We start from the raw sequence: 115,343 nt of genomic DNA, 5'->3' as shown, positions 1-115,343 counted from the left end.
AGAATTATTACTTAACAGTAACAAACTCACAGGTAAATTAGAAAGAGAAGTATCTAATTTAACTTCTTTGGAAACTTTAAGTTTGTTTGAAAATAAAATGGACGGTCAGGTGCCTTTTGATTTAGAGAAGTTACACAACCTGAAAGAAATGAATATCTCTTATAATATGTTCAACGGTTTTGTTTCTAAAAACTTAGCCAAATTAGATACTTTGAACATGACCATGGTGAATGAGCAAGGGGTAGCTACCACGCTGAAAGTAAGCATTGATAAAAACTCAGCCTTTGCCGCTGACGAATAAAGATAGTTTTTTATAAATTTTGTTAGGTAAAAAAAGTCTTGAGTATTACTCAAGACTTTTTTTGTATTACTCGGCAGCTACTAACTTAGAAGTGCTTCGGTAGATATAATCGTTGTAGATGTGTCTGCGTGCAAAACGGCTTGGCGATTCGGCGTTAATCATTTTGATGTACATTGGGCGTAATACTCCGAAAAACTCAAACGAATTTCCATCCAAAAAAGTAATGTATAACACGCTGTTTTCATAATAAAAATCGGCAATATTGCTACTGCTTGTAATTCGGTTGTATTCGGCTCTGTCCTTCTCCAGCGTTTCCGGAGCAATACTCACCAAAAAATGGTAGGCCGCAATAATCTCTTTACTTCTTTCCTCCGCCAAATGACGTTCTTCTGCATCCGCTATCGTATCAGGATGGCTATCCTTCATGCTGTTGCGGTAAATGGTTTTCAGCTCTTTTAAAGTGGCTGTTTTTGTAACGCCGAGTAACGCTCTGTACTCAACAATTTTTTTCATATTCATAATGTGCCAATAAAAAATCCCTGCTTTTCAGTAGGGCTTTAGTTTTTGCGATAACGCTTACCGCATTTCGGGCGCAAAGATAGGTTTTTAATTCACAGTATCTAATTTATTGGTAATGAATTGTAAAATAAGTGGTTAACTTGGATTTTTTAGAATAAGATAAAAGTAAATATTGATTTTTTTCCCGGTTTCCGGCCTTGTAAGTAATAAACCAAATATTGTCAAGACCGGAAACTCTTCAGGAAACTAGTAAAATTGGGTATTGTGAATTTTAAATTACTATTTATGAGTAGTTGTCGACAAAGATTGTTTAGTCTTTGACACCCAATTTTTTCAAAATGTCTTCCATCAAACACCAACGGGTTATTGAGGATTGAAGCAGATTGGCTCCCACAAAAGCAGTAAACCAAAACCAATTTGGATTGACATAATGAGCCAATAAAAGACTTATAAGGATAAATGTGCCGGCTACGGCTCTAACGATTCTGTTTTTCATAACTTCTAATTAATTTGATTTTTCGATGTTTAAAACGGCAATATGTATTTGCGAAGTAGTTGTTTGACTTTGATTAAACGAGGTAACCAATTCAAATAAAGGGTCTACCTGTTTCGAAGGAACAAAAGCATAAAACAGAACCGATTCGGTTTCATGCATTTCAGAAGCAAACCAATTGTTTTCCAACGCGTCATCACTACTGTCGCGGTATCCTATAACGCTCCGATAGGAAAACGTGTGCACTTTGGCCTGCTTCAATAATTGTTTGATGATAGGATCAAACTCCTGTATGGCATTGATGATTACTAATTTCATGATGTTGTATTTTTAATTGGGTTTTTCCCATTTCTTTCTTTCGGTTACATAATAAATAATAGGCACCACTAATAAGGTCAGTAGGGTTGATACAATGGCACCAAACACCAGCGATATCGCCAATCCCTGAAATATTGGATCAAATAATATGATAGAGGCACCAATGACTACAGCTCCGGTGGTCAGTAGGATAGGCGTAGTTCGCACAGCGCCTGCTTCAATAATGGCTTGTTTTAATGCGATGCCTTCCTGTAATCGGATTTCAATAAAGTCAATCAACAGCACCGAATTCCTCACCATAACGCCCGCCAAGGCAATCATTCCGATAAACGAAGTAGCGGTGAAAAAAGCGCCCAACAACCAGTGACCCAAAACAATGCCGATTAATGAAAGCGGAATCGCCATCATCATCACCATAGGCGTTTTAAAGTTTTGAAACCAACCCACGATAAGCATGTAAATAATCACAATAACCACCAAGAAAGCAACTCCTAAATCGCGGAATACTTCCAGTGTAATCTGCCATTCGCCATCCCATTTTACTGTAAAATCGCTTTCATCTGTTGGTTGTTCCATGTACAATTCATTGACTTTATACCCTTTAGGCAATTGCATTTTTTGCAGTTTTTCATTCATACCCAATATAGCGTATACCGGACTTTCTAATGCGCCCGCCATATCTGCCGTTACGTAAACGACCCTTTTTTGGTCTTTTCGGTAAATGGTTTTTTGCAAAGTGTCTTCAACAACTTTCACCAGATCACTCACCGGAACCACAGTACCCCGACCGCCTTTTATTTTTAAATTCTCAATGTCCTGCAACGAGGTTTTGTCTTTATCATCCAAAGAGAGCACGATGCCCACATTGTCATTCGAGTTTTCCGCATAAAGATTGGAAACCGGATATTCTTTCAGCAGGTAAGTCAAATTGCCTACGACTTGTTGTGGCGCTACACCATTCAGCATGGCTTTTTCTTTATCCACTTCCAAGCGGTATTCGGTTTGATTGTCTTCGGTCATCCAGTCTACGTCTACGATGTCCGAGGTGGCTTCCAAAATCCTTTTTACTTGGTTGGCCACTTTGATTTGGTCTTTGTAATCCGGACCGTAAATTTCCGCTACCAAAGTAGACAGTACCGGTGGCCCCGGCGGCACTTCAATGATTTTTACATTGGCACCATATTTTTTGGCAATCTTTTGCACTTCGGGACGTACTAACTTGGCTATGGAATGACTCTGCAAATCGCGGTCTTCCTTGTGCAGTAAATTTACTTGGATGTCGGCCATATTGCTGCCGCCACGCATGTCGTAGTGACGCACCAGTCCGTTAAACGTGATAGGAGCAGAAGTACCAATATAGTTCTGGTAATTGACCACTTCGGGAACGGTAGAAAGGTATTGGGCGATTTCCTGAGTTACCGCTGCTGTTCTTTCTAAAGTTGTACCTTCCGGCATATCAATCACCACTTGAAATTCGTTTTTATTGTCAAAAGGCAACATTTTCACTGCTACCGTTTTGGTGAAAAACATTGTTACAGAACCTAACAATAACAGCACCGTAATTCCTACCAGGATTCTTCTTTTTTTAGAACTGTCCAATAATGGTCTTTCCAGTTTGTTGTAGAGTTTGTAAATAAATGAAGTTTCCAAACCTTGTTCGGCTTTGTGTTCCTGTGCTTCTTTTTCCTGTAACAGATGATACCCCAGATAAGGCGTAACTGTCAAAGCCACAAACAACGAAAGCAACATGGCAATCGAAGCACCAATCGGCATCGGACTCATATATGGTCCCATCATCCCCGAAACAAAAGCCATAGGAAGTATGGCGGCAATAACCGTGAATGTAGCTAATATGGTCGGATTTCCCACTTCATTAATGGCATAGATGGCCGCTTGCTTAAACGGCAGTCGCTTCATTTTAAAATGGCGGTGCATGTTTTCGGCAATGATAATACTGTCATCCACCACAATACCCACTACGAATACTAATGCGAAAAGCGTAATTCGATTCAGCGTATAGCCTAATAAGTAGTAAGCAAACAAGGTCAATGCAAAAGTCAGCGGCACTGAAAAGAATACGACCAGTCCGCCTCGCCATCCCATTGCCAAAATGACCAACAGGGTTACGGCTACAATGGCTATGCCCAAGTGCAGCAACAATTCACCTACTTTATCCGAAGCGGTTTCTCCGTAATTGCGGGTAACTTCTACATGGACATCATTGGTAATCAGACTTTTTTTCAATTGGTTGACGCGGTCCAGAATCTTCTCTGAAATCTTCATTGCATCGGCACCTTTTACCTTACCGATTGAAATCGTAACTGCCGGGTATTCGGATTTGGCATTTTTGAAATTCGGATTGGCTTTACCGTAACCGAAAGAAACATAGCTGCTCGGCGTGGCCGGCCCGTCCTGTATTGAGGCGACTTGTTTTAAATACACCGGCATATTGGCATTCACGCCAACGACTAAGTTTTCTACATCCTCTGCCGTTTTCAAAAACTCTCCGGTAGTTACCAAATACTCCTTGTCGTTATTCACAAAACTGCCCGATTGCGAACTGCCGTTGTTGGCCTGTATCATTTGTATAATACCCAAAGCATCCACACCGTTTTCGGCCATTTTATCTTTATCGAGGACTACTTTTACTTCGCGGTTTCTGCCACCTATTTCTTTGGTGATGGCTACATCTTTTACCTTTTCTATTTCCGAAGTAACTTCTTCCGCCATTTGGCGCAATTCAAAATCGGATAGTTTTTCGCTCCACAACGTTAATCCCAGCATGGGAACATCGTCTATAGAACGCGTTTTTACCATTGGTTTGTAAACGCCTTGCGGAAACATGTTGTCATGTTTGGCCAATTCGTCATATAATTTTACATAGGAACGTTCTACATCCTGACCTACATAAAATTGCACAATCAGCATCGCTTGACCGTTCATGGCCATGCTGTGCACGTGTTCTACGCCTTTGATGTTGGAAATAATCTTCTCCAACGGCTTTACAACGCGGCTTTCCACTTCAGTTGGATTGGCTCCCGGATACCCTACCATGACATCGGCCATAGGCACGTTAATCTGCGGTTCTTCTTCGCGGGGAATCAAAAACGAACTGTATACGCCTATGATCATCAACGCCACCATCAATAATATGGTCAACTTAGAGTTGATGAAAAAATGGGCTATTTTACCTGATATACCTTCTTGCATAATTTTTAATTTGAAAATGGGTTAATTTGAAAATGGGTTTACTCTATTTTCACTTTTGCTCCGTTATACAACTTCCCTTCTGCCGAAACGATGTACGTTTCATCAGCTGAAAGTCCTGATAACACTTCTACCTGGTTGCCATAAGTTTTACCCAAACGCAGCCATCGCAAAATAGCGGTGTTTCCGTTCCCGATAGTATAAATACCGGTTAGTTGGCCTTGTCGTACCAAAGCGTTCTCGGGTACCATGACTTTAGCGCTCTTATCTTTAACCATTTCTTTTTTGCCGGCCAAAGGAAACTGTACGTTCACAAACATGCCCGATAACACTTCGGAAGGCGGGTTGGTTAAATTGATTTTTACCAAATACTGTCCGCCGGTGTTTTTAGCCGAAGTACTCACTTCCGTTACTGTTCCGTTCAGGGTTTGCTGTGCTGATTTTACCACAACTTTTACCTTCATTCCGTTATGAATGGCACTGATGTCGCTTTCCGCTACCATAGCGGTGACCTGTAAATGTGAAGCGCCTTCGATACTCACTAACGGCATTCCTGGGTTGGCCATATCGCCTTCTTTCACAAAGGTGTTGGTCACCTCTCCCGAGAAAGGAGCGGTGATATTGGAATAAGAAAACTGGGCCATTACTTCATTGCGCATTTGTTTGGCACCTTCCAAACCGGCTTTGGCCATTTCGTAACGCGACGTCATGTCGTCTAATTCTTTTTGGGATGCACTTTGTTGGTTGAACAAAGCGGTAAAGCGTTCAAAATCTTTTTTGGCATTATTATAAGCTGCTGTGGCCTGTAGGATAGAGGCATCCACCTGCGCTTTTTTGGCCTGCAAATCGGCATTGTTGATGCTGACCAATAATTGACCGGCTTGCACTTTTTGGCCTGTTTTAACATGCACTTTAGTCACATAGCCCATCATTCGGGTGCTCACGTTAGCACTGTTTTCGGCTTCAATTTTACCGCTTGCCGTTACAAAATCGCCATTACCGTTGGCTGCAATGCCACTAACTTTAACGGGAACAGCCGGGTCGTTGGTGATTGTTTCTTTTTTCTCTTTTCCGCAAGAAACCAACAAGGCTGCCGCAAGAGAAAGGGATATGATTGTTTTTTTCATAATTAGTATGGGTGTATTTGTCAATTATTATTCAGTCTGTTTACCTATAATCTTTTCGTCTGTCATCTATCATCTCTCCGTCTATTATCTGTTTTCTTAGTTCGTTAAAAACTGTAAATACTGTTTGGTGAAATTGTATTCAAAAACGGCTTGTAAGTGTTCCAGTTCTTTTTGCACCATTTGGGTTTCGGATTGCAACAAATCAGTTGTTTTTTCCAAGCCTTGCGCAAAGCGGTTCTGACGAATTCGGTAAGCTTCCTGTGCCTGTTCAAAAGCCAATTGAGCCAAGCTGACCTTGTTTTCGGCATCTCCCAGTTGTCTGTGGGTTTGGTTTAGTTCTAACTGACTTTTCTTTTTATACTGCTCCGTTTCCAAAGTGGCTTTTTGATAATCCGCTTTGGCTTTGGCCATTTTTCCAATCGATTTGGAACCGTCAAAAACATTCCAGGACAATTGCGCACCTACCGTATAGCCTTTGGCTTTAGTGCCAAACAGCGATTGGTCGTACAACTCATAACTGCCGAAAGCATTCAATCTGGGCAGAAAGTTCATTTTGCTTGAAACATACATTTTTTGATACGCGGTTTCGGTTTGTTTCATAGCTTGGATGTCTTTACGGTTTTCGGAAACCTGAGCGGTTACGGCAATCGGAGTGATGGTGTTTTCTATAGGTTCTGCCGGTTTGTAAACTTTGTTTTTGAGGTCTTCGTTAAGAAGAAACCCCAAATAATCAGAGGCGTTCTGAACATTGCTTTGGGCATAATGCAATTGATTGCTCACATCATTCACTCTGATTTGTACGTTGAGCACATCGGTTTTTTGAACCAAACCCTGATTGAAATAATTGGTAATGACTTTTAAGTTGGCCATAGCAGTTGTCTCAGCCTTTTTTAATACTGTCACCGCCTGATAAGCCAATTGCAGTTGCATATAGGCTTTGTTGGTTTCTAACTGAATGTATTCCTTGGTGCGTTCGCTTTGCAATTCGTAAGCTCCCATTTTAGCATAGGCGGCTTTTCTTTCGTACAAACCATCCGCATTGAGCAAAGGTTGTTGTACACTAATCACAGTGGCAAAGTTTTGCGTTTTTTTAGGGTCATTCAGCAAGGCCGGATTGAAATCGGAAGCGGTTAAAATCTCCTGATTCAATTTGGACCCAAATGCCATCAAAGGATTTGTTGTGGATAGAGCCGTGTGACTCGCTGTAAGGTTGGGCAAAAAGAGTGCGTTTGATTGTTGGTAATCGGCTTTGGCCGAAAGATAGTCCTTCTCGGCTAGTTTGAGCTGAAGGTTTCCGGCAGCGGCTTTTTCCTGAATTTCTTTTTTAGAGACCATCAGGGTATCCTGACTGTAAGCCCCAACGGAAGTAAACACGATGCCGATAAGAATAAAAAAATACTGCTTCATAAATGGTGATACTAAATTGATGAAGCAAAAGTAGGACGTGGTATTTCCCCGGTCAGTAACTTATGTCACACAACCGCATGAATCTGTAAATGGCAGGCGGATTTCCCTGCTGAAAAGAAGGATAGGAAGTTTATACAGTAGTTTGGTTTCGGCCTGTAACAGATAAACACTCACAAATTCATACTGATTTTTTGATTTACGATGGCACTAAGCAATCCATTGCTATTGGTTACTAGCAAAGCAAGACGAACCGCTTTACTTCGTGTTTTCTTCGATCGTTCTTCGGTAAAAGTACTGTTTTGCCGAAGCGCTGTCGAAGCACTACCGAACAACTACCGAACAAAACCCCTCAAAATGACGCCAAACAGGACATTTTAGGACAAACGAAGACATTTTAGGACAAATGCGGACAAAACCGGACACCGCCGACAGGCCGCTCCTTAGTCGCATTACCTTCGTAGTGACGATGGGCTCCACAGGGGAGTGCCGGGTATCAGAAAATAATTTTAATTTCAAGATTATGGCAACGTACAAAAAAGGAATCTTAGGCCCGTTCTCGGGAAAAGTAGGAACCGTTGTAGGCGCCAATTGGCGCGGTAAAGACATTTTACGCTCTTTGCCCAAAAAAGGAAACAGCAACCCCAGCGAAACCCAGCTGCAGCAACGGCAGCGGTTTTTGACGGCAAGCGGGTTTTTAACGCCCATGAACGGGGTGTTGCGCAAGTATTTCGGTCAACGAAACGGCGATCAAAGTCGTTTGAATCAGGCCATGTCCTACCACCTCAAAGAGGCGGTAGTGTTTAACGACCCCGATTTCGGGATAGATTACTCCAAAGTCCTTATCAGTCGAGGGGATTTAACGGGCCTGCAAAATCCAACGGTGGCGGCAATTGGCGGCAACCAACTCAAGTTCAATTGGGAAGACAACAGCGGGCAGGGCGATGCTAAAACCGATGACACTCTTTTGGTAGTGGTATATGCACCTACCGCCGGACTCTATTTTACCCAACTGGAAACCGCCACTAGAGTAGAACAGGTAGTTGTGGTAACCTTGCCGGACTTTTTTCAGGGGTTGGAAGTGTACAGCTGGTTAGGGGTCACCTCCGCTGATCATAAAACGGCAGCGACCAGCAGTCCGATGGCGGCGGTAACCGTTGCGGCCTAAGGAGCTAAAGGGACGGTAGGATGTGAGGTACAGCACCCTGCCGGCACCCTTTGGGAGACTGTCAGAAAATTTGGCACAGAATTTGGAAAGGTATCTTTAATTTTTTTACAGGCCCCCCTAGTGTAAAAAGTATAATAAACATTTAAAATTTATGGTACTATGAAACACCTGACGCAAGGCATCTTCTCGTTAGAACTTTACTACGACAATGCCGACATGAAACGAATTTTTAAAGTCTGTGACAGAACCTTAGCGCGTTGGCGCCACAAAGAGGTACTTCCGTTTTTAAAATTTGGGGGCAAATGCTTTTATCCCAAACCGGTTATTGAAGCGCTGGCCCAAGAACGCATGAACTACCTCAAGTGGAAGTCCTGGAATCTGGACCGACCTTGAGAAACAGTTGTCTTTTACTTATAGGATATTGTCCAAAGCAATTGAGACATTTTCAACACGGCAGGATAGGTAAGCCTCAAACCATTAGCGGTTATTTAGGGAATAATATGGTTTTTTTTCACTTTTTACTTGACTTATTGGATATTCGTTGTATATTTGCACTCGAAACAGCGCGGGATAGAGCAGTAGGCAGCTCGTCGGGCTCATAACCCGAAGGTCACAGGTTCGAGTCCTGTTCCCGCTACTACCACCAAAAAGCCATTCCGTGTGAGTGGCTTTTTTTGTATTGAAATGGATGAATTTGTTGTGTACATATTGTTCTCAGGGGAACATAACAAAGTTTACATAGGCTGCACTTCTAATTTGATTGAACGATTTAAATCTCACAATTATTTGAGTAAAAAAGGATATACAATCAAATTCAGACCTTGGACAGTGATATATGTAGAGTTTTTCACAACGAAATCTGAGGCTTTGAAGAGAGAAAGAAATTTAAAAGCAGGCAAAGGAAGAGCGTTTATAAAAGAGATTATTGCTCAATTATAATTTCGGGCTCATATCCGCCGCGGCGGACACAGGTTCGAGTCCTGTTCCCGCTACTAACTCAAAGCCATCCATTTTTTGGGTGGCTTTTTTTAATTTAATTCTGTTTCGTATTTCAACATGGAGCAAAAACATAAAGCAGGTTTTGTAAACATCATAGGAAACCCAAACGTAGGGAAATCAACTCTAATGAATGCCTTTGTAGGCGAACGATTATCCATCATCACCTCCAAAGCACAAACTACCCGTCACCGCATTCTGGGGATTGTCAACGGAGAAGACTTTCAAGTAGTCTTGTCGGATACACCCGGTATTATCAAACCGGCGTATGAATTGCAAAACTCCATGATGGATTTTGTGAAATCGGCTTTTGAAGATGCGGATGTATTGATTTATATGGTTGAAATAGGGGAGAAAGAACTCAAAGATGAGGCCTTTTTCAATAAAATCATTCATTCCAAAATTCCGGTATTGCTCTTGTTGAATAAAATTGATAAATCCAATCAGGAACAACTGGAAGAGCAAATTGATTTGTGGAAGGAGAAGGTACCTAATGCAGAAATCTTCCCCATATCAGCGTTAGAGAACTTTAATGTAAAAGAAGTTTTTGCCCGTATTCTTGACTTGCTGCCTGTATCTCCGCCTTACTATCCTAAAGATGCGCTGACCGATAAACCGGAGCGTTTCTTTGTTAACGAAACCATACGCGAGAAAATCCTGTTGAACTACGACAAAGAGATTCCATATGCTGTAGAAATAGAGACCGAAGAATTTTTAGAAGATGAAAAAATCATCCGAATCCGTTCGGTAATTATGGTGGAACGCGATACCCAAAAAGGCATTATCATCGGGCACAAAGGAGCTGCTTTGAAGAAAGTCGGAATGGAATCACGCTTGGATTTAGAGAAGTTCTTCGGTAAGCAAATCCACATCGAACTGTTTGTAAAAGTCAACAAAGACTGGAGAAGTAATTCGTACCAATTGCGCCGATTTGGATACAATCAAAAATAATTATCTAATTATTTTATAAAATTCCTGTTCCAATTCTTCCATTTGTCCGTATCCATTGGCTCGGGTCTGTCTTCCGATAAAATACAACAAGACCCAGCAAAAGGCCATTAAGGTGAGTACGATAAGGTTGCCTTTCAGCGGTTGGTGCAGCATCCAATCGGAATAGGTAAACATCAAAAACACCAGAAATATTCCGGCAATGATAAAGTGCAGAAAGACGAAGAAAGTCCACAATGTCTGAGCAGGCCCAAACAAACCTCTGATATGTGTGCTGTTTTTTTCATCGCCTACTTTTTCTTCCAGTTCAATAGACAAATGAGGAGACCAATATTTTTGTTTTTCACCCTGTATGGAAAATTGAATGTGATTGGGTCTGATTTTTATTAAAAAGCCGGGAGGAACATTCTTGGCATACTCTACAAACCGTTGTCTTACCGAATCAATATTTTCATCAATATCTTTGTAGAACCGGGGTCTTAATCGTATGTCATTGTGTGTCTCCATGTTAGAAGGGAAATTTTGATTTACACACTAAAATAATAAAATAATTGAATTTGTGCTCTTTAATACTACCTTTGCACCATATTTAAAATGATTATGAACAATATTGTAGCTATAGTCGGAAGACCCAACGTTGGGAAGTCGACTTTTTTTAACCGTTTAATCAAAAGAAGAGAAGCCATTGTAGATTCGGTGAGTGGGGTGACCCGTGATCGGAACTATGGAAAAAGTGAGTGGAACGGCAAAGAGTTTTCGGTCATTGACACCGGAGGTTACATCAAAGGTTCAGATGATATTTTTGAAGGAGAAATCCGCCGTCAGGTAGAATTGGCGATTGATGAAGCCGATGCCATTATTTTTGTGGTAGACGTAGAAGAAGGGATTACCCCTATGGATGCTGAGGTTGCCAAGTTACTACGCAAAGTGACTAAACCCATTTTGTTAGCAGTCAACAAAGTAGACAATGCGATGCGCGAAAAAGACGCCGTCGAATTTTATAATTTAGGCTTGGGTGAATACTTTACTATTGCCAGTATAAGTGGCAGCGGGACTGGAGAACTGTTGGACAAGCTGGTTGAAGTGTTACCGGAATTGCCTGAAGTGACAGAAGAAGAGGAAACCTTGCCGCGTTTTTGTGTGGTGGGACGTCCTAATGCCGGAAAATCGTCATTCATCAATGCCTTAATTGGAGAAGATCGTTTTGTAGTGACCGACATAGCCGGTACTACAAGAGATTCCATCGATACCCGTTACAATCGTTTTGGTTTTGAATTCAACTTGGTAGATACTGCCGGAATCCGCCGAAAAGCCAAAGTAAAAGAAGATTTAGAATTCTATTCCGTGATGCGTTCCGTGCGTGCCATTGAGCATTCCGACGTTTGTATTTTATTAATTGATGCTACCCGAGGCTTTGAAGGACAGGATCAGAGTATTTTCTGGTTGGCCGAAAAGAACCGTAAAGGCGTAATCATTTTAGTGAACAAATGGGACTTGGTCGAAAAAGACACGATGTCTACCCGTGACTATGAAGCCAAAATCCGCAAAGAACTGGAACCGTTTACCGATGTGCCTATTATTTTTATTTCCGCTTTGACCAAACAACGTTTGCTTAAAGCCTTAGAAGGAACAGTGAAGGTATTTGAAAACCGGAAACAACGCATCCCAACCTCCAAATTCAACGATTACATGCTGAAGTTGATTGAGGCTTACCCGCCACCGGCATTGAAAGGGAAATATGTAAAGATTAAATATTGCATGCAGTTGCCAACACCAACACCACAGTTTGTGTTTTTTGCCAATCTGCCACAATATGTTAAAGAACCATACAAGCGTTTTCTGGAAAACAAAATTCGTGAAAACTGGGATTTCTCAGGGGTTCCCATCGATATTTACATCCGGGAGAAATAATGAAAATGTTAAATTAAGTAAGAAAATTTTAGCATTACATACTAAAGTCAGAAATTAGCCGTTATTGTTTGAAACCAAATAGTAACGGCTAATTTTTACCCTATGCTCAAACCTCTTTACTTGCTTTGTGCTTTGCTTTTCTCTTGCTTTGGATTGGCACAATCTGTAATTTCCCTGAAAGGCAAAGTAGTAGACCAAACTACTAAATTACCTATTGAATCGGCTACAGTGTACCTAACGGCCGTGAAAGACTCCAGCTTGGTAGATTATACTATAACCAATAAGTTGGGTGATTTTAATCTGAAAATCAAAAAAAGCAATAAAGAAGTTTTTCTGAAAGTCTCCTATATCAGTTTTCAGGACTTTAAGCTGGATGTGCCCACTTTGCAAAAAGATCAGGATTTTGGGACGATTGAAATGAAAGAAGTCGCTAATGAGCTCCATGAGGTGGTCATCAAATCCGAAATACCTCCCATCCGTATTAAAAAAGACACACTTGAGTTTAATGCTTCTTCTTTTAAGGTAGGAGCTGATGCTAATGTGGAAGCACTTTTGAAGCAATTGCCGGGAGTAGAAATTACGCCTGAAGGTAAAATCACGGTCAACGGAAAAGAAGTCAATAATATACTGGTAAACGGCAAACCATTTTTTGGCAAAGACGGCAAGATAGCCACCCAGAACTTACCTGCCGAAATTATCGACAAGGTACAAGTGGTAGATACCAAAACCAAATCAGAACAAATCTCAGGAGAAGCTTCCGGCTCACAGGAAAAAACAATCAATCTGACGATACAGGAAGATAAAAACAAGGGGTTGTTCGGTAAACTGGTTACCGGTTATGGCTCGGACAAAAGGTATGAATCCAGTTTATTGTTCAACTATTTCAAAGGAGAACGAAAAGTGAGCGTCATCGCATCTTCCAACAATATAAATTCCGTCGGTTTTTCTATGGATGAGATATTCGATAATATGGGAGGTGGACGCAACACCTCTGTATACTACAACGATGATGGTAGCTTCGGGATTAATAATATGTCATTTGGTGGAAGCAATTCAGGGATTACCCAATCCAATTTGGCAGGGGTAAATTACCAGGATAAATGGGGCAAAAAACTAGATGTCAGTGGTAATTATTATTTTGCTAATGCCGAAACGAAGAATACCAACCGTACGGATAGAATCAATTTGTTACCTGCCGGAAAGACCTTTACCCAATCGGATAGTGAGTCACGGAAAATTGCCAATAATCACAATTCAGGTTTTGATTTTGAATATAAAATTGACTCCACTGCCACTATTTACGTTGGGCCTAAATTCTCTAAAAGTTTTACCCGAAATCGTTTTTCTTCCCGACAACTTACCACAAATGAAGCTCTTGCCGAATTAAACAGCAGCAGTAACGAAGCGTATGAGGAAAATGATAATCAAAAATTCGGAGTGGAAGCCAGTTTCAGCAAGCAATTCAAAAAAAAGAAAAGAGGGATGGTGATAAATTTGGATACCGACCTAACCCGAAAAAATGCTTTTACGGCGACCAATTCAGCTACTCTTTTTGCAGATGCCACACCCTATGATATTCGCAGGCAAAACCGATTTGAAAAAGAGAAAGCAGACTATATTGACCTTGAGGTGCGTTACGGTGAACCACTGACAGATTCCCTGAGGTTGAGTGTAACTTCGGAAGTGAGTTACAAAAGAGAAAGAAGAAGTTTGAACACCTTTGATTTTAATGCTTTTGATGATGCCTATACTGATTACAACGATGAACAGTCCAATTTAATAAAGTCCAAACTCTTTTCCTATTTCCCTTCTACAGGAATTATTTTGGGTAAAAATAAAACCAACGGGCGAATCAATATCGGACCTGAATTTGTTGATTTTAAAGCCCAATCTAATTATTTGGGGGTGTTGACCAATCGGAACAAAAATTATGTTTTCCCTCGGATAAAAGGATACATCAGTCATACTATAGGGAAATCAAAATCGATTTATGCCAACTATGAATTCAGAATGGAAGTGCCCGAAGCCGGGCAGGTTTTGCCGGTTGAGAATCTTTCCAATCCGCTGAATACCATTGTAGGAAACGAAAACCTGAAGCCTTTTCAAAGACACAATTTGTACTTCAGTTTCAATAATTATGATTATCCGAGCCGTTCAGGATATTTTATTTATTCGGGTTTTAATTTGACAAAAAATAGCGTTGTATCCTCTACAGTTTATGATGCCAATTACAAATCAACGACTACCTATCAGAATGTAGACAAAGGACTGAGTTCGTATCTGGGGGGTAGCTGGAGTAAATCGTATAAAAAGGAAAAAAGAACACTTAGTTTTGCTGCGGGCATCAACTTGAATTACAATCTGAATCAAGGGTTGACCAATTTGGTTTTGTTTGAATCTAGAGAGTTTGAATTCAATCCAAGAGTTGACTTTACCTGGAGTATTGATGAGTTGATTACTGTGGCACCGAGTTACCGTTATACTTTTGTAACCACCGATTACAAGAATTATGACATCGATAACGCAAAGAATTTTCTCCACAAAGCCAAAATCGAAATCACTTCGTACATGCCCAAAAACTTTGTCATCGGGAGTGACTTCAGCTATAATTACAATTCCAACATAGCCGGCGGGTTTAAAAAAGATTTCTATCTATGGAATACCAGTCTGGGATATAATTTCTTTAATAAACAACTGTTGGCCAAAGTGAAGGTTTACGATATGCTGAATCAAAACCAGAATGCCACGCGGACTATCACTTCCACTGCCATCATTGATGCAGAGAATACGGTTTTGAAACGCTATGTGATGTTTTCACTCACCTATAAACTCGAAAAGTTTGCCGGAAAGAAAAAAGAAGAAGGCATAATGATCTTTAACTAAATAAAAAATCCCGCTTCATAAGAGCGGGATTTTTTATGATAATATGGTAAAGAAATTACCAGCCACCGCTGGCACCCCCACCTGAAAAGCCTCCACCACCAAAGCCTCCACCGAAACCTCCGCCACCGGAGCCTCCTCCGAAACTACCACCACCAAAACTGCCACCACTTCCTCTTCCTAAACTGCTGAGCAAAATGATGTCGGTTAAATCCAAACCGCCGCGTCCACCTGAGTTTCCGCCGCCGCGATTGTTTCTGTTTTTTATGGCAATAATGAGGATGATTATAAAAATGATGAGGAACGGTAATAGTAAAAAGCTCCCGTCATCATCTTTTTGAGACTGTTTACGGGTGCCTTTATATTTTCCTTTTACTACTTCAATAATAGCATCAGCTCCTTTGTCCAGTCCTTTGTAATAGCTTCCGGCTTTGAATTCAGGTACAATAACATAATCGATGATTTGTCCACAAGTAGCTGCAATGAGTTTGTCTTCCAAACCGTAGCCTGGGCGAATGCTGATTTGTCGGTCGTTTTTGGAGACTAAAATAAAAACACCATTGTCTTCTTTTGCCTGACCCACACCCCATTTTTGTGCCCAATTGGTGGAAACCACATCAATGCTTTCTCCTTTCAAATCCAAGATGGTAGCTACCACAATTTGTGTAGAAGTAGAATCGGAATACCGAATTAGTTTTTCTTCCAGTTGCGTTTTTTCCTGGGTGCTTAACAGGTTGGCATAATCATATACCGATGTTTGAAAATCGGGTTTTTCGGGTATAGTGAACTGGGAATAACCGGTTTGAACAGACAACAATACAACCAACATACAAAAAGCCGGTGCCCATAATTTAACTAGTGATTTCATTTAGCCTTTTGATATTTCGTTGGAAAGTTCGTTAGTGTCATCGTCTTGATATGGAAAATATCTTTTGAGTTGCTCGCCGGCTTTTAAAACCCCGTCAATTAAGCCTTGCTTAAAGTTGCCGTTTTTGAAATGAGCCAGAATAACATCTTTGGTAGAATCCCAAAACGTATCTTCTACTTTGTCATTGATGCCTTGGTCTCCATAGATGGCAAACTGCTTGCTTTGGACAGCCACATAGATGATAACCCCGTTTCGATCTTTAGTATTTTGCATTTGCAGCAAATGAAAAACCTCCACAGCTCTCTCTATGGGAGCCATGGAAGTCGTTTTCTCTATATGTACCCGGATTTCCCCGGAAGTGTTTTTCTCGGCAACAGCAATAGCAGAAACGATTTCCTGCTCTTCTGCCTGGGTTAAAAAGTCTTCAACTTTAGACATTGTGCTGTATTAGAATTTTACTTCTACTGGTTTGTCAGCACCTTCCACTGCTTGGAAATAAGCTTTTTCCTTGAAACCGAACATACCGGCAAACAAGCTGTTCGGGAATGTTTTGATATGAGTATTGTAAGGCATCACGGCTTCGTTAAAACGAGTTCTGGCTGTTAAAATCTGATTCTCTGTGCTGGCCAATTCTCTTTGTAAATCAATGAAGTTTTGATTGGCTTTTAGTTCAGGATAACGTTCTACAGAAACTAATAATTTTGATAATGAGGATGAAACACCGGATTGTGCTGAGTTGAAAGCAGCCAATTGCTCCGGAGAAATGTTTTTAGGGTCAATGGTTACAGAAGTGGCTTTGGCACGGGCTTCAATCACAGCCGTTAAGGTGCTTTTTTCAAAATCGGCAGCGCCTTTTACAGTATTCACCAAGTTCCCGATTAAGTCATTTCTTCTTTGGTAAGAGGTTTGTACGTCTCCCCAAGATTGCTCTACCGTTTGTCCTAAGGTTACCGCTGTATTGTTAATGCCTTTTATCCAGCTGTAAATTCCAAAAATCACAACTACGGCAATTATCCAAGGTAAAAATTTTCTAAAGTTCATGTTTTTCTGTGTTTAAGTTTTGTTTTATTAGTTTTTAAAATTGATCGATTGTTACAATAATCCTTCTAAAGATGGCTTTTGATGTTTAGTAATTGGGCTTTCACCGTTTCCAGTTTACTGATGATTTCAAACTTGTCCAGCGTTTTCTTCTGACCTTCTTTCAAATGGGTGCGTGCCCCGTCTAAGGTAAAGCCACGTTCTTTCACCAAATGGTAAATCAGTTGCAGGTTTTTTACATCTTCGGGCGTGAACATGCGGTTGCCTTTGGCATTTTTCTTCGGTTTCAGAATGTCAAATTCCTTATCCCAAAAACGGATTAGGGATGCATTCACCTGAAAAGCTTTGGCTACTTCGCCAATGCTGTAATATCGTTTGCCTTCTTTTAGTTCTATATGCATTAGTCCAGAGATTGATTTTCTTGATTAGCTACTTTGGAAATGGCGATATATTCGGCAGCCGAAATATTGCCATAATAAAAATTCAACGGGTTTACTACTTTCCCGTCTTTGTGTACTTCATAATGGAGGTGAGGGGCTTCGCTTCGGCCGGTACTGCCGACATAACCAATGATGTCACCCCGTTTCACCCGTTGTCCGCGTTTGCATTTGTACTTGCTCAAATGGCCGTACAGGGTAAGATACCCATAGCCGTGGCTGATTTCAATATGATTGCCGTATCCCGATTTGGAATTGTCGGCACTGATTACAGTTCCGTCACCGGTCGCAAATATCGGAGTTCCGGTACTGGCGGTAAAATCCATGCCTTCGTGCATTTTACGCACTTTGGTAAACGGATCGGTACGGTAACCAAAACCGGAAGCCATTCGTTTTAATTGCTCATTTTTCACCGGTTGTATCGCCGGAATTGCTGCCAAAAGCTTGTTTTTATCTTTGGCCAATTTCACAATTTCATCCAATGATTTCGATTGAATTGCCAGTTCTTTCGAAATGACATCTACTCTTTTCGAGGTGTTGATGACCAATTCCGAATTGTTAAACCCTTCCAACTCTTTGTACCGGTTTACTCCACCGAATCCTGCTTTTCGCTGTTCGGTTGGGATAGGAGCGGTATTAAAATAGGCCCGGTAAATATTGTTGTCTCGGTCGGCCACATCGCTAAGCACTTCGTCTATCTGATCCATTTTCTTATTTAAAATGGCATATTTCAATTTCATTGTTTCAATTTCGCGTGCCTGCAAACGGTCTTTTGGAGTTTCTAATAGCGAAGTATTCAGTAAAACCACAAAACACAAAAAGCCAAATAATGCCGAAGCCAATACGAACAAACCAATGTATCCCAATTTCTTGGACAGCTTGGGTTTAATTTTTCGGTAAGCCAAGCTTTCGGTATCGAAATAATACTTTACTTTTTTCGCCATCTTTTATTTTATACTATTTTTGTGCTTGTTTTACAAAAACAATGGTTATACGAACAAATTTAACAAATGTTTCAGTCAAACCCTAAATTTATTTTAGGATGTGGATTCGGTCATTCGAAATCACACATGCCAAATAACCGTATAACCCAATAACCGAATTAACATAAAAAATGAAATCACAAGACATTCGAAAAGCGTATTTACAATTCTTTGAAAGCAAAGGACATTTAATTGTTCCTTCGGCCCCCATCGTTTTAAAAGACGATCCCACCCTGATGTTCAATAACTCGGGTATGGCACAGTTTAAAGAATTCTTTTTGGGCAACGGAACGCCAAAATCACCCCGTATAGCCGACACGCAAAAATGTCTTCGAGTTTCCGGTAAACACAACGATTTGGAAGATGTAGGTTTCGATACTTACCACCACACTATGTTTGAAATGCTGGGCAACTGGTCCTTTGGCGATTACTTCAAAAAAGAAGCCTTAGCTTGGGCTTGGGAATTCCTAACCGAAGTTTTGAAGCTGGATAAAGACCGTTTGTATGTTTCCGTTTTTGAAGGCAATCCGTCTGAAAATGTACCGTTTGACCAGGAAGCGTTTGATATTTGGAAACAATATGTGGCTGAAGACCGAATCATCTTGGGTAATAAAAAAGACAACTTCTGGGAGATGGGCGACCAAGGTCCGTGTGGTCCGTGTTCGGAAATTCATATCGATTTGCGTACTGATGCCGAGAGAGCCGCTGTATCCGGGCGTAGTTTAGTCAACGCCGACCACCCGCAAGTAGTGGAAATTTGGAACAATGTATTCATGGAATTCAACCGCAAAGCGGACGGCAGTTTGGAAAAACTTCCTGCCCAACACGTTGATACAGGTATGGGATTTGAGCGTCTGTGTATGGCGATGCAAAAAGTGACTTCCAATTACGACACCGACGTGTTCACCCCACTGATTGAAAAAGTGGAACAAATCACCGGATTACACTATACTTCCAACGAAGTAAAAAACATATCAGAAGAACAAAACAAAATCAACATCGCCATTCGTGTTATTGTAGATCACGTACGTGCCGTTGCTTTTGCCATAGCCGATGGGCAGTTGCCTTCTAATGGAGGTGCCGGTTACGTGATACGTCGTATCCTGCGCCGTGCGATTCGCTATGGTTTTACCTTTTTGAATACCAAAGAGCCGTTTATCTATAAGTTGGTGCCGGTTTTGGCTGACCAAATGGGTGAGTTCTTTCCCGAAATCAAATCCCAACAGCAGTTGGTAACCAACGTAATCCGCGAAGAAGAAGCTTCTTTCTTAAGAACCTTAGATCAAGGCTTGCAGTTGTTGGATAAAGTGGTTGCTGAAACTTCCGGTAAGGAGGTCAAAGGAGAAAAGGTTTTTGAACTGTATGATACTTTTGGTTTCCCGAAAGATTTGACCGCCTTGATTTTAAAAGAAAGAGGCTATACGTATAACGAAGCCGATTTTGAATCGGAATTACAAGCACAAAAGGCACGCTCCCGTGCGGCATCAGAAGTCTCAACCGAAGATTGGTCGGTATTGATTCCGGGGAATGTAGAAACGTTTGTGGGCTATGATCAAACCGAAAACGAAGTCAAAATTACCCGTATCCGTAAAGTAGACAGTAAAAAAGATGGGGTGCTATACCAAATCGTTTTAGATAATACGCCATTCTATCCGGAAGGAGGAGGGCAAGTAGGTGATAAAGGTACCTTGGTTTCGGCCAATGAAACTATTGAAATCATCGACACCAAAAAAGAAAACAACTTAATTCTGCACTTTGCCAAGCAGCTTCCGGAAAATGTTGAAGCTAATTTTGTGGCCCAAGTCAATACCGATTTGCGAACAGCCACGTCTAAAAACCACTCAGCTACTCACTTGATGCACTTGGCCTTGCGAACTGTTTTGGGTACGCATGTAGAACAAAAAGGCTCCTTGGTGAATCCTGATTACCTGCGTTTTGACTTTTCGCATTTTGCCAAAGTCACAGACGAAGAAATCAGCAAAGTAGAGGCATTTGTCAATGCCCGCATCGAAGAGCAATTGCAATTGGTAGAATACAGAAACCTTCCGATTCAGGAAGCTATGGCAAAAGGCGCCATGGCTCTGTTTGGCGAAAAATACGGGGATACCGTTCGTATGATTGAGTTTGGTGACAGCCGCGAATTGTGTGGTGGAATTCACGTGAAAAACACGGCCGACATCTGGCATTTCAAAATCATTTCTGAGGGAGCTGTGGCTGCCGGTATCCGTCGTGTGGAAGCCATTACCGGTGAAGCTGTGAAAAAATTCTTCAGTCAACAAGAAGAAATGTTAGCCTCTATTAAAGAAATCCTGAAGAACCCGCAGGATACCCTTAAGTCTGTTGTTTCATTGCAGGACGACAACGCCAAATTGAAAAAGCAAGTAGAACAGCTGTTAAAAGAAAAAGCGAAAGGACTGAAAGGCGAATTGGCTTCGCAATTGCAAGAAATCAACGGTGTGAAATTCTTAGCGGCTCAAGTTGATTTGAATCCGGAAGGCGCCAAAGATTTGGCGTATGAATTGGGCACTTTAGGCACAAATCTGTTCTTAGTATTGGCGACAGCTGAGGATGACAAGCCGATGTTGACCTGTTATATTTCAAAGGAATTAGTAGCTGAGAAAAACCTCAATGCCGGAGCCGTAGTGCGTGAACTGGGGAAATACATCCAAGGTGGTGGAGGCGGTCAGCCGTTCTTTGCTACTGCCGGAGGGAAGAACGTGGCCGGAATTAAGGAGGCGTTGGCCCAAGCCGTGTCGTTCGTTCAATAATCTGAATTTTCGTTTACCCTATACAGCCCTTTGAGTCTCCCAGAGACCCAAAGGGCTTTGTTTTATGCTTTGGTGACTAACCTTGATTTTACTTCGCCATGTGTTTAGTACCCTTGTATTTTACCACTGTAGTGACACTGTAAAAACAGGGCTTTTTCATAGAGTCATCATAGACTCACTATAGAGTCATCATAGACTCATTCCGAAGCAATTACACTAAAAACCGATGCCAAAAGACCATACAGAGGGAATGACGTCTCGAGGTTGGAAAGTTGCTGCGGTTAGCTGTTTTTGGCAGTTAAATGGTTTAAAAGCTTCTTTTTAACGAGTTTTTTGGTTAGTTATCTTGTTTTTTGCTCTTGATAACTTGGGTTTTATAGTTTTGGTGAACCAAATCAGCATACGCATTTATACCTACATCATGAAAAGATTCTACACAGTTTATGGATTGTTGTCCATTTTGTTGATGACACTTGTCTCTTGTTCAACAGACAGCAGCCAAACCAATACCGATAAATTTTTAAGAAAGACCGTTGACGTTGCAACTGACGGTTCTACAGTGACTACTCTTTTGAATTACAACGGGAATAAAATAGTTTCCATGGTAAGTGAAAATCAAACCGTTGATTTTGCGTATAACGGAGATTTCATCACCCGTGTTGCCGAAACCGATTTGGCTACGGCACATCAAAACATTTTAGATTACAGTTATACTGACGGCGTACTGACTCAAATTACGTCTTCTGACCATTATGTGTTTCATTTTGTGCACCATGCCGACGGTACTGTTACCTATGAGAAGAGAACGGTAGATGCCGAGCAAAATGAAGTGTTGGTATACCATGGTGTTTACTATTTTGAAAATGGGAATTTGGTAAAAGACCAAAGAACTTTTGATGATGCGGGGGCCACTGTTTTGATGGTAAAAGAAACCACCTATCAGTATGATGCTAAGAAAAATCCTTTACAGGCTGTTTTGGGATTTGCTCAACTTTTGAATTACGAAAAAAACACGGCGGTAAACAACGTAATTGGTACTGTCGTGACTACAACGGTTACTAATTTGGAGACAGAAGAAGTCATTTCTTCATTACAAACGACCACTACTGTTTTCAAGTATGATGGTAACTATCCGACTGAAATGACAGCCGATGCGCCTTTTTTAGGAGGTACAGTGTCTAACTACCAAAGGACATTATTTTATTATTAAAACGTCAAAAATCAACTATATTGCCAAAAGCCCTTTCTGTTGTAACACGAAAGGGCTTTTATTTTTAGCCTTATGTGGTTGTCGGATGATAAATTTTTAGTTGTTTTGTGTCAATAAACATTTCAGTATGAAAAAAATATACTTCTTTTTGACGGCTATTGTTTTACTATGTTATGCTTGTTCAAGTGATTCCGCTGATAATTCGGATGCCGCCCCGTTGCTCAAGGAAGTGCAATCCACTTATGTTTCTTCTACCGGTACTTCTACCATGGTGTATCGCTACACCTATAACGGAAATAAGATTTCTACCCTAAAGATGGATGATTACTGGGAGAGTCACTATACTTATGAGGGTGATTTGATTGTGTCATTTTCCAATTACAGCTATGGAGATTTGATGGTCAAAACCGACTATCAGTATGACAATGAGGACAGGTTGATCAAAGAAACAGCCACGGAATATCAGGAAGGGGCATCGGAGACCATAACATATACCTATAATTCGGATAACACCATTACTGCACTGTTTTATGACGGTACGGTGGCTAACCCTGCTAATCTGTTTCAAACGTCCAGAATAACAAGGGATAGTGCCGGGAGACCAACAGTAATGGAAGATTGGGACGGAACAGGTTGGGTAACCAGACTTCAGGCCTCCTACAGCAGTTATTACAGTCCGCTGCGCAATATAGTGGGGTATGATAAGCTGCTGTTTTTTCTGGATGTTAAGAACGGATTTGCCACCTTTGCTCAGCTCAATAATACGGTCAATCCGCAATTCAATAACGCCTCAGTTTTTGATTATACCGTTAACGCGGCAAATTATCCAACCCAGAGAATTCAAACCGTGACCAATAATGACGGAAGCACAACAGTGGGAACCAGTAATTACATCTATTACTAAACCATGAAATTTTCGACTAAAGTACCTATTGTTCCCACACCTCATTTGATTGATTATCATTCAAGAATAACTACTTTAGGCTCTTGCTTTGCCGACAATATGGGAGAGAAATTAGACTATTTCAAGTTTCAGAATACCCTCAATCCGTTTGGCATTATTTTTAATCCCGATTCGATAGCGCAACTGGTGACCAGAGCGGTTACCAAAAGGTATTTTACAGCACAGGACATCTTCTTTCATCATGATTTGTGGCACTGTTACCAAGTGCATTCCCAGTGGAGTCATCCGGATAGAGAAACCTTCCTGAGCCTTTTGAACGAACAGCTTGAATTGACTTACACCAGCATAATCGAATCCACCCATTGCATTATTACGTACGGAACGGCATGGGTTTATACAGCAAAAGAGTCAGGAGCTATTGTAGCCAACTGCCATAAGGTACCGCAAAATCAGTTTGACAAAACAATACTTTCGGTCAATGCTATTCAAAACGCTATTCAGGAAACCATTAACACCATCCGAAGTGTTAACCCTGAGTGCCATTTTATCTTCACGGTTTCTCCGGTGCGTCATCTCAAAGATGGTTTTGTGGAAAACCAACGCAGCAAAGCCCATTTGATTACCGCCCTTCATGAAGTGCTGGCGACATCGGAAAGGGTTGCTTATTTTCCTTCTTACGAGATTTTGATGGACGAGTTGCGCGACTACCGTTTCTATGCGGAAGACATGCTGCATCCCAGCGCTGTTGCCATAGACTACATCTGGGATTGTTTTTGCGAGAACAGTATTGACAGCAATTGTTTTTCCGTGATGCGGGAGGTAGACAGCATCCAAAAAAGTCTGGAGCATCGCCCATTTAATCCCGATACCGAGCAACACCAAAAGTTTGTGGCGTCACTCAATCAAAAGATTATCAGGCTTCAAGAGCAGTTTCCCCGGTTTCAATTTTAACAAATACGACATTTGTCGTATTTCTTCGTTTGGGTTTTAGGTATAGGTTTGTTATGAACTAACAACCTAATTAATATGAAAACCCTTAAACCCTTATTGTTGTTCACTTTTTTTCTCCTGTGTACAACAAAAGCTTTGGCGCAACGACCGCTGCTTACCGATGAAGAAGTCGTAAGCGAAATGGTCACCAAAGAAATTGACCAAGTCTTCCACTCAGAAGAATTTACCAAAAAGAAAAACAAAAAATTTGCCGACATCAAAGGAACCATGGTCATTGATATAGGCGTGGTCCAAAACGGAAAGGTTTCTTCTTTCTTTAAAGTTGACAGTGATATTAAGAATATTGATTTCATCAATTTCATGTCAGACTACATCCTGCAACACAAGTTTCAATTCAAATTAGAAAAGCAGCAGCGTTATAAAATACGCTACATCGCTACATTTTAAGAACCTAACAATAAAAACATAAAAACCATGAAAAAAAGTATTGTAATGATGTTGACGCTGGTTTTGGCGGGAACATTTCAGGCAGAAGCCCAGTTTGGGAAACTATTAGGCAAAGGCAAAGGCGCCGGAAAGAAATCAGGAAACTTTGCCACCGTATGGGAATCGGAGTTTGACAATAAAGCCACCCGATTGGCATTATGTGACGGTGACGGTCAGTATATTATCGGGACCGATGATAACTCTGCTTCCGTTTTGGATGCAGACGGAAAAGCGATTTGGAACGGGGATTATAAAAAATTAACCACCAATAAAACCAACAATTCCGAATACCAATACACCATTTGGAAAGACAAAGGGGGGTATTTGTTTCTGTTTGATAAAAGAAGCTTGGGTACCGACCGCGTAGCGGTGTTGGATTTGGCGACAGGGAAAGAATTATGGAATTCAGAACTCTATCAGGATTTAATTCCAAAAGGCGGAGCCAAAACAGAAGAAGGTACCGATGAAGGCGAGTTGGAAACTGTGAAATACATCAATGAGTTGGATGCGTTCTTAATTTCACAAAGAAATTCCGTGATTTTGGTTAAAGCCAATACCGGAGAGAAGATTTGGGAAACCAATCGTTTCAAAGGAGGTGTGGGGAAATATGTGTATGATGCCAAGCGAAACGAAATCATCATGGTGAATTTCAAACCTACGGCTTTGGGCGCTTTGTTCTCCGGATTCAAAAACCAATTGGTACGCATCAATGCGGCTAACGGAGAGGTGCTTTGGGACGCCACGTTTACCGGTACGATTGAAAAAGAATTGGTCACCCGCAGAGCGATTATTGATTTGTGGATTAAGGGAGATAAAATTTTCATGTACTTGGACGGGATGAATGTGTATGATTACAACACCGGGCAAAAAATATGGAGTGTGAACTATGAAAATGACATGGGCGGAGCCAATGGCGGCTTGTTCAGCGGCGGGAAACGTTCCAAAATATACAGAACTATTGCCGATCCATTGTTCACTGATGATGCCGTTTACATCGTTATCTTAGGGACTCGGGACAGAACGAAATATGTGGAAAAACACGACCTGAATTCCGGGAAACTGATTTGGGCTTCCGAGAAAATCACCGGCGCCTTCTGTATGCCGAATATCTATAAAGCCAATGATAAGATTTTGGTGCAGGTAGGGGGTAAAGTGCAGGTACAGGAATACCGATTGGAAGAGACTTCAGGCGGCGTGGCCGGCGGTTTAGGAGCACTCGGCGGTTTTGGTGGTGGTAGTATGAAACAATGGGTGCCTTACATCTATTGGGATTACAAAGCTCAGAAAAACTCTGTTTTGTGTTTGGATGATAAAACCGGAACCACCGCTTGGCGTTCCGAGAAATTTGACAAACGTATTACCGATTTGATTTTAGATGATAACAAAACGGTTTTTGTAGGTGATGGTGATGAATTCTATAGCTATGACATTGCTTCGGGTACTCAGCGTTACGATGTAAAACACAACGATGCCAAAGTGGGTAAAGCTACGGATGTGATTGATTTTGGAGACAAAGTAGTGGTGCTTTCCGAAAAAGGATTGGCGGCTTACAATAAAGCTGATGGTTCCCGCGCCTATGCCTCCGAAAAAATAAAAGGCGTGGATTATTTCTATCACATAGGAGATAACTATTTCCTCAGAGATCAACGCAACAGCAAAAACATCATTTACGGTATTGACATGACCAATGGGGAAACCAAAGGTTCTGTGCAATCCAAAGGGAAAGGCGGAAGTCCTAAGTATGGTGCCGGTATTGATATTACTTCCGACGGGGAATACATTTTTGCTTTCAAAGGCAGAAAAGTAGAAAAAATTAAAGTGAACAATTAGTTGGTTTTTTTTGGATAATGCTCAAGGGCTGCAAGCAATTGCAGCCTTTTTTACACTCAAAGCGATGAAAACAATTTTAGTATTTATTGCCTTTTGCTTTTCCGGCAATCTTGCTGCACAACAAGTGCAGTGGGCGAACAAAACCATAAAATATTCTACCGATTTGGGAGGCAAGCAAAACGGAATTAAAAGAATATTGGGAAAACCCGACGCTTTTCCGCAAGGCGGACCAAGCCCCAATGCCTGGATGCCAAAACAGGCATTGGACGGTTATGAATGGGTAGAAGTAGGTTTTGAAAACCCGCAAACGGTAAAGCAAGTGGCCGTTTTTGAAAACCTCAATGCCGGCTGTGTTGTTAGGATTGCAGTAGATAACGGTTCCGGGAAATACCAAACCGTGTGGTCACGCAAGCTGAATTATAAAACACCCACTTTTAAAGCGGTACTGCCTGCCGACCGTAATTACTATTTCAAACGCAAAAGAAGAAAGATTCAGGAAGCGCCTGAGGTGCTGAATCCCGGAATAGAACATGCCATTCTGGATAATGCAGTCTCCGGAGTGGTGGCTGTTCGGGTAGAGTTTAATTTTGCTTTATTGCCCGGTCAAAAACAGGTGGATGCCATTGGGATTTCGGATTCTGAAGTGCCCATTGAAGCGACCGTAAACACGATACCGGCTTTTGAGCAATTGCCAACGGCAACCGTTATTCCGACCGGAGCAGTTTTGCCTGAAAACTGTTTTGTCTCCTATGATGGTCAAAAGCTTTTCATGACTGACGGCACCCAAGACAAGGAAGTCATTTATTCCTGTACTCAAAATAATGGCTCCTGGTCATTGCCTGTATTGGAAAGTGATTTGTTGAATACCAATGACACTTACAACTACATTGTCGCCCATTATCCTGCTTTTATATTGAAAGGCGGCAAGAGTTACAGTAAGGGAACGGGTGAAACCGGCTATGAGTTTTTGGATAAAAATTACCAGCCGATAGGTTTGTTAAAAATTGCAGGGTATTCCAATTACGATCCAACTACTTCGGCAACCATTACCGAAGATGCCAAAACCCTTGTGATGGGCATTGAAACCGATATGACGCAAGGAGGACACGATTTGTATTTTGCCACCAGGAAAGAGGACGGCACTTATAGTTTTTTGCAAAACATGGGCAAAACCATCAATTCGGCCGCTGAGGAGTCATCGCCTTATTTGCTCTCTGACCAACACACCTTATTGTTTTGCAGTAATGGGTTCAGTTCCTATGGCAGCTACGATATTTATGTAACCTACCGATTGGACGATACGTGGAAGAAATGGTCGGAGCCCATTAATCTGGGAAGCAAAGTGAATACAAGTGATTATGAAGATTTGCCTTTTTATGATGAAAAAAAGGAAAAGCTGTATTTTATATCTGTTGATGACGGACATCAGGTCTTGAAGAGTATAGCACTTCCCAAGGCAGATTTGATTAAAAAATAAACAGGGATTTAGTGTTAAAAATACGACAAATGGCGTATTGATTGTAGTGGATTTAAGGAACAAATTTGTGATATAACTTATAACCTTAAAAATATGAAAACAATGAAACAATTTGGATTTGGACTGGCTTTGATTTTAACAGCAGTACTATCGTCATGCAGTAGTAGTAGTGACGGAGGCGGAGGGGGCTTTAGCGGGCCTGCCACGGGAAGCTTTGTAAAAGCCAATGCCGGCGGAGCCAGTATTTTGGCTCAAGGACAATATGCCAATGGAGACTATGTTAGTGGAAACTTGGTGTTGCAAGGGACAACGATGGACGGAAAATCAGTGAACATTCAGTTGTATGCGATGGACGGATCATTAGAAGTTGGTACCTACAACGTAAGTGCCACCAATACGGAAGATAACTATGTGGGCAGTTTGTCGTTAATTGAAATTAACACCAGTACATTTCAAACGACTACCTACAATTCCCAGATATGTGAAAATGCGAGCGGAACAATTGATATCACTTTTATTGATGATACCAAAATAGAAGGAACCTTCAGTTTTACAGGGAAAGAACTTAAAGAAAACGAAGATTGTTCCGGTGGGACTAAAAACGTGACCGACGGTTCATTCCGTTTGGAGTTGTAAACGTGGTTTTATTTGAGAAAGTGAAAAGGCCTGAGTTCGGGCCTTTTTTTATGCAACAATACGACAGTTGCCGTATTGTTTGAACCATCTTTTCGGCACAAATTTGTGGAATAACTCAAACCCTTAAAAAAATGAAAACAGTAAAATTATTCGGTTGTGCCCTTTTCGTTATGGCAGCAACTTTATGGACTTCCTGCAGTAGCAGCAGTGATGGTGACGGCGGCTCCGGCGGAACGCAAGGCATTACTTTTAAAGCAGACGGTACAGCGGTAACCGCCAGCAGTGTAGATGCTACCCTGTACAGCAATTCGGTTGCCGGAGGAAGATACATTGATGTGTATGCTTTTCAGGGCACCAATCAAATTTTGGAATTCCATTTTCCTCCCAAAACAGGAAGTTTTACGGCCAATCAAACGATGGACATGTCGCATTCGTGGTTGACCTATATGACCAACAACGGGTTGGATTATCCGGGTGATTATTTTGGTTCTACTTCGGGAACGATCAATGTAACTACTTGTGATACCATTAATAATAAAATTGTGGCGACGTTCAATTTTGTAGGTGATAACGGCACGGTGACCAAAACCATTTCGGAAGGGACCTTGAACATCAACGCCATTTCGCACGACTAATTTTTTGTTATTGATTGTTTTGAGCCTTGTTCCTATGCTGACTTTTTTACTTCTTTTATCGGTTATTTTTTTAACGATTATCGGATACTTGCTTTATAAAATTCAAACCGATCGGTTGAGGTTTAAAGGCAAAATCAGAGTATTGGAAGACTTTATCGTACAAGTCAGCCGGGAGCAAACCGCTCAAAACAATCAATTGCTTTTATCCGAAGAGTTAAAGCAAAAACTGAAAATCATCAATGCCACGCTCAACAAGGATATTTTTGACTTGAATTACCAATTGTTTGAAGAATTACAGTCAAGAAAATAAACAAGTTAGGTTGAAATTTTAACATTTATAGTATATTTATGCTATAATACCTTCAGATGAAACGCACTATTCTTTCACTTTGTATCAGCCTTGTTTGTTTGGTTTCCGGTTATGGACAGGAGATTCAAAAAACACTCATCAAAGCGTTTCAGTCCCAAGACTCCTCCGATTATTATTTTAAAATAGCCAAAAAAAGCATTAAGACCACGGCTGATGAAGCCGAGTATTTCTTTTGCAAAAACGCGCGTTGTGGCGATTACGACCAACCTGACAGTGCCTTGGTTTATGGAGAAAAAGCTATAGGGCTACTTAAAAAAACCGGAAATAATGATGCCTTGCTGACCGTGTACAACAACATGTCTAAAGTATATCGGAAGCAAGGACAATACGACAAAGCCATCCGTTTCTCGTTAGAAGGGTTGAAACTGGCCGAAAAAACGAACCGGCAGAATTGGATAGCGTTCTTCAATACCAACTTATCGCTGACCTATCACGATTTTGAAAACTTTAAAAAGGGTGTTTTTTATGGCAAAAAAGCACTGGCTATTTGGCTGAAAGATAAAAAGACAACCCCGAGCTATATCGCCAATACGCTCAATGCCATTGCGATTAACTACGACGATTGGAGTAAACCGGACAGCGCCCTGTATTACCACAAAAAGGTTTTTAACTACATCAAAGGCAAGGATACTTTGGATATTCCGGATACGTACAACAATATCGGGAATACGCTTTTAAAGCAAAAAAAGTTCAAAGAAGCCCAGCGCTGGATTGCTACGGCATTGAAAATTTGTGATGTCAAATTCAGTCAAGGTCAACAACTCAAAGACAATAATTACTATTACGAACGGGCAGCGTATTATACTAATTTGGCCAATATTGCTTATGAATTAGGTGATTTTACCAAAGCGGAGACCTTGTTCAAATCGGCGTACTATTATGCCAAAATGAGTAATAATGCCGAGAAGCTTCGTGATTATTATTTCCAAAAAGCCCAATTTGAGAAAAAGCGAAACAACCTCGAAAAAGCGGTACAGGAACAGGATAACTACATCCGGTTGCGCGATTCTGTTTTTGCCGTAGAACGTGATCAGAAGTTTGCTGAACTCGAAGCCAAATACCAAAACGAGAAAAAGGAAAAGGCATTGTTGCAGTCCAAAACCAAAATCCTGCAGAAAGACAACGAAATCAAAAAGAAGAACATTCAGGCCATTGTTTTGGCGGTAGTTATTTTGGGTATTTTAATCGTTTCCTATTTGGTTTACCAGCAGCAAAAACTCAGAAACAAACAGCAACAGCAGGAGTTTGAACTCAAGTCGGCCATTGCCAAAATCGAAACACAAAACAGGCTACAGGAACAGCGTCTGCAAATATCACGGGATTTGCATGACAATATCGGGTCGCAACTCACGTTCATCATTTCATCGATAGACAACATCAAATACGCTTTCAATTTGAAAAACGACCGGCTTGATGGAAAATTGAGCACCATAAGCTCGTTTGCCAAGGCTACCATCATTGAGCTTCGGGATACCATTTGGGCAATGAATCACAGCCAAATTACCTTTGAAGATTTGCAAACCCGCCTCCATAACTTTGTAGAAAAAGCCAAAGAAATAAAGCCGGAGGTTGTTTTTGATTTTGTAGTTGAAGAGCACTTAAAGACGGTTACATTTTCTTCTATTGAAGGGATGAATATCTATCGGACCATTCAGGAAGCCATTCACAACAGCATCAAATATGCCGAAGCCCAAAGCATCACTATTGAAGCAAAATCACTTCATGACAAAATGCAAATCACCATTCAGGACAACGGGAAAGGATTTGATGAAGCAATGGTGGAAAAAGGATATGGCTTGCAGAACATGCAAAAAAGAATTGAGGAAATTGGAGGCACCTTCCATCTTCAGAGTGACACTTCCGGAACAAAAATAACATTGCTTTTAAATGCTTATGAAAAATAAATTACTGCTTATCTTTTTGCTGTTGAGTTTGCCAAATGCGTTTTCACAAAAGGCTCAGGATATTATTGACGGGTTGAAGAAAGAACTGAAAGCCAATCCGGATGACCGGAAAACCGCTTCGATTTATTCGGATTTGACGTGGTATTATTCGAAAGTTGCGATTGATTCGGCTTTGCATTACGGAGGAAAAGCGGTTGTTGAGTCCAAGAAACTGGGTGATTCAACACTTCTGGCCCAGGTATACAGCGATATAGGAGCAGTGTATTTTATCAAAGGCGATTTTTTGAATTCAAAATTAAATTATCTCACGGCCTACAACATCAGAAAGCTTCGAAAAGATGCCAAAGGCTTGGCCAAAATCAACAATAATTTAGCCAACATTTATGAAAAAACACATCAATACAAGCAGGCAATGTCAACCTTTTTGGAAGCGTTGGAGTATTTTGAAGCCGTAAAAGACGAAAAAAACAGCAGTATCACTAAGGGGAATATAGGGCTCATTTTACTCAAGTTAAAAAATTATCCGAAGGCTTTGCAGTATATCAACGAAGTTGTTGTTTATCAGGAAAAAAACGGTTTTACAGAAGAGTTGTGTGTGTCTTGTCTCAATTTGGGTAACGTTTACCTTCAGATGCAGGACACCGTTAATGCCTTAAAGTTTTATGACAAAAGCGTGAAAGCCTGTACGGCTGTGGGAAATAAAAAAGGAATATCAAGCGGGTACAACAATATCGCCTCCATCAAAACCGAACAGAAAAAATCAAAGGATGCCCTGCGGTTTTATGAAAAATCAAAGCAAGTCAGAGAGGAGTTGCATTCGGATTTGGACAAAGCCAATTTTGACCTGAATTTGGCACAGGACTATTTGGTCAATAAAAAATATCGGGAAGCCCAAAAGCTATTGCTATCTACCCGGCCTTTTTATGAACAAACCCGTTGTAACGAAAAACTGCAGAAGAACTACAAGTCACTCATTACCGTGTATTCCTATTTGAATAAGCCCGACAGTGTTGCTTTTTATGTGGATAAGCTGGCGGTTTTAGACGAGCAATTATTGGTAGACAAAACGGTCAAACAAACCACTGAACTCGAAACCAAATACCAAACCGAAAAAAAGGAAAAGTTACTGCAAAAATCCAAAGCTGCCATCGCCATACGTGAACTGGAAATTAAGAAACAGGAAACCCAGTTCTTGGTTTTGGGCTTAGTTTCTTGGGGGTTGTTGATTATCATATACCTGATTTACCGCCAACAAAAGTTAAAGAATAAACAGCAGCAGCAGGAGTTTGAACTCAAATCTGCGATTGCCAAAATAGAAACACAAAACAAATTACAGGAGCAACGTTTACAGATTTCCCGCGATTTACATGACAATATTGGGTCGCAACTCACGTTTATTATCTCTTCGGTAGATAATATTAAATACGCTTTCGAGATTCAGAATCAGAAATTGGACCACAAACTTTCGAACATCAGCAATTTTGCTAAGTCTACTATTATTGAGCTTCGCGATACAATTTGGGCCATGAACCACAGCGAAATCACCTTCGAGGATTTAAAAGCCCGTATCCATAATTTTGTGGAAAAAGCAAAAGAAGTTAGGCAGGATATAGCCTTTGATGTCACCATTGAAGACAGCTTAAAACCAATCACTTTTTCTTCGGTTGAAGGAATGAATATTTACCGAACCATCCAGGAAGCGATAAACAACAGTATCAAATATGCCGAAGCCAACAGTATCAAAATAGATATCCGTAAGCGGCAAAATAGCATTGACATTACCATTGTCGACGATGGTAAAGGTTTTGATAGTACCACAACGGCACTTGGCAACGGAATTCAGAATATGAAAAAAAGAATTGCCGAGATTAACGGAACTTTTGCTCTTCAATCAACACCCCAAGCCGGAACAACCATCACCATTAATTTGATTTCTTAAGCAAACCCATCGCAGTTTAAAACAGAAAATACGGCAGATGTCGTATTTTTTTTATGCCGAATAGTGTCCAAATTTGTGATACCAAGTGGTATTGATAAAAGAAAAACAATAGGTTGTTTTTATTGTTGTCCTTTCCAAACGTTAATTTTTCAAGCGAATTAACGCTCTTGGAAAGGACTTTTTTTATTAAGTCGCTTTTACTTAAAAAAAAAAATAACCAAATTTGTTATAAACTTCCAGCCATGCCCATACGAATTGCCATAGTAGACGATAATGTTTTTTTGCAGAAAGCCGTAGCCGAAAAGCTGTCTTTTTTTGACGATTTGGTGTTGAAGTTTACCGCTATTGACGGCAATGACATTCAGGAACAACTCGAAAAAAATAAAAACATCGACTTGATTTTAATGGATATCGAGATGCCGGTTTGCAACGGAATTGAAGCTACCAAAATCATCAAAACCAAATACCCGCAAATCAAAATCATCATGCTGACCGTTTTTGACAACGATGAAAATATCTTCAACGCCATCAAAGCCGGAGCAGACGGATACCTGCTCAAAGAAGTCAACCCTAAAGAATTGCATCAGGGCATTGTGGAAACGCTGAACGGCGGTGCTGCGATGAATCCGTCTATCGCCTTGAAAACCTTAAAGCTGTTGCGGAACCCTGTCAAATTTGAAGAAAAATGTGAGGAAGATATAAAGCTTACCAACCGCGAAGTGGAGGTTTTGGAACAACTTAGTAAAGGCTTAAATTATAACATTATTGCCGATAATTTGTTTCTTTCACCATCCACCGTGCGAAAACATATCGAGAATATTTACACCAAACTACAAGTGCACAACAAACTTGAAGCCATTCAAAAAGCTAAGAGTAACAACTTGATTTAAAGTTTTCCTTCCAGGCTTTGCCAACCGCCGCCATTAATCACTTCGATGTTATGACTTTTTAAAACAGACGCTGCCTGAGCACTGCGCATTCCCGAACGACAACAAACAATTACCGATTTGTTGAGATTTTTAATCTCGTTTACTTTGGTTTGAATCGTGTCCAACGGAATATTTTTGGATCCTTTAATGTGTCCTTCCCGAAATTCACCGGCGGTTCTTACGTCAATAATCACAGCGCCTTTTGATACAAAATCCTGTATGCTTTCTGATTTTCCGCCCAATCCTAAGATGTCTAATAATCCCATAATCTTTTTTCTGCAAATTTATATCCTTACTGCTGTCCTTGCTGTAACAAAAGTTACGCAAATCAAAAATAACTGTATATTTGAAAACCGATGAAAATTACAGATAGAAAAACTGAAATTATAACCGTTGCCGCCAAACTCTTCAAAGAAAAAGGATACAGCGCCGTAACCATGCGCGATATTGCGCAGGCTATGGATATCAAGGCAGCGAGCCTCTACAATCACATCAAATCCAAACAGGAGATACTGGTTTTGATTATTGTTGAAATTGCCGAAGAGTTTACCCGAACCATGGATGATGTAGTGCATTCCGGAGAAAACACCATCAAAAAGATCGAAAAAATCATCCAATTGCATATTGATATTACTTTGCGCGATGCCAATGCTTTAGCCTGTTTGAACAATGACTGGATGCATTTGGCCGATACAGAGTTGGCTTATTTCATCAAAATGCGCGAAGAATACGAGGAAAATTTCCGAACCATCATTCAAAAAGGAATCGCTGATAACGAAATCAAAAACCTCAATCTAGAGGTGATTATTTTTTCCATACTTTCCACTTTGAGAACATTGTATCTTTGGTACGGAAAGAAAAAAAGTCCCGATCCCAAAGTGCTTAAAGCCAATATGATTCAGGTTTTGTTAAACGGAATTGTAATACAATAATGGCGAACCCTCCCCAAGCTGTTAAAATTTCAAACGTTGTAGTTCCTTTTTAATAAATAATACTTAATTTTGCATAGTAAACTAACAACTGTTAGTTTTATTTTAAATCAGATTTATGGCAAAATTTCATAGCATCAAAGTTGCTGATATTTATAAAGAAACCAAAGATTGTTCGGTTATCACTTTGGATATTCCAAAAGAAATTCAAGCCGAATTTCAATACAAACAAGGACAACATTTAACATTGCGAACCACCATAAACGGCACCGAGGTGCGTCGTTCGTATTCGCTATGCTCCAGTCCTTTGGAAAACAAATGGCAGGTGGCCGTCAAAAAAATTACCGACGGTTTGTTTTCCACTTTTGTCAACCATACGCTGAAAAAAGGAGATGTTTTAGATGTTATGCCGCCCAACGGAACGTTCTTTACGGAAGTCGATTCAAAAAAAGCCAAAAATTACATCGCGTTTGCGGCCGGAAGCGGTATCACGCCTATACTTTCCATCATTAAAACGCATTTGGCTGCTGAGCCCAATAGCACGTTTAAGCTATTTTATTTGAACGGAACTGTAAAATCTATTATCTTTAAAGAAGAAATCGAGCAGCTGAAAAACGTATATTTCAACCGCTTCGAAATCTTTTATTTCCTAACCAAAGAACATCGCTCTTCCGAACTTTTCAATGGTAGATTTACCAATGAAAAAATCGAAGTACTGACCGATAAAATCATCGACATTCCCACCACGGATGAATGCTTCATTTGCGGTCCCGAAGAAATGATTTTCCTGTTACGCGATGCATTACAAGCCAAAGGATTGCCGGCCACCAAGATTCACTATGAATTATTCAACACCGGACTTTCCGAAGAAGACAAACAACGCATCAGCAAAATTGTAGAGAAAAAAGTCGAAGGAACAGAAGTGACCATCATCGATGGAGGTAAGGAGTTCCACTTCGTCATGGGCGAAGATTTCGATAACATTCTCGACGGAGCCATAGCCGCGGGAGCCGACTTGCCTTACGCTTGCAAGGGCGGAGTTTGCAGTACCTGCCGTTGTAAAGTGGTTGACGGTTCTGTTGAAATGAAACTCAACTATTCCTTAGAACCCGATGAGGTGGCTAAGAATTTTGTACTGAGTTGCCAAGCCGTGCCGACTTCCAAAAAAGTGGTGGTCGATTTCGGATTATAGGAGCGAAAGGCTCGGGCAGTTTCAGAAACCCTATTCCCGCTTTCCGCGTTACATGGTAACTGCTGCAATCGGGGCTAATGAGTAAAAGAATTGAATAAAAAAATATAATCGTTCAAAGTTACTGCAAAGTAAAATATTACGGCGACTGAACTGGAACACAACCCTAAAAAGTATGTCAGAACAAGAAGTTAAAAATTTAGAAGCCCTGTTTCAGGCTCGTATCGACAGAGACGAGAAAATTGAACCCAAAGAATGGATGCCCGAAAAATACCGACAAACCCACATTCGTCAAATTTCGCAGCACGCCCACTCTGAAATCGTAGGGATGCTTCCCGAGGCTAATTGGATTACCCGTGCGCCATCATTGCGAAGAAAGGTAGCCTTGTTGGCCAAAATCCAGGATGAAGGCGGACACGGATTGTATTTGTACAGTGCCGCAGAAACTCTCGGAATTTCCCGCGAAGAAATGTACGAACAATTGCATTCCGGAAAAGCCAAGTACTCCAGCATATTCAATTACCCAACCATAACTTGGGCCGATATGGGTGCCGTAGGTTGGTTGGTTGACGGTGCTGCCATTATGAATCAGGTGGCATTAATGGGAACTTCTTATGGGCCTTATGCCCGCGCTATGGTTCGCATTTGTAAAGAAGAAAGTTTTCACCAACGTCAAGGTTACGAAATCTTACTGACTCTTTGTAACGGTACGCCCGAGCAAAAAGCCATGGCACAAGATGCGCTCAACCGTTGGTGGTGGCCATCCTTAATGATGTTTGGTCCTAAGGATGAAGAATCACCTAATACGGAACAATCGGTAAAATGGAAATTGAAACGCAAAACCAACGACGAGTTGCGTCAACAATTTGTGGACCAAACGGTTCCGCAAGCCAATATTTTAGGATTAACCATTCCGGACGACAAACTGAAATGGAATGAAGAGCGCAAACATTATGATTTTGGAGACATCGACTGGGATGAGTTCTGGCAAGTGGTAAAAGGCCACGGAAAGTGTAACAAACAGCGACTGGAAGCCCGAAAATCAGCTTGGGAAAACGGAACTTGGGTACGTGATGCCGCTGTGGCTTATGCCGAAAAACAAGCAAATAGAGAAGAAAAGAAAGCAATATAATCGGTTACGAATTATGAAATTTTTTAATTCATAATTCATAATGTAAAATTCATAATTATGAAAAACTGGCCACTTTGGGAAGTATTTATAAGAAGTAAAAACGGATTAGAGCACCGTCATTGCGGTTCGCTTCACGCCAGCGATGCAACTATGGCATTAGAAAATGCCCGGGATGTATACACACGCCGTATGGAAGGCGTGAGTATTTGGGTGGTTCCTTCTGCACAAATCACAGCTTCAAACCCGGAGAATAATGGGGAAACTTTTGAACCGGCGATGGACAAAGCGTACCGTCACCCAACGTTCTATGAATTGCCCGAAGAATTAAAACACATGTAAGATGAATAGCAATTTAATTCAATATATACTGGGTATTGCTGACAATTCCTTGATTTTAGGACAGCGCTTGGGAGAATTGTGTGGGCACGGACCCAGCTTGGAAACCGATATTGCCATGACCAACATTTCACTCGATTTGTTGGGACAAACGCGTAGTTACTACCAATATGTTGCTAAATTACAAGGAGGTGATGCTACCGAAGACACAGTTGCCTTTCTCCGTTTGGAAAGAGAATACAAAAATGTGCTTTTGGTTGAACAACCCAACACCGATTTTGGATACTCCATTGCCAGACAGTTTTTGTTTGATGTGTTTCACTTGGCTCTATTGGAAACATTGCAAAACAGCAAAGACGAAACACTTTCGGCTATAGCTAAGAAGAGCATTAAAGAGGTCTTGTACCATGTTCGTTTTTCTTCCGATTGGATCAGAAGATTAGGAGACGGTACAGAAGAAAGTCACAACAGAATTCAAACAGCCATCAACGATTTGTGGATTTTCACGGATGAGTTATTCCATCAAACCGATGCCGATAAAGCGATGGTAACCGAAGGAATTGGAGTAGATGTTACCCTTTTGAAAGCAGACTATTATCAAAAAGTTAGTCGTATTTTAGAAGAAGCTACTTTGCAAACGCCAACCATTGAATACTTCCAAAAAGGAGGAAAAATGGGAATTCATTCGGAGCACATGGGCTATATTCTGACCGAATTGCAATACATGCAACGCACGTATCCTAACATGACCTGGTAAGATGGCAGCAACCGAACTCCATATCGACCAAGAACTGTTTGAAATTTTGGAATCGGTTTCGGATCCCGAAATTCCGGTACTTTCTATAGTGGAAATGGGAGTAGTGCGTTCGGCAAAACTGGAGAGCAACATTGTTCACGTTGAAATCACACCAACCTACAGTGGTTGCCCCGCAATGGATGTGATTGGCGATGACATCAAAAACGCTTTCAAGTCAAAGGGCTACGAAGCCCGAGTGGATTTGATTTTATCTCCGGCCTGGACCACCGATTGGATTACACCAAAAGGAAGACAGGCTTTGGAAAAATACGGGATTGCTTCCCCGCTATCAGCAGAAGCTGATAAAGAAGCCTTATTGGGAAATAAAAAAGTAGTAAAATGTCCGCAATGCGGATCGTTAAATACGAAATTAGTGAGTCAGTTTGGTTCTACAGCCTGCAAAGCATTATTTCAATGCAAAGACTGTTTGGAGCCTTTTGACTATTTTAAATGTTTAAAATAAACCATTCAGGTTTTAAAATAAAATAGGTATGAGCAATAATTCAATTGAAATAAAAATTGAAAAAAGCATCGCATGGATTACACTCAATCGCCCGGAAGTATTCAATAGTTTCAACCGGGAAATGGCATTGTCGTTACAAGCCAAATTAGACGATTGTGCGACAAATACTGAGGTTCGAGCCATAGTAATTACCGGAAGCGGGAAAGCTTTTTGTGCCGGACAAGACTTAAAAGAGGTTACCACACCCGAGATTAATCCGGGATTCCGAAAAATTCTGGAAGAACATTACAATCCGATTATCCAAAAAATCAGAACCATTGAAAAACCAGTAATCGCTGCTGTGAATGGCGTAGCGGCCGGAGCCGGAGCCAATATCGCTTTGGCCTGTGATATCGTGGTAGCTACCGAACATGCCAGTTTTATTCAGGCGTTCAGCAAAATTGGTTTGGTGCCCGATAGCGGCGGAACGTTCTTTTTACCGCGATTAATTGGTTTCCAAAGAGCATCCGCTTTAATGATGTTAGGAGATAAAGTAACTGCGGCACAAGCTTTAGTTATGGGAATGATTTACAAAGAATATCCAACGGCCACTTTTGAAGAAGAAGTTCAAACTTTGGCTGAAACTTTAGCTGCCATGCCAACCAAAGCAATTGGTTTGACCAAACGATTGTTGAATCAAACCATGAACAATTCGTTGGAACAACAGTTGGCGTTAGAAAGCGATTTACAAATAGAAGCCAGTTCATCCTACGATTACAATGAAGGCGTTACTGCTTTTGTAGAAAAGAGAAAACCCGAATTTAAAGGTGCATAGTATGAAAGTAGCAGTAATAGGTTCGGGAACCATGGGAAGCGGAATAGCCCAAGTAGCAGCCACCGCCGGTTGTGAAGTAAAAATTTACGACACCAATCAAGAGGCACTGACTAAAAGCAAAACCGCATTGGAAAGTACATTGTCCAAATTGGCGGAAAAAGAAAAAATAGATGCCAACGAAAAGTTCCGAATCATCAGCAATATTTCTTATGCCCATGCTTTGGGCGATTTGTCGCATTCGGATTTGGTTATAGAAGCCATTGTGGAAAATGCCGAAATCAAAAGGAAACTGTTTGCCGAATTAGAGAATTATGTTTCTCCGGAAACCATTTTAGCTTCCAATACCTCCTCGTTATCCATAGCTTCCATCGCGGCTTCCTGTCAAAAACCGGAACGCGTAATTGGAATTCACTTTTTTAATCCGGCACCCTTAATGCAGTTGGTCGAAATCATTCCTGCTGTACAAACCGCTGAGGACGTTTTAAAAACGACTATGGAAACCATAGCCGGTTGGAAAAAAGTGGTCGTTCAGGTAAAAGATACACCCGGTTTTATTGTAAACCGTGTCGCTCGACCTTTCTACAGCGAAAGCCTCCGAATGTACGAAGAAGGCGTAGCTGATTTTGCCACCATCGATTGGGCTATGAAGACAGTAGGCGGTTTCCGCATGGGACCATTCGAACTCATGGATATGATTGGCCACGATGTGAATTATGTCGTTACCGAAACAGTATTTACAGCCTTTTATTTCGATCCGAAATTTAAACCGTCATTCACCCAAAAACGTTTGTTAGAAGCTGGTTACCTGGGTAGAAAATCAGGACGCGGATTCTATAATTACAATCAGGAATTGCCTCAGCCGAAAGAAGACATGGCTTTGGCAAAAAGCATATTTGACCGCGTAATCGTTATGCTCATCAACGAAGCAGCCGATACGTTGTTTTTAAATATCGCCTCTGCCAAAGACATTGATAATGCGATGACCAAAGGAGTAAATTACCCGAAAGGATTACTCGCTTGGGCAGACGAATTGGGGATTCAATGGTGTGTGGAAAAACTTGACGAACTCTACAACGAATACCACGAAGACCGATACCGTTGCAGTCCGATTTTGCGAAGAATGAACCGAGACAATAAAACCTTTTTCTAAGATGGAAGGAGCTAAAATCCCATACAAAATGTTAAGTCAGGATGCCTACAGCCAATGGTTGGGTATCGAAATCCTCGAATGCGAAATCGGGCGTTGCAAAGTAGGTATGACCGTTCGCAAAGAAATGCTTAACAGTATGTACAAAGCCCACGGCGGAATTACTTATTCGTTAGCCGATACTGCTTTCGGGTTTGCGGCCAATACGCACGGTAGGTTTGCCGTTTCTATCGAGACCTCTATTAATCACATTGAAGCGGTTAGTGAAGGCGACTATTTAACCGCCGAATCCGTCATAGAAAAAGTAAACAACAAACTAGGGTTCAACATCATCGAAGTCAAACGCGGCGACGAAATGGTGGCCTTGTTCAAAGGCGTGGTGTATCGAACCGCCAAAGAGTGGGAGGAGTAATGTCAGATCAGCTTGTCGAAGTCAGGAGCGAATAGCTCGGGCTTTTCCAGTAATGGTAATTCCCGCTGTCCGCGCTACACGGTAGCTCGCTACCATCGGGGCTAAAGAGCCAACGAATTGAAATAATAAATAAAGTGATTCAGTCACAATAAAAATACAAATGGAAGCATACATTATAGACGGAGTTCGAACTCCCATCGGAAGTTATCAAGGGACACTGGCATCGGTTCGCCCTGATGATTTAGGGGCTTTGGTTATTAAAACCGTAACCGATAACAACCCAAACATTCCGAAAGACGCCTACGATGACGTCATCATGGGCTGTGCCAATCAAGCCGGTGAAGATAACCGCAACGTAGCCCGTATGTCGCTGCTTTTAGCAGGATTACCGTATACTGTTCCCGGAGAAACCGTGAATCGTTTGTGCAGTTCGGGTTTATCAGCCATCATCAACGCAAGCAGAGCCATCAAAGCCGGAGACGGACATGTGTTCATCGCCGGTGGTATCGAAAACATGACACGCGGACCTTTAGTAGTTTCTAAACCGTCTGCTGCCTACGGAACCGACAGTAAAATGTACGACAGTAGTTTCGGCTGGCGTTTTATCAATCCAAAAATGCATGCGATGTACGGCACCGATGCTATGGGAGAAACTGCCGAAAACTTAGTTGAAAAATACAATATCTCACGCGAGGATCAAGATGCATTTGCGTTGAATAGTCAACGGAAAGCTGCTGCAGCTCAGGCTTCAGGAAGATTAGCCAAAGAGATAGTTACAGTTGAAATTCCGCAACGCAAAGGGGATGCTGTTCAATTTTCAAAGGATGAATTTATCAAACCAACCACCTCGATGGAAGGTTTGTCCAAATTACGTCCCGCTTTCAAAAAAGACGGTAGTGTCACTGCCGGAAATGCATCCGGATTAAACGACGGAGCCGCTGCTACCATCATCGCTTCGGAAGAAGCGGTAAAAAAATACAACTTAAAACCTTTAGCTCGAATCGTAAGTTCGGCTGTAGTAGGAGTAGAGCCAAGAATCATGGGAATTGGTCCTGTTGAAGCTACCAATAAAGCACTTGAAAAAGCCGGTTTAACTTTAGACCAAATCGACATCATCGAATTAAACGAAGCTTTCGCGGCACAAAGCATTGCTTGTTTGAGAGAATTAGGCATAGCTGATAATGATCCAAGAGTCAATCCGAACGGCGGTTCTATCGCTATTGGACACCCACTTGGAGTAACTGGTGCCAGAATAGCCTATTCCGCTGCGTTGGAATTACAGTTGACAGGAAAACGATATGCCTTAATTACGATGTGTATAGGAGTGGGTCAAGGCTATGCAGCTATTATTGAAAGAGTATAAAGATTACTGAACTAAATTCAGCACAATGAATAAAATACAAAATTACGTTTTAGGAAATTGGACTTCGGGAGCCGGAGAAGGCGTTCCGTTGTTTGATTCGGTTACCGGAGAAATCGTTGGACATGCTTCTACGCAAGGCCTGGACTTTGCAGAAATTCTGCATTACGGAAGAACCAAAGGCGGCGAGAAACTCCGCAAAATGACCTTCCAGGAACGAGGCAATATGCTCAAAAGTTTGGCTATGTATTTAACCAAACGAAAAGAGCAATTCTACGAAATCAGTTATAGAACGGGAGCCACACGAGTAGACAGTTGGATTGATATCGAAGGGGGGTTCGGAAACTTGTTTGCCAATGCTTCGTTGCGAAAATTATTCCCCAACCAATCCTATCATGTAGAAGGTGACCCTATCGATTTGTCTCGAGGCGGTCGTTTTATGGCGCACCATATTTTGGTTCCTAAAAGAGGCGTAGCCGTACACATCAATGCCTTCAATTTTCCTATTTGGGGCATGTTGGAAAAATGTGCAGTGAACTGGATGGCCGGGATGCCGGCCGTAGTGAAACCGGCCACTTCGACATCCTATTTAACAGAAGCTGTCGTTAGAGAAATCATCGCTTCTAATATTTTGCCGGAAGGTGCCTTGCAATTAATTTGCGGTTCTGCCAATACACTAATTGATACGGTGGAAAGCCAGGACGTGGTTACGTTTACGGGTTCAGCATCAACCGGGCGCATGTTAAAAGCGCATCCGAGAATCATCAGCGAATCTGTGCCGTTTAATATGGAGGCCGATTCCCTGAATGCCTCGATTTTAGGAGCAGATGCCGTTCCGGGTACCCCTGAGTTTGATTTGTTCATCAGTCAGGCCCGAAGTGAAATCACGGTAAAATGTGGTCAAAAATGTACCGCTATCCGCCGTATGATTGTTCCTGAAAACTTGATGGATGAAGTGCAAATGGCGCTCGGAAAAGCCTTAGACAAAGTAACCATCGGTGACCCGAGACAAAAAGAAGTTCGCATGGGTGCTTTGGTTTCTAAAGACCAAGTAACCGAAGTTAAAAACAGGGTTTCGGAAATTGCCAAAACAGCTGCTGTTGTTTACGGTGATTTTGACCGATTGGATTTAATCGGAGCCGATGACAAAGGAGCCTTTATCAGCCCGATGTTGTTGCGAGAAGACCAACCCTTTAAAAACATAGCGGTTCACGAAACAGAGGCTTTCGGCCCGGTTTCAACCCTAATGCCTTACAAAACAATTGATGAAGCTATCGAATTGGCTCATATGGGTAAGGGTTCATTGGTTTCCTCTATTGTTACCAATTCCGATACTATCGCCAAAGAATATGTGGTCAATGCCGCCTCGCATCACGGAAGAATTTTGGTGTTGAATCGTGAAAATGCTAAACAAAGTACGGGTCATGGTTCGCCATTGCCATTATTGGTTCACGGTGGTCCAGGTCGTGCCGGAGGAGGAGAAGAAATGGGAGGAGTTCGCGGTATCAAACATTATATGCAACGTTGTGCCATTCAAGGTTCGCCAACTACTTTAACCGAAATCACTGGAATTTATCAGGCGAATTCGGCTTATAAAGAAATTACGCAACATCCGTTTCAATACCATTGGGAGGATATTCAACCGGGGATGTCCTTACGCACTCATAACCGTACTGTGACGGATACGGATATCATCAATTTTGCCAATATCACTTGGGATCATTTCTACGCCCATACTGATATCACTTCACTTGACGGAAGTATTTTCAAAAAACGGACGGCACACGGGTATTTCATTTTAGCTGCCGCTGCAGGCTTGTTTGTGTATCCGAATAAAGGTCCGGTGGCTGCTAATTACGGTTTGGAAGAATGTCGTTTCTTACGTCCGATTTATCATAACGATACGGTTTATGTACGTTTAACCTGCAAGCAAAAAGTCGATAGAGATGTAGCATCTGCAGAACATCCGAGCGGTATTGTAAAATGGTTCGTCGAAGTTTTTGATACTACTGATGAGTTGGTTGCGGTAGCGACTATTTTGACGATGGTGCAGAAAAAACAAGAAGTTTTCGTAGAAATGACCGATACAAAAGTGATTGAATGCATTAACAAATTAACTGCTGATGCTAAACCGCAATGGGGCATTTTAACCCCACAACATTTGTTGGAACATTTAGAACAAGGCTATCGCATCATGTCGGGTGAAATTCAGGGTTTTGACATTGCCACCCCGGAGAAGATTTTAGACAAGGTGCATAATTCATTATACAATTACGAAAAGTTCCCACGAGGTACCAAGTTTCCAACGATGAAGAAAGATAAACTGGAAGATTTAGTTCATCCTGATTTTGAAACGGCCAAAGCCAAATTCTTTGAAGCCAAAGAAAGCTATACAACCTTCTTCAAAGAAAATCCGGAAGCGGTTATGAAAAACATGGTTTTCGGGGAATTGAACCGTTACGAATCCTATTTACTAGAAAGAAAACATTTGAATCATCATTTCGAGCAATTCGGAATTTTATAATAATCAGAAGCTATTTCCCGCTTTCCGCGTTACATGGTAACTTGCTGCAATCGGGGCTAGAAAACAAACACAATATGGACGAATACGTAAAACATACAATACAAGATAATATCGCCACTATCGAGTTTTTCCATCCGGAACAAAATTCCTTGCCTGGCAACATTTTGGCGCAATTGGCCAACACGATTACCGAAGTTGGAAATCATAACGATGTTAAAGTAATCATCTTGCAAAGCGGCGGCGACCGTACTTTTTGTGCCGGCGCCAGCTTTAAAGAATTAATCGCCATTGATGATGCCGCTACCGGAAAAGTATTCTTTTCAGGATTTGCCAACGTAATCAATGCGATGCGAAAATGTCCGAAATTCATTATCGGACGCATCCAAGGAAAAACCGTAGGAGGAGGTGTAGGGATTGCCGCTTCAACCGATTATTGTATGGCAACGAAATTTGCCGCAATCAAGTTAAGTGAATTGAATGTCGGTATCGGACCTTTTGTAGTATCACCGGCAATCGAACGTAAAATGGGTGTTTCAGCCATGTCACAAATTGCCATTGATGCGAATACTTTTTACGAAGCCTCCTGGGCTAAGGAAAAAGGGTTGTTTGCCCATGTTTACGAAAGCATCGAAGAAATGGATGCTGCTGTGCTGGCTTTTGCAAAGCATTTGTGCACGTACAATCCGGAAGCGATGGCCGAAATGAAAAAAATATTTTGGCGCGGTACCGAAGATTGGGACAATCTGTTAGCCGAAAGAGCCGCCATCAGCGGAAGATTGGTGCTGTCGGATTTTACAAAAGAAACGTTGAAGAAGTTTAAATAGAACCAAGAAGAAAGATTAAGTCTTTATTCTTTCAGCAAAGCGGTCTTTTTTCTTTTATCTAAAAATATGATATACGAATTCAAAGGATTTATTCCGGTCATACACGAAAGTAGTTTTATCCATCCGCAAGCTGCGGTTACAGGTAATGTCATTATCGGGAAAGACGTCTATGTAGGTCCCGGGGCTGCTATTCGTGGCGATTGGGGTGAAATCATTATTGAAGATGGATGTAACGTACAGGAAAATTGTACCATTCACATGTTTCCCGGAAAGACAATGGTTTTGAAAGCCGGAGCGCATATCGGTCATGGCGCCATTATCCACGGTGCTAATATTGGTGCGAATTGTTTGGTCGGTATGAATGCCGTAATCATGGATGATGTTACCGTAGGTGATGAGTGTATTATCGGAGCTTTGAGTTTTGTCAAAGCCGGAACCGTGATTCCGAATCGTAAAATTGTAGTCGGAAATCCGGCGGTAGTTGTCAAAGACGTTTCGGATGAGATGTTGGATTGGAAGACCAAAGGAACAGCCTTATACCAACAATTGCCCAAGGAATGTTATGAAACTTTAAGAGCGGTAGAACCGTTACGGGAAATTCCGAAAGACCGACCAACGCAGGAAGCGTTTTATAAAACATTAGAAGAATTTAGAAAGAAATAAAATGCCGACAGTAGAATTCAAAATGCCCAAGATGGGCGAAAGTATATCCGAAGCGACCATCATTACTTGGTTGAAAAATGTAGGTGATTTTGTGGAAGCTGAGGAGACCCTGCTGGAAGTGGCTACGGACAAGGTGGACAGCGATGTACCCTCACCTGTATCGGGAACTATTACTGAAATTCGTTTTCACAAGGATGCCGTGGTTGAGGTAGGAACTGTTTTAGCTTTGATTGATTCTGAAGGAGTTCAAGAAGCAACAAGCAAGATCCGAGCCGAAGGTGAACTGAGCGGAGCTAAGCAAGAGATTGTGGAGTCGGGGAGAGTTGAACCCTCGTCTAAACCCGTAACACAAAACATAGCCCATAAAGCCAACCCCGATGCATTCATTTCGCCGTTGATTATTTCCATTGCACAAAAAGAAAACCTGTCGATAGAAGAATTGCAAAGCATTCCGGGTTCGGGGACTGATGGACGTTTGCAAAAAAGCGATGTGTTTCAGTATTTGAAGAATAGAAAATATCCGTTGCAAAGCAAACCAATTTCGGCAGCACAATCACCTGTTTCTACATATCCAAAACCAAAAATCAATTTTGTGGAAGGCAAAGACCATATCGTGGAGATGGATCGCATGCGCAAAATGATTGCGGATCATATGGTCTATTCCAAACAAACTTCGCCTCACGTGACTTCCTATATTGAAGTCGATGTGACGAATTTGGTCAATTGGCGCAATGAAAATAAAGACAAGTTCCAGGCAAAATACAACGAGAAACTGACCTTTACACCGGTATTTGTACAGGCTGTAGCCAAAGCCATTGTCGATTTTCCTCTGATAAATGTTTCGGTTGATGAAAAGAATATCATTGTGCATAAAGACATCAACATCGGAATGGCAACCGCGTTGCCAAGCGGGAACCTGATTGTTCCCGTGGTGAAAAATGCCAATGAAAAAGATTTAGTTGCTTTGGCAAAAGATGTAAATACATTGGCTGATGCTTCTCGAAATAACAAATTAAAACCCGAACAAATTCAAGGAAGTACCTTTACCATTTCTAATGTGGGTACTTTTGGCAGTTTAATGGGAACCCCCATAATCAACCAACCCGAAGTAGCTATATTGGCCCTCGGAATTATCAAGAAACGTCCGGAAGTTATTACGACTTCTAAAGGGGATGAAATTGCCATTCGCAGTATGATGTTCCTTTCTCTTTCGTTTGACCACCGCGTGGTTGACGGATTTTTAGGAGGTTCGTTCCTGCGCAAAGTAGGCGATTATTTAGAACAATTTGACACAACTACAATTTTATAATACCATGCAAGAAGTAATGACACACTCAATTAAAATAAACAAAGTCGCGCACTCCAGAGTCAGTCAGGTAGAACTGAATAACAACATCGTGATGGGAACCCAGTTTACCGACCACATGTTTGTGTGCGATTACCAAAATGGCGAATGGAGTAATGCCCGAATTGAACCTTTGGCTTTAATTCCGACGCATCCTGCGGCTATGGCTTTGCATTATGGGCAAGCTATATTTGAAGGGATGAAAGCGACGTTAGGGAAAGACGGAACGCCATTGTTATTCCGCCCTTATGAGAATGCCAAGCGGTTGAATCACAGTGCGGACCGTATGGGAATGCCTTCGTTTCCCGAAGATTTATTTGTGGAAGCGTTAAAGCAATTCACTGCTTTAGAAAAAGATTGGATTCCGACACAGGAAGGAAGTGCTTTGTATTTGCGTCCGTTTATGTATGCCGATGAACCTTTTATTGGGATGCGCGCGGCTACTAGTTTCAAATTTATTGTTATGGGCTCGCCTGCCGGTCCGTTCTTTAGCCGAAAAATAAGATTGTATGCCGAGAAAAAATACGTTCGTGCTGTAAACGGTGGAACGGGAGAAGCCAAAGCGGCCGGGAATTATGCCGGAGCCATTCGTCCGACGGAATATGCTAAAGCTAAAGGATACGACCAAGTATTATGGTTGGATGCGCAAAACTTTGAAGAAATTCAGGAAGTGGGTACGATGAATATTTTCTTCAAAATAGGAGGAAAGTTTATTACACCTAATTTGAGCGGTTCTATTTTGGCAGGAATAACGCGTATGAGTGTTATAGATGTATTACGCGATAAGGGTTTTGAAGTGACGGAACGACCGATTACCATTTCTGAAATTATGGAAGCGGATAAGAACGGAACTTTAGAGGAAGCTTTTGGTGCCGGAACAGCTGTGGGTATTGCTATGATTGAAGAAATCGGGAACAATGATTTGAGCATCAAATTGCCAAGTGATAATCCGGTGTCGGTGATGGTAAATGATACGTTGAACGGCATTAAAACTCAAGAAATAGAAGATAAATTTGGTTGGTTAGTTGCTGCCAAATAAAGAATACAAGCAGACAAATGGTTTCCCGTTTAGCCCCGATTGCAATAACTACCGTGTAGTGTGAAAAGCGGGAATACGGATTCCAAATAAAGCCCGAGCCTTTCGCTCCTAAAATTTAAAAATGAATTTACCAGATAAAAAGATACTCGAAAAAGCGTTTTTAACCATGGCAACCGCCAAGGCTATGGCGACTTTGTATGAAGACAATTTTAAAACTGTTTCCAAATATGTGCATGCTACATCGCGTGGGCACGAAGCCATTCAGATTGCGATGGCGATGCAATTGTTGCCTCAGGATTATGCATTTCCGTATTATCGTGATGACGCTATGTTGTTGGGCATTGGGATGCAGCCTTATGATTTGATGTTGCAGTTGATGGCGAAGAAGGACGATCCGTTTTCGGGCGGGCGTACCTATTATTGCCACCCGAGTTTGAAGGATGCCGATAAGCCTAAAATTCCGCATCAGTCTTCGGCTACGGGGATGCAGGCGATTCCGGCTACCGGAGCAGCGATGGGTTTTTGGTATAAAGAAAATATCGGAATTCAGGATGCCAATCAAGAAAATCCAATAGTGGTTTGTTCGTTGGGTGATGCCTCGGTAACCGAAGGCGAGATTGCCGAAGCTTTGCAAATGGCGGCTTTGAAACAGTTGCCGATTTTGTATTTGGTACAAGATAACGGTTGGGATATTTCTGCTAATGCGGCTGAAACCCGAGCGCAAAATGCGTTTGACTATGCCAAAGGATTTAAAGGAATCGAAGCGATTTCGATTGACGGGGCCAACTTTACCGAAAGCTATTTGGCGGTTCAGCAAGTGGTCCAAACCATACGCAAAGAACGCCGTCCGTTTTTGGTACATGCCAAAGTGCCGTTGTTGAATCACCACACTTCGGGGGTTCGTATGGAATGGTACCGTGATGATTTGGAAGAGGCACAATCAAGAGACCCGTATCCGGTGTTGAAACAGCAATTACTGGATGCCGGATTTACGGCTGATGAAATTCATAAAATAGAAACTACGGCAGTTGCCAAAGTAAAAGCCGATTACGATAAAGCTTTGGTTGCTGAAGATCCTTCGCCGAAAGATTTATTCACCCATGATTTTGCTCCGACACCGATTACGGAAGAAGTAGGAGAGAGAAACCCGCAGCGCGAAGACAAAGTAGTGATGGTGGATTGTGCGTTGTTTGCTGTTGAGGAATTGATGCGCAATCATAAAGAATGTTTGTTGTACGGTCAGGATGTTGGCGGACGTTTGGGTGGTGTGTTTAGAGAAGCTGCTACTTTGGCCCAGAAATTCGGTGACGAACGGGTGTTTAATACGCCAATACAGGAAGCGTTTATTGTGGGTTCTACGGTGGGAATGTCTGCTGTTGGTTTGAAACCGATAGTGGAGGTACAGTTTGCCGATTATATTTGGCCGGGCTTGAATCAGTTATTTACTGAGGTGAGTCGTTCGAGTTATTTGTCGAATGGCAAATGGCCGGTAAGTATGATACTGCGTGTGCCGATTGGGGCTTACGGAAGCGGAGGACCTTACCATTCGTCTTCGGTGGAAAGTGTGTTGACGAATATACGTGGTATTAAAATAGCTTATCCGAGTAATGGCGCCGATTTAAAAGGACTTATGAAAGCGGCTTATTATGACCCGAATCCGGTGGTGATTTTGGAACATAAAGGTTTGTATTGGAGTAAGGTAAAAGGAACCGATACGGCTCGTGTTAACGAACCAAGTGAAGACTACATATTGCCGTTTGGCAAAGCCAATGTGATTCAGGAAATTTGGGAACAGGAAACCGAGGAAACGATTACGGTTATTACCTATGGAATGGGGGTACACTGGGCATTAAATGCTTCGGAGAAGATGAAAAATCAAGTCGAAATTGTGGATTTGAGAACCTTATATCCGTTGGATGAAGAAACCATTTTGAAATCGGTTAAAAAAGCCAAAAAATGTTTGGTAGTAACTGAAGAACCGACCAATAATTCGTTTGCCCGCAGTTTAGCCGGATTGATTCAGGAAAAATGTTTTACCTCTTTGGATGCTCCTGTTATGGTTATCGGCTCGGAAAATATGCCGGCTATTCCGCTCAACAGTACGTTGGAATTCACCATGATTCCGAATGCAGAGAAAGTGAAAGCTAAGATGGAAGAACTGCTACGATATTAAATAAAATTATAAATGATTAGAATCCACAGCATCACCGTTGTGGATTTTTTTTAATCATATTGTGACAATAAAAGTTGTGACAAAAAAATATTGTCACATCAAAATTTGTAACAACAAAATCTGAGGCAATCCATGACTATAAATAATGCAATACGAAATGGGGTTTTTGAATCCGGACGCTTACTGTTTTTTTGTCCATTTGTCCAAATCTCTGAGGGTGTAAAACTTCATGTCGTTTAGCTTGATATAATTGCATACAAATTCCAATGTTTCCATTTTGGTTTGATAATTAGCAGTCACTTCTTTGACAGGCCTGTGGCTGCATAACAACAATATCATATTGTTTTTTTTGGCATAGTCTAATAATTCCAATAAATAATGATAGCTGAAATGAATGTGACTGTTATCAATATCAAAAGCATATACGAATTTGGAACCGTGAAAATAGCAACCTTCCTTTTCCGGTAAGGAATCGCAAAAGGCTCTCCCTCTGATGATTTTGAATTTCTTTTTTAAAGCGGTATCAAGTACCGGGCTTCTTTCTCCGTAAGGATAAGCGAAAGAAGTGACTTTGAACCCTCTTCTTTTCATAGAAACCATCATGGGATCTATTTCTTGTTTTAAATAGGGTCCTATGCCATTTTCGGCTACAAATTTCACGGCATTGAAATGATGGTATCCGTGACCGGCAATTTCGTGTCCTTCACGTTGGAGTTGATGCAGTTTTTTTTGCTGTGGTTCTCCGATTGAATCAATACGACAAACATTGAAAGTGGCTTTCCAATGGTATGGTTTCAGGATTTTATCGGCTTCAAACCACTCATCAACATAAGCATCGTCAAAAGTAATGATGACTCCGGCTTGCGGTTTTTCGGGAGTTTTTTTGTTACAAGAAGTAATGAAGTTAAAAAGTAAGACAGAAAGCAGAAAGGGTGTTATTTTGCTCATAACAAGATTTTTTGACGATTAAAAATAATAAAAAAAGCCACAACAATCATGTCATGGCTTTTTATCTGCTTATCAGTCATTAATACCGACTATTTTTTTTGTGGAGGATATTGTTCCAAAATTTTGGTGACAAATTCTTTGATGACTTCGTCTTTTCTGTCGGTGTCTTTGGTTAAAGCACCTTCGCCTTCGCCTTGCCATATCAGTTCTTTTTTCTTGGCATCAATTAAATCGATATACAAAGTGCCTTCGGTATAGCGGTTGACATAGGTGTTGCCTCCCCAGAAATAAGGATTCCAACCATATCCCCAGCCATAACCCCAACCGGCGCTAAATTGGTTCACGTCTACCTGTTCTCTTTCTTTGGTGAAAAAATTAATCAGCAAATCGGGCGATTCACTTTTGGTGAATCCTTTTGCAGACAGGGCATCATCAATGGCATGCATGATTCTTTTCTTATCCAAATCAGAAATCTCCACTTTATCAATGCCTGATTTCAGGAAGGCATAGGTTTTGTAGGGCTTAAAATCAACTTTTTTATCGTAATCATAGTTGACCCTTACAGAGCTGCAAGAAGTCATTATGAAAAACACAACCGGAATAAAAAATAATTTTTTCATGGTATTTAGTTTTACGTTATAACAAATCGTCATTAACTATAGTAGGGATGTTGACTTTCAATAAAGGTTGCGTGGCCATAGCTCTTTTTATGGCAAAAACAGCACCTTCATTTCGGGCCCAGCTTCTGCGCGAAATTCCGTTATTCACATCCCAAAACAACATGGATTCCAAACGTCGTGAGGCTTCTTTGCTACCGTCAAGCACCAAGCCGAAACCACCGTTGATGACCTCTCCCCATCCAACACCGCCTCCGTTGTGAATAGAAACCCAGGTCGCTCCACGGAAACTGTCGCCTATCACATTGTGAATGGCCATGTCGGCAGTAAAACGGGAACCGTCATAAATGTTGGACGTTTCACGATACGGAGAATCTGTACCGGATACATCGTGATGATCACGTCCTAAAACCACGTACCCAATTTCACCACGGGCAATTGCCTGATTGAAGGCTTCTGCAATTTTGATACGTCCCTCGGCATCGGCATATAGGATTCGGGCTTGAGAACCTACCACCAATTTGTTTTCCTGAGCGCCTTTGATCCATTGAATATTATCCGCCATTTGTTGCTGAATTTCTTCAGGGGAATTTTGCATCATTTCTTCTAAAACGTCACAGGCTATTTTGTCGGTTTTAGCTAAGTCTTCGGGATTTCCGGAAGCACATACCCAACGGAAAGGCCCAAAACCGTAATCAAAACACATAGGGCCCATGATGTCTTGTACGTAACTTGGGTATTTAAACTCGCGACCTAAGGTAGGATGGTCATTCATTACATCTGCACCGGCTCTGGAGGACTCCAGTAAAAAGGCGTTTCCGTAATCAAAGAAATAGGTGCCTTTAGCAGTGTGTTTGTTGATGGCAGCCGCGTGACGGCGTAAGGTTTTTTGAACTTCTTCTTTAAATTTTTCGGGTTGGTTGGCCATCATCTCGTTAGCTTCTTCAAAAGAAAGACCCACAGGATAGTAACCACCCGCCCATGGATTGTGCAAGGAGGTTTGGTCTGAACCTAAATCGATATGTAAATTTTCCTGATCAAAGCGCTCCCAAATATCTACTACATTCCCAAGGTAAGCGATGGAAACGGTTTCTTTGTTGTCTAAGGCTTTTTCAACTCTCGGAACCAATTCGTCAATGTTTTCAATAACTTCGTTAATCCAGCCTTGCGAGTGGCGGATGTGGGTAATTTTCGGATTGACTTCGGCACATACTGTTACGCAACCGGCAATGTTGCCGGCCTTGGGTTGTGCCCCGCTCATACCACCCAATCCTGAAGTAACAAATAGACCTCCTTTGGGTGATTTTTTTATTTTTCGGAAGCCGTTCAACACGGTGATGGTTGTTCCGTGAACAATACCTTGCGGACCGATGTACATATAACTTCCCGCGGTCATTTGTCCGTATTGGGATACTCCTAGGGCATTCATTTTTTCCCAATCATCCGGTTTGGAGTAATTAGGAATGACCATTCCGTTAGTAACTACCACTCTGGGAGCTTCTTTGTGTGAGGGGAACAATCCCATAGGGTGTCCGGAGTACATGACCAAAGTTTGTTCTTCGGTCATTTCCGCCAAATACTGCATGGTTAACAGGTATTGTGCCCAGTTTTGGAACACGGCACCGTTACCGCCATAGGTAATCAGTTCATGAGGATGTTGCGCCACAGCATAATCCAAATTGTTTTGAATCATCAGCATGATGGCTTTGGCCTGTTCACATTTCCCCGGATATTCCGAAATGGGACGAGCATACATTTTATAATCGGGGCGGAGGCGATACATGTAAATGCGTCCGTAGGTTTCCAATTCGGCTCTAAACTCAGGTAGCAAGGTCGCGTGGTGTTTTGGTTCGAAGTAGCGCAGCGCATTTTTCAGTGCTAATTTTTTTTCTTCTTCGGTTAGTATTTCTTTGCGCTTTGGCGCATGGTTTATTTCGGTTTCATAGGGTTTCGGTTGTGGCAATACATCCGGGATTCCTGCTAAAATCTGTTCTTGAAATGTCATTTTTGAAGATTATATTTTTTAGTTTGTTGTTACTTTTTAGGCCTTATGGTTCCTGTTTTTTTATCGAACCCATAAGGGCAGTGGCGACAACCGCTTCGGCAGCAATAGCCTCTTTTGAGATGGTATTTTTCAGTGAAAACTTTGTAACCTTCAGGGGTCAGATAATAATCCTCACCTTCGATTAGTTTATTTTCGTTATTTTGGTCATTCATAGCTACAAATTTAAAGACTTTATCAGTAATGATACTTATCGTTTCAAAATATTTAGTGCCAAAAGGCTTTAAAGCTTTTACAGTCTATCCGTTTGTGTTTTTAAATGACAAAGATCTTAAACGGGATAAAGTTTTGTTGAATCATGAAAGGATACATCTCAGACAACAGTTGGAGCTGTTAGTTATCCCTTTTTTTGTGTTGTATATTTTGGAATATGGGCTTCGTTTGTTGCAGTTTAAAAATGGGAGTACTGCGTATAAAAATATTTCATTTGAACGAGAAGCTTATCAGGAGGAAAAAGACGAAGTCTATTTGGTAAAGAGAAAACCGTATAATTTCTTATTTTTTTTGAATCAAAATTGAAAAATAATGTGTTTTATCGATTAAAAGCGTCTTTCATCGATTTAAACCTGTAAGATTTGTTGTGCTTTTTTTAAATTTGAAGACTTTTTTTGTTTAATTTTTTTATAAATTAATTAAATGCTTTTTTTGGATTAATTAAATATAAAAAATTGAAAATCAATATTTTATATTTTATACTAACATTTTAATATTCTGAAATATGATAAACAAAAAAGTTGTTTTTGTATGAAAAAATTAACAAGAAAAGTATAGGTTGTTTTAAAATTATATAGTTTTGTCATGACAATAAGCAGTGATTAGCAGCTTGTTGTGATGTTAGAATTTTGCTGATTTCCCCCAGATCCAAAATTTTTTAATGTTTTTTTTAGTGATTTTTTTTTGAATAAAGACAAAAGTAAATCTAATCTTAAAAAGTATTAAAATGAAAAAAGTAATCTACCTTATTTTGATTCTGAGTACATTCAATGCCTTTTCTCAAGTAGGGATTGGAACAACAAATCCGCAAGCTACACTTGATGTTAGAGAGTCTAATCCGGCCTCTCCCGGAGCTGAAGCCGGAATTTCTGTTCCGCAAGTATCGGTATTACCTTCTTCAGGAAACAGAGCCGGACAAATCGTTTATCTTACCACCGCCAACATGTATTACTTTTATACCGGTGCTGATTGGAAACCACTTTATGCACAGATTTATAATTTGGGTGACGTAAAATATGGCTATCAAAGTGCCGATCATAACGGATGGATTCTTTTGGATGGCCGATTGAAAAGCTCGCTTACTGCCAGTCAACAAGCAGCAGCGACAGCTTTAGGAATAGGGGTCAATTTACCTAATGTTTCTGATAAAACGATAGTAGGGGTAAGCGGAACTAAAACATTAAATACTACCGGAGGAAGTGCGACGGTTACTTTGGCCCAAAATCAATTGCCTAATGTTACCTTAAGCACCTCTACAGATGGAGCGCATACCCATAATGCAGGAACATCAACCTCTTATCTATTGTCTTTAATCGGAATTATCGGGATTCCTATTTTAAACGCGGCTTCCAACACCACGGCAACTTCGAGTAGCGGAGCACATTCACACACAACATCTTCAATAAACGGTGGTGTAACTCAACAATCGGTGACAGTTCAGAATCCGTATCTGGCTCTTAACGGATTTATTTACTTAGGGACGTAATGTTTTGAATATTTTTTTTACATTTAGATTTTAATTTTTTGTTTCTTAGTTACTTAAAAAACAATGATGTATGAAAAGGCTTTATTACTTACTGTTTGTATTTAGTTATTACAATTCATTTGCTCAGCTTTTTGTGAGTAATAATACTTTTATCTACAATAAAAACAGTGTGGTTTTTGTTACTGGAAACGTTGAATTAAGCGGAGCCAACAGTAACTTTTATTTAAGAAATCAAGGGCAGTTGTTGCAGGGAACTACAGGGGCATCAACAAATAAAGGTGTTGGAAAACTTTCTGTTTTTCAGGAAGGAACCGTTAATAATTTTGCCTATAATTATTGGTGTTCACCGGTTGGAAATGCTTCGGCGACCCCAGGGAATGAAGATTTTGGAATTACAATGCTCAATGTACCCACGTCAATTACAGAAAGTACACCGGTTACTGTAATTACAGATGATTCAGACGGTCAGTCCGGAACCGGTTCATTAGCGATCTCAAATTACTGGATTTGGAAATATCTGTCTTCCTCCACCTATGCACAATGGCTTTATGCAGGTTCGGCTACCACTATTTCTGCCGGACAGGGTTTTACCATGAAAGGGACAGAAGGAACAGATGCGACCAATGTTGGCGAAACGGCCGTAAATAATCCGGGAAGTGCACAGCGTTATGATTTTAGAGGCAAACCTAATGATGGCAATATTTCGGTTAACGTTGGTGCTGGTAATTTTACTTTAACCGGTAATCCCTACCCATCGGCATTTCATGTTAATGCCTTTTTGCTCGATGCTGCCAATGCTGCCTGTGACGGAATTGCGTATTATTGGGAGCAGGATAAAACAGTCAATTCTCATATGTTATTAGCTTATCAAGGAGGATACGGGACCTATGCTCCTGTGAGTTTGCTTTCAAATGGGATTTATGTGCCGGCAACTTTTAATACGTATAATATTGATGGAACACTCAATGCCACTGGAGTTTCATCAGGATTAACGATAGAAAGAAAATATGCGCCTGTAGGACAGGGTTTTATGGTAAAAGGAAGTTCAAACGGAACTTTAACACTAAAAAACGCCTATCGAACGTATAAACTGGAAGGTAATTATTCTCAGTTTGAAAAAAATGCAAGTTCATCCTCTTACGATGTAAATCAAAGTACTAATGGAGTAGAGGCGATTCCGCAAATTCGTTTGAATACAGTCATGAACAGTCAATATACCAATCAAATCGCATTGGCTTTTGTGTCGCAGGCAACAGACGGTGTAGACAGAGGGATTGATGCTAAGAGTCCGGTAGAAGAAAATGTACCAAATGATGTGTATTTTGTGCTGGATAACGATAGGTATGTCATCCAGGGAGTAAAGTTTGATGTTGATAAAAGAATCAAACTAGGAGTTAAAGCAACAAATATGACTACTTTCAAATTTAATGCTTCTATGGTTTTAAACTTTGATGAGAGTCAGCCAATTTATATTTATGATGCTCAGGATGGTTTGTATCATGATGTTAAAAATGCCTCTTATGAAGTAATGCTGCCAACAGGCGTTTACAATAATCGTTTTGAACTTACTTTTAAGAATGCAGCATTGAGTCTCAATGAAAACAGTACTTCCAACCTAACTTTATTCCAAAACAATGGAGCGCAACTGCTAACGGTTTCCAATCCCGGTTTGCTGGAAATAAAATCGATAAAATTGTATGATTTAAACGGCAAGCTCTTGTTAGACAAAGAGCAGTTAGGAGTGCATAGTGACTATAAATTTTCAACAATAGGATTGGCAGATGCAGTTTACTTGACAGAAGTCACCACTACTGATAACCAAAAAACAGTACAGAAAATAATAATTTGCGCGCACTAAGTCGTTTTGTAAGGCGATTTGAGTTGCTTTTCCATTTGTAAACTTTTGTATTTTGTACCTTTGCAAGAAATACTTTTTTGGAAAGTTTCAATCAGAAAATTATATTAGAGAATTCCAATATTACCCTCTATCTTAAGCGGGAAGATTTGCTTCATCCTTATATTTCCGGAAATAAATACAGAAAGTTAAAGTATAATTTGGCGCAAGCCAAACATGAAAACAAAACCACACTGCTGACTTTCGGTGGTGCTTTTTCCAATCATATTTTGGCGGTTGCTGCCGCAGGAAAAGAATATGGTTTCAGAACAATAGGTGTCATAAGAGGAGAAGAGTTAGGTGATAAAATTAATGAAAACCCGACTTTACGACAGGCACAGGAATTTGGAATGGTTTTTGACTTTGTTTCCAGAGAAGTTTATAAAAACAAGTATACCGAATTATTTGTGGAGAGACTTAAAGAGCGATTCGGGGATTTTTATTTGATTCCTGAAGGAGGAACAAATGCTTTGGCTGTAGAAGGATGCAAAGAAATTCTAACAGTTGAAGATGAACAGTTTGATTATATCTGTTGTGCGGTAGGTACAGGGGGTACTATTTCCGGGATTATCAATTGTTCAAAAACCGGTCAACAAGTTTTGGGTTTTCCTGTATTAAAAGGCGATTTTCTTCGGGAAGATATTTGTAAATTTGTTTCCGGTACGGATTGGGATTTGATTCCTCAGTATCATTTTGGCGGATATGGAAAGGTGACTAAGGAACTTATACTGTTTATTAATGAGTTTTACCGAAAGTATCAAATTCCGCTTGACCCGGTTTATACAGGGAAAATGGTGTTTGGAGTGCTGGATTTAATCAATAAAGATTATTTTCCTGAAAATGCCAAAATAGTAATGATACACACCGGGGGCTTACAAGGCATAGCCGGAATGAATAAAGTGTTGCGACAAAAAAACCAAATCGAAATAAATATCTATGATTAAGAAACTCTTTTTACTGCTTCTAATGATTGTTGTTGCCTCTTGCGGTACCAATAAATCAGTTGTCCGAACTACAAAACCCGATCCGAGAAAAACCACCAATACTCCGGTAGTACAAAGGGTAAAAAAACCTATTTACAGACCCACAAGTCAAAATAAACCTGAGACAGTAGTACAAAAGACTACTTCGGGTTCTTCAGAAAACAATGCGAGTGAAAGTGTAGTCTTAGAAGCTACCACACGAGTAAAAGTCACCACACAAATGGTGTTGGCTTATATTGATAAATATAACAAAGTGGCTAAAGATAACATGGTTCGAACTGGTATTCCGGCTAGTATTACACTGGGTCAGGCAATTTTAGAGTCTGGTGCCGGAACCGGGCCATTGAGTGTCCAAGCTAACAATCATTTCGGTATAAAATGTCATAAAGAATGGACCGGTCCCAGTATCAGCTATACCGACGATGAAGAAAATGAATGTTTCAGAAAATACCAGGATCCTAGTGAATCGTTCCGGGATCATTCGTTCTTTTTAACCAGTCGTCCACGATATGAGTCTCTTTTTCAATTGGAAAAAGATGATTATAAAGAATGGGCAAAAGGTTTAAAAGCGGCGGGTTATGCCACCGATCCAAAATATCCGGATAAATTAATTGCCTTGATTGAGCGTTATCAATTAAACAAATACGATGCTGAAGTTTTGGGGAAAGACTTTGTAGCCAGTATGCCGGTAATAGCCAAAAAGGAAATTGCCTATACAGAAGACACGCCAAAATATACGGTTGTAAAAGGGGATACCCTCTATTCAATCTCTAAAAAATTCAATATTTCTATTGATGAATTGAAAAAGAAAAACAACTTGATAGACAATACTTTGTCTTTGGGTCAAAGTATTATTGTTAAATAAGTTTTTCAATTCTGAATTAAAATCTTATGTATTATGATTTATCAAAGAAGCAGTCAGCTGTTTGCTGAAGCTGAAAAAGTGATTCCTGGAGGAGTAAATTCACCGGTAAGAGCTTTCAAAGGAGTGGGAGGAACTCCCATTTTTGCCAAAAGTGCTAAGGGTGCTTATCTCTATGATGAAGACGGTAACCGATTAATCGATTATATCAATTCATGGGGGCCGATGATTTTGGGACATGCTTTTCAACCTGTTGTTGATGCGGTAATCGAGAGAGCCCAACGCGGTACCTCTTTTGGAATGCCTACAGAGCTTGAAACTAAAATAGCTGAATTAGCTGTTTCTATGGTGCCTAATATCGATAAAATTCGTTTTGTAAATTCGGGAACTGAGGCATGTATGAGCGCCATTCGTTTAGCCAGAGGGTTCACCAAAAGAGATAAGATTATAAAATTCGCCGGATGTTACCATGGTCATTCGGATTCTTTTCTTATTCAGGCCGGTAGTGGAGCCAGTACTTTCGGTACGCCAAACAGCCCTGGTGTTACCCAGGGTACCGCTAAAGATACTTTGTTGGCCAACTATAATGATCTTGCCAATGTGAAAGCTTTATTTGAAGCGAATATGAATGAAATTGCGGCTGTTATTATCGAGCCTGTGGCCGGGAATATGGGGTGTGTACCGCCGGTAGATGGTTTTCTGGAATCATTACGTCAGCTGTGTGATGGTTACGGGGCTTTGTTGATTTTTGACGAAGTAATGACAGGTTTTCGATTAGCCAAAGGTGGGGCCCAAGAATTATATGGAGTGAGAGCCGATATTGTTTGTTTTGGTAAAGTGATTGGTGGAGGTTTGCCTGTTGGGGCTTTTGCTGCCCGTAATGAAATAATGAATTATTTAGCACCACTCGGACCTGTATATCAAGCCGGAACGTTGTCGGGTAATCCATTAGCTATGGCCGCCGGATTAGCTATGTTACAAGCGTTAAATACGGATTCGGATATTTTTACCCGTTTAGAAGAAAAAACAGCTTATCTGCATAAAGGCTTACAAAGAGTGTTAACAGATAATAACGTTTTGTTTACGATTAATAGGGTTGGGTCCATGATTTCTATTCATTTTGATGCCCATCCGGTGACCGATTTTCAAACGGCAAAAAATGGAGATAACGAAACTTTTAAAAAGTTCTTCCATGGCTTGTTGCAGGAAGGGATTTATATTGCGCCTTCTGCTTATGAAACTTGGTTTATAACGGATGCTCTCACTTACGAGGATTTAGATTATACCATAAACGCTGTCAACAAGGTTGTTCAAACATTGTAAAATAAAAAAAGCCTCTGAATTTTCAGAGGCTTTTTTGTGGTTATTATAAATTAGTTAACTAGTCTTGTAAATAACTCTTTATTTTTTTCTAATTTTTCTGTTTGCTCAGCGTTTAAAGAAGCTCTTAATTTTGCCTCAATAGTACTGGATAAAGCTTGCTTTCTTTCGGCAGACAGAGCCGTTTCTTGCTGTGTTTTATATTTTAACTCAAAAAGTCTGTAAAAATTTTCAGTCTCCGTTTGGGTTAATTTTAAATAATTTGCCAACTCAGCAGCATCTTTTTTGGCTAATTCGCCTGGCGTAGCGGTAGCGGTTTTTACAGGAGTTGCAGTAGGAGTAGCTTTTTTATCTTGTGCAGTTGCATTTATAGAAAAAGCTAACATTAATGTTAAAGCAGCAATTAATTTTTTCATTTTGATATTTTTTTTAGTGAAATAATATCCTCAAAACTAAGGTGTTTTTATTTCTTTTCAAAATTTATTTTTAATTTACCCTTTTTTTAACGGTTGCTCTCCTTTTTCTGGCGATTTATCCTCTCTCATTTCTAACATTTTTTCTTTCAGAGAAGCTTTTCTTTCTTCGCGGATTTTTTCCCACTTGGCAAACTGTTCAGGGGTTAGTATTTTTTTCATTTCCGCACTTGTTGCCGCTTGTTCTTTTTCCATGTTGGCTTTAGCTTCTTCTCTTTTTTGAGCTCTCATTTCTCTCGTTTCTTTCATCTCTGCTCTTTTGGCTTCTCTTTTTTCCACCTCTTTAGCCACCAAAACTCTTACGTCTTTTACCTGCTTTTCATTTAAATCCAAATCTTTAGTGAGTCTTTTTACCTGAAGATCGATTTTTTGGTCAGTAGTTAATTTTTGGCGCGGTTCTTTTTTTGTTTCTTTTTCTTGAGCAAATGTTGTCATTCCGACAACTAATAGTGCCATAACAAGTAGTCTTTTCATTTTATGTTTTTTAAATTAATTTGCAGTAGGACAAAGATGGAAATAAATGGTTTAATCTTTAACAAAATTTTATAAAAAAAGGAACTTCAATGAGTTCCTTTTTTTATGTTTAGTTCAAAACCACTGTTTTGTTATCGCCTTCAACAACAACTTTGGTTAGTCCGTGTTTGGCTAGACCTTTCATGGCGGCATCCCATTTTTTGCCGCTTAAGGCTGATTTGTCTTTTAACTGAGTCAGTCCCTGATGGTTTTCTGTCTTTAATAGGCTGATGATGAGTTTCTCGTCTTCGGTTAATTCTACTTGTTTTTTCTCCGGACGCATTTGCGGGAAGAATAACACTTCCTGAATAGATGCGTTATTGGTCAGGAACATAATCAATCGATCCATTCCGATACCCAGTCCTGAGGTAGGAGGCATGCCGTATTCCAAGGCTCTTAAGAAGTCGTTATCTATAAATTGAGTAGCTTCATCGTCTCCTCGTTCTGCTAATTTTAGTTGTGCTTCGAAACGTTCTCTTTGGTCAATAGGGTCGTTCAATTCCGAATAGGCATTCGCAATTTCTTTCCCACATACCATTAATTCAAAACGCTCTGTTAATTCCGGATTGTCCCGGTGCTCTTTACAAAGCGGAGACATTTCTTTAGGGTAGTCAGTAATAAAAGTTGGTTGAATAAAATTACCTTCACATTTAGCACCGAAAATTTCATCTATTAACTTGCCTTTCCCCATGGTTTCATCCACTTCAATCCCCATGCTTTTGGCAGCGGCAAAAAGTTCCGCTTCACTTTTGCCAGATATATCAAAGCCTGTAAATTGCTTGATGGCATCGGTCATGGTCACTCTGGCATAAGGAGCTTTGAAGTTCACTTTATGTTCACCAAAAGTAGCTTCAGTGGTTCCGTTTACTTCTTTGGCACAATGCTCTAATAAGTTTTCGGTGAATTCCATCATCCAATTGTAGTCTTTGTAGGCTACATAAATCTCCATGGCAGTAAATTCAGGATTGTGAGTTCTGTCCATACCTTCATTGCGGAAGTTTTTAGAGAATTCATACACTCCGTCAAAGCCGCCTACAATCAATCTTTTGAGATACAATTCATTGGCAATTCGCATGTATAGCGGGATGTCTAAGCTGTTGTGGTGCGTAATAAACGGACGTGCAGCAGCCCCACCGGCAATTGATTGCAATACCGGAGTTTCTACTTCCATATAGCCGGCTGCGTTGAAAAAGTTACGCATGGCGGTGAATAATTTGGTTCTTTTGATGAAAACTTCTTTTACATGAGGATTTACGACTAAATCCACATAACGCATTCGATACCGCAATTCGGCATCATTAAAAGCATCATGTACTTTGCCGTCTTCGTCAACTTTTGGCAATGGTAAAGGGCGCAGCGTTTTACTTAAGAAAGTAAAGTTAGAAACGCGAACACATTTTGCACCAACCTGAGTGGTAAATAATTCTCCTTCAATTCCAATAAAATCACCTAAATCGGTTAGTTTTTTAAAAACCTGATTGTACAATGTTTTGTCTTCACCCGTACAAATCACATCCCGATTGAAATACAATTGAATTCTCCCCTCGCTGTCTTGTAATTCAGCAAAAGAAGCCTTTCCTTGATCACGCACACTCATTAAGCGACCGGCCAAGATTACCTGTTTCCCTTCTTCGAAAGTTTCCTTTATCTGTTTGGAAGTGTGGTTTACGGGAAATAAATTCGCCGGATAAGGGTTGATGCCCAATTCGCGCAAGGCAGTTAGTTTTTCTCTTCTGATAATTTCTTGTTCGGAAAGTTGCATATCGTATTGTATTTAAGCGTGCAAAGATAGGGATATTTTGAAAATGTAGCAATGTCAAAATAAGCGTATGCTGAAAGGAATTAGTGTTTACAGTTGTTTGGTGCAATGATAAGCTATAACTAAAACAAAAGTATGCCAAGTCTAATGAAAATAAAGGTTTTATTAGACTTACATTAGACTTGGGTTAGACTTGGATTAGACTTGGTCCGAAGAAAATAGTAATTTCTTCCGCCTTTTTACATTTGTATTTAGCTTTTTTGGGATTTGATTAATAGGAGGCTGATTTTATTATTAGTAATTTTGTGCACACAATGTATGGTCATGAATAAAAAAATCCAACTACAGGACTTAGGCGCTAAAGATTACAAGGCAACTTGGGATTATCAGGAAGTACTTTTTAAAGAAATCGTTGATTTGAAAATTCAGAAGCGGAATCTGCCTGAAATTGTAACACCTAATTATTTTTTGTTTGTTGAGCATCCGCATGTATATACCTTGGGGAAAAGCGGGGATATGTCTAATCTGCTGCTTTCCGAAAAACAACTGCAAGATAAAGGAGCAACTTTTTATAAAATCAACAGAGGAGGAGATATTACTTATCATGGTCCCGGGCAAATTGTAGGCTATCCGATTTTGGACTTGGAAAATTTCTTTACCGACATTCATAAGTACCTCCGATTTTTGGAAGAAGTTATTATTTTGACTCTAGCGGAATATGGGTTAAACGGAACCCGAAGTGAAGGAGAAACCGGAGTGTGGCTTGATGTGGGAACTCCGTTTGCCCGTAAAATTTGTGCCATGGGAGTTCGTGCCAGTCGCTGGGTAACGATGCATGGATTTGCTTTGAATGTGAATGCTAATCTGGGTTATTTTGATAATATTATTCCGTGTGGTATTAAAGGAAAAGCAGTAACCTCACTTCATGTAGAACTTGGAAAGACGATTGATGAGGAAGAAGTAAAGTCAAAAATTATCCATCATTTTGCCACGCTTTTCGATTCCGTTTTTGTGTAAAGAACTAAGACTGTTACAATTCTAATTTTAGTTGTTCCGGCAGCAATCGGAATGACATTCGATGGTATTTCGTTGTTCCGTATTTCCTTATGGCTTCTCTGTGTTCTGCAGTAGGGTATCCTTTGTTTTTTTTCCAGTTATACATCGGGAATTCTTCATGAATTTGGTTCATGTATTCATCACGATAGGTTTTTGCCAAAACAGACGCGGCAGCGATACTTAAATACTTGCTGTCTCCTTTTACGATAGTCGAAAAAGGAATGTTGTTCACGGTTTTGAATCGGTTACCATCAATGATGATATAATCGGGTGTAGGATTTAGATTGATAATACACTGTTGCATTGCTTTTATCGAAGCATTTAAAATGTTAATTTCATCAATGATTTTATGGTCCAAATGAGTTACAGAGAAGGAAACAGCTCTTTGCTCAATCAACGGTTTTAATTTTTCTCTTATTTTCTCAGAAAGCTGTTTGGAGTCGTTTAATAGCTCTAATGAAAAATCCAGGGGAAGTATTACGGCAGCGGCAGTAACCGGCCCGGCAAGACAGCCTCTTCCGGCTTCATCGGTGCCGGCTTCAAAAGGAAAATCGGAAAATTTCAGCTTTAGCATTTCATTTTTTTGTTAAAAATATAAAAAGATACGCAACTATTTAAACTATTTTTCATCGTAAAAAACAGTTAGTAAAACGAGGCATCATCTAATTTATAATTAATTGCTAATATTTGGTTAATTAAGAAATAATTAAGAAGTTTGCAAAATAACTAACTCAAATAAAATTAATATGAGATCGAAGTTCAAATGGATTTTTACGCTTTTATTAGCGTTTACAATGCAGTTTTCGTTTGCACAAGAGAAAACTGTTACGGGTGTAGTTTCAGATAAAACTGGAACACTTCCCGGCGCAAATGTTGTTGTCAAAGGCACCAAGCGAAGTGCGCAAACCGATTTTGATGGGAAGTATACCATCACAGCAAAAGCAGGTGAAGTTTTAGTGTTTTCTTTTACTGGTTACAACAATTCAACAGTAACTGTGGGAGCTGCTAATTCATACAATGTTAAGCTAGTAGAAGAAAGTGTAAAGTTAGAAGAGGTTGTTGTTGATGGTTACCGAACCACTAAAAGAGCCAAGTCTGCAGTTGCACAGACTACAATTAATGCTAAGGTTCTTCAGGATAGACCTAATGCGAATTTCATACAATCGCTTCAAGCTCAAGTACCTGGTTTGTACATAGCGCAATCCTCAGGATCGCCAGGATCAAACAAGATTACTTCACTTATCAGAGGTATATCAAGTTTGAATGGTAATACTGAGCCTGTATATGTGATTGATGGTATTGCTGCTAATTTGCAGATTTTTAGAAGTATTAATCCAAATGATATTGAATCTGCTACAGTTTTAAAAGATGCGGCAGCTACAGCTATTTATGGAAATAGAGGAGCGAGTGGTGTAATTGTTATTAAGACTAAAGGAGGTAAGTATGATTCTAAGCTAACTGTTAAATATTCAGGATCAACTGGTTATACTACATTGCAACAAAACAGATATCATATCACTGATACAAAGGAAATTCTAACATTAGAAAGAAGTTTACTAGTAGGAAAAGGAGGTACACAAGGAACTGGACCAGGAGGTGCAATGACTGATGCAGAGATTAATAGTTTTCCAATTAATACAAACTGGAGAGATATTTTCTTCAGAACTGGTGTTACAACCAGTCATGATGTCAGCTTTAGTGGAGGGACTTCAAAGACTACCAACTTTACTTCTTTTGGATATTATGAGCAAGAGGGTATCGTTCCTAATACTAATTTCAAGAGATTTAGTGTAAGATCTAATTTTACGGGAAAATCAGCTAATGATAAATTTAATTACGGAACAAATATTTATGCTTCTTTTTCAAAAAGAAATCAGCTAGATCAAGAGACAAGAACTGATATTAATGCTAACGTTTTACAAAATCCTTTACAAGGTATTTTGTCTTCGCTACCATATTTGGATCCAAATACTTATGTAAGTGGACAGCAATTAGTAGATGATTTTGGTGCTCCAAGTTTCCAGATTACGCCATTCATGTTGATGGATTATCTTAAAGAAGGTAATGTGCCTAGACTTTATGATGAAACCAAATTAAATTTCACTGCCAATGGAAGTTATAATTTGACAAAAAATTTAACTTATTCTACAACGGCTGGGGTTGACTATATTCAAGAGTTTAGAGATAATGCCCGTGCTCCACAGTCTTATTTGGCTATAGTGGCGACTCCTGCGGGGGCTGAGTTTGGAGGAAATGAAACTCAGACAAATAACAGAGACTTCTCTTTCGATATAACAAATAAGCTAAATTATAAAATTACATTAAAAGAAAAACATACTATTGAAGCTAATTTGTTTATGCAGTATGTAAAGATGCATAGAAAATTTTGGAGCTATGCACAGACAGGTTTAGATCCGAGAACTTGGGCTTTTGGAGCAGGAACCGGTTATATTCCGTTTAATACTGCGACGCCAGATTTCTACAAACCAGCTGTTTCAGCCGGTAAAGTTAATGCCGGTTTGTTGTCTTATTTTGGTACTGTTGATTATGATTATGATTCAAGATTTGGTATTGCTGCTACTTTAAGAAGAGATGCATCTTATAGATTTGATGAAAGAAACAGATGGGGTACTTTCTATTCTGTTGCGGGAAGATGGAATATCAGTAAAGAAAAGTTTATGGATAAGGCCAAATTTGTTGATGACTTAAAGTTAAGAGTTTCTTATGGTACCACAGGTAATCAATATATTGCCGGAGGAGGTGGAGGTATTAACCCTAATTACTTATCTCCTAATTTAATCAGAGATACAAATGGTACATCAACAGCTTATGGATCCGCTCCGGGTCTTGATGTAGCAATTATTGCAAATCCTAATGACAAATGGGAAACAACTACTCAGACCAATATCGGTATTGATTTTGGTTTGTTTGACAGGTTATCAGGATCATTTGATGTCTACAGAAAAAGAACGGATGATTTATTTGATCAAATCAATCTTTCAGCGGTTACCTCTCAATGGTCAATAGCAGGAAATAATGGTTCATTGCTTAACAAAGGTTTTGAATTAGCTTTGAAATATGATTTGGTTAAAAAAGGAGAGTTTAAAGTTGATTTGTTTGTAAATGGCGCTTATAATAAAGCTACTTATTTAACTACAAATTTGCCAAATAATGCTGATGAATTGGGTGGAAATTCAATTAGATATGTTGATGGATTATTAGGTGAATATCACTTGGCTCCTTATGTAGGGGTTAATCCAGCAAATGGTAATTTACTTTTCTTAGATATTAATAACAATCTTACGGAGAATATTTCTGATGCTGACAGAAGAAAAACCCATAAATCTCCTTTCCCTACTTATCAAGGAGGTTTTGGATTTAATGCATCTTACAAAGGCTTTTTTATTAATTCACAATTCTCTTATGCAGCAGATGTATGGAGATTTGATTTTGACTTAACCAACTTGTCTGACCCAACTCAAATCGGAACTTTTCCAGTGACTAATGATTTGTTAAATGCTTGGACTCCGACAAATACCAATACAAATGTTCCTTCGTTAACTGCAGATCCGTCAAATTTGTCAAATGGAGATACATTCTCTGACAGATGGTTAAGAGATGCCTCTTATGTTAGACTTAAAATGTTTACTATTGGATATAGTGTTCCGTCAAAATTATTGCAAAAGACAGGTTTAGATACAGTTCGTATTTACTCTAATTTTGAAAATTATGTTACATGGACAAAATGGAGAGGTCTAGATCCAGAAAGTATTGGAGGAAGTAATCAAGGTGGTTATCCTTCACCTAAAACAGTTTCAGTTGGACTTGATATACAATTTTAATAATAAAAAATATGAAAAAAATTAAGTATTTATTCGTTTTGATTTTTTTAGGAGCATTTTTATCTTGTGAAGATGCTTATAATATTGTTCAAGATGGAGAATTTGGTGAGGAAGCAACCTTTAAAACGGTTGATGATATGGAACTGTATTTAAACGGTGTTTATGATTATGCAAGTGATCTAGCCGAAATTAAATTTACAGCTATTATTACTGACGAACTTGGTGTTGGAAATCAAAATGCAGGTCAAGATAAAGAATTGGGAGGTTTTATTTTAAATTCTAATGAGGGATTAGCGGATAATATTTGGATATCTCAGTATTCTTTGATTAACCGTGCTAACAGATTGTTGAGAGGAGCCACTAGAATTACTCCAGATGCCAGTGAGGTGGACAGATACAATTCTATTATTGGTCAGGCTAGAGCTTTAAGAGCTTACGGTCATTTTCAATTGTTAACTTACTTCTCAACTGATTTAAAAGATGACAATGCTTTAGGTGTTATTTTAATGGACAGGGTTCCGGATACTTTTGAAAGATTACCTAGAAACACCAATGGTGAGGTTTTTGCATTGATTGAATCTGATTTACAATTTGCAGAAGACAATGTAATTGACAGAGATATGACAACAGCGCCTAATTCTAAGCCTTGGACTTATATCAGCAAAAATTTTGTTAATGCTTTAAGAGCCAGAATGTATGCTTACAGAGGTAATTATCCTTTAGCAAAACAATATGCGGATTTAGCTATTAATAATGCTGGAGTTACCCTAGCCTCTGCAGCTGCTACTCCTTTTTCTGCAGCTAATTTCTACAATCCAACTTCGACGACCAATCCGTATCGTAGAATGTGGCAGGATTTATCCCGAGGTGAAATAATTTTTTCTCTGGATAGACCAGCAGGTACTGAAACGGTTGCCAGTATATTTTATTTTAACAGAACACAGTTCTCTGGCGGACCTTTCCATGACATGGGGAGAAATTTGTTTAATTTAATGGATTCATCAGCGGGTAATCCACTTGCTACTGGTGTTGTTGGAGATATTAGAGCTTATGCCTTTATTGATCCTACCAGTAAAGTGGATCAAGCAGGACCTGTAATTACGGGTGTTGCGGGATCAGCACCATATTATACTGATAACAATCAGGCTTTTGATGTTTACAAAGCAACTGATGTGTTGTGTATTGACAAATACCCAGGTAAGCCGGGTAATGATTTAGGTAATGATTTAAAAATATTCAGACTTTCTGAAATGTACTTCATTAAAGCTGAGGCGTTAGTAGCAGAGGGAGATTTAAATGGTGCAGCAACTATTTTAAAAACTATCAGAGATGTTAGAAATAAAAACGGAACTGCACAGCCACTTCCAAATTATGCTAATGCTACCGAAGCTTGGGCAGACATTTTAAAAGAAAGAAGAATTGAGCTTTGTTTTGAAGGTCACCGTTATATTGATTTAAAACGTTTGGGTTCTTTAGCTAACGTTGGTATTGACAGATATTCCAGAGATTGTGAATCATTAGGTGCTTGCAGTATTGATTTGACAGACTATAGATTTACGATGCCAATTCCTATAAACGAATTAAATGCAAATCCGAATATGGTTCAAAATCCAAATTACTAGATTTGTTTAAAAAATATTTGTGAAAGCTATCCTAATTGGATAGCTTTCATTGTATTATTTAAATATATTTGTACTCTATAAATTTGGAATACTTTACTAATTAATAAGAAATTAAAATGTATAAATACATACTTTTGTTTTTGGGTGTGTTTACTGTTCAAGGTCAAACGGTAAATGAGAGAGATAGAATTGTTAAAACCTATGACAATGCCTTAATTGCTTATAATAAAGAGCAAGCTGTTAGGTTTTATGATGAGCAGCAAAAGCGAATTGCTGAATATGTAGCGAAGCATCCTTACGTTAAAAGCGATAGAAAATCTTTGCAAAGAATAGAAGATGATGGCACGCCAATTTTCTATACTATTTACAATCAGGGCTCTTCTAATACAATTTCCACTAATAAGTTATATCCTGGTGGAGCATTAGGGTTAAGTGTGTCAGGAACTGGAATGACAGCCGGGGTTTGGGATGGAGGTAAGGTAAGAGATACTCATGTGGAATTCGCTAACAACAAAGTTATATTGAGTGATGCAGCAGCTACTTTAAATTTTCATTCCACTCATGTAACCGGGACTATTATAGCTACCGGAATCAGTCCGACAAGAAAAGGGATAGCATATAATGCCCAAGCGAAAACATATGATTGGGATTCTGATTATCTAGAGATGCTTGATTTTGGTAGCCAGGGATATCTCGTTTCCAATCACTCTTATGGATATGTTGCCGCTGATTTACCTTATAATACATTTGGTTCTTACGACACATCTTCCATTGAGGATGATAATGTGGCTAATGCTTACCCATACTATCAAATTGTAAAGGCGGCAGGGAATGATCGAGACGATACAACAATAGGGCAAGTTTTAGGTAAAGGAGGTTACGATTTACTTACCGGATCAGCTTGTTCAAAAAATGATATTGTTGTGGCTGCAGTTATGGAGGTGTCAAATTATTTAAATGAAAGTAGTGTTGTAATGTCTTCCTTTAGTAATTTCGGACCTACTGATGATGGTAGAATAAAACCAGATATTTCGGCTAAGGGTGTCAATGTGAATTCAACTAATAGCACTGGTAATAATTCCTATATCGTATTGCAAGGAACCTCAATGGCTGCCCCTGCTATTACAGGTATGATTCTTTTATTGCAAAAACACTTTAATAATTTGAATCCTGGGACATTTATGAGAGCATCCACGGTGAGAGGCTTGATTTGTCATTCGGCTAAAGAAGCAGGATACAATCCAGGACCTGATTATGAATATGGCTGGGGGTTGGCAAATGCCGCTGCCGCTGCCAATATAATAACAAATAGAAATGTATCTACGATTTTAGAAGAAAACACTTTGGCTAACGGGGGAACTTTTACTAAACAAATTTCTATTTCATCTGTTCAGGACTTAGCGGCTACTATCTGTTGGACAGATCCGACTGGGAATTCTAATGGTACAGCTGAAGATAACAGAACCCCAAGATTAAAAAACAATCTTGATCTTAAAATTTTAAAAGATGGGAATATCTACTATCCTTGGAAATTAGACGTAGAAGATCCAACAGCAGGAGCAACAAATACAGGAGATAATAATGTGGATAATGTTGAAAAAGTGCAGATTTATGGGGCAGAACCAGGAGTGTATACCATTCAGGTTACCCATAAAGGAACTTTAACAGGCGGTTCACAAGTGTTTTCATTAATCGCTAACAGCGCAAACGGACTCAGTTTGAATACCCGTGACTATGACTTTGATAATAGTATTTTTGTTTATCCAAACCCGGCATCATCAGTTTTGAATTTCAGTGTTAAAAATAATATCGAAATTAAAACAGTTACGGTAAATGATATTTCAGGAAAAGAAGTTTTCAGAAGTAACAGTGCGCTAGATCAAAATCAAATCAATATTGCTAATTTGTCTGCGGGAGTCTACTTTGTAAGCTTCCAGTCAGAAAACAACACGGTGACTAAGAAATTCATCAAAGAATAACTTTGTTAACTCTTTTATTCTAAAACCATCCTGATTTGTCAGGATGGTTTTTTTATGGTTTTATTCCAAATTGTTTTGTGTATTTTTGCTTCGAAATTTATTCTAATGCGCAATTTACTACTAGCTGTCTTTTTGTTTATTTCTTTTCCAGGCTTTGCTCAGGTAAAAAGTACTGAGCCTGCTAAAGGAAAAGATAAAAATGGGAAAACTATTCCGCCGGCCGGAAAGGCTGCGAAAGCAACCTTCGACGAATACAGAATCATCACATTGCAAAGGGACACTACTTATGTGGATACTTCGCTTACCATAAAAAAGGAATACGAATACAATTACCTGCGCAAAGATTGTTTTGGGTTGTTGCCGTTTGCCAATGAAGGGCATACCTACAGCGTGCTCAATTTTGGTTTGAAGCAGTTTACGGCTTTTCCCGAGATAGGATATTCCGGAAAACAGTTCAATTATCTTACCGTTAAGGATATCAAGTATTATTCGGTGGCCACTCCGGTTACAGAGCTCTATTTTAAGACCGTAATGGAGCAAGGTCAATCAATAGATGCCTTTGTAACTCTCAATACCTCTGAACGCTTTAATATGTCGATTGCCTTTAAAGGATTGCGTTCTTTGGGGAAATACATTAATCAGTTATCCAGTACCGGGAACTTTCGTTTTACATCGAGCTATAATACGCTCAATAAAAGATACTATCTCAATGCCCATTTTACCGGACAGGATTTTTCTAACGGAGAAAATGGGGGAATCACCACCCTTGAAAATTTTGAGAGTGAAGACCCTGCTTACCAAAACAGAGCCCGCTTACAGGTGTACCTTACAGACGCAAAATCGTTCCTGAAAGGCAAGCGCATTTTCTTTGACCACAATTTCAGAATCAACGCTACCAAAGGCAACAATAATCTCTACCTGACGCATCAATTCAATTACGAGAATAAATACTTTGAATACAGTCAGCCCACGGTAACCTCTACCGTAGGAACAGATCAAGTGTATCACTTTGGTGATTCGTATGTAACGAGTAATGTTAAAGACAAAGTTCATTACAACAAAATGTACAACAAAGCCGGAGCTATTTATGAAAATTCTTTACTTGGAAAATTCCAATTCTTTGTTGAAGATTACCGTTATAACTACTACTACAACAAAATCCTTATCCTTGATAGCGGCATCGTGCCCAGTTCGCTCAACGACCGCATCAATACTGTGGGAGGACAATACGAATACCGCAAAAACAAATGGAACGGAACCTTTTTGTATTCCAATTCCATTTCCGACCAGTCGCTGAGTAATCTGGATGCGCAATTACACTACCAGTTGAATAACAAAAACGGATTTGTATTCCAATACCAGATGCTCAATAAACTTCCGGATAACATTTACAATCTGCACCAAAGCAGTTTTGTAGATTACAATTGGCACCACAACTTTAAGAATGAAAAAATAAACAACTTTCAAGCCACTGCCAAAACCCAATGGTTTGAGGCTTCGGTTCAGTTGACCTCCTTAAACGACCATTTGTATTTCAGCAATGATGCCACTGACGCGCACCAACAGCTTATTTCACCCAAACAATACGACCAAGCCATTAATTACCTTTCGGTAAAAGTAGGGCGTGAATTCAAGTGGTGGAAACTGGCATTAGACAATACAGTCTTGTATCAACAGGTTGACCAGAATGATGCCATTCTCAACGTGCCTAAAGTCGTGACGCGTAACTCGTTGTATTTTACCAATTACTTTTTCAAAAAAGCCCTGTATCTGCAAACTGGTTTTACACTTAACTATTTTACGAAGTTTTACATCAATGATTACAATCCGGTCACTACGGAAGCGTTTGTACAGGATACCCGAAAAGTGGGTGATTTCCCTATGCTCGATTTCTTTGTCAATGCCCGAGTGCGCCAAACCCGCATTTTCCTGAAAGCCGAACATTTTAACTCCAAAATGACCGGCAATAATTTCTACACGGCACCCAATTATCCGTATCGCGATTTTATGATTCGCTTTGGGTTGGTCTGGAATTTTTTCCAGTAAAAAGTTGAGAAACGAATCGTTCGGGAATTACCTGCCAGTGTCATTCCTGCCATCCGCGCTACACGGTAGCAGCTTCCATCAGGGTTACTGAATAAACCATTTGATTTTTTGGAAACGTTCAGATTATCTATACCTTTGTTGGATTATTTTTTAAAACAAGCAATTCTCATAAAGACCCGAGTTTGCTGTAATATGATTTTATAATACTTATTCGAAACGAATGAAATACGCAAAAAATATATTAGAAACCATAGGAAACACTCCATTGGTAAAACTGAATAAAGTGGTAGAAGGAATAGATGCTTTGGTATTGGCCAAAGTAGAGACCTTCAACCCCGGGAATTCAACCAAAGACCGTATGGCACTGAAAATGGTAGAAGATGCTGAAGCTGACGGAAGACTAAAGCCGGGTGGCACTATCATTGAAGGAACTTCAGGAAACACCGGAATGGGATTGGCATTGGCTGCCATCATCAAAGGGTATAAATGTATCTTTGTCATCACCGACAAGCAATCGAAAGAAAAAATGGACATCCTGCGTGCTGTGGGAGCCAAAGTAATCGTTTGTCCTACCGATGTAGAGCCTACCGATCCTCGTTCGTATTACTCCGTGTCGAAACGCTTGAGTACTGAAATCCCCAATTCCTGGTATGTAAATCAATACGACAATCCGTCTAACGCTAAAGCACACTATGAGCAAACCGGTCCCGAAATTTGGGAGCAAACCGATGGCAAAGTGACTCACTTTGTGGTAGGGGTAGGAACGGGAGGGACTATTTCAGGTATTGGGAAGTATTTAAAAGAAAAGAATCCGAACGTTAAAGTATGGGGAATCGATACCTATGGTTCGGTGTTCAAAAAATATCATGAGACCGGTATTTTTGACGAAAACGAAATTTACTCCTATATCACCGAAGGAATCGGAGAAGATATTCTGCCTAAGAATGTTGATTTCTCGGTCATAGATGGCTTTACCAAAGTAACTGATAAGGATGCTGCTGTGTATACCCGAAAAATTGCTTTGGAAGAAGGTATCTTTGTTGGGAACTCTGCCGGTGCCTGTGTTAAAGGGTTGCATCAGTTGAAAGAACATTTCAAACCCGAAGATGTCGTAGTAGTGTTATTCCACGACAGTGGCAGCCGCTATGTGGGTAAAATGTTCAACGACGACTGGATGAGAGAGAGAGGCTTTTTGGATGAAGAAATCACCAAAGCCGAAGATGTGATTAAAGATCATAAAGACAAACCATTGGTGATTGTGCGTACCGAAGAATTGGTTTCCCACGCCATCGAACGTTTGAAAAAATACAATATCTCACAAATTCCGGTGATTGATACTACCGGGTTTGTCGGAAGCATTGACGAAACCGATTTGTTCCGAAGCTACGTGGAAGACAAAAACATAGCCGACCGACCGATTCGCGAGATTATGGGTAAACCTTATCCGATAGTGAATGCCAACGCGCCTATAGAGGAAATCTCGAAGTTGATTAACAAAGACAATCAAGCTGTTTTAGTTGATTTAGGGAATGGTAAACACCACATCATTACGAAGCATGATATTATCAGCTCGATTAAATAAAAAAAGCCTCGCTTAGCGAGGCTTTTTTTATTCTCCAATCAATACACCCGAAATATTCCAAGAACTGAAGCTGGTGCCTTCCGGTGCGCCCTGAGGAATTTTGATTTGGAGGGTATGTGTACCTGCTTCCAAATTCCCCAAATCAATGAAGACCGGATTTGTTAAAGTTCCCGGACACCAGTTGGCCCGGCTGTAATCGGAAGAGGATAAACCGTTAGGGAAATTGCCCGAAGCCGGGTTGGATAAACGGTAGGAACCGCAATCCTGACGCCAAGGGGTAAAGCTGAAGATTTCTTTTTCATTCAGATAAACGGCATTTTTCTTTGGTACAAATTCATCGCCATTTTCCCAACCGCCGTGACCGGTAGTGATGTAACGCAACTTGGCATTATTGAGTGGTTTGTCTAAGGTAAAAGTAACCACCAGCCCTTTGTCGTTATTGAACATGGTGCCATATTCCTGTCCGGCCATTTCCATGATGTTGTTGGTACAAAACAACGGAACCACTTTGGAGGTAACCGCTTTAGTTGCTTCTTCGGAATGAATGGTGATGTTGGCTGAGACTTTGTGTCCTCCTTTGTCATAATTGCCAATGTTGATGCCTATCCATACTTCTTTGCCGCTCAAAAGACTTCTCAATTCAGATATGTCCTGACGGTACAACACGTTATCGGCCCAGGTTTTATCTTTTAGCTGCAACGTGTTGTATTGTTTTACGCCAAACGGGGTGTAAAAACGCATCAGTTCCACTACCGGGTTGTAGTTTTGAGTGGCCACTACACCCTGATAGTCTTTGCCGTTTCCGTTGTTGTAGATTGGCAGTGCCTTGATGCCATTTTGCAGCCCGTCTAAATACGATTGGGCTTTATCGGTCGGAATGATGAAAAAAGAACCCGTGCGGTCGTAAGCATCGCCATTGGATTGTTCGGTTACGTCTGCAAAGATTTGACTGCCGGGTTTGATTTCGGGGATTTTTATTTTTCGAACGGCTATGGTTCCGTTGGCAAAACGCAGTATGCTGTCGTTTGATTTAGCTCCGTTTAGTTCGGCTTTGCCTTGGGTGGATTGGTCGGAGAAGTTGATGATTTGATCTTTAAAAACAGGAATGGTAGTGAAACGGCTTTTCCAAAGTAAATCTTTATAGGAGAGTGCGTCAACCGTTTTTTTAGAAGGTTCCAGTACCGGAAAGGTCTTTATCTTTTCGATTTTGGTTGCCGCAATAACAAAGTTGCCGTTGCGCACCATCTCCAGTACCAGTCCCAGATTTTGTCCCAGTACACCCGGAGCTCCTTTCACAGGCAGGCCAGTAGTATACCAAAGTTCTATGGTGTTGGAGTTGATGATGGTTTTTGCTTTTTTGCAAGGGTATCCCAATATTTTTTTGGTGTCGGGCAGCAATTCAAAAGTTTGTTTCGCCAATGAAGTACTGTCTTTGGTGCTGATGGTTTCCTTTTCATTCAATACGGCTATCTGACGAAAAGCGTTCGAACTTCTGTCGATTACTGTTTGCTCAAAAGGATATGTGGCTTTGTTATTCCCAATATTTTCCGAGCTGATGCGTGTTTGTTCGGTATTGGTAAAAACCCAAATCGGATCTTGGTCTTCGATCAGACTCCCATTGGAACTTCTCAGGTACGTGATTTTAAAATTTTGCGAAAATGATGTCCCACCCGCAAATAAAAGAAGTATAAAAAGTAATTTTTTCATTACAATATTATTTTATAAAAGTAAATTTCTTACTTTAGTGTAAAAATTCATCCCGTGAAAGAGGATTTTCTTCATTATGTATGGCAATATAAGAAGTTTGTGTTTTCCAACCTAACCACGGTGACAGGAGAAGTTCTTACGATTGTCCATTGCGGGCAGTATCTTAAACAAGCCGGGCCGGATTTTTTTAATGCTCAAATCACCATTGGGGATCAAAAGTGGGCAGGTAATGTAGAAATTCACGTCAACTCTTCGGATTGGTATTTGCACCGACATGAGCATGATGTGAATTATGACAATGTCATTTTACATGTGGTTTGGGAGCATGATATGCCTGTGTTGCGAAAAGATAATACAGAGATCCCTGTTTTGGAACTCAAGCACTACGTCGATCAAGAAGTTTTGAGGCATTATCAGACGTTGATGACTCCAAAGACATGGATTTACTGTGAGAATCAAATAGAGCATATTGACGATTTTGTATTGCATAACTGGCTTGAACGAATGTATTTTGAACGATTGGAACGCAAAGCCATTGGAATAGAGCAGCTATTAGAATCTACTGGAAATGATTGGGAAGCGGTATTGTTTTGTATGCTGGCCAAAAATTTCGGATTGAATACCAATGGTGATTCTTTTTTGAAAATGGCACTTGCTATTCCGTTTCACCTCATTCGAAAAGAGCGTCAGGAGGTGGAAAATCTGGAAGCATTGTTTTTAGGTTTGGCTAATTTATTTTCTGCGGAACCGGAAGACCGCTATGCCAAAGATTTGAAACAACGGTTTCTTTATATGTTACAGAAGTATCAGCTCAAGCCCGTGTTGATGGCTCCGGTACAGTTTTTTAAGCATCGGCCCGATAATTTTCCGACGATTCGGTTAGCCCAACTGGCCTTGTTGTATCACCAGCAAACGCAGCTCTTTTCCAAACTTTTAGCCGCTCAAACACTGAATGACTGTTATCGGTTGTTTGAAGGGAGTGTTTCGGATTACTGGTTGACCCATTATCAGTTGGATAAAGAAAGTCCTAAAAAGAACAAGCCGTTTTCTAAATCCTTTATGGATTTGTTGGTTGTTAATACGCTTGCACCTATTCAATTTGCCTATGCTAAAAGTTTAGGAAAAGAAATTCCGGAGCATCTTTTGGGTTTATTACAAATGATAGCGCCGGAAAAGAACAGTATCATCGAAAAGTTTGCTAATTTTGGAGTGGCGGCGGAGAATGCCTTTGAAACGCAATCCCTGCTGCAGTTGAAAAACGAATATTGCAATGCAGGCCGCTGTCTAGAGTGTGCACTGGGTGTTGCCCTGTTAAAATCTTAAACTTATGTCACCAGTTATTCAATTAAAATATTTCTTTGAAAAGCATGGGTTTCATGTGTCCTCACGTCTTGCAGATAAGTTGGGGATGCGTGCTTCCAATGTGCGCTTGTTTTTTATTTACATCACATTTGTAACTGCAGGACTTTGGTTTGGGGTGTATTTAACTTTGGCATTTTGGATTAAACTGAAAGATTTGATTCGGGGGAAACGCACCTCGGTTTTTGATTTATAGCGGATGAGTAAAAATAATTTCATAGTGCAATCGGTTTTGAACTACTCTAAAAGCCAGCGTATCGGAATTATTTTGTTCTTCCTTACAGTCTTTATTTTACAAGGGATTTACTTTTTCGCGGATTTTCAAACCGTTACTCAAGACTCGAAAGAAAAGTTGGCTTGGTTGTCGCACCAAAGCGAAATTGACAGTCTGAAACTGTTGAAGAAAAATTACCAGCCGGTACTTTATCCATTCAATCCTAATTTTATTACTGATTTCAAAGGCTATAAATTAGGGATGTCTGTAGCAGAAATAGACCGACTGCTTACTTACAGAAAGCAAAATAAGTTTGTCAATTCGGCGGCAGAATTTCAACAAGTCACCAAAATCTCGGATTCGTTACTTCGTGTGATTTCTCCTTACTTCAAGTTTCCGGATTGGGTTACCAACAGAAAAGTGCATTTGAATGCCTATACTAAAACTGAATTTGCAAAAAAAGATAAGCCGGTAATTTCAGATATCAATCAGGCTGCGAAAGAGGATTTGATGAAAGTATACGGAATCGGTGATAAGTTATCGGATCGGATTTTGGAACAACGGGAAAAACTGGGCGCTTTTGTCAGTATGGAGCAAATGCAGGATGTCTGGGGGCTGTCTCCGGAAATCATTGAAAAGCTGAATGCTTCTTTTGCCGTAAAAACTACCTCTAACCTTAAAAAGATTAATATCAATACTGCTTCGGTTAAGGAACTTTCCCAGTTTCCTTTTTTCAAATACCAATTGGCTAAAGAAATCGTAATTTACAGAACCATGCACGGTGATTTAACTGTTGAGGAGCTGTCAAAAATTAAAGGATTTCCTGTTGATAAGATACAAATAATTGCCTTATATTTGGACTTCTAAAAAATAGCCCTAGTATATGAATTCAACATACTTTACAGAAGAACACCAATTATTCAGACAAAGTTTACGAGATTTTTTACAGATAGAAGTTGTGCCGCACATTGAGAAATGGGAAAAAACAGGGACAATAGAGCGCTTTATTTGGAAAAAGTTTGGTGAAATGGACTTCTTTGGCATCGCTTACCCAGAAGCCTATGGGGGATTGAATTTGGATTTGTTTTATACGGTAGTTTTTTTAGAGGAACTTCAAAAAATAAAATCATCCGGTTTTGCGGCTGCTATGTGGGCGCATGCTTATTTGGCTATGACGCATTTGAATGCTGAAGGCGATGAACGCATCAAACAAGAGTATTTAGCCCCCAGTATTTCAGGTGATAAAATAGGTGCGTTGTGTATTACGGAGCCTTTTGGCGGAAGTGATGTGGCAGGGATGCGAACCACTGCGGTGAAAAAAGGAGATAAATATGTGATTAACGGATCGAAAACATTTATCACTAATGGCGTTTATGCAGACTACTATGTAGTAGCTGCTAAAACCAGCCCGGAATTAGGTAATAAAGGAATCAGTATTTTTTTGATGGATACCAATCTAAAGGGTGTTTCTGCTACCAAATTGGACAAACTGGGTTGGAGAGCTTCAGATACGGCAGAGATTGCCTTTGACAATGTTGAAATTCCGGCAGAAAATCTCATGGGAGAAGAGGGAAAAGGCTTTCCGTATATCATGCAGCATTTTGCCTTAGAAAGATTAATCATGGCGGTTAATGCTCATGCCAGAGCAGAGTATGCCATTGAATATACGATTGATTATATGTCCCAGCGCGAAGCATTTGGTACTACTATCAATAAGTTTCAGGCTTTGAGACATACGATGGTAGATCACGCTACCGATGTTGAACATTGTAAAGTATTCAATTACGCTGCTGTTGCCCGATTAAACCAAGGGGAATATGTGGTAAAAGAGGCTACGATGGCCAAACTAAAATCGACTAAAGTAGCGGATGAAACCATTTACAGCTGTTTGCAGATGTTGGGTGGTTATGGTTATATGGAAGAATATCCCTTGGCGCGTTTGTTACGCGATAGCCGTTTGGGACCAATAGGAGGCGGTACTTCGGAAATCCTGAGAGAGATTTTGTCCAAAATGATTATAGACAAACAAAATTATCAGCCGGCTGTAAAAAAATAAGAAGGTTGTAGGAGGTAAAAGATAACAAACCAAGAAATGAGCGATTGTTTCTTGGTTTTTTTATTTTATAAATGGAATAAAGCCGAATGTCCACAAGACATTTATTCCGCAAATGCTCCATACAGTGCGACCTTCGGTCTTAAGTCTCCTCATTAATATCAAATATTAGCGATTGAAGCAAAGTGCCGTGCGCTGCGGAAAGTGCGGGTCTCGTTTTTAGAACGAGACAATGCTGAAAAATGCTAAATGAAACTTTTTTGTCTTTGTTCTTGTTTGTTGTTTCTTTTTTCCGTTATCTTTGCGCCCACTAAATGAGAGGAGGTGTCTAAATTATGTTGATTATACCAATTAAAGACGGAGAAAACATTGATAGAGCATTAAAGCGCTACAAGAGAAAATTTGATAAAACCGGAACTGTAAGACAACTTAGAGCGCGTCAAGCGTTTACTAAGCCATCTGTAGTGAGAAGAGCTGAAATCCAAAAAGCACAGTACATTCAAAACTTAAGAGACAGTTTGGAAGGATAGTTAAATTCCTGATAAGATGTAACTGCTGATACTTAAAGTTTTCTAACTTTGAGGTCAGCAGTTTTTTTATGAAAAATTCTAAAGATACTTTTCGCGATTATTTGTTGTTGGAGAAAAATTATTCCCAACATACTGTTCTTGCTTATTTGAATGATCTTGAATCTTTTGAGGTGTTTTTGTCTCATGCATTTGATGATAATCGTTTAAACTCTGTAAACTACAATCAGATTCGTGCCTGGATTGTCTCTCTTTCTGATGATGGAATTTCCAATGCTTCCATCAACCGGAAAATATCTTCTCTAAAGTCGTTTTATAAATTCTTACTCAAAACAAAACAAATTGAAGTCAGTCCGCTTTTGAAACACAAAGCACTCAAAGCACCCAAAAAACTTCAGATTCCCTTTTCGGAAAAAGAGTTGGATTTGGTTTTGAATCAAATTCATTACACCAATGATTTTGACGGTCTTCGGGATAAACTTGTGGTGGATTTGTTTTACACTACCGGAATCCGAAGGGTAGAATTGATTGGGTTAAAAGTTCAAGATGTTGATTTGTCGAACAATACCCTAAAGGTTTTGGGGAAGAGAAATAAAGAGCGGATTATTCCTATACTGCCCGTAGTTGTGCCTCAGATAAAAAAATACCTGTCCGAAAGAGCACAGCTACAATGTCTTACGGATACAGCGTATTTTTTTCTGTTGTCAAAAGGCGTTAAATTGAATAATTCGTTTGTTTATCGTTTAATAAATTATTACTTTAGTAATGTCTCTGAGAAGGTAAAAAAAAGTCCGCACATCTTGCGGCATACGTTTGCAACTCACCTTCTGAACAACGGGGCAGATATAAATTCAGTTAAAGAATTATTAGGACATTCCAGTTTGGCATCTACTCAGGTTTATACCAGCAGCAGTTTAGCAGAGCTTAAAAAAGTTTACGGTAATGCCCATCCCAGAAATAAGTAATGATTCGGAAAATGTTAAACCAATAAAAATTTGATTATGAAGGTAAATGTTAATGCAGTAAATTTCGCTGTCGACAGAAAACTGGTTGATTTCATCAATGAAAGATTAGGAAAACTTGAAAAATATTATGATAAAGTAGTGTCGTCAGATGTTTTTTTGAAGGTTGAGAAGACCAGTGAGAAAGAAAATAAAATTGTAGAGGTTAAAATTCATGTTCCCGGTGATGATTTTATGGTGAAGAAACAATGTAAAACATTTGAGGAAGCGGTTGAGTTAGCAGCGGAATCTTTAGAGCGATTATTGGTAAAAAGAAAGGAAAAAATCAGAACTCACATATAAAATAAATTTTTTTATAAAAATGTTTTGATTGAAAGATAAAATCCATACATTTGCAGTCCGTTAGAAATAGCGGACTTTTTTTATTGCATATGCCAGCGTAGCTCAGTTGGCTAGAGCAGCTGATTTGTAATCAGCAGGTCGTGGGTTCGAATCCCTCCGCCGGCTCAAGATAAGGTATTGAAATAGAAAAAGTTGGGGAGATACTCAAGCGGCCAACGAGGGCGGACTGTAAATCCGCTGACTACGTCTTCGCAGGTTCGAATCCTGCTCTCCCCACAAATGGAATTTAGAAATAGGGGTTTGGAAGTTTCTGAATTCTGATAGTCTAACTTCTGGACTAGGCACAAGCCGACTTAGCTCAGGGGTAGAGTGCTTCCTTGGTAAGGAAGAGGTCACGGGTTCAAATCCCGTAGTTGGCTCAAAATTGTAAAATTTGAACACTAATATATAAACTAAGATTAAAAATTAAGTAAAATGGCAAAAGAAAATTTTAATCGTTCGAAACCACACTTAAATATAGGTACTATCGGACACGTAGATCACGGAAAGACTACTTTAACTGCAGCTATCACTAAAGTATTGTCTGATGCGGGTTATTGTCAAGCGAAATCATTTGATCAAATTGATAACGCTCCGGAAGAAAAAGAAAGAGGTATTACTATCAATACTTCACACGTTGAGTACGAAACTGCTAACCGTCACTACGCTCACGTTGACTGTCCAGGTCACGCGGATTACGTTAAGAACATGGTTACCGGTGCTGCTCAAATGGACGGTGCTATCTTAGTAGTAGCTGCTACTGACGGACCGATGCCACAAACTCGTGAGCACATCCTTTTAGGTCGTCAGGTAGGTATTCCAAGAATCGTAGTATTCATGAACAAAGTGGATATGGTTGATGACGCGGAATTATTAGAATTAGTAGAAATGGAAATCAGAGACTTGTTGTCTTTCTATGAATATGATGGAGATAATGGTCCTGTAGTTCAAGGTTCTGCTTTAGGAGGATTGAATAATGATCCTGCTTGGGTACCAAAAATCATCGAATTAATGGAAGCTGTTGATAACTGGATTGAAGAGCCAGTACGTGACGTTGCTAAACCATTCTTGATGCCGGTTGAGGACGTATTTACAATTACAGGTCGTGGAACTGTTGCTACAGGTCGTATCGAAACTGGAGTTGCTAATACAGGAGATCCTGTTGAAATCATCGGTATGGGAGCTGACAAATTAACTTCTACTATTACTGGAGTTGAGATGTTCCGTAAAATCCTTGACAGAGGAGAAGCTGGAGATAACGTTGGATTACTTTTAAGAGGTATCGATAAAGCTGATATCAAAAGAGGTATGGTTATCATTAAGCCAGGTTCAGTAAAACCACACGCTAAATTTAAAGCTGAGGTTTATATCTTGAAAAAAGAAGAAGGTGGTCGTCACACGCCATTCCACAATAACTACCGTCCGCAGTTCTACGTACGTACAACTGACGTAACAGGAGTTATTTCTTTACCAGCTGGTGTAGAGATGGTAATGCCAGGTGATAACTTAACTATTGAAGTTGCTTTGTTGAGCCCAATCGCTATGAACGTAGGTTTGCGTTTCGCTATCCGTGAAGGTGGTAGAACGGTTGGTGCAGGTCAGGTAACTGAAATCTTAGACTAATTATCTATTTAAATCAATAATCCAGCAGAGAGCCTTTTGGTTGCTCTGCTGGTTTTTAATGAAACGGGCGTAGTTCAAGGGTAGAATAGCGGTCTCCAAAACCGTTGATGGGGGTTCGAATCCCTCCGCCCGTGCAAAAAAAACATTTACAATGGCAAATATTGTTAATTATATATCAGAAGCATTTGAAGAGTTAAAAACAAATGTTACTTGGCCGGAATGGGCTGAAGTTCAAAAGTTCACTATTGTAGTGGCTGTGTTTTCAGTAGTTTGTGCTTTGGCAACATGGGGAATTGACGAAATGTGTGCAAAGGCAATTGCCGGGATTTTTAATTTGATAAAATCATAATTTCTCTGAAATGGCTGATAATAATGTGAAAAAATGGTATGTGGTTAGAGCTGTAAGCGGACAGGAAAACAAAGTCAAAGCTTACATCGAAACTGAAATCAACCGTTTAGGAATGGCAGATTACATTTCTCAGGTGCTTGTGCCTACCGAAAAAGTGGTTCAGGTTAGAGACGGTAAAAAGATAGCTAAGGATAAAGTATATTTTCCGGGTTATGTCATGATTGAAGCTAATTTGGTTGGTGAGATACCACATATTATTAAATCAATCACCGGTGTGATTGGGTTCTTAGGTGAAGTCAAAGGAGGGGATCCTGTGCCTTTACGTATGTCTGAGGTTAACAGAATGCTGGGTAAAGTTGATGAGTTGGCAGTTAACACCGATACTCAAAACATACCATTCAACATCGGAGAAACTATCAAAGTGGTTGATGGGCCTTTCAATGGTTTCAACGGAACTATTGAGAAAATAAATGATGAGAAGCGTAAACTTGAAGTAATGGTTAAAATTTTCGGAAGAAAGACTCCATTAGAGTTGAGTTTTATGCAAGTTGAAAAAGTATAATTTTTGTTACATATATTATAACACGCGTCAATCGCTTCCAATTGAGAGATGCAAAATTTTTAAACAATGGCTAAAGAAATTAGTAAAGTAGTTAAACTACAAGTTAAGGGAGGTGCTGCGAACCCGTCGCCACCGGTTGGACCTGCTTTGGGAGCTGCTGGGGTTAATATCATGGAGTTCTGTAAGCAGTTCAATGCCAGAACACAAGATCAACCCGGCAAAGTGTTACCGGTACAAATTACCGTGTACAAAGACAAATCGTTTGATTTTGTCGTGAAAACTCCACCTGCTGCAATTCAGTTATTGGATGCTGCTAAAGTTAAATCCGGTTCCGGAGAGCCAAATCGTCGTAAAGTGGGCAGCGTAAGCTGGGACCAAATTAAAACGATTGCTGAGGATAAAATGCCTGATTTAAATGCATTCACTATCGAATCTGCTATGAGCATGGTTGCTGGAACAGCTCGATCAATGGGATTAACTGTAACTGGAGATTCTCCGCTAAAACAAGCGTAAGACATGGCAAAATTGACAAAAAAACAAAAAGAGGCTGCTGCAAAGATTGAGAAAAACAAATTGTATTCTTTAAAAGACGCTTCGTCTTTATTGAAAACTGTTGCTTCTGCAAAATTTGACGAGTCTGTAGACATTGCTGTTCGTTTAGGAGTAGATCCAAGAAAAGCAAATCAAATGGTAAGAGGTGTTGTAACCCTTCCTCACGGAACCGGTAAAGATACTAAAGTGTTGGCTTTGGTTACTCCGGATAAAGAAGCGGAAGCAAAAGCTGCCGGAGCTGATCACGTAGGATTGGATGATTACCTTCAAAAAATTAAAGATGGTTGGACTGACGTTGATGTTATCATCACGATGCCGGCTATCATGGGTAAATTAGGTCCGTTAGGACGTGTATTAGGTCCAAGAGGTTTAATGCCAAACCCTAAAACAGGAACAGTAACTATGGAGATAGGAAAAGCTGTTGCTGAAGTAAAAGCGGGTAAAATCGACTTTAAAGTGGATAAAACCGGAATCGTTCATGCCGGAATCGGAAGAATTTCTTTCGAAGCTGACAAGATTGTAGATAACGCTCACGAAATTATTCAAACACTAGTTAAATTGAAACCAACTGCAGCTAAAGGTACATATATCAAGTCTATTCACTTGTCAAGTACTATGAGCCCTGCTATTGCTTTAGATCCTAAAGCAGTATAATTGGTAGTTAAAAACATTTTATTATGACAAGAGAAGAAAAATCAATCGCGATAGAAGATTTAACTGCTAAGTTGGCTGAAAGTAATATAGTTTATATTGCTGACACCTCTGGGTTAGACGCAGAAACTACTTCCAACTTAAGAAGAGCTTGTTTTAAAGCTGGGATTAAATTAGAGGTAGTAAAAAACACTTTGCTTGAAAAAGCAATGGAAGCTTCAGCTAATGATTACGGTGACTTGGCTTCTGTATTAAAAGGAAACTCTTCCATTTTTATTGCAGACGTTGCTAACGCTCCGGCCAAAATCATTAAAGACTTTAGAAAGAAATCAGACAAACCTGTTTTCAAAGGTGCTTACATCAACCAAGAGATCTACATTGGAGACAACTTGTTGGATAGCTTAGCATCACTTAAATCTAAAGAAGAAGTTATTGGAGAAATCATCGGATTACTTCAATCTCCTGCACAACGTATTATTTCAGCGTTATTGAACAATGCTGAACAAAAAGGCGAAGCGGCAGAATAAGTAGAGCAGACTAAAAAAATAATAATTAAAAAGAACATTTTAAACGATAGAAAAAATGGCAGATTTGAAACAATTCGCAGAACAATTAGTTAACTTAACTGTAAAAGAAGTTAATGATTTAGCTACAATATTAAAAGATGAGTATGGTATCGAACCGGCTGCTGCAGCTGTAGTAGTTGCTGCTGGTGGAGATGGTGGTGCTGCTGCTGAAGAGCAAACAGAATTCACTGTAGTATTGAAAGACGCAGGTGCTTCTAAATTAGCAGTAGTTAAAGCTGTAAAAGAATTAACAGGTCTTGGCTTGAAAGAAGCTAAAGATATCGTTGATGGTGCACCAGCAAACATCAAAGAAGGAGTATCTAAAGCAGAAGCTGAAGGTTTGAAAAAATCTTTAGAAGAAGCTGGAGCTGTTGTTGAGTTAAAATAATTCCACACCGGTTTTAGAACTAGGTTTAGGCCTTGGACAAAGCGTCCAAGGGCCTAAACCATTTTTCGTATAATAAAATTATTGTCTTAAATAAAACCAAATACGAAAAGCTTTTAACCCATACGAAGAAAAAAACGAACTAATTTTCCTGGTTTATTTTTAAGAGGTATTGGTTATCAAATAAAGGAAAAGTAGAATCAAGCCTTGTGCTTACACTCAAAAAATTACTTTTTTAAATCAAAATTTTGTCCATTGATGATAACAAATCAGACTGAAAGATTGAATTTTGCCTCTACCAAAAACATACCTCAATATCCCGATTTTCTGGATGTACAGGTAAAATCTTTTAAAGACTTCTTCCAATTGGAAACTAAGTCAGATGAAAGAGGCAACGAAGGTTTATACAACACCTTCATGGAAAACTTTCCAATAACTGATACAAGAAACCAATTTGTATTGGAATTCCTAGATTACTTTGTTGATCCACCACGTTACACTATTCAAGAGTGTATCGAAAGAGGGTTGACGTATAGTGTGCCTTTAAAGGCAAGACTAAAATTGTATTGTACTGACCCGGAGCACGAGGATTTTGAAACGATTGTACAAGATGTATATCTCGGAACCATTCCGTACATGACTCCAAGCGGAACCTTCGTAATCAACGGAGCTGAGCGTGTGGTTGTATCCCAATTACACCGTTCGCCGGGTGTTTTCTTTGGTCAGTCTTTCCATGCTAACGGGACCAAGTTGTATTCTGCCAGAGTTATTCCTTTCAAAGGATCATGGATTGAATTTGCTACCGATATCAACAGCGTAATGTACGCCTATATCGATAGAAAGAAAAAATTACCTGTTACTACGCTGTTCCGTGCTATCGGATTCGAAAGAGATAAGGACATTCTTGAAATTTTTGATCTTGCAGAAGAAATCAAAGTTTCTAAAACCGGTCTTAAAAAGTACATCGGTAGAAAACTAGCCGCGAGAGTATTGAATACTTGGCACGAAGATTTCGTGGACGAGGATACCGGAGAGGTAGTTTCTATTGAGCGTAATGAAATTATCTTAGATCGTGATACCATCATTGACAAAGACAATGTGGAAGAAATCATCGATTCTAACGTAAAATCTATATTGTTGCACAAAGAGGATAATAACCAAGCGGATTACGCCATTATCCACAACACGCTTCAAAAAGACCCAACTAACTCAGAAAAAGAAGCTGTAGAGCACATTTACCGTCAGTTGCGTAATGCAGAACCGCCTGATGAAGAAACCGCTCGTGGCATTATCGATAAATTATTCTTCTCTGACCAACGTTACAACTTAGGTGAAGTAGGTCGTTACAGAATGAACAAAAAGTTGAACTTGGATATTCCTATGGAAAAACAAGTTTTAACAAAAGAAGACATCATCACGATTGTAAAATATTTGATTGAGTTGATCAACTCTAAAGCAGAGATTGATGATATCGATCACTTGTCTAACCGTCGTGTGCGTACTGTAGGCGAGCAATTGTCTCAACAGTTCGGTGTTGGATTGGCCCGTATGGCCCGTACTATTCGTGAAAGAATGAACGTTAGAGATAACGAGGTGTTTACCCCGATCGATTTGATCAATGCTAAAACATTGTCATCGGTAATCAACTCTTTCTTTGGTACGAACCAGTTATCACAGTTTATGGACCAAACAAATCCATTGGCTGAGATTACACACAAAAGAAGATTGTCTGCCCTTGGACCAGGAGGTCTTTCCCGTGAAAGAGCCGGTTTCGAGGTGCGTGACGTTCACTATACGCACTATGGTCGTTTGTGTCCGATTGAAACGCCTGAGGGACCAAACATCGGTTTGATTTCGTCTCTTGGAGTGTATGCGAAAGTAAACGGAATGGGATTCATTGAAACCCCTTACCGCGAAGTGAAAAACGGAACCGTTGATTTAACATCTGAACCAATTTATTTGAGCGCTGAAGAAGAGGAAGGTAAGATGATTGCTCAAGCTAATATTGAAATGGATGCTAAAGGTAAGATTACAGCAGATAAAGTAATTGCCCGTGAAGAAGGTGATTTCCCTGTAGTTGATCCGAGTGAAATTCACTACACTGACGTAGCACCAAACCAAATCGCTTCGATTTCCGCCTCGTTGATTCCGTTCTTGGAGCATGATGATGCGAACCGTGCGTTGATGGGATCTAACATGATGCGTCAGGCCGTACCATTATTACGTCCTGAAGCACCAATCGTAGGAACCGGTTTAGAGCGCCAAGTGGCTTCTGATTCCAGAGTATTAATCAATGCAGAAGGCAACGGTACAGTTGAGTACGTTGATGCCAATATGATTACGATTAAATACGACAGAACGGAAGAAGAACGAATGGTGAGCTTTGACCCGGATGAAAAAACATACCAATTAATCAAGTTCAGAAAAACCAACCAAAGTACGTCTATCAACCTGAAACCTATCGTAAGAAAAGGAGACCGAGTGAAATTAGGACAAGTACTTTGTGAAGGTTATGCTACGCAAAACGGAGAGCTGGCTTTGGGTAGAAACCTTAAAGTAGCGTTCATGCCTTGGAAAGGGTATAACTTCGAGGATGCGATTGTAATTTCTGAAAAAGTAGTTCGTGATGATATCTTCACGTCTATCCACGTAGATGATTATTCTTTGGAGGTAAGAGATACTAAATTAGGAAACGAAGAGTTGACTAATGATATCCCGAACGTTTCTGAAGAAGCTACGAAAGACTTGGATGAAAACGGTATGATCAGAATCGGAGCCGAGGTTAAGCCTGGTGACATTCTAATCGGAAAAATTACACCAAAAGGAGAATCAGATCCTACGCCGGAAGAGAAGTTATTGAGAGCTATCTTCGGTGATAAAGCAGGTGATGTGAAAGATGCTTCCTTGAAAGCTTCTCCATCCTTACACGGTGTGGTTTTAGATAAAAAATTATTCGCGAGAGCGGTAAAAGATAAAAAGAAACGTACCAAGGATAAAGACGATTTGACGTCTTTAGAAATGGAATTCGAAACCAAATTTGTAGAGTTAAAAGACAAATTGGTTGACAAATTATTCAACATTGTGAACGGAAAAACATCGCAAGGTGTAATGAATGATTTGGGTGAAGAAGTATTGCCAAAAGGTAAAAAATACACTCAAAAAATGTTACATGCGGTGGAAGATTTCGCTCACTTAACCAAAGGACAGTGGGTTGCGGATGAAGAAACTAATAACTTAGTGAACGACTTAATCCACAACTACAAAATCAAGTTGAATGACTTGCAAGGTGCTTTGAGAAGAGAGAAATTCACCATCACTGTTGGAGATGAATTACCTGCCGGAATTTTGAAATTAGCGAAAGTATATATCGCTAAGAAACGTAAATTGAAAGTAGGGGATAAGATGGCGGGACGTCACGGAAACAAAGGTATTGTGGCTCGTATCGTTCGTCATGAAGATATGCCGTTCTTAGAAGACGGAACACCGGTAGATATCGTATTGAATCCACTTGGGGTACCATCTCGTATGAACATCGGTCAGATTTATGAAACGGTATTAGGATGGGCCGGTATGAACTTGGGTAGAAAATTTGCTACGCCAATCTTCGACGGAGCTACCCTTGACCAAATCAATGAATTGACAGATGAGGCAGGCATTCCACGTTTCGGTCATACGTATTTGTATGACGGTGGTACCGGGGAGCGTTTCCACCAACCGGCAACGGTAGGGGTAATCTACATGTTGAAATTAGGACACATGGTAGATGACAAAATGCACGCCCGTTCTATAGGTCCATACTCGTTGATTACGCAACAGCCGTTAGGAGGTAAAGCTCAGTTCGGAGGTCAGCGTTTCGGAGAGATGGAGGTTTGGGCACTTGAAGCTTATGGAGCCTCAAGTACGCTTAGAGAAATTTTGACTGTTAAATCGGATGACGTAATCGGTAGAGCCAAAACTTACGAAGCTATCGTTAAGGGAGAAACTATGCCGGAGCCAGGATTACCGGAATCATTCAATGTATTGATGCATGAATTGAAAGGTCTTGGATTAGACATCAGATTAGAAGAATAATATTTTAGTAATCAGTGGTCAGTGGTCAGTATTCAGTACTGATCACTGCACACTGCAAACTGAACACTTTAAAAGTTTACGACTATGATGAATAGAAATAAAGATACTAAAAATACGATCAAAAGATTTGACAGAATCTCGATAGGATTGGCTTCTCCTGAATCTATCTTGGCGGAGTCAAGAGGGGAAGTGTTAAAACCTGAAACAATCAACTATAGAACACACAAACCAGAGCGTGACGGACTTTTCTGTGAACGAATCTTCGGTCCGGTAAAAGACTTCGAATGTGCTTGTGGTAAATACAAAAGAATCCGTTACAAAGGAATCGTTTGTGACCGTTGTGGAGTTGAAGTAACCGAGAAAAAAGTACGTCGTGACCGTGTAGGACACATCAACCTGGTGGTGCCTATTGCTCACATCTGGTACTTCCGTTCGTTACCGAACAAAATTGGTTATATCCTTGGATTGCCGTCTAAAAAATTAGACATGATTATTTACTACGAAAGATACGTAGTAATCCAAGCCGGTATTGCCAAAAATGTAGATGGCGAGCCATTAGAGAAATTAGATTTCTTAACTGAAGAAGAGTATTTGAATATTTTGGATACCCTTCCGATGGAAAACCAATATTTAGATGATACCGATCCGAATAAATTCATCGCCAAAATGGGTGCTGAGTGTATTATGGATTTGTTGGCAAGAACTGACTTAGATGCTTTGTCATACGAGTTACGTCACAGCGCTAACAACGAAACATCTAAACAACGTAAGACAGAAGCGTTAAAAAGATTACAAGTAGTAGAGTCTTTCCGTGAGTCGAACCTAAACAGAGAGAACCGTCCGGAGTGGATGATTCTGAAAGTAATTCCGGTGATTCCGCCAGAATTGCGTCCGTTGGTGCCGCTTGACGGAGGTCGTTTTGCGACTTCGGATTTGAACGACTTGTACCGAAGAGTAATCATCCGTAACAACCGTTTGAAACGATTGATGGAGATTAAAGCTCCGGAAGTAATCTTGAGAAACGAGAAACGTATGTTGCAGGAATCAGTAGATTCACTATTCGACAACACGCGTAAAGCTTCTGCGGTTAAAACAGAATCAAACAGACCATTGAAATCCCTTTCGGATTCCTTGAAAGGTAAGCAAGGTCGTTTCCGTCAAAACTTATTAGGAAAACGTGTGGATTATTCTGCTCGTTCGGTAATTGTTGTTGGACCGGAAATGAAATTGTTTGAATGTGGTTTGCCAAAAGATATGGCGGCGGAACTGTACAAACCATTCGTTATTCGAAAATTAATCGAAAGAGGAATTGTTAAGACTGTTAAGTCGGCTAAGAAAATCATCGACAAAAAAGAGCCGGTAGTTTGGGATATCCTTGAGAATGTAATCAAAGGACACCCTGTATTACTGAACCGTGCTCCTACGTTGCACCGTTTGGGTATCCAAGCGTTCCAGCCTAAATTGATTGAAGGAAAAGCAATCCAGTTACACCCGTTAGTATGTACGGCGTTCAACGCGGATTTCGACGGTGACCAGATGGCGGTACACTTGCCATTAGGACCTGAAGCCATCTTAGAAGCGCAATTGTTAATGTTGGCTTCACACAATATTTTGAACCCTGCGAACGGAGCACCGATTACGGTACCTTCTCAGGACATGGTATTGGGTCTGTACTACATGACCAAAGAAAGATTGTCTACTCCGGAGCACAAAATTTTAGGAGAAGGCTTAACGTTCTATTCAGCTGAAGAGGTAAACATTGCGTTGAACGAAGGAAGATTAGAATTGAATGCCCGTGTGAAAATCAGAGCGAAAGATTTTAATGAAAATGGGGAATTGGTATACCAAATTATCCAAACTACTGCCGGTAGAGTATTATTTAACGAAGTAGTACCACAGGCAGCCGGATACATCAATGAGGTATTGACCAAAAAATCATTACGTGATATCATCGGGAAAATCCTGGCGGTAACTGACGTTCCTACGACAGCAGCCTTCTTGGATGAGATGAAAGATATGGGATATAAATTTGCCTTCAAAGGAGGATTGTCCTTCTCATTAGGGGATATCAAAATTCCGGACCAAAAAGGACAATTGATTGCCGATGCCCGCGAGCAGGTAGACGGTATTTCGATGAACTATAACATGGGTCTTATCACCAACAACGAACGTTACAACCAAGTTATTGACATCTGGACTTCTGCCAATGCGCAATTGACAGAGTTGGCTATGAAAAATATCCGCGAAGACCAACAAGGGTTCAACTCGGTATATATGATGCTTGACTCCGGAGCGCGTGGATCGAAAGAGCAGATTCGTCAGTTGACCGGTATGCGTGGTTTGATGGCTAAGCCGAAAAAATCAACCGCCGGTGGTGGTGAAATTATCGAGAACCCGATTCTTTCCAACTTTAAAGAAGGACTTTCCATCTTAGAGTACTTTATCTCTACGCACGGTGCCCGTAAGGGTCTTGCGGATACCGCTTTGAAAACGGCAGATGCCGGTTACTTAACTCGTCGTTTACATGACGTTTCTCAAGACGTAATTGTAAACTCGGTTGATTGTGGTACGTTGAGAGGAATTGAAGTTTCGGCTTTGAAGAAAAATGAAGAAATCGTTGAAACCTTAGGAGAAAGAATTCTTGGACGTGTAGCGTTACAGGATGTGATTAATCCTTTGAACAATGACATATTAGTACACTCCGGAGAACAAATTACGGAAGCTATTGTGAAGGCGATTGAAGAATCTCCTGTTGAAAAAGTAGAAGTTCGTTCGCCGTTGACGTGTGAGGCTAAAAAAGGAATCTGTGCGAAATGTTACGGACGTAACTTAGCCACCGGAAAAATGACTCAAAAAGGAGAAGCTGTCGGAGTAATCGCAGCACAATCCATTGGAGAGCCGGGTACTCAGTTGACACTTCGTACGTTCCACGTAGGAGGGGTTGCCGGAGGAGTTTCTGAAGAATCAAGCATCATCGCAAGATTTGGCGGAAAACTGGAAATCGAAGATTTGAAAACAGTAGTAGGTGAGGACAATGACGGTAACAAAGTGGATATCGTAGTGTCTCGTTCTACAGAGTTGAAATTGGTAGACGTGAAAACCGGAATCTTATTGAGCACACACAACATTCCTTACGGTTCGATCATCAGCGTGAAAGACGGTGATGTGGTAGACAAAGGAGCGGTAATCTGTAAATGGGATCCATATAACGGGGTTATTGTTTCGGAATTCACCGGAAAAATTGCTTACGAAGATTTAGAACAAGGACAATCGTTCCAGGTGGAAATCGATGAGCAAACCGGATTCCAGGAAAAAGTAATTTCGGAAGGAAGAAATAAAAAGTTAATCCCTACCTTATTAGTATACGGTAAAGACGGTGAGTTAATCCGTTCGTACAACCTACCGGTAGGAGCCCACTTGATGGTAGAAGACGGTGAGAAAATCAAAGCCGGTAAAATCTTAGTAAAAATTCCGCGTCGTTCTTCTAAAGCAGGCGATATCACGGGAGGTCTTCCAAGAATTACCGAGTTGTTAGAAGCTCGTAACCCATCGAACCCGGCTGTAGTATCAGAGATTGACGGAGTAGTATCTTTTGGTAAAATCAAAAGAGGTAACCGTGAGATCATCATTGAATCTAAGTTTGGTGAAGTGAAGAAATACCTCGTAAAATTATCAAGTCAAATCTTAGTACAAGAGAATGACTTCGTAAAAGCGGGTGTGCCATTGTCTGACGGTGCGATTACACCGGATGATATCTTAAGAATTCAGGGACCATCAGCTGTTCAGCAGTATTTGGTAAATGAAATCCAAGAGGTGTACCGTTTACAAGGGGTAAAAATCAATGACAAACACTTTGAAGTAGTGATTCGTCAAATGATGCGTAAAGTACAAGTTCAGGATCCGGGAGATACCCTATTCTTAGAAGAGCAATTAATCCACACTTCTGATTTCTTAGAAGAAAACGATAAATTGTACGGAATGAAAGTGGTGGAAGATGCCGGAGATTCTGAGAACCTGAAACCGGGTCAAATTGTAACACCGCGTGAGTTGCGTGATGAAAATTCATTATTGAAACGCAACGATAAAAACATGGTCGTAGCCCGTGATGTGATCACCGCTACTGCAACACCGGTATTACAAGGAATCACCAGAGCTTCGTTACAAACGAAATCATTCATCTCGGCAGCGTCCTTCCAGGAAACAACTAAAGTATTGAACGAAGCGGCTGTAGCCGGTAAAGTAGATACCTTAGAAGGTCTGAAAGAAAATGTGATCGTAGGTCACAGAATTCCTGCCGGAACCGGTATGAGAGATTACGATCACACCATTGTAGGTTCGAAAGAAGACTACAATGAAATCATGGCTAACAAAGAAGAATACATCTATTAATCATGAGTGATCAAAATACACAAGGACAAATCAACATCGAGCTGGATGAGAAAGTAGCCGAAGGAATTTATTCCAACCTGGCCATCATCAACCATTCCGCTTCTGAATTTGTAGTTGATTTTGTAACCCTGATGCCGGGGGTGCCTAAAGCCAAAGTGAAGTCGCGCATTGTTTTGACGCCACAACACGCCAAACGATTTTTGAAGGCGTTGGGGGAAAACATCCACCGTTACGAATTGGCCAATGGCGAAATTAAAGACACCGAGCAGCCGCAAGTTCCGTTGAACTTTGGCCCGGCCGGACAAGCCTAACAAACTTAAACTTGTTACATACCAAGCCCCTCCTTACCGGAGGGGCTTTTTTTTGGACTCGTTTTTCCTGCTCCTCAGGAGGAGGGGCGTTCCGGCTCAGTAAGACTTGAGCAACTGTTCCTGAACAGTTCACTTATTGACCGCGGTCAATTCATCAATTTACCGCGGTAACTTGCCTCATTGACCGCGGTCAATTTCCAAGCGCGGCCTGACGACTGTTATGGGTGTTGCGGAAGGCTGTGCCTGCTGCTCAGGAGGAAAGGGATTTGGGTTTGGGATAACGTGTTGTATTACTTTTAGTTAGGGGTGAAAATCAACAAAAAGACCGTTTTTTATTTTAACAAGAGAATAGCGATTGAAACTCAGTGGCTTTTTTAGGGATTACGTAAGGAATGTTGGCTTTTTAATAATATTTTATTAACATTTCTTGTAAAGTATTGATTAATTGTTAATTTAGCGTGCCGAATATTCCAAGAAAACGTTAATTTTAAAACAGTTTTCACCAGCTAACCCCTGAAGTGTAATAATTCGCTTATATATTATGAAATGTTTCCGCCTGATGGTCGACAGTTATGTCTTATTGGTCGGTGCTTTTGACATTTTATCGAAAAGTGGTTAATTTTCGGTAAAATGATTGTTAACAGTATGTTGAATAAATGTAATTTTAACATCTTAACCGTTAGGGAATGGGCAGGGATGCTTGTTCCATATAAACTATTAAATACCACAAAAAAACAAACTATGAAAAAAACTTTACTTTCACCCCCAAGTAAATGGTTTACAAGTTTATCCCGAAAATCTACCCGACTGCTGTATACCTTAGTATTGGTACTGGGCTTTAGTGTATACACACAGGCACAGTGCGGCGCGTATCAAGTGTTTGAGAGTTTTAAGGGAGTTAATCCAGGCGGGACACCGACAGCAAGTATTCCTACTACAGTTGCTTATTCAGGAGGAACTTGGTATGGTTACGGTGTTTCTGCTACCAGTACTACTACCAATTGTTATAGTGGTACAAGATGTTTGACTTTTACAGGGACTACTAATCCTTATATTATTACCCCTTTGATTTCCTCTGCGTCTTCGTCAACGATAAACTTATCCTTTTATTACAGAAACGTATCGGGAACCAATACTTCTACCATGGTTGTTGAATATGCCACACCGGCCCAATATACTCCGGGAGTGACAGATCCTACCACGGTTACTTGGACACAGATTGGTTCGACTATTACGAATAATGTTTCGGCTTCTTATGCACAGTTTACTGCCTCTATTTCACCAGGTGCTACGGGTTATTATGTGCGAATCAGAAGAACAAATGGAACGACTTCTCCAAATAATGCGGTGCCTTTGATTGACGACTTGTCTTGGTCGTCTGCTACTTTGTCGGAAAACAGCGTTTTTGTAATGCCGAGACAAACAGTGGCGGGAGCTACTTCGTGTTCTACTGCGGCCTTACCGGCCAACTCTACCTATAGTTTTTATGATAACGGGGGACTTGATGATAACTACGGCGGACAAATGCCTGCCTCTATCAATCAGGATCATACCATGACCTTTATGCCGGCTGCCGGCCAACAAATAGAATTAACGTTTGTTTCGTATAACGTAGCCGCGACTCCAACGGGAGCCATCACCATTACCAATGCCGATAGTGCCCTGTCCAATTACAATACCAATTCATTACCCACTACTACCGTATATACTTCGGTTGCGGGGAATGGGAGTGTGAGCGTACAGTTCACCACTACCGGTACGACAGGTCTTGGTTTTGAAATCACGGTAAAATCGAAACCAATCGTTTCGACTTGTTCCAATATTGCTTCGGCCACGGTTACCAATATTGCCTACAACTCAGCCGAGTTGGATTGGCCGGTACCGGGAACCCCGCCAAGTGGCTATGATTATTATGTGTCTACGACCAACAGTGCTCCGGGGAACGGTGCTTTAACGGCTTCCAGTACTACTTCGCTTCAGGCGGGTAACGTTTCGGGAGGTTCAACCGCTTTGTTCAATGTGACCGGTTTGGCCAGTAGTACCACGTATTATGCCTGGGTGCGTTCCAATTGTGGTTCGTCCTATGGAAACTGGGTGCAGATTACCGGGAATTCGTTTACCACGCTTTGTGCTCCGGTAGGGATTCCGTATGTGGAAGACTTTGACGGCTCGTTGAGTTTGCCTACCTGTACCACGACCACTTCGGGTTCGTATGGTATCGGAACTGCTTCAGGAACCAACTATTATTTTAACGCGGCTGTGGGAACCTATTTTTTCAGCAAGCCCTTGACTTTAGATTCGACTAAAATATACCGTTTGTCTTTTGACTACAGTAGTTCGACCAACCAGTCTACTACAATCAAAGCCTATTACGGGAAAACCAATTACGCGGCCACTTCGGCTAACGTAGCTTCATTGTTGGCTACGGTAACCACGACCTCTTCTACAGCGGCTACCTCTAAATCGTATTTCAAACCTGCGGCGAATGCTACCTATTATATAGGTATCGCTGTGACGAGTATTGCAGGAGGTGCCTTTAAGATGGATAACCTGAAAGTAGAAGAAGTGCCTTGTTGGCCGGCGGCCACTCCGGCAGCCATTACCGGAAGTTCTATCCCATGTCCGTTAACGAGTCAGGTGTATTCTACTACGGCTAATGCTTCGGCAGGGACTACCACAACAGATGGGGTAGCCAATGCCAGTACTACGGCCACCTCGATTACCTGGACCGTACCGGCAGGATGGGTGATTAATTCCGGACAAGGAACCACCAGTATTACGGCTACTTCAGCGGTAGGAACAGGGGTGTACATCACCGCTACCGGAAACCTGAGCGGTTGTGACGACTCTGTGGCAACCCGTAAAGCGGTAGCCGGGTATTCTATTCCTCCGCAACCGGGAGCTATTACCGGAACCACCACGCTTTGTACCTTGCCTACAGCTTCTTTAGTATATTCTATTACAGCGGTAACAGGAGCTACCAGTTATGTATGGTCTTTCCCTTCGGGTTGGACAGTTACTGCCGGTGGTACGACCAACAGTGTGACCGTGACGGCTACGGCCAGTGCCGTTTCGGGAACGATTTCCGTAACACCTAAAAACTTAACCGGTTGTGCCGGAACCCCACAAACCTTAGCGGTAGTAGTAGGTGCGGTAAACAACGCAACTTGTGCTACAGCTACTACTTTCACGACCTCGATTACCGACCAGGTGCGTTGTTCAGGAACCGACTACTGGTATGCCTATACTCCGGTATGTTCCGGAACGCATAAAATTACGTTAACAGGTTCGGCTCCGGATTTGGATATTTATACGTATGATGTGTGTGGTGGCGCTTGGGTTAACAGACCATATACCGCTTCATCCAATGAAACGATCAACCAAACCCTTACAGCAGGGGTTACCATATATATTAGAGTGAACGTGTTTTCGGGCAGCAACCAATCGTTTACGGTTTCTGTTGCCTCGAATGCGGTAGGAACACCGGCGGCCATTTCAGGTCCGGGTAGTGTTTCGTGTTCATTCATTACCACGACTACCTATTCGATTGCGGCTGTAACAGGCGCTTCTACGTACACCTGGACTATACCGTCAGGATGGACGCTTAACTCCGGACAAGGAACGACTTCCATTGATATAACCACAGACGGACTTACCGCAGGATCTATTTCTGTAGTGGCTTCGGGGGCTTGTGGAACCAGTTTACCAACGACTAAAAACATTGTGATTGGTCAGTTAGGAGCGGCCAGTATTTCGGGAGCTTCCGGACTGTGTGCTTCGGTAGCCAATACTACTTATACGGTGGCGAGTGTGACTGATGCAACCAACTATACCTGGTCATTCCCTTCGGGTTGGAATATAGTTTCAGGACAGGGAACTACTTCGGTAACCGTTACGCCTTCCACAACCAGTGGCAATGTGTCGGTAGTAGTAACGGGTCCGTGTGGAGATAGTTTGCCTACTACTTTGGCGGTGACTACGGCTGCTGCGGTTACGGCTACTCCGGCAAGTGTGTGTGTGGGAGGTTCCGGAACTATGGTGTCTGTGCTTTCGGCATTGACCAGTTTCCCTATTGCCGATATTCCGGTGGGCGCGCCTACTTTTGTGCGTTCCACTTCGGGGACTACTTATACTGCCAGTCAAACGGTAATTTATACGACGCAAACCATCATCCCAACCGTGACCGGTATTTATACTTTTGACGGTTGTGATACCAGTGGAAGAGATACTTTTATTCATATTTATGATGGCTCGTTTAATCCGGCCAGTCCGGCGACCAACTTTATGGCGGCGAATGACGATACCGGTTCTACGGCTTCTTGTAACTTAGATCCGGAGGTAACCGTTACCTTGACAGCGGGTCAACCTTATGTTATTGTATATTGTGTATTCAGCTCATTCACTACTTCGGTATCCGGTATTACCATTACGGTAACACCACCGACAGGAGGAGGCGTACAGTTGGGTACCATCGAATGGTATACTGCTGCCAGTGGAGGTACTGCTATAGGAACCGGCTCACCGTTTAACCCGGTAGGCGTTTCCGGTTCAGGATTGGCAGATACCAATACCGCCGGAACTACGGTGTACTATGCTACCAATTCGTTGAGTTCGTACTGTAGAACGGCGACCAACTTTGTGGTGAATCCAAAACCTACGGTAAACTTGAGTGCAGTAAGTGCGAGCGTTTGTCCGAATTCGTATATTCCGATTACCGTTTCGGGAACCGGAAACACCTATACCTGGACGTCTACCGTGGCGAACAGTTTGTATTCTAATACTTCGGGTACCTTATATGTAGCCGGAACCAATGCTGCTACCGTGTACTTTAAATCGGCTTCGACAGCTACTATTACTGCTACCGGAACCATCACGGCTACGGGTTGTACCGATACGGCCAGCGTTACCTTTACCGTGGTAAACAAAGTGTGGAACGGTGCCTGGACACCTGCCGGTGCTCCTGTGATTACGGACGGATTGACCATTAACGCCAACTACTCCGGCGGTAGTTTATCGGGTTGTAGTTGTAAAGTAAATGCCGGTGCGGTAGTATTCAACAGTGGCGAAACGCTTACCTTGACTAACGAATTGACCGTGTCCGGAGGTTCAGTGACTTTCAATAACGGTTCCAGTTTGTTGCAAACGAACAACGTTACGAATTCCGGAAACATTACATACAAACGTAATTCAACACCTTGTTTCCGTTACGATTATACCTATTGGGCTACTCCGGTAAGTCCGCAAACTTTATATGATGTTTCTCCATTAACCTCTTGGGATGGATTCTTCCAATACAATTCGTCTATTCCGAACTGGCAGGCTATGGCCGGAACCGCTTCTATGACTCCGGGTACAGGATACATTATCCGTGTGCCGGATGATGGTTCTTATCCGTTGACGGCTTCAGCATTGCCACCGGTGGTGTATACGGCCAGCTTTACGGGTGTACCGAATAACGGAACCTATACCCGTTCTATTGTTGGAGGTGCGAATCAGTTGAACTTGTTAGGAAACCCGTATCCGAGTGCTATGAGTGCGTTGGCTTTGGTTTCTGATCCGTTGAATACTTCAGTGCTACACGGAACATTATACTTCTGGACACACAATACGACATTGAATGCGTCGTACCAATACGAAGGCACGGATTATGCGCTATGGAACTCTTTGGGAGGTGTCGCTGCTACCTATCCGGGAGGATTGAACTACAATGTTCCGAACGGTTACATTGCTGCCGGTGAAGGATTCTTCGTGAAAGGATTGGCCAACGGTACCGCTACCTTTAGTAACAGTATGCGTGTGGCCGGAAACAATACCCAATTCTTTAAATCGGCTGCTGCTGCGACGACTTCGTCTTCACCGGTAGGTGAGGTAGAGAAAAGCAGACTTTGGTTGAACATTACCAATCAGGATAATTCGTTCAAACAAATCTTGTTAGGCTATGTTGAAGGCGCTACGACCGGTATGGACCGTGACTTTGACGGAGAAATGGTAGATGTAGGCAAACCGCTTACGTTGTATACTAAAGTAGACGATGTGAAATTGAGCATTCAAGGAAAAGGTTTACCGTTTGATGTAAACGATACTTTTGACTTGTGTTACAAAGCGCAAGCAGAAGGAAGTTGTACTATTTCCATCACCGATATGGACGGATTGTTTACCGAGCAAAACATTTACCTGGAAGATAAATTACTGAACATTACCGTAGATTTGAAAGCCGGTGCTTATACGTTTGCCACTACAGCCGGTACTTTTGAAGATCGCTTCGTGCTTCGTTATACGACCGGTCAGGCGCTGAGTACTCCTCAATTTACGGAACAAAGCGTGGTGGTGTACAAAAACACCCAAGGGCTTCATGTTCAAACCGGCATGCTTCCGATGCAATCCGTTGCGATTTATGATGTTACCGGTCGTTTGATAGTGACCAAAAACAACATCAATGCGACTGAGGTATCGTTCACTGCGTTGCCTAACACCCAACAGGTATTGTTGGTTACTATAACTTCAGAAACCGGTGCCAAGGTAACCAAGAAAGTGGTTTACTAAAAGCGAGCACCGGGCTTTTTAAGCCCAACTTCACCGTTCTGATAGATAACTTTTACTGTCTGTTTTCTCCTGCTGAATGGCCCTTGAGCCTGCAGGAGAAAATGGGCATTTTTACTCTCTGAGGTTCTTTTAAAATTCGGTATTTCCGAAAGCTTTTTTTTGTTGTTTTTTCGTGTTGCGGAATAGGGTTTCACCCCTTGTGACTGTTGTGTTATTTGGAATAAATTGTATTTCTTTTTGAGTACTTTTCTGTTTAACGATTCATTTCTTTGCAGATTGCTATTTTTTAACATAAAACCTTTGCAAGTTGGTAGTATTTTTTTGCAGGACTATAGTCCGTTGACTACACGAATTGTTCGTTTATCGATTTTTAGGTGCAATGGTCGATGTTTTTGATTTTTTGTTTTCAGCTTCTATATAATTTATATATATTAACAACCTTTTAACAAAACTATGGCGTTTCCAATGGTTAACAATTACGTTATGTTTACTTCACAATTGCTTATAGTAATGCGCTTGGTTTTTTCCGTGCGTTTTGCCACTAAGCTGGGTGATTTTACATCCTCCGGAAGAAGAAGCAAGCGGTATTTGTGGTTTGTTAAGGCGGTAACTTCGGTTCAAAAAGCCTTGGCAGACAACACACCGAATCGTTTGTTTGCGTCATTGCCTTATGCTTTCAATCATTTTCTGATGTCCACGGCTGCCGAAGGGCGGGGCGGGGGCGGCGGTCACGGTCCCTTGGTGCCGAAAGACCGACAGCGAAATGATTTTGCTGCTTTCCGTTTTTCTTAACAAACCACATACCGATATGAAAAAACGACCCTAAGTTGTAAACCATATCAAACAATTTTATTTAACCCAATTTTTTAATTATGATGAATAACTACAATTCTTTACATGACAGTTCGAGTACTTCGTGTAAAAGAACGTGGCGAGAAAAGGCGGTACTGCTGCTCTTTTTTGTCATGTTCAGTGTTTTTGGAGTTAATGCTCAGGTCACGACTAATGGAGGGTCCGGTTTAGCCGGGACTTACGGAAGTTTGGCCAGTGCCATTACAGCCTTGAACGGAGCGACTATTTCATCCCCTGTAGTGATTACACTGACAGGTAATGAAACGGCGCCGGTCGGCGGTTACAACATAACCGCTACGGGTACATCAACAAACACCATCACTATTCAGGGAAGTTCCAGCACGATTACGGCTGCGACGGGTCTGACCAGTGGGGCGTTGAATGATGCTATCTTCAAGATTACGGGAGGTGACTGGATCACCATCCAAAACTTCACCATGCAGGAGAATGCCGCGAACACTACGACTACGGCAGCTTCCAACAACATGACAGAGTTTGGGGTGGCGTTGTTCTATGCCACCACCACGAATGGAGCGCAAAACTGTACCATTCAAAACAACACCATCACGTTGAATCGTACCTACCAAAATACTTTTGGGGTGTACAGTAATTCAACGCATTCGGCTACTACTGTTACTACTTCTGCTACTGCTACCACCACTTCGGGAGGTAACAGCGGACTTAAAGTTTACGGGAATGTGATCAGCAATGTGAACATGGGTATTTTGGTGATTGGGCCAACTGCTATTGCGGATGTGAATACCGGGATTGATATTGGAGGTTCATCTTCCACTACCGGAAACACCATTTCTAACTTTGGTACTACCGGAACTTTTTCCGGCTATGCTAACGTTTCAGGTACTGTAAACGGAATCTTGGTTCGTAACTCTAACGGATTCAATGTATCGTACAACAGCATTACTTCTTCTAATGGAGGAGTGACTTCAGGAACTTTGAATGGTATTCAAATTGCTGGAGCCTCGAATGCTCCTACGGCCACATTTACGAATAACATTACGAATAACACCATTGCTTTAACTACTGGATTTAGTGGAGCTATTAACGGAATTACTTATCCGTCCGGTTCTGCCAGTGCAACCAGTGTGTTAAACGTAAATAACAATAACTTTACTGCTGCTACTTCAACAGTAACCAATTCAGGAACTATAGTTTTGATTTCTGTTGCCAGTACAAACTTGACGACAAATATCAATAGTAACACCTTTACTAATATTGTTTCTAATACAACGGGAAGCTTTACCTTTATGAGTTATAGCTATACTATGCCGGCAGGTGGTTCTCAAACTATAAATGGGAACTCAATTGTGACGGCTTTTAGTAAAACCGGAGCAGGTGGAACCGTTACGGGAGGAACAAGTGGTTCGAGTTCTCCAAATGGAACATTTCATACCTTTACAAACAATAATTTTTCAAACATTACTGTAACCGGCGCTACCGGAATTACCGGTGTGACTAATTCAGATGGATCTAGTTCAAGTGCAACAAGAACTGTAACGGGTAATACCTTTAATAACTGGACCGGAGGGACTAGTGCTATAACGGCTATTAATTACAATTATATTGGAGGTACTACTTCAACTATCAGTAATAATACTGTAACTAATATTACAGGTCAAAGTACTGTTACCGGTATCAATATTGGTTCTTCTGCAAGTTTAGCTACTACTCTTAATGTGGCTAATAATACTATATCAAATTTAACTTCAACAGGAACTGGTAGTACTGTAACAGGTCTATCTTGTTCTAATGCATCAACGACTATTAATATTAATGCTAACGCAATTAACACTTTGTCATCGACAGGTGCTTCTGCGGTTACAGCTCTTAGTATTGGTGGTGGCGCAACTACTAACGTTTATCAAAATAAAATTTACAACATATCAGGAAGCAATGCTTCTTCTACGGTAAACGGTATTTTGATTTCGGCAGGGACGAATGTTAATACTTATAACAACACCATCGGTGATTTGAGAGCTTCAATTGCTTCAGGTACTGATGTGATTAGAGGGATTAGTATTACGTCTTCTACCGCTACGTCTAATCAGAGAGTATATTATAACACTATTTATTTGAATGGAACATCAACAGGAACTAACTTTGGTTCTTCGGGTATTTTCCATACGTATAGTGCTACTGCTACTACTGCTGCTTTGGATATGCGAAATAATATTGTTGTGAATGCGTCGGGTGCTAACGGTACCGGATTGGCAGTAGCCTTTAGAAGAAGTGCTGCTACTGATTTGAACAACTATGCTTCTACGTCTAACAACAACTTGTTCTACGGAACCAGCGGAACTTTCAACAACGGAACCAATTATGCGTTTGGTGCTTTCCAAACGTTGGTAACTCCTAGAGAGACCGCTTCCAAATCACAAAATCCAACGTTTGCGAGTACTACAGGATCTGCCGGTACTTTCTTGCATTTTGCTGACTTAGCGGTTAACTTAGCCGGAGCTAATGGTCAGGCAATTGCCGGATATACTACGGATTTTGACGGTGATACTCGTGACGCTTCGACTCCGGATATCGGTGCCGACGAATGGAATAACGGAACGATTACCGCTCCAACCGTAAGCAGTTTTTCACCTACTAACATTTGTGTTCAGGGTGGACAAACCATTACGCTTAACGGAACCAGCTTAGATACGGTTACTTCGGTATTGTTCAATGGTCCTTCAGGAATTAACCTGGCCGGTACCATTACCGGAACCCCAACAGCTACCAGCTTAACGGTTATTGCTCCTGCGGGTGTGGTTGACGGAGGTATTATTGTAACGAACCCAGCCGGGTCGTTTGATACCACATCAACTATTACTTTTGTGCAGGCGCCTTCTCCTACGGTAGGGGTTTCTTCAGGTGTTACTATCTGTTCAGGAACCAATACTACACTTACCGCTACCGGAGGCAGTACCTATTCTTGGACACCATCCTTAGGGTTGAACGGGACTACCGGAGCCACTGTAATTGCGAACCCTACAACCACTACCACTTATACCGTAACCGGTACGAGCGCAGTAGGATGTACGGCTACCGCCAGCGTTACAGTAACGGTTACTCCTTCGCCAACAGCTATTACGATTGCTCCTCCGGCTTCTTTCTGTACCGGTGGGGTAGCAACCTTAACAGCTACCGGTGGTGCTTATTCTACGAATAAGTTTTCCGACAACATGGATGCTGCTTCAACGAACTTTACAGCAGCCACTGTTTCGGGAACAACCACTACCTCTGCAACTTTGAATACTACTTATTTTGCTGAAGGAACAGGGTCTGTATTATTTAATACTACCGGTGTTAGTTCTGTAGCTACATATACATTAAATTCTAATGTGAATTTAAGTGGAGCTACTACTGCACAGTTGACTTTTTCACAGATTTGTGCCACTGAAGCGGGCTGGGATTATTGTTATATCGAGTATTCTTCTAACGGAGGAACTACTTGGACTACTTTCCCTACTACCAGCTATGCAGGTACAGGTACTCTGAAAAATTCAGTGGTAAGTTTCGATAAGTCAAGTTATTCGGATTGGGGAACAGCCATTACAGGTACTGCTTCAACTCCAACGAATGCGCTTTGGAAAACAGAGACCATTAACATTCCGGTTGCGGCTTTGACCAGTCAATTTAAAATCCGTTTCCGTTATACTACCGATTCGAGTAGTAACTACTTTGGATGGTTGATTGATAATGTTAAGATTTCTTCAGTTGCACCACAAGTGGTGTGGTCTCCAACGACTAATTTATACACAGACGTTGCTGCTACTACGGCTTATACCGGTACAGCAGCTTCAACTGTTTATGCTAAGTTAACTTCAGCAGCCACTTATACAGCAACTTCTACATTAGATTCTTGTTCGGCTACTGCTACTGTTACCGCTACGCCAAATGCGTTACCAACCATTTCTACGAATGGTATCACTATTTGTGATGGTGGCGCCGGAGCGGCTTTATTAGCTACGGGAGGAACTTCATACAGTTGGTCACCGGCTACCGGTTTATCGGCTGCTAATGTGGCTAACCCAACTGCCAATCCTACTGCTACCACTACCTATACGGTAACCGGTACCGATGCCAACGGTTGTCAAAACACCGCTACGGCTACCGTAACGGTAAATAACCGTGTAATCATTACAGCACAACCTGCCAGTGCAGTTGTGCTTGAAAATGACCCGGCTTCTTTCTCTGTAAGTGCTACCGGAACCGGTTTGACTTACCAATGGGAAGAATTTGACGGTGCTTCTTGGAACACTTTGACCGGAGAAACTTCGGCTACTTATAGCATTGCTTCGGCCGGTGCTTCTTTAAATACACACCAATACCGTTGTATTGTTTCGGGAACTTCGCCTTGTGCCCCTGTTACTTCCAGTGCTGCTGTCTTGACAGTAGGTAACGTGAGTATCACCGCACAGCCAAGCAACCAAACCATTTGTAGCGATGCTACGGCTACGTTTACTGTAGGAACTACAGGTACGGTAACTTCTTACCAATGGCAGTACAGCACTAACGGTGGTACGACTTGGACAGATGTAGCTACCGGAGGTACTACGGATACGTTAGTAGTTGGTTCTTTGAACGCTACCAACACAGGTACCTTATACCACGTGGTATTGAACGGAAGTGTTACTTCGAACAGTGCTTCAGTAACCGTGCGTGATGCGGTGGTATTTGATACTCATCCATTAACGCAAGCGGTATGTAGCGGAACCAATGTAACGTTCTCTACTTTAGCTTACGGTACAGGGGTAACCTACCAATGGCAAATGAGTACTAACGGTACGACTTGGAACAATGTTTCAGGTGCTACGGCCACGTCTTATACTTTGAACGGTGTAACGGGTGCTTTGAACGGTACGCAATATCGTGTTATTGCTACAGGAACTTCTCCTTGTAGTCCGGTTACTTCGAATGTGGCAACCTTAACCGTTACTGATGTAACCGTTGCGGCTACTGCTACTTCACTTTGTATCGGTGCTTCTACTTCGTTAAGTGCTACTTTTACAGGAGCTCCTGATTATACTACCGCTACTTGGTCTTCGACTACAGGAAGTGGTGCTGAGACAGCGGTATCAGGTACTTCGGCTACGGTTACTCCAACCGCTGCAGGTACTTATGTATATACCTTCTCCACCAACGGTACTTGTCCGTTTACCAAAACCGTAACGGTGACCGTAAATGCTTTACCGGTTATTTCTTCTGTTACCGCTACACCTGCTGCGGTTTGTAGTGATGCTTCAATTGCTTTAACAGGTTTAAGCGTAGTAAGTGCTAACGGAACTTCTGCTTTAGGTGCGGGAGGTACAGCTAGTTCTTCTACAGGAAATTCAATCTTCCCGGGTTCTTGGGGAGGTACTAAATCTCAGTACTTAATCAAAGCTTCTGAATTGACTGCTTTAGGTTATGTGGCAGGAAATATTACTTCTGTTGCTTTTGAACCTACTACTTCAGGTCAAACTTATCAAGGATTCTTTGTAAGTATCGGTACGACTACTGCAACAGCCTTAACCACTACCTTCTTGGCGAATGGAACACAGGTGTATGCAGGTACTTTAACCGATAACGGATTTACACCGGTTGCTAACGCGGTTAATACGTTAGCTTTTGGTACCGGTTCAGGTTCTGCCAGCAGTTTTGCTTGGGATGGAACTTCGAACATTGTTCTTACCTTCTCATGGAGTAGAGTGCCATCGGCTACTACAGCTACAGCTTCTACCATGAAATCAGATACTGTAGGTTTTGTTTGTGGAACTTACAAACAAGCTGACAGTCAAACTCCGGCTGCTATGTTGGCTCAAACTACAGGTACTACTGTAAGTGTTCGTCCGAGATTTACTTTAGGAGGTGTTATAGCGTCTAACGTTGCTTCTTCTTACACTTGGTCATGGAATACTACTCCGGCTGTAACAACTGCTACCGGAACTACTTCGGTAAGTAATACAACCGGTAGTGCTATCACGCAAACGTTTACCGCTACGGCTACTTCTGCTGCGGGATGTACTAATTCAATGACAACCAGTGCGGTAACGGTGAACAGTACGATTCCGGCTCCAACCGGAACAGACAGTACACAATGTGGAACCGGAACGCCAACTTGTTCTGTAACAGGTTCAGGAAGACCGGGGAATACCTTCCATTGGTACACTGTGTCGACTAACGGTACTGCTTTAGCAGGACAGTCAGCCAGTACATTATCTTCTTATCCGGTTTCAGCCAATACTACGTTCTATGTATCGGAAGTAAGTGCTGATGGATTGTGTGAAAGCCCAAGAACAGCTGTTAACGTGACTGTTACAGCTCCTTATGCGTTTACCTTATCTACAGGTACAATGACCAACTGTAGCGGATCGGCTTCTTTGACTCCGGTAACTATTGCTACAAATGGTGGTTATACCGCTTATTCATGGTCTAACAACGGTACGGTAAGCGGAAATGAGACTACCGGATGGTATTTCAGCCCGACTACCACGACTACGTATACTGTGACGGCTACCGGCGGTGGTTGTTCAACTACGGCTTCAGTTGTGGTTACTCCAGTCGCTTTACCAATTGTAACTGTTACTCCTTCACCGGCGGCTATTTGTGTTGGTAGCTCTTCAACTTTGACAGCCTTAACAACTACTGTTGCTTCAGGAACTGTTACAATAGGTACCGGTACAACTTTGACAAGTGCTACGACTCAACCAACGGCATTCTGTAACAGATGGCCATCATATCGTATGCAAACTGTTTATACCGCTGCAGAATTGCAAGCAGCCGGTTTAAGTGCCGGAAACATTACGGCTATGGCGTTTAACATCACTACTTTAGGAGATGGTGCTACTAACGCAGGCTTTGAAGTAAAAATCGGAAATACTACTTCATCTACTTTATCAGGTGATTTCGTATCTACCGCTAGTGGATTTACTACAGTTTACCCATCACAAACGTATACCCATACAGCTTCAGGATGGCAAACAATTCCTTTCTCAACGCCATTTGCTTGGAATGGAACTTCTAATATTATTGTAGAGGTAATCCACAGTGGTGCTGATTTGACTAACAATTCAATCACTTATTATACTGCAACTACAGGTAATACTGTAGCATATACGACTACTGCGTCAACCAATGCAGCAAGTTTCAGTACTAATCGTTTGAATGTACAGTTTTCTGGCCAAACGAATACTTCAGGAGTAGGTACCTTATCTTATTCTTGGAATGGTTCTTCAACTACTGGCAATGTATTAACAGATAGTCCTACGACTACCACTACTTATACAGCCTATGGCTTGAATGGTACAACAGGTTGTATCGGTTCTGCTTCGGCTACCGTAACGGTTTACAATACGCCAAGTGCTCCAACTGCTACTGACGGTGCCCGTTGTAGTGCCGGTGTGGTAACCACTGCTACTGTTGCAGATACCAACGGCTTTACGACACCTACCTTTAAATGGTATGCCGATAATGTAACGACTACAGCTTTACAAAGCAGTACTTCTGCTTCGTACACCACCAGCATCAGTGCTACAACTACTTTCTACGTGTCTGTAGTAAGCCCTGGAGGTTGTGAAAGTGCTCGTACTCCAATTACATTAACTGTCAATACTCCGGCTACGTTGACCGTATCTCCGGAAGCTACTGTTTGTACAGGAGGAAGTACTACGTTAACCGCCAGTGGTGCAGTGTCTTATACATGGACACCGGCTTTAGGCTTAAACGGAACAACTTCAGCTTCTGTGGTGGCTACACCGGGTGTTACAACGACTTACTCTGTTAACGGAGTAGATGCCAACGGTTGTACTACGGCTGCCGCTACAGTGAAAGTGAATGTAGCCCCTTATCCTGCTACAGTTACCATTACACAAGGTGCCGCTTCATTGTGTGCCAACAGTGTGATGTCATTGACTGCTGCAGGAGGTAATATCGGAGGTTCAGGATCGAGCACTTTAGGTGCCGGTGGTTCTACCAGTACTTCTGCAGGTGTGAACCCATTCTATGGAGGTTACGGAGGTGTGAAAACACAGTTCTTAATCAAAGCTTCTGAATTAACTGCTTTAGGTCTTTCGGCCGGTAATCTAAACTCTTTAGGGTTGGATTTAACCACTGCAGGTTCTACTTTGAGTAACTTAGGAATCAGTGTGGGTGCTACTTCATTAACGGCATTGACTACTAACATTGAAACAGGTTTGACTTCTGTATATTCTACAGCGAGTTTTGTACCTGCAGTAGGTATTAATACCTTTAATTTCTCTACTCCATTTGCATGGAACGGAACTTCGAATGTAATCATCAGTTTCTGTTGGAGTAATGCTAATACATCCAATACAGTTTCGACTGTTAAAGTGGATGCTCCAGGCTTTACTTCTTCTAACGCACGTTATGTTGACAGTGTGTCAGCTACTGATGTATGTTCTTACACAGGTAATACTACACCTTCAGGATGGAATGGTGCCGCTACTACAGGAACCAGCAGACCTAAAATGGTCTTTGGTTATTCAACTGTAGCTACTACACCAATAACTTGGTCTCCAACGACTGATTTGTATACCGATGCCGCAGCTACTACTGCCTATACCGGTGGTGCTGCTACAGTAGTATACACTAAACCGTCAGGAGATATTACATATACGGCTACAGCCAGTAACGGTGCTTGTACTACAAGTGCTACTACTACAGTAACTCCAATTGCGCTTCCTGAATTTACTTTAGCAGACGCTACCATTTGTGGTGGTCAATCGGCTACTTTAACAGCTACAGGAGCCGGTAATACTTATGTTTGGTCTCCATCGACCGGATTGAGTTCAACTACCGGAGCTACAGTAACAGCCAGTCCAACAGCTACTACTACTTATACTGTAGTGGGAACCAGTGTATCTACCAACTGTGTGAATACCCATACGGTTACGGTTTCCGTAAACCAACCGGTGGTTATTTCAGGAATCAGTCCAACCAGCAACTCGGTACGTCCTACACAAAGTGCTACGTATACGGTAAGTGCTACCGGAGATTCGTTGACTTACCAATGGCAGGTAGATAACGGTGGTGGTTTTGTGGATATTACCAATGACAGTATGTATTCAGGAGCTACTACAGCTACCTTAAGTATTGCTGATATCACTTCAGACATGAACGGTTACCAATACCAATGTGTGGTAAGCGGTACGGAACTTTGTAGTTCTGCGACTTCTGATCCTGCCATCTTAAATGTGGATTCTACAGGTATTGATACGCAACCGGTTTCTGTAACTGCGTGTGGAGGCGGTGCTGCTAACTTTACAGTGGCTGCTTCGTCTGATGATCCGGAACAAAATGCTTCTATTTTCTATAACTGGGAATATAAAGTAGGTGCCGGAGAATTCCAAAGCGTTGTAGACGGATTTGACGCTACCACCGGAATTACTTTTAGTGGTTCTGAGACAGCTTCATTATCCTTAACCGGTTTGTCTGCTGCTAACACTGGTATTGTTGTTCACGCTATCGTGAACGGTTATATCTTCTCTTCTGATGCTACGTTAACTGTTAAAGCTCCGGTGGCTATTTCAGCTCATCCGGCTGACCAAACAGTTTGTGTGGCCGGTGGTACTGCTACGTTCAGTGTTACTGCTACAGGAGATAATTTAGGATACCAATGGCAATTTAGTACTAACGGTACTACTTGGTCAAACTATACCGGAACAGGTGCTACTACAGCCTCTATCGCTATTGTGAACCCGGCACTTGCTGCTAACGGAACCCAATACAGAGTGGTAGTTTCAGGTAATGCTGTTTGTGGAAGTTTGACTTCTAATGCAGCTACCTTATACATTAACAATCCTACGATCACGTCTCAGCCAGCGGCTGTTACCGCTGTGAGAGGAAACACAGCTACCTTTACAGTAGCGGCCAGTGCGGCTACTTCGTACCAGTGGCAATATGCTACGGCGTTGAACGGTACCTATACTGATGTAGTGGATGCTGCTCCGGCAGGAATCACTTACGGAGATGCTACTACAGCAACGTTATCAGTATACACTTCAGCTGCTGCCGCTACCGGTGGTGCTAAATACTACCGTTGTATCGTGACGAATAATGGTTGTACGGTTACATCAACAGGAGCTTTATTGACTCTAGTGGATTACTGTACTTCTAATGCTACTAATACAGGTGATGAAGAAATCTATAGTGTAACGGTTAACGGTAACTCTACAGATTCAGCGTACTCAGGAACTAACGGTTGTACTACCGTTGCGCCGGGTGCCGGTTCATTACTAAG

Annotated in this window: 90 protein-coding genes and 5 tRNA genes (2 of these 95 only partly in view); 73 read left to right on the top strand and 22 right to left on the bottom strand. The window is 40.9% G+C overall.

Annotation, left to right across the window (positions count from 1 at the left end; translation table 11 throughout):
- A protein-coding gene (locus tag ACSVH6_RS08050) for a leucine-rich repeat domain-containing protein (protein ID WP_438077295.1) crosses the window boundary here: on the top strand, positions 1–301 show its 3' end. The gene continues 554 nt to the left of window position 1, outside the view; the window shows 301 of its 855 coding nt (coding positions 555–855); the start codon falls outside the window, past its left edge; the stop codon is at positions 299–301.
- 66 nt (positions 302–367) lie between these two features.
- Here ACSVH6_RS08050 and ACSVH6_RS08045 read toward each other — a convergent pair whose 3' ends face one another.
- From ACSVH6_RS08045 to ACSVH6_RS08020, 6 genes are all read right to left on the bottom strand, one after another.
- On the bottom strand, positions 368–814 hold the full coding sequence (locus ACSVH6_RS08045) for a KTSC domain-containing protein (RefSeq protein ID WP_438077293.1): 447 nt from the start codon (positions 812–814) through the stop codon (positions 368–370).
- 316 nt (positions 815–1,130) lie between these two features.
- The gene (locus ACSVH6_RS08040; protein ID WP_438077291.1) at positions 1,131–1,316 is read right to left on the bottom strand and encodes a YgaP family membrane protein; all 186 of its coding nucleotides are present in this window, start codon (positions 1,314–1,316) and stop codon (positions 1,131–1,133) included.
- A gap of 9 nt (positions 1,317–1,325) precedes the next feature.
- Positions 1,326–1,631 (bottom strand): hypothetical protein, encoded by a 306-nt coding sequence (locus ACSVH6_RS08035; RefSeq protein WP_438077290.1) that lies wholly within the window; start codon positions 1,629–1,631, stop codon positions 1,326–1,328.
- A 12-nt stretch (positions 1,632–1,643) separates the two neighbouring features.
- On the bottom strand, positions 1,644–4,841 hold the full coding sequence (locus ACSVH6_RS08030) for an efflux RND transporter permease subunit (RefSeq protein ID WP_438077288.1): 3,198 nt from the start codon (positions 4,839–4,841) through the stop codon (positions 1,644–1,646).
- A gap of 38 nt (positions 4,842–4,879) precedes the next feature.
- Positions 4,880–5,965, bottom strand: coding sequence for an efflux RND transporter periplasmic adaptor subunit (locus ACSVH6_RS08025; protein WP_438077286.1), 1,086 nt, complete (start codon positions 5,963–5,965; stop codon positions 4,880–4,882).
- A 96-nt stretch (positions 5,966–6,061) separates the two neighbouring features.
- On the bottom strand, positions 6,062–7,372 hold the full coding sequence (locus ACSVH6_RS08020; RefSeq protein WP_438077285.1) for a TolC family protein: 1,311 nt from the start codon (positions 7,370–7,372) through the stop codon (positions 6,062–6,064).
- A gap of 520 nt (positions 7,373–7,892) precedes the next feature.
- Between ACSVH6_RS08020 and ACSVH6_RS08015 the strand changes: the two genes are divergently transcribed.
- The 5 genes from ACSVH6_RS08015 to era all read left to right on the top strand — a co-directional run bounded on the left by ACSVH6_RS08015 (position 7,893) and on the right by era (position 10,484).
- Complete coding sequence (locus tag ACSVH6_RS08015; RefSeq protein ID WP_438077283.1) at positions 7,893–8,537, top strand: DUF6266 family protein; 645 nt, start codon at positions 7,893–7,895, stop codon at positions 8,535–8,537.
- A 159-nt stretch (positions 8,538–8,696) separates the two neighbouring features.
- A complete protein-coding gene (locus ACSVH6_RS08010) occupies positions 8,697–8,930 on the top strand; it encodes a helix-turn-helix domain-containing protein (RefSeq protein ID WP_438077281.1) in 234 nt (77 codons plus the stop codon).
- Between the two features lie 171 nt (positions 8,931–9,101).
- Positions 9,102–9,174 (top strand) — tRNA-Met (locus tag ACSVH6_RS08005).
- A 47-nt stretch (positions 9,175–9,221) separates the two neighbouring features.
- Positions 9,222–9,476: a GIY-YIG nuclease family protein gene (locus tag ACSVH6_RS08000; RefSeq protein WP_438077568.1), complete on the top strand. Its 255-nt coding sequence runs from the start codon at positions 9,222–9,224 to the stop codon at positions 9,474–9,476.
- Between the two features lie 117 nt (positions 9,477–9,593).
- Entirely contained in the window at positions 9,594–10,484 is an 891-nt protein-coding gene (gene era, locus ACSVH6_RS07995) for a GTPase Era (protein WP_438077279.1), read from the top strand.
- On the opposite strand, the gene ACSVH6_RS07990 is transcribed toward era, so the two are convergent.
- On the bottom strand, positions 10,485–10,988 hold the full coding sequence (locus ACSVH6_RS07990) for a hypothetical protein (RefSeq protein ID WP_438077277.1): 504 nt from the start codon (positions 10,986–10,988) through the stop codon (positions 10,485–10,487). It lies immediately after the preceding gene.
- Between the two features lie 93 nt (positions 10,989–11,081).
- On the opposite strand from ACSVH6_RS07990, the gene der reads away from it, so the two are divergent.
- Positions 11,082–12,392: a ribosome biogenesis GTPase Der gene (gene der / locus ACSVH6_RS07985; RefSeq protein ID WP_438077275.1), complete on the top strand. Its 1,311-nt coding sequence runs from the start codon at positions 11,082–11,084 to the stop codon at positions 12,390–12,392.
- 102 nt (positions 12,393–12,494) lie between these two features.
- Positions 12,495–15,275 carry an outer membrane beta-barrel protein gene (locus ACSVH6_RS07980; RefSeq protein ID WP_438077274.1) on the top strand — a complete coding sequence of 927 codons (2,781 nt, stop codon included), beginning with the start codon at positions 12,495–12,497 and terminating at the stop codon, positions 15,273–15,275.
- 55 nt (positions 15,276–15,330) lie between these two features.
- On the opposite strand, the gene ACSVH6_RS07975 is transcribed toward ACSVH6_RS07980, so the two are convergent.
- The 5 genes from ACSVH6_RS07975 to ACSVH6_RS07955 form a co-directional block, all read right to left on the bottom strand.
- Positions 15,331–16,140 (bottom strand): TPM domain-containing protein, encoded by an 810-nt coding sequence (locus ACSVH6_RS07975; protein WP_438077272.1) that lies wholly within the window; start codon positions 16,138–16,140, stop codon positions 15,331–15,333.
- Positions 16,141–16,578, bottom strand: a complete 438-nt coding sequence (locus ACSVH6_RS07970; RefSeq protein ID WP_438077271.1) for a TPM domain-containing protein — start codon at positions 16,576–16,578, stop codon at positions 16,141–16,143. It abuts the gene before it with no gap.
- 9 nt (positions 16,579–16,587) lie between these two features.
- The gene (locus ACSVH6_RS07965; RefSeq protein ID WP_438077269.1) at positions 16,588–17,181 is read right to left on the bottom strand and encodes a LemA family protein; all 594 of its coding nucleotides are present in this window, start codon (positions 17,179–17,181) and stop codon (positions 16,588–16,590) included.
- A 65-nt stretch (positions 17,182–17,246) separates the two neighbouring features.
- Positions 17,247–17,579: a MerR family transcriptional regulator gene (locus ACSVH6_RS07960; RefSeq protein WP_438077267.1), complete on the bottom strand. Its 333-nt coding sequence runs from the start codon at positions 17,577–17,579 to the stop codon at positions 17,247–17,249.
- Entirely contained in the window at positions 17,579–18,559 is a 981-nt protein-coding gene (locus ACSVH6_RS07955; RefSeq protein WP_438077265.1) for a peptidoglycan DD-metalloendopeptidase family protein, read from the bottom strand. Before ACSVH6_RS07955 ends, ACSVH6_RS07960 begins: the two co-directional genes overlap by 1 nt.
- A gap of 170 nt (positions 18,560–18,729) precedes the next feature.
- Between ACSVH6_RS07955 and alaS the strand changes: the two genes are divergently transcribed.
- The 13 genes from alaS to ACSVH6_RS07890 all read left to right on the top strand — a co-directional run bounded on the left by alaS (position 18,730) and on the right by ACSVH6_RS07890 (position 34,598).
- Positions 18,730–21,366, top strand: coding sequence for an alanine--tRNA ligase (gene alaS / locus ACSVH6_RS07950; RefSeq protein ID WP_438077263.1), 2,637 nt, complete (start codon positions 18,730–18,732; stop codon positions 21,364–21,366).
- A gap of 421 nt (positions 21,367–21,787) precedes the next feature.
- Positions 21,788–22,576 carry a hypothetical protein gene (locus tag ACSVH6_RS07945; protein WP_438077261.1) on the top strand — a complete coding sequence of 263 codons (789 nt, stop codon included), beginning with the start codon at positions 21,788–21,790 and terminating at the stop codon, positions 22,574–22,576.
- A gap of 127 nt (positions 22,577–22,703) precedes the next feature.
- On the top strand, positions 22,704–23,480 hold the full coding sequence (locus ACSVH6_RS07940; RefSeq protein WP_438077259.1) for a hypothetical protein: 777 nt from the start codon (positions 22,704–22,706) through the stop codon (positions 23,478–23,480).
- A gap of 3 nt (positions 23,481–23,483) precedes the next feature.
- A complete protein-coding gene (locus ACSVH6_RS07935; RefSeq protein ID WP_438077257.1) occupies positions 23,484–24,431 on the top strand; it encodes a GSCFA domain-containing protein in 948 nt (315 codons plus the stop codon).
- 75 nt (positions 24,432–24,506) lie between these two features.
- On the top strand, positions 24,507–24,878 hold the full coding sequence (locus tag ACSVH6_RS07930) for a hypothetical protein (RefSeq protein ID WP_438077255.1): 372 nt from the start codon (positions 24,507–24,509) through the stop codon (positions 24,876–24,878).
- A gap of 27 nt (positions 24,879–24,905) precedes the next feature.
- Positions 24,906–26,747 carry an outer membrane protein assembly factor BamB family protein gene (locus tag ACSVH6_RS07925; RefSeq protein WP_438077253.1) on the top strand — a complete coding sequence of 614 codons (1,842 nt, stop codon included), beginning with the start codon at positions 24,906–24,908 and terminating at the stop codon, positions 26,745–26,747.
- A 64-nt stretch (positions 26,748–26,811) separates the two neighbouring features.
- Entirely contained in the window at positions 26,812–28,224 is a 1,413-nt protein-coding gene (locus ACSVH6_RS07920) for a hypothetical protein (RefSeq protein WP_438077251.1), read from the top strand.
- Between the two features lie 93 nt (positions 28,225–28,317).
- Complete coding sequence (locus ACSVH6_RS07915) at positions 28,318–28,860, top strand: DUF6252 family protein (protein ID WP_438077249.1); 543 nt, start codon at positions 28,318–28,320, stop codon at positions 28,858–28,860.
- A 131-nt stretch (positions 28,861–28,991) separates the two neighbouring features.
- Positions 28,992–29,495, top strand: a complete 504-nt coding sequence (locus ACSVH6_RS07910) for a hypothetical protein (protein ID WP_438077247.1) — start codon at positions 28,992–28,994, stop codon at positions 29,493–29,495.
- A 34-nt stretch (positions 29,496–29,529) separates the two neighbouring features.
- Entirely contained in the window at positions 29,530–29,805 is a 276-nt protein-coding gene (locus ACSVH6_RS07905; protein ID WP_438077245.1) for a hypothetical protein, read from the top strand.
- A 56-nt stretch (positions 29,806–29,861) separates the two neighbouring features.
- Complete coding sequence (locus ACSVH6_RS07900) at positions 29,862–31,769, top strand: tetratricopeptide repeat-containing sensor histidine kinase (protein ID WP_438077243.1); 1,908 nt, start codon at positions 29,862–29,864, stop codon at positions 31,767–31,769.
- Entirely contained in the window at positions 31,759–33,708 is a 1,950-nt protein-coding gene (locus ACSVH6_RS07895; protein WP_438077240.1) for a tetratricopeptide repeat-containing sensor histidine kinase, read from the top strand. The genes ACSVH6_RS07900 and ACSVH6_RS07895 overlap by 11 nt, the downstream gene beginning before the upstream one ends.
- 242 nt (positions 33,709–33,950) lie before the next feature.
- On the top strand, positions 33,951–34,598 hold the full coding sequence (locus tag ACSVH6_RS07890; protein ID WP_438077238.1) for a response regulator: 648 nt from the start codon (positions 33,951–33,953) through the stop codon (positions 34,596–34,598).
- Here the strand turns inward: ACSVH6_RS07890 and ACSVH6_RS07885 are convergent.
- Positions 34,595–34,903: a rhodanese-like domain-containing protein gene (locus ACSVH6_RS07885; RefSeq protein WP_438077236.1), complete on the bottom strand. Its 309-nt coding sequence runs from the start codon at positions 34,901–34,903 to the stop codon at positions 34,595–34,597. The genes ACSVH6_RS07890 and ACSVH6_RS07885 overlap by 4 nt on opposite strands.
- Before the next feature lie 90 nt (positions 34,904–34,993).
- Between ACSVH6_RS07885 and ACSVH6_RS07880 the strand changes: the two genes are divergently transcribed.
- From ACSVH6_RS07880 to ACSVH6_RS07805, 16 genes are all read left to right on the top strand, one after another.
- Complete coding sequence (locus ACSVH6_RS07880; protein ID WP_438077234.1) at positions 34,994–35,569, top strand: TetR/AcrR family transcriptional regulator; 576 nt, start codon at positions 34,994–34,996, stop codon at positions 35,567–35,569.
- A gap of 115 nt (positions 35,570–35,684) precedes the next feature.
- Positions 35,685–36,758, top strand: coding sequence for a 1,2-phenylacetyl-CoA epoxidase subunit PaaE (gene paaE, locus ACSVH6_RS07875; protein WP_438077232.1), 1,074 nt, complete (start codon positions 35,685–35,687; stop codon positions 36,756–36,758).
- 172 nt (positions 36,759–36,930) lie between these two features.
- Complete coding sequence (paaA, locus tag ACSVH6_RS07870) at positions 36,931–37,887, top strand: 1,2-phenylacetyl-CoA epoxidase subunit PaaA (protein WP_438077230.1); 957 nt, start codon at positions 36,931–36,933, stop codon at positions 37,885–37,887.
- Between the two features lie 54 nt (positions 37,888–37,941).
- Entirely contained in the window at positions 37,942–38,226 is a 285-nt protein-coding gene (gene paaB, locus ACSVH6_RS07865) for a 1,2-phenylacetyl-CoA epoxidase subunit PaaB (protein WP_240034599.1), read from the top strand.
- A 1-nt stretch (position 38,227) separates the two neighbouring features.
- On the top strand, positions 38,228–38,980 hold the full coding sequence (gene paaC / locus ACSVH6_RS07860; protein ID WP_438077228.1) for a 1,2-phenylacetyl-CoA epoxidase subunit PaaC: 753 nt from the start codon (positions 38,228–38,230) through the stop codon (positions 38,978–38,980).
- Between the two features lies 1 nt (position 38,981).
- Positions 38,982–39,482 (top strand): 1,2-phenylacetyl-CoA epoxidase subunit PaaD, encoded by a 501-nt coding sequence (gene paaD / locus ACSVH6_RS07855; protein WP_438077226.1) that lies wholly within the window; start codon positions 38,982–38,984, stop codon positions 39,480–39,482.
- Between the two features lie 28 nt (positions 39,483–39,510).
- The gene (locus ACSVH6_RS07850) at positions 39,511–40,296 is read left to right on the top strand and encodes an enoyl-CoA hydratase-related protein (RefSeq protein WP_438077224.1); all 786 of its coding nucleotides are present in this window, start codon (positions 39,511–39,513) and stop codon (positions 40,294–40,296) included.
- Between the two features lies 1 nt (position 40,297).
- Positions 40,298–41,446 (top strand): 3-hydroxyacyl-CoA dehydrogenase NAD-binding domain-containing protein, encoded by a 1,149-nt coding sequence (locus tag ACSVH6_RS07845; RefSeq protein WP_438077222.1) that lies wholly within the window; start codon positions 40,298–40,300, stop codon positions 41,444–41,446.
- 1 nt (position 41,447) lies between these two features.
- Entirely contained in the window at positions 41,448–41,855 is a 408-nt protein-coding gene (locus ACSVH6_RS07840) for a PaaI family thioesterase (RefSeq protein WP_438077220.1), read from the top strand.
- A gap of 160 nt (positions 41,856–42,015) precedes the next feature.
- Positions 42,016–43,218 carry a 3-oxoadipyl-CoA thiolase gene (gene pcaF, locus ACSVH6_RS07835; protein WP_438077218.1) on the top strand — a complete coding sequence of 401 codons (1,203 nt, stop codon included), beginning with the start codon at positions 42,016–42,018 and terminating at the stop codon, positions 43,216–43,218.
- Positions 43,219–43,243: 25 nt separating this feature from the next.
- On the top strand, positions 43,244–45,739 hold the full coding sequence (gene paaZ / locus ACSVH6_RS07830; RefSeq protein WP_438077216.1) for a phenylacetic acid degradation bifunctional protein PaaZ: 2,496 nt from the start codon (positions 43,244–43,246) through the stop codon (positions 45,737–45,739).
- 74 nt (positions 45,740–45,813) lie between these two features.
- Positions 45,814–46,563 (top strand): enoyl-CoA hydratase/isomerase family protein, encoded by a 750-nt coding sequence (locus ACSVH6_RS07825; protein WP_438077214.1) that lies wholly within the window; start codon positions 45,814–45,816, stop codon positions 46,561–46,563.
- Positions 46,564–46,629: 66 nt separating this feature from the next.
- Positions 46,630–47,226 (top strand): transferase hexapeptide repeat family protein, encoded by a 597-nt coding sequence (locus ACSVH6_RS07820; RefSeq protein ID WP_438077212.1) that lies wholly within the window; start codon positions 46,630–46,632, stop codon positions 47,224–47,226.
- A gap of 1 nt (position 47,227) precedes the next feature.
- Positions 47,228–48,535, top strand: coding sequence for a dihydrolipoamide acetyltransferase family protein (locus ACSVH6_RS07815; protein ID WP_438077210.1), 1,308 nt, complete (start codon positions 47,228–47,230; stop codon positions 48,533–48,535).
- A gap of 16 nt (positions 48,536–48,551) precedes the next feature.
- The gene (locus ACSVH6_RS07810; RefSeq protein WP_438077207.1) at positions 48,552–49,610 is read left to right on the top strand and encodes a branched-chain amino acid aminotransferase; all 1,059 of its coding nucleotides are present in this window, start codon (positions 48,552–48,554) and stop codon (positions 49,608–49,610) included.
- Between the two features lie 121 nt (positions 49,611–49,731).
- A complete protein-coding gene (locus tag ACSVH6_RS07805; protein WP_438077205.1) occupies positions 49,732–51,783 on the top strand; it encodes an alpha-ketoacid dehydrogenase subunit alpha/beta in 2,052 nt (683 codons plus the stop codon).
- Between the two features lie 180 nt (positions 51,784–51,963).
- On the opposite strand, the gene ACSVH6_RS07800 is transcribed toward ACSVH6_RS07805, so the two are convergent.
- From ACSVH6_RS07800 to ACSVH6_RS07785, 4 genes are all read right to left on the bottom strand, one after another.
- Positions 51,964–52,731, bottom strand: a complete 768-nt coding sequence (locus tag ACSVH6_RS07800) for a polysaccharide deacetylase family protein (protein WP_438077203.1) — start codon at positions 52,729–52,731, stop codon at positions 51,964–51,966.
- A gap of 89 nt (positions 52,732–52,820) precedes the next feature.
- Positions 52,821–53,351: a DUF4136 domain-containing protein gene (locus ACSVH6_RS07795; protein ID WP_438077202.1), complete on the bottom strand. Its 531-nt coding sequence runs from the start codon at positions 53,349–53,351 to the stop codon at positions 52,821–52,823.
- Between the two features lie 16 nt (positions 53,352–53,367).
- Positions 53,368–55,353, bottom strand: a complete 1,986-nt coding sequence (locus tag ACSVH6_RS07790; protein ID WP_438077201.1) for a urocanate hydratase — start codon at positions 55,351–55,353, stop codon at positions 53,368–53,370.
- Positions 55,354–55,382: 29 nt separating this feature from the next.
- Complete coding sequence (locus ACSVH6_RS07785) at positions 55,383–55,565, bottom strand: DUF5522 domain-containing protein (protein WP_162128639.1); 183 nt, start codon at positions 55,563–55,565, stop codon at positions 55,383–55,385.
- A gap of 28 nt (positions 55,566–55,593) precedes the next feature.
- On the opposite strand from ACSVH6_RS07785, the gene ACSVH6_RS07780 reads away from it, so the two are divergent.
- The 6 genes from ACSVH6_RS07780 to hemL all read left to right on the top strand — a co-directional run bounded on the left by ACSVH6_RS07780 (position 55,594) and on the right by hemL (position 62,171).
- Positions 55,594–55,929 carry a hypothetical protein gene (locus tag ACSVH6_RS07780; RefSeq protein ID WP_438077198.1) on the top strand — a complete coding sequence of 112 codons (336 nt, stop codon included), beginning with the start codon at positions 55,594–55,596 and terminating at the stop codon, positions 55,927–55,929.
- A 421-nt stretch (positions 55,930–56,350) separates the two neighbouring features.
- Entirely contained in the window at positions 56,351–57,109 is a 759-nt protein-coding gene (locus ACSVH6_RS07775; RefSeq protein ID WP_438077196.1) for a hypothetical protein, read from the top strand.
- A 70-nt stretch (positions 57,110–57,179) separates the two neighbouring features.
- Positions 57,180–58,967: a T9SS type A sorting domain-containing protein gene (locus tag ACSVH6_RS07770; protein ID WP_438077194.1), complete on the top strand. Its 1,788-nt coding sequence runs from the start codon at positions 57,180–57,182 to the stop codon at positions 58,965–58,967.
- Between the two features lie 77 nt (positions 58,968–59,044).
- Positions 59,045–59,947 carry a 1-aminocyclopropane-1-carboxylate deaminase/D-cysteine desulfhydrase gene (locus tag ACSVH6_RS07765; protein WP_438077192.1) on the top strand — a complete coding sequence of 301 codons (903 nt, stop codon included), beginning with the start codon at positions 59,045–59,047 and terminating at the stop codon, positions 59,945–59,947.
- Positions 59,940–60,851 carry a glucosaminidase domain-containing protein gene (locus tag ACSVH6_RS07760; RefSeq protein WP_438077190.1) on the top strand — a complete coding sequence of 304 codons (912 nt, stop codon included), beginning with the start codon at positions 59,940–59,942 and terminating at the stop codon, positions 60,849–60,851. The genes ACSVH6_RS07765 and ACSVH6_RS07760 overlap by 8 nt, the downstream gene beginning before the upstream one ends.
- 33 nt (positions 60,852–60,884) lie before the next feature.
- On the top strand, positions 60,885–62,171 hold the full coding sequence (hemL, locus tag ACSVH6_RS07755) for a glutamate-1-semialdehyde 2,1-aminomutase (protein WP_438077189.1): 1,287 nt from the start codon (positions 60,885–60,887) through the stop codon (positions 62,169–62,171).
- 50 nt (positions 62,172–62,221) lie between these two features.
- Here hemL and ACSVH6_RS07750 read toward each other — a convergent pair whose 3' ends face one another.
- The 3 genes from ACSVH6_RS07750 to lysS form a co-directional block, all read right to left on the bottom strand.
- On the bottom strand, positions 62,222–62,584 hold the full coding sequence (locus tag ACSVH6_RS07750) for a hypothetical protein (RefSeq protein WP_438077187.1): 363 nt from the start codon (positions 62,582–62,584) through the stop codon (positions 62,222–62,224).
- Between the two features lie 75 nt (positions 62,585–62,659).
- Positions 62,660–63,115 carry a hypothetical protein gene (locus ACSVH6_RS07745; protein ID WP_438077185.1) on the bottom strand — a complete coding sequence of 152 codons (456 nt, stop codon included), beginning with the start codon at positions 63,113–63,115 and terminating at the stop codon, positions 62,660–62,662.
- A 109-nt stretch (positions 63,116–63,224) separates the two neighbouring features.
- Entirely contained in the window at positions 63,225–64,916 is a 1,692-nt protein-coding gene (gene lysS, locus ACSVH6_RS07740) for a lysine--tRNA ligase (protein WP_438077183.1), read from the bottom strand.
- 321 nt (positions 64,917–65,237) lie between these two features.
- On the opposite strand from lysS, the gene lipB reads away from it, so the two are divergent.
- Positions 65,238–65,930: a lipoyl(octanoyl) transferase LipB gene (lipB, locus tag ACSVH6_RS07735; protein ID WP_438077181.1), complete on the top strand. Its 693-nt coding sequence runs from the start codon at positions 65,238–65,240 to the stop codon at positions 65,928–65,930.
- 13 nt (positions 65,931–65,943) lie between these two features.
- Here the strand turns inward: lipB and ACSVH6_RS07730 are convergent, their stop codons facing one another.
- Complete coding sequence (locus ACSVH6_RS07730; protein ID WP_438077179.1) at positions 65,944–66,543, bottom strand: ribonuclease HII; 600 nt, start codon at positions 66,541–66,543, stop codon at positions 65,944–65,946.
- 172 nt (positions 66,544–66,715) lie between these two features.
- On the opposite strand from ACSVH6_RS07730, the gene ACSVH6_RS07725 reads away from it, so the two are divergent.
- The 5 genes from ACSVH6_RS07725 (at position 66,716) to ACSVH6_RS07705 (ending at position 77,040) form a co-directional block, all read left to right on the top strand.
- Positions 66,716–69,811 (top strand): SusC/RagA family TonB-linked outer membrane protein, encoded by a 3,096-nt coding sequence (locus ACSVH6_RS07725; protein WP_438077177.1) that lies wholly within the window; start codon positions 66,716–66,718, stop codon positions 69,809–69,811.
- An 11-nt stretch (positions 69,812–69,822) separates the two neighbouring features.
- Positions 69,823–71,433 (top strand): RagB/SusD family nutrient uptake outer membrane protein, encoded by a 1,611-nt coding sequence (locus ACSVH6_RS07720; RefSeq protein ID WP_438077175.1) that lies wholly within the window; start codon positions 69,823–69,825, stop codon positions 71,431–71,433.
- A gap of 116 nt (positions 71,434–71,549) precedes the next feature.
- Positions 71,550–73,412 carry a S8 family serine peptidase gene (locus tag ACSVH6_RS07715; protein WP_438077173.1) on the top strand — a complete coding sequence of 621 codons (1,863 nt, stop codon included), beginning with the start codon at positions 71,550–71,552 and terminating at the stop codon, positions 73,410–73,412.
- A 105-nt stretch (positions 73,413–73,517) separates the two neighbouring features.
- Positions 73,518–75,458, top strand: a complete 1,941-nt coding sequence (locus tag ACSVH6_RS07710; protein WP_438077171.1) for a putative porin — start codon at positions 73,518–73,520, stop codon at positions 75,456–75,458.
- Positions 75,459–75,678: 220 nt separating this feature from the next.
- Positions 75,679–77,040: a pyridoxal-phosphate dependent enzyme gene (locus ACSVH6_RS07705; protein WP_438077169.1), complete on the top strand. Its 1,362-nt coding sequence runs from the start codon at positions 75,679–75,681 to the stop codon at positions 77,038–77,040.
- A 27-nt stretch (positions 77,041–77,067) separates the two neighbouring features.
- Here ACSVH6_RS07705 and ACSVH6_RS07700 read toward each other — a convergent pair whose 3' ends face one another.
- A complete protein-coding gene (locus ACSVH6_RS07700; protein ID WP_438077167.1) occupies positions 77,068–78,747 on the bottom strand; it encodes a GLPGLI family protein in 1,680 nt (559 codons plus the stop codon).
- Between the two features lie 54 nt (positions 78,748–78,801).
- Between ACSVH6_RS07700 and ACSVH6_RS07695 the strand changes: the two genes are divergently transcribed.
- The 24 genes from ACSVH6_RS07695 to ACSVH6_RS07580 form a co-directional block, all read left to right on the top strand.
- Positions 78,802–80,070 (top strand): DUF2851 family protein, encoded by a 1,269-nt coding sequence (locus ACSVH6_RS07695; RefSeq protein WP_438077165.1) that lies wholly within the window; start codon positions 78,802–78,804, stop codon positions 80,068–80,070.
- Positions 80,071–80,074: 4 nt separating this feature from the next.
- Positions 80,075–80,302 (top strand): PspC domain-containing protein, encoded by a 228-nt coding sequence (locus ACSVH6_RS07690; RefSeq protein ID WP_121311682.1) that lies wholly within the window; start codon positions 80,075–80,077, stop codon positions 80,300–80,302.
- A 3-nt stretch (positions 80,303–80,305) separates the two neighbouring features.
- Positions 80,306–81,187, top strand: coding sequence for a helix-hairpin-helix domain-containing protein (locus tag ACSVH6_RS07685; protein WP_438077163.1), 882 nt, complete (start codon positions 80,306–80,308; stop codon positions 81,185–81,187).
- Positions 81,188–81,203: 16 nt separating this feature from the next.
- Complete coding sequence (locus ACSVH6_RS07680) at positions 81,204–82,376, top strand: acyl-CoA dehydrogenase family protein (protein WP_438077161.1); 1,173 nt, start codon at positions 81,204–81,206, stop codon at positions 82,374–82,376.
- A gap of 332 nt (positions 82,377–82,708) precedes the next feature.
- Positions 82,709–82,903, top strand: coding sequence for a 30S ribosomal protein S21 (gene rpsU, locus ACSVH6_RS07675; RefSeq protein ID WP_438077159.1), 195 nt, complete (start codon positions 82,709–82,711; stop codon positions 82,901–82,903).
- A 68-nt stretch (positions 82,904–82,971) separates the two neighbouring features.
- Positions 82,972–83,865 carry a tyrosine-type recombinase/integrase gene (locus tag ACSVH6_RS07670; protein WP_438077157.1) on the top strand — a complete coding sequence of 298 codons (894 nt, stop codon included), beginning with the start codon at positions 82,972–82,974 and terminating at the stop codon, positions 83,863–83,865.
- Between the two features lie 36 nt (positions 83,866–83,901).
- Positions 83,902–84,204, top strand: a complete 303-nt coding sequence (gene hpf / locus ACSVH6_RS07665; RefSeq protein WP_438077155.1) for a ribosome hibernation-promoting factor, HPF/YfiA family — start codon at positions 83,902–83,904, stop codon at positions 84,202–84,204.
- A gap of 91 nt (positions 84,205–84,295) precedes the next feature.
- Positions 84,296–84,369: transfer RNA gene (locus tag ACSVH6_RS07660), tRNA-Thr, on the top strand.
- 29 nt (positions 84,370–84,398) lie between these two features.
- Positions 84,399–84,480: transfer RNA gene (locus ACSVH6_RS07655), tRNA-Tyr, on the top strand.
- A 71-nt stretch (positions 84,481–84,551) separates the two neighbouring features.
- A tRNA-Thr gene (locus ACSVH6_RS07650) sits at positions 84,552–84,623 on the top strand.
- 55 nt (positions 84,624–84,678) lie between these two features.
- Positions 84,679–85,866, top strand: coding sequence for an elongation factor Tu (gene tuf, locus ACSVH6_RS07645; protein WP_438077153.1), 1,188 nt, complete (start codon positions 84,679–84,681; stop codon positions 85,864–85,866).
- 63 nt (positions 85,867–85,929) lie between these two features.
- Positions 85,930–86,000, top strand: a tRNA-Trp gene (locus ACSVH6_RS07640).
- A gap of 17 nt (positions 86,001–86,017) precedes the next feature.
- The gene (gene secE, locus ACSVH6_RS07635; RefSeq protein ID WP_438077151.1) at positions 86,018–86,215 is read left to right on the top strand and encodes a preprotein translocase subunit SecE; all 198 of its coding nucleotides are present in this window, start codon (positions 86,018–86,020) and stop codon (positions 86,213–86,215) included.
- A gap of 10 nt (positions 86,216–86,225) precedes the next feature.
- Complete coding sequence (nusG, locus tag ACSVH6_RS07630; RefSeq protein ID WP_438077149.1) at positions 86,226–86,777, top strand: transcription termination/antitermination protein NusG; 552 nt, start codon at positions 86,226–86,228, stop codon at positions 86,775–86,777.
- 66 nt (positions 86,778–86,843) lie between these two features.
- A complete protein-coding gene (gene rplK / locus ACSVH6_RS07625; protein WP_438077147.1) occupies positions 86,844–87,290 on the top strand; it encodes a 50S ribosomal protein L11 in 447 nt (148 codons plus the stop codon).
- A 3-nt stretch (positions 87,291–87,293) separates the two neighbouring features.
- The gene (gene rplA / locus ACSVH6_RS07620) at positions 87,294–87,983 is read left to right on the top strand and encodes a 50S ribosomal protein L1 (protein ID WP_438077145.1); all 690 of its coding nucleotides are present in this window, start codon (positions 87,294–87,296) and stop codon (positions 87,981–87,983) included.
- Between the two features lie 23 nt (positions 87,984–88,006).
- Entirely contained in the window at positions 88,007–88,507 is a 501-nt protein-coding gene (gene rplJ, locus ACSVH6_RS07615) for a 50S ribosomal protein L10 (RefSeq protein ID WP_438077143.1), read from the top strand.
- Between the two features lie 55 nt (positions 88,508–88,562).
- A complete protein-coding gene (gene rplL / locus ACSVH6_RS07610) occupies positions 88,563–88,934 on the top strand; it encodes a 50S ribosomal protein L7/L12 (protein ID WP_438077141.1) in 372 nt (123 codons plus the stop codon).
- A 255-nt stretch (positions 88,935–89,189) separates the two neighbouring features.
- Positions 89,190–93,002, top strand: a complete 3,813-nt coding sequence (gene rpoB / locus ACSVH6_RS07605) for a DNA-directed RNA polymerase subunit beta (RefSeq protein WP_438077139.1) — start codon at positions 89,190–89,192, stop codon at positions 93,000–93,002.
- An 84-nt stretch (positions 93,003–93,086) separates the two neighbouring features.
- A complete protein-coding gene (gene rpoC, locus ACSVH6_RS07600) occupies positions 93,087–97,391 on the top strand; it encodes a DNA-directed RNA polymerase subunit beta' (RefSeq protein ID WP_438077137.1) in 4,305 nt (1,434 codons plus the stop codon).
- A 2-nt stretch (positions 97,392–97,393) separates the two neighbouring features.
- Positions 97,394–97,702, top strand: coding sequence for a DUF3467 domain-containing protein (locus ACSVH6_RS07595; protein ID WP_438077135.1), 309 nt, complete (start codon positions 97,394–97,396; stop codon positions 97,700–97,702).
- Positions 97,703–98,443: 741 nt separating this feature from the next.
- Positions 98,444–104,245 carry a T9SS sorting signal type C domain-containing protein gene (locus ACSVH6_RS07590; protein WP_438077133.1) on the top strand — a complete coding sequence of 1,934 codons (5,802 nt, stop codon included), beginning with the start codon at positions 98,444–98,446 and terminating at the stop codon, positions 104,243–104,245.
- 453 nt (positions 104,246–104,698) lie between these two features.
- Positions 104,699–105,037 carry a hypothetical protein gene (locus ACSVH6_RS07585; protein WP_438077131.1) on the top strand — a complete coding sequence of 113 codons (339 nt, stop codon included), beginning with the start codon at positions 104,699–104,701 and terminating at the stop codon, positions 105,035–105,037.
- An 80-nt stretch (positions 105,038–105,117) separates the two neighbouring features.
- Positions 105,118–115,343, top strand: the 5' portion of a protein-coding gene (locus ACSVH6_RS07580; RefSeq protein WP_438077129.1) for a GEVED domain-containing protein. It continues 5,242 nt past the right edge of the window; only the first 10,226 of its 15,468 coding nucleotides appear in the window; the start codon lies at positions 105,118–105,120; its stop codon lies off the right edge, out of view.

Source organism: Flavobacterium sp. XGLA_31 (assembly GCF_051547105.1).
Lineage (GTDB): Bacteria > Bacteroidota > Bacteroidia > Flavobacteriales > Flavobacteriaceae > Flavobacterium.
Note: the sequence above shows the minus strand (reverse complement) of the source record. Positions and strands in the feature narration are given on the sequence as shown.

Excerpts from the sequence above, each read along its gene's own strand:
- ACSVH6_RS07990 (WP_438077277.1), bottom strand. The coding sequence starts at position 10,988 with ATGGAGACACACAATGACATACGATTAAGACCCCGGTTCTACAAAGAT.
- ACSVH6_RS07885 (WP_438077236.1), bottom strand. The coding sequence starts at position 34,903 with ATGGGATTATTAGACATCTTAGGATTGGGCGGAAAATCAGAAAGCATA.
- nusG (WP_438077149.1), top strand. The coding sequence starts at position 86,226 with ATGGCTGATAATAATGTGAAAAAATGGTATGTGGTTAGAGCTGTAAGC.
- ACSVH6_RS07825 (WP_438077214.1), top strand. The coding sequence starts at position 45,814 with ATGGACGAATACGTAAAACATACAATACAAGATAATATCGCCACTATC.
- ACSVH6_RS07680 (WP_438077161.1), top strand. The coding sequence starts at position 81,204 with ATGAATTCAACATACTTTACAGAAGAACACCAATTATTCAGACAAAGT.
- ACSVH6_RS07750 (WP_438077187.1), bottom strand. The coding sequence starts at position 62,584 with ATGAAAAAATTAATTGCTGCTTTAACATTAATGTTAGCTTTTTCTATA.
- ACSVH6_RS07955 (WP_438077265.1), bottom strand. The coding sequence starts at position 18,559 with ATGGCGAAAAAAGTAAAGTATTATTTCGATACCGAAAGCTTGGCTTAC.
- rpsU (WP_438077159.1), top strand. The coding sequence starts at position 82,709 with ATGTTGATTATACCAATTAAAGACGGAGAAAACATTGATAGAGCATTA.
- ACSVH6_RS07705 (WP_438077169.1), top strand. The coding sequence starts at position 75,679 with ATGAAATACGCAAAAAATATATTAGAAACCATAGGAAACACTCCATTG.
- ACSVH6_RS07815 (WP_438077210.1), top strand. The coding sequence starts at position 47,228 with ATGCCGACAGTAGAATTCAAAATGCCCAAGATGGGCGAAAGTATATCC.
- ACSVH6_RS07715 (WP_438077173.1), top strand. The coding sequence starts at position 71,550 with ATGTATAAATACATACTTTTGTTTTTGGGTGTGTTTACTGTTCAAGGT.
- ACSVH6_RS07935 (WP_438077257.1), top strand. The coding sequence starts at position 23,484 with ATGAAATTTTCGACTAAAGTACCTATTGTTCCCACACCTCATTTGATT.
- ACSVH6_RS07965 (WP_438077269.1), bottom strand. The coding sequence starts at position 17,181 with ATGAACTTTAGAAAATTTTTACCTTGGATAATTGCCGTAGTTGTGATT.
- paaD (WP_438077226.1), top strand. The coding sequence starts at position 38,982 with ATGGCAGCAACCGAACTCCATATCGACCAAGAACTGTTTGAAATTTTG.
- ACSVH6_RS07925 (WP_438077253.1), top strand. The coding sequence starts at position 24,906 with ATGAAAAAAAGTATTGTAATGATGTTGACGCTGGTTTTGGCGGGAACA.
- hemL (WP_438077189.1), top strand. The coding sequence starts at position 60,885 with ATGATTTATCAAAGAAGCAGTCAGCTGTTTGCTGAAGCTGAAAAAGTG.
- paaE (WP_438077232.1), top strand. The coding sequence starts at position 35,685 with ATGGCAAAATTTCATAGCATCAAAGTTGCTGATATTTATAAAGAAACC.
- ACSVH6_RS07780 (WP_438077198.1), top strand. The coding sequence starts at position 55,594 with ATGATACTTATCGTTTCAAAATATTTAGTGCCAAAAGGCTTTAAAGCT.
- ACSVH6_RS07890 (WP_438077238.1), top strand. The coding sequence starts at position 33,951 with ATGCCCATACGAATTGCCATAGTAGACGATAATGTTTTTTTGCAGAAA.
- ACSVH6_RS07725 (WP_438077177.1), top strand. The coding sequence starts at position 66,716 with ATGAGATCGAAGTTCAAATGGATTTTTACGCTTTTATTAGCGTTTACA.
- ACSVH6_RS08030 (WP_438077288.1), bottom strand. The coding sequence starts at position 4,841 with ATGCAAGAAGGTATATCAGGTAAAATAGCCCATTTTTTCATCAACTCT.
- ACSVH6_RS07895 (WP_438077240.1), top strand. The coding sequence starts at position 31,759 with ATGAAAAATAAATTACTGCTTATCTTTTTGCTGTTGAGTTTGCCAAAT.
- ACSVH6_RS07685 (WP_438077163.1), top strand. The coding sequence starts at position 80,306 with ATGAGTAAAAATAATTTCATAGTGCAATCGGTTTTGAACTACTCTAAA.
- ACSVH6_RS08010 (WP_438077281.1), top strand. The coding sequence starts at position 8,697 with ATGAAACACCTGACGCAAGGCATCTTCTCGTTAGAACTTTACTACGAC.
- ACSVH6_RS07850 (WP_438077224.1), top strand. The coding sequence starts at position 39,511 with ATGAGCAATAATTCAATTGAAATAAAAATTGAAAAAAGCATCGCATGG.
- ACSVH6_RS07970 (WP_438077271.1), bottom strand. The coding sequence starts at position 16,578 with ATGTCTAAAGTTGAAGACTTTTTAACCCAGGCAGAAGAGCAGGAAATC.
- secE (WP_438077151.1), top strand. The coding sequence starts at position 86,018 with ATGGCAAATATTGTTAATTATATATCAGAAGCATTTGAAGAGTTAAAA.
- ACSVH6_RS07585 (WP_438077131.1), top strand. The coding sequence starts at position 104,699 with ATGGCGTTTCCAATGGTTAACAATTACGTTATGTTTACTTCACAATTG.
- rpoC (WP_438077137.1), top strand. The coding sequence starts at position 93,087 with ATGATGAATAGAAATAAAGATACTAAAAATACGATCAAAAGATTTGAC.
- tuf (WP_438077153.1), top strand. The coding sequence starts at position 84,679 with ATGGCAAAAGAAAATTTTAATCGTTCGAAACCACACTTAAATATAGGT.
- ACSVH6_RS07785 (WP_162128639.1), bottom strand. The coding sequence starts at position 55,565 with ATGAATGACCAAAATAACGAAAATAAACTAATCGAAGGTGAGGATTAT.
- ACSVH6_RS07820 (WP_438077212.1), top strand. The coding sequence starts at position 46,630 with ATGATATACGAATTCAAAGGATTTATTCCGGTCATACACGAAAGTAGT.
- ACSVH6_RS08000 (WP_438077568.1), top strand. The coding sequence starts at position 9,222 with ATGGATGAATTTGTTGTGTACATATTGTTCTCAGGGGAACATAACAAA.
- era (WP_438077279.1), top strand. The coding sequence starts at position 9,594 with ATGGAGCAAAAACATAAAGCAGGTTTTGTAAACATCATAGGAAACCCA.
- ACSVH6_RS07880 (WP_438077234.1), top strand. The coding sequence starts at position 34,994 with ATGAAAATTACAGATAGAAAAACTGAAATTATAACCGTTGCCGCCAAA.
- ACSVH6_RS07900 (WP_438077243.1), top strand. The coding sequence starts at position 29,862 with ATGAAACGCACTATTCTTTCACTTTGTATCAGCCTTGTTTGTTTGGTT.
- der (WP_438077275.1), top strand. The coding sequence starts at position 11,082 with ATGAACAATATTGTAGCTATAGTCGGAAGACCCAACGTTGGGAAGTCG.
- ACSVH6_RS07845 (WP_438077222.1), top strand. The coding sequence starts at position 40,298 with ATGAAAGTAGCAGTAATAGGTTCGGGAACCATGGGAAGCGGAATAGCC.
- lysS (WP_438077183.1), bottom strand. The coding sequence starts at position 64,916 with ATGCAACTTTCCGAACAAGAAATTATCAGAAGAGAAAAACTAACTGCC.
- hpf (WP_438077155.1), top strand. The coding sequence starts at position 83,902 with ATGAAGGTAAATGTTAATGCAGTAAATTTCGCTGTCGACAGAAAACTG.
- rplL (WP_438077141.1), top strand. The coding sequence starts at position 88,563 with ATGGCAGATTTGAAACAATTCGCAGAACAATTAGTTAACTTAACTGTA.
- ACSVH6_RS07980 (WP_438077274.1), top strand. The coding sequence starts at position 12,495 with ATGCTCAAACCTCTTTACTTGCTTTGTGCTTTGCTTTTCTCTTGCTTT.
- ACSVH6_RS07975 (WP_438077272.1), bottom strand. The coding sequence starts at position 16,140 with ATGAAATCACTAGTTAAATTATGGGCACCGGCTTTTTGTATGTTGGTT.
- ACSVH6_RS07745 (WP_438077185.1), bottom strand. The coding sequence starts at position 63,115 with ATGAAAAGACTACTTGTTATGGCACTATTAGTTGTCGGAATGACAACA.
- ACSVH6_RS07810 (WP_438077207.1), top strand. The coding sequence starts at position 48,552 with ATGACACACTCAATTAAAATAAACAAAGTCGCGCACTCCAGAGTCAGT.
- ACSVH6_RS07905 (WP_438077245.1), top strand. The coding sequence starts at position 29,530 with ATGCTGACTTTTTTACTTCTTTTATCGGTTATTTTTTTAACGATTATC.
- ACSVH6_RS07910 (WP_438077247.1), top strand. The coding sequence starts at position 28,992 with ATGAAAACAGTAAAATTATTCGGTTGTGCCCTTTTCGTTATGGCAGCA.
- lipB (WP_438077181.1), top strand. The coding sequence starts at position 65,238 with ATGAATAAAAAAATCCAACTACAGGACTTAGGCGCTAAAGATTACAAG.
- rpoB (WP_438077139.1), top strand. The coding sequence starts at position 89,190 with ATGATAACAAATCAGACTGAAAGATTGAATTTTGCCTCTACCAAAAAC.
- ACSVH6_RS07795 (WP_438077202.1), bottom strand. The coding sequence starts at position 53,351 with ATGAAAAAATTATTTTTTATTCCGGTTGTGTTTTTCATAATGACTTCT.
- ACSVH6_RS07770 (WP_438077194.1), top strand. The coding sequence starts at position 57,180 with ATGAAAAGGCTTTATTACTTACTGTTTGTATTTAGTTATTACAATTCA.
- ACSVH6_RS07590 (WP_438077133.1), top strand. The coding sequence starts at position 98,444 with ATGAAAAAAACTTTACTTTCACCCCCAAGTAAATGGTTTACAAGTTTA.
- ACSVH6_RS08020 (WP_438077285.1), bottom strand. The coding sequence starts at position 7,372 with ATGAAGCAGTATTTTTTTATTCTTATCGGCATCGTGTTTACTTCCGTT.
- ACSVH6_RS07670 (WP_438077157.1), top strand. The coding sequence starts at position 82,972 with ATGAAAAATTCTAAAGATACTTTTCGCGATTATTTGTTGTTGGAGAAA.
- ACSVH6_RS08015 (WP_438077283.1), top strand. The coding sequence starts at position 7,893 with ATGGCAACGTACAAAAAAGGAATCTTAGGCCCGTTCTCGGGAAAAGTA.
- ACSVH6_RS07960 (WP_438077267.1), bottom strand. The coding sequence starts at position 17,579 with ATGCATATAGAACTAAAAGAAGGCAAACGATATTACAGCATTGGCGAA.
- ACSVH6_RS07940 (WP_438077259.1), top strand. The coding sequence starts at position 22,704 with ATGAAAAAAATATACTTCTTTTTGACGGCTATTGTTTTACTATGTTAT.
- ACSVH6_RS07840 (WP_438077220.1), top strand. The coding sequence starts at position 41,448 with ATGGAAGGAGCTAAAATCCCATACAAAATGTTAAGTCAGGATGCCTAC.
- ACSVH6_RS07760 (WP_438077190.1), top strand. The coding sequence starts at position 59,940 with ATGATTAAGAAACTCTTTTTACTGCTTCTAATGATTGTTGTTGCCTCT.
- ACSVH6_RS07710 (WP_438077171.1), top strand. The coding sequence starts at position 73,518 with ATGCGCAATTTACTACTAGCTGTCTTTTTGTTTATTTCTTTTCCAGGC.
- ACSVH6_RS07730 (WP_438077179.1), bottom strand. The coding sequence starts at position 66,543 with ATGCTAAAGCTGAAATTTTCCGATTTTCCTTTTGAAGCCGGCACCGAT.
- rplJ (WP_438077143.1), top strand. The coding sequence starts at position 88,007 with ATGACAAGAGAAGAAAAATCAATCGCGATAGAAGATTTAACTGCTAAG.
- ACSVH6_RS08025 (WP_438077286.1), bottom strand. The coding sequence starts at position 5,965 with ATGAAAAAAACAATCATATCCCTTTCTCTTGCGGCAGCCTTGTTGGTT.
- ACSVH6_RS07930 (WP_438077255.1), top strand. The coding sequence starts at position 24,507 with ATGAAAACCCTTAAACCCTTATTGTTGTTCACTTTTTTTCTCCTGTGT.
- ACSVH6_RS07800 (WP_438077203.1), bottom strand. The coding sequence starts at position 52,731 with ATGAGCAAAATAACACCCTTTCTGCTTTCTGTCTTACTTTTTAACTTC.
- ACSVH6_RS07920 (WP_438077251.1), top strand. The coding sequence starts at position 26,812 with ATGAAAACAATTTTAGTATTTATTGCCTTTTGCTTTTCCGGCAATCTT.
- ACSVH6_RS07915 (WP_438077249.1), top strand. The coding sequence starts at position 28,318 with ATGAAAACAATGAAACAATTTGGATTTGGACTGGCTTTGATTTTAACA.
- ACSVH6_RS07790 (WP_438077201.1), bottom strand. The coding sequence starts at position 55,353 with ATGACATTTCAAGAACAGATTTTAGCAGGAATCCCGGATGTATTGCCA.
- ACSVH6_RS07700 (WP_438077167.1), bottom strand. The coding sequence starts at position 78,747 with ATGAAAAAATTACTTTTTATACTTCTTTTATTTGCGGGTGGGACATCA.
- ACSVH6_RS07805 (WP_438077205.1), top strand. The coding sequence starts at position 49,732 with ATGAATTTACCAGATAAAAAGATACTCGAAAAAGCGTTTTTAACCATG.
- ACSVH6_RS07595 (WP_438077135.1), top strand. The coding sequence starts at position 97,394 with ATGAGTGATCAAAATACACAAGGACAAATCAACATCGAGCTGGATGAG.
- ACSVH6_RS08040 (WP_438077291.1), bottom strand. The coding sequence starts at position 1,316 with ATGAAAAACAGAATCGTTAGAGCCGTAGCCGGCACATTTATCCTTATA.
- paaZ (WP_438077216.1), top strand. The coding sequence starts at position 43,244 with ATGAATAAAATACAAAATTACGTTTTAGGAAATTGGACTTCGGGAGCC.
- ACSVH6_RS08045 (WP_438077293.1), bottom strand. The coding sequence starts at position 814 with ATGAAAAAAATTGTTGAGTACAGAGCGTTACTCGGCGTTACAAAAACA.
- paaC (WP_438077228.1), top strand. The coding sequence starts at position 38,228 with ATGAATAGCAATTTAATTCAATATATACTGGGTATTGCTGACAATTCC.
- alaS (WP_438077263.1), top strand. The coding sequence starts at position 18,730 with ATGAAATCACAAGACATTCGAAAAGCGTATTTACAATTCTTTGAAAGC.
- pcaF (WP_438077218.1), top strand. The coding sequence starts at position 42,016 with ATGGAAGCATACATTATAGACGGAGTTCGAACTCCCATCGGAAGTTAT.
- ACSVH6_RS07775 (WP_438077196.1), top strand. The coding sequence starts at position 56,351 with ATGAAAAAAGTAATCTACCTTATTTTGATTCTGAGTACATTCAATGCC.
- ACSVH6_RS07690 (WP_121311682.1), top strand. The coding sequence starts at position 80,075 with ATGTCACCAGTTATTCAATTAAAATATTTCTTTGAAAAGCATGGGTTT.
- ACSVH6_RS08035 (WP_438077290.1), bottom strand. The coding sequence starts at position 1,631 with ATGAAATTAGTAATCATCAATGCCATACAGGAGTTTGATCCTATCATC.
- ACSVH6_RS07945 (WP_438077261.1), top strand. The coding sequence starts at position 21,788 with ATGAAAAGATTCTACACAGTTTATGGATTGTTGTCCATTTTGTTGATG.
- paaA (WP_438077230.1), top strand. The coding sequence starts at position 36,931 with ATGTCAGAACAAGAAGTTAAAAATTTAGAAGCCCTGTTTCAGGCTCGT.
- ACSVH6_RS07720 (WP_438077175.1), top strand. The coding sequence starts at position 69,823 with ATGAAAAAAATTAAGTATTTATTCGTTTTGATTTTTTTAGGAGCATTT.
- rplA (WP_438077145.1), top strand. The coding sequence starts at position 87,294 with ATGGCAAAATTGACAAAAAAACAAAAAGAGGCTGCTGCAAAGATTGAG.
- rplK (WP_438077147.1), top strand. The coding sequence starts at position 86,844 with ATGGCTAAAGAAATTAGTAAAGTAGTTAAACTACAAGTTAAGGGAGGT.